At 73.4% G+C, this 87,873-nt stretch carries 69 protein-coding genes, 1 tRNA gene, 1 rRNA gene and 1 pseudogene (1 of these 72 running past the window's edge); 24 read left to right on the forward strand and 48 right to left on the reverse strand.

Annotated elements, in window-relative coordinates; all coding sequences use genetic code 11:
• Positions 1 to 1,174: the 5' portion of a glycogen debranching N-terminal domain-containing protein gene (locus tag ACIF8T_RS15590; protein WP_400035197.1), read on the reverse strand. Its footprint begins 746 nt before the window's first position; 1,174 of the gene's 1,920 nt are visible here — the first part of the coding sequence; it begins with the start codon at positions 1,172 to 1,174; the stop codon falls past the left edge of the window.
• Positions 1,175 to 2,075: 901 nt separating this feature from the next.
• Positions 2,076 to 3,605, reverse strand: a complete 1,530-nt coding sequence (locus ACIF8T_RS15595) for a DUF4192 domain-containing protein (RefSeq protein ID WP_400035199.1) — start codon at positions 3,603 to 3,605, stop codon at positions 2,076 to 2,078.
• A gap of 255 nt (positions 3,606 to 3,860) precedes the next feature.
• Between ACIF8T_RS15595 and ACIF8T_RS15600 the strand changes: the two genes are divergently transcribed.
• Both ACIF8T_RS15600 and ACIF8T_RS15605 read left to right on the forward strand, forming a co-directional pair.
• Positions 3,861 to 6,026 carry a RecQ family ATP-dependent DNA helicase gene (locus ACIF8T_RS15600; RefSeq protein WP_400035201.1) on the forward strand — a complete coding sequence of 722 codons (2,166 nt, stop codon included), beginning with the start codon at positions 3,861 to 3,863 and terminating at the stop codon, positions 6,024 to 6,026.
• A 403-nt stretch (positions 6,027 to 6,429) separates the two neighbouring features.
• Positions 6,430 to 7,044 (forward strand): hypothetical protein, encoded by a 615-nt coding sequence (locus ACIF8T_RS15605; RefSeq protein ID WP_400035203.1) that lies wholly within the window; start codon positions 6,430 to 6,432, stop codon positions 7,042 to 7,044.
• 412 nt (positions 7,045 to 7,456) lie between these two features.
• On the opposite strand, the gene ACIF8T_RS15610 is transcribed toward ACIF8T_RS15605, so the two are convergent.
• The 3 genes from ACIF8T_RS15610 to ACIF8T_RS15620 all read right to left on the reverse strand — a co-directional run bounded on the left by ACIF8T_RS15610 (position 7,457) and on the right by ACIF8T_RS15620 (position 9,565).
• Positions 7,457 to 8,089 (reverse strand): hypothetical protein, encoded by a 633-nt coding sequence (locus tag ACIF8T_RS15610; RefSeq protein ID WP_400035205.1) that lies wholly within the window; start codon positions 8,087 to 8,089, stop codon positions 7,457 to 7,459.
• 68 nt (positions 8,090 to 8,157) lie between these two features.
• A complete protein-coding gene (locus ACIF8T_RS15615; RefSeq protein ID WP_400035207.1) occupies positions 8,158 to 8,859 on the reverse strand; it encodes a ribonuclease HII in 702 nt (233 codons plus the stop codon).
• 82 nt (positions 8,860 to 8,941) lie between these two features.
• Entirely contained in the window at positions 8,942 to 9,565 is a 624-nt protein-coding gene (locus ACIF8T_RS15620) for a TetR/AcrR family transcriptional regulator (protein ID WP_400035209.1), read from the reverse strand.
• A gap of 184 nt (positions 9,566 to 9,749) precedes the next feature.
• Between ACIF8T_RS15620 and ACIF8T_RS15625 the strand changes: the two genes are divergently transcribed.
• Positions 9,750 to 11,297 (forward strand): MFS transporter, encoded by a 1,548-nt coding sequence (locus tag ACIF8T_RS15625; protein WP_400035211.1) that lies wholly within the window; start codon positions 9,750 to 9,752, stop codon positions 11,295 to 11,297.
• Positions 11,298 to 11,782: 485 nt separating this feature from the next.
• Here ACIF8T_RS15625 and ACIF8T_RS15630 read toward each other — a convergent pair whose 3' ends face one another.
• The 3 genes from ACIF8T_RS15630 to ACIF8T_RS15640 all read right to left on the reverse strand — a co-directional run bounded on the left by ACIF8T_RS15630 (position 11,783) and on the right by ACIF8T_RS15640 (position 14,089).
• Positions 11,783 to 12,691: an ADP-ribosylglycohydrolase family protein gene (locus ACIF8T_RS15630; RefSeq protein ID WP_400035213.1), complete on the reverse strand. Its 909-nt coding sequence runs from the start codon at positions 12,689 to 12,691 to the stop codon at positions 11,783 to 11,785.
• Between the two features lie 12 nt (positions 12,692 to 12,703).
• Positions 12,704 to 13,363, reverse strand: coding sequence for a histidine phosphatase family protein (locus tag ACIF8T_RS15635; protein ID WP_400035215.1), 660 nt, complete (start codon positions 13,361 to 13,363; stop codon positions 12,704 to 12,706).
• Between the two features lie 120 nt (positions 13,364 to 13,483).
• Positions 13,484 to 14,089: a YdbC family protein gene (locus ACIF8T_RS15640; protein ID WP_400035217.1), complete on the reverse strand. Its 606-nt coding sequence runs from the start codon at positions 14,087 to 14,089 to the stop codon at positions 13,484 to 13,486.
• Between the two features lie 156 nt (positions 14,090 to 14,245).
• Here ACIF8T_RS15640 and ACIF8T_RS15645 point away from each other — a divergent pair, with 156 nt between their 5' ends.
• The gene (locus ACIF8T_RS15645; protein WP_400035219.1) at positions 14,246 to 14,779 is read left to right on the forward strand and encodes a TerD family protein; all 534 of its coding nucleotides are present in this window, start codon (positions 14,246 to 14,248) and stop codon (positions 14,777 to 14,779) included.
• Positions 14,780 to 14,910: 131 nt separating this feature from the next.
• Here ACIF8T_RS15645 and ACIF8T_RS15650 read toward each other — a convergent pair whose 3' ends face one another.
• Positions 14,911 to 17,802 (reverse strand): vitamin B12-dependent ribonucleotide reductase, encoded by a 2,892-nt coding sequence (locus ACIF8T_RS15650; protein ID WP_400035221.1) that lies wholly within the window; start codon positions 17,800 to 17,802, stop codon positions 14,911 to 14,913.
• Between the two features lie 164 nt (positions 17,803 to 17,966).
• On the reverse strand, positions 17,967 to 18,527 hold the full coding sequence (gene nrdR / locus ACIF8T_RS15655) for a transcriptional regulator NrdR (protein ID WP_400035223.1): 561 nt from the start codon (positions 18,525 to 18,527) through the stop codon (positions 17,967 to 17,969).
• A 576-nt stretch (positions 18,528 to 19,103) separates the two neighbouring features.
• On the opposite strand from nrdR, the gene lexA reads away from it, so the two are divergent.
• Positions 19,104 to 19,880, forward strand: coding sequence for a transcriptional repressor LexA (lexA, locus tag ACIF8T_RS15660; protein ID WP_400035225.1), 777 nt, complete (start codon positions 19,104 to 19,106; stop codon positions 19,878 to 19,880).
• Positions 19,881 to 20,038: 158 nt separating this feature from the next.
• Here the strand turns inward: lexA and ACIF8T_RS15665 are convergent, their stop codons facing one another.
• The 3 genes from ACIF8T_RS15665 to ACIF8T_RS15675 form a co-directional block, all read right to left on the reverse strand.
• The gene (locus tag ACIF8T_RS15665; RefSeq protein WP_400035227.1) at positions 20,039 to 22,015 is read right to left on the reverse strand and encodes an ATP-dependent DNA helicase; all 1,977 of its coding nucleotides are present in this window, start codon (positions 22,013 to 22,015) and stop codon (positions 20,039 to 20,041) included.
• Positions 22,012 to 22,749 (reverse strand): GNAT family N-acetyltransferase, encoded by a 738-nt coding sequence (locus ACIF8T_RS15670; protein WP_400035229.1) that lies wholly within the window; start codon positions 22,747 to 22,749, stop codon positions 22,012 to 22,014. Before ACIF8T_RS15670 ends, ACIF8T_RS15665 begins: the two co-directional genes overlap by 4 nt.
• Before the next feature lie 523 nt (positions 22,750 to 23,272).
• The gene (locus ACIF8T_RS15675) at positions 23,273 to 24,712 is read right to left on the reverse strand and encodes a diaminobutyrate--2-oxoglutarate transaminase family protein (RefSeq protein WP_400035344.1); all 1,440 of its coding nucleotides are present in this window, start codon (positions 24,710 to 24,712) and stop codon (positions 23,273 to 23,275) included.
• 579 nt (positions 24,713 to 25,291) lie between these two features.
• Here ACIF8T_RS15675 and ACIF8T_RS15680 point away from each other — a divergent pair.
• Positions 25,292 to 26,512, forward strand: coding sequence for a trypsin-like serine peptidase (locus ACIF8T_RS15680; protein WP_400035231.1), 1,221 nt, complete (start codon positions 25,292 to 25,294; stop codon positions 26,510 to 26,512).
• 217 nt (positions 26,513 to 26,729) lie between these two features.
• Complete coding sequence (locus ACIF8T_RS15685) at positions 26,730 to 27,938, forward strand: trypsin-like serine peptidase (RefSeq protein ID WP_400035233.1); 1,209 nt, start codon at positions 26,730 to 26,732, stop codon at positions 27,936 to 27,938.
• Positions 27,939 to 28,046: 108 nt separating this feature from the next.
• Here ACIF8T_RS15685 and hflX read toward each other — a convergent pair whose 3' ends face one another.
• The 6 genes from hflX to miaA form a co-directional block, all read right to left on the reverse strand.
• Positions 28,047 to 29,540, reverse strand: a complete 1,494-nt coding sequence (hflX, locus tag ACIF8T_RS15690) for a GTPase HflX (protein ID WP_400035235.1) — start codon at positions 29,538 to 29,540, stop codon at positions 28,047 to 28,049.
• Between the two features lie 180 nt (positions 29,541 to 29,720).
• On the reverse strand, positions 29,721 to 31,193 hold the full coding sequence (locus ACIF8T_RS15695; protein WP_400035236.1) for a M1 family metallopeptidase: 1,473 nt from the start codon (positions 31,191 to 31,193) through the stop codon (positions 29,721 to 29,723).
• A 121-nt stretch (positions 31,194 to 31,314) separates the two neighbouring features.
• On the reverse strand, positions 31,315 to 33,471 hold the full coding sequence (locus ACIF8T_RS15700) for a RelA/SpoT family protein (RefSeq protein ID WP_400035237.1): 2,157 nt from the start codon (positions 33,469 to 33,471) through the stop codon (positions 31,315 to 31,317).
• Positions 33,472 to 33,723: 252 nt separating this feature from the next.
• Entirely contained in the window at positions 33,724 to 34,623 is a 900-nt protein-coding gene (dapF, locus tag ACIF8T_RS15705; RefSeq protein ID WP_400035239.1) for a diaminopimelate epimerase, read from the reverse strand.
• Positions 34,624 to 34,702: 79 nt separating this feature from the next.
• The gene (locus ACIF8T_RS15710; RefSeq protein WP_400035346.1) at positions 34,703 to 35,206 is read right to left on the reverse strand and encodes a hypothetical protein; all 504 of its coding nucleotides are present in this window, start codon (positions 35,204 to 35,206) and stop codon (positions 34,703 to 34,705) included.
• A 108-nt stretch (positions 35,207 to 35,314) separates the two neighbouring features.
• A complete protein-coding gene (gene miaA, locus ACIF8T_RS15715; protein WP_400035241.1) occupies positions 35,315 to 36,253 on the reverse strand; it encodes a tRNA (adenosine(37)-N6)-dimethylallyltransferase MiaA in 939 nt (312 codons plus the stop codon).
• 183 nt (positions 36,254 to 36,436) lie between these two features.
• Between miaA and ACIF8T_RS15720 the strand changes: the two genes are divergently transcribed.
• Positions 36,437 to 36,718 carry a hypothetical protein gene (locus ACIF8T_RS15720; protein WP_400035243.1) on the forward strand — a complete coding sequence of 94 codons (282 nt, stop codon included), beginning with the start codon at positions 36,437 to 36,439 and terminating at the stop codon, positions 36,716 to 36,718.
• A gap of 24 nt (positions 36,719 to 36,742) precedes the next feature.
• Entirely contained in the window at positions 36,743 to 37,096 is a 354-nt protein-coding gene (locus ACIF8T_RS15725; protein ID WP_400035245.1) for an antitoxin, read from the forward strand.
• A gap of 214 nt (positions 37,097 to 37,310) precedes the next feature.
• Here ACIF8T_RS15725 and ACIF8T_RS15730 read toward each other — a convergent pair whose 3' ends face one another.
• The 4 genes from ACIF8T_RS15730 to ACIF8T_RS15745 all read right to left on the reverse strand — a co-directional run bounded on the left by ACIF8T_RS15730 (position 37,311) and on the right by ACIF8T_RS15745 (position 41,592).
• Complete coding sequence (locus ACIF8T_RS15730) at positions 37,311 to 38,039, reverse strand: class III extradiol dioxygenase subunit B-like domain-containing protein (RefSeq protein WP_400035247.1); 729 nt, start codon at positions 38,037 to 38,039, stop codon at positions 37,311 to 37,313.
• 257 nt (positions 38,040 to 38,296) lie between these two features.
• Complete coding sequence (gene miaB / locus ACIF8T_RS15735; RefSeq protein ID WP_400035249.1) at positions 38,297 to 39,823, reverse strand: tRNA (N6-isopentenyl adenosine(37)-C2)-methylthiotransferase MiaB; 1,527 nt, start codon at positions 39,821 to 39,823, stop codon at positions 38,297 to 38,299.
• A 54-nt stretch (positions 39,824 to 39,877) separates the two neighbouring features.
• Positions 39,878 to 40,549, reverse strand: coding sequence for a response regulator (locus ACIF8T_RS15740; RefSeq protein WP_400035251.1), 672 nt, complete (start codon positions 40,547 to 40,549; stop codon positions 39,878 to 39,880).
• Positions 40,549 to 41,592: a sensor histidine kinase gene (locus ACIF8T_RS15745; protein ID WP_400035253.1), complete on the reverse strand. Its 1,044-nt coding sequence runs from the start codon at positions 41,590 to 41,592 to the stop codon at positions 40,549 to 40,551. Before ACIF8T_RS15745 ends, ACIF8T_RS15740 begins: the two co-directional genes overlap by 1 nt.
• Positions 41,593 to 41,792: 200 nt before the next feature.
• On the opposite strand from ACIF8T_RS15745, the gene ACIF8T_RS15750 reads away from it, so the two are divergent.
• On the forward strand, positions 41,793 to 42,278 hold the full coding sequence (locus ACIF8T_RS15750; RefSeq protein WP_400035255.1) for a cation:proton antiporter regulatory subunit: 486 nt from the start codon (positions 41,793 to 41,795) through the stop codon (positions 42,276 to 42,278).
• 4 nt (positions 42,279 to 42,282) lie between these two features.
• On the forward strand, positions 42,283 to 43,512 hold the full coding sequence (locus tag ACIF8T_RS15755; RefSeq protein WP_400035257.1) for a cation:proton antiporter: 1,230 nt from the start codon (positions 42,283 to 42,285) through the stop codon (positions 43,510 to 43,512).
• Here ACIF8T_RS15755 and ACIF8T_RS15760 read toward each other — a convergent pair.
• The gene (locus ACIF8T_RS15760) at positions 43,401 to 44,039 is read right to left on the reverse strand and encodes a hypothetical protein (protein ID WP_400035259.1); all 639 of its coding nucleotides are present in this window, start codon (positions 44,037 to 44,039) and stop codon (positions 43,401 to 43,403) included. The genes ACIF8T_RS15755 and ACIF8T_RS15760 overlap by 112 nt on opposite strands.
• 73 nt (positions 44,040 to 44,112) lie before the next feature.
• On the opposite strand from ACIF8T_RS15760, the gene ACIF8T_RS15765 reads away from it, so the two are divergent.
• Entirely contained in the window at positions 44,113 to 45,108 is a 996-nt protein-coding gene (locus ACIF8T_RS15765) for a TAXI family TRAP transporter solute-binding subunit (protein ID WP_400035261.1), read from the forward strand.
• A gap of 85 nt (positions 45,109 to 45,193) precedes the next feature.
• On the opposite strand, the gene ACIF8T_RS15770 is transcribed toward ACIF8T_RS15765, so the two are convergent.
• Entirely contained in the window at positions 45,194 to 46,609 is a 1,416-nt protein-coding gene (locus ACIF8T_RS15770) for an ATP-binding protein (protein ID WP_400035263.1), read from the reverse strand.
• Between the two features lie 9 nt (positions 46,610 to 46,618).
• On the reverse strand, positions 46,619 to 47,305 hold the full coding sequence (locus ACIF8T_RS15775) for a response regulator transcription factor (RefSeq protein WP_400035265.1): 687 nt from the start codon (positions 47,303 to 47,305) through the stop codon (positions 46,619 to 46,621).
• Between the two features lie 290 nt (positions 47,306 to 47,595).
• Between ACIF8T_RS15775 and ACIF8T_RS15780 the strand changes: the two genes are divergently transcribed.
• The 8 genes from ACIF8T_RS15780 to ACIF8T_RS15815 all read left to right on the forward strand — a co-directional run bounded on the left by ACIF8T_RS15780 (position 47,596) and on the right by ACIF8T_RS15815 (position 54,128).
• Positions 47,596 to 48,372, forward strand: a complete 777-nt coding sequence (locus ACIF8T_RS15780) for an amino acid ABC transporter ATP-binding protein (protein WP_400035267.1) — start codon at positions 47,596 to 47,598, stop codon at positions 48,370 to 48,372.
• 73 nt (positions 48,373 to 48,445) lie between these two features.
• Positions 48,446 to 49,291 carry a glutamate ABC transporter substrate-binding protein gene (locus ACIF8T_RS15785; RefSeq protein WP_400035269.1) on the forward strand — a complete coding sequence of 282 codons (846 nt, stop codon included), beginning with the start codon at positions 48,446 to 48,448 and terminating at the stop codon, positions 49,289 to 49,291.
• A gap of 125 nt (positions 49,292 to 49,416) precedes the next feature.
• Positions 49,417 to 50,094 (forward strand): amino acid ABC transporter permease, encoded by a 678-nt coding sequence (locus ACIF8T_RS15790; protein ID WP_400035271.1) that lies wholly within the window; start codon positions 49,417 to 49,419, stop codon positions 50,092 to 50,094.
• The gene (locus ACIF8T_RS15795; RefSeq protein WP_400035273.1) at positions 50,091 to 50,999 is read left to right on the forward strand and encodes an amino acid ABC transporter permease; all 909 of its coding nucleotides are present in this window, start codon (positions 50,091 to 50,093) and stop codon (positions 50,997 to 50,999) included. Before ACIF8T_RS15790 ends, ACIF8T_RS15795 begins: the two co-directional genes overlap by 4 nt.
• Positions 51,000 to 51,223: 224 nt before the next feature.
• Positions 51,224 to 52,849 (forward strand): FAD-dependent monooxygenase, encoded by a 1,626-nt coding sequence (locus ACIF8T_RS15800; RefSeq protein ID WP_400035275.1) that lies wholly within the window; start codon positions 51,224 to 51,226, stop codon positions 52,847 to 52,849.
• A 205-nt stretch (positions 52,850 to 53,054) separates the two neighbouring features.
• Complete coding sequence (locus ACIF8T_RS15805) at positions 53,055 to 53,126, forward strand: putative leader peptide (RefSeq protein ID WP_309544753.1); 72 nt, start codon at positions 53,055 to 53,057, stop codon at positions 53,124 to 53,126.
• A 76-nt stretch (positions 53,127 to 53,202) separates the two neighbouring features.
• A complete protein-coding gene (locus ACIF8T_RS15810) occupies positions 53,203 to 53,733 on the forward strand; it encodes a cysteine dioxygenase (RefSeq protein WP_400035277.1) in 531 nt (176 codons plus the stop codon).
• Positions 53,730 to 54,128, forward strand: a complete 399-nt coding sequence (locus ACIF8T_RS15815) for a rhodanese-like domain-containing protein (RefSeq protein ID WP_400035279.1) — start codon at positions 53,730 to 53,732, stop codon at positions 54,126 to 54,128. The genes ACIF8T_RS15810 and ACIF8T_RS15815 overlap by 4 nt, the downstream gene beginning before the upstream one ends.
• Positions 54,129 to 54,216: 88 nt before the next feature.
• On the opposite strand, the gene recX is transcribed toward ACIF8T_RS15815, so the two are convergent.
• The 4 genes from recX to ACIF8T_RS15835 form a co-directional block, all read right to left on the reverse strand.
• Positions 54,217 to 55,056 (reverse strand): recombination regulator RecX, encoded by an 840-nt coding sequence (gene recX / locus ACIF8T_RS15820; RefSeq protein WP_400035281.1) that lies wholly within the window; start codon positions 55,054 to 55,056, stop codon positions 54,217 to 54,219.
• A gap of 2 nt (positions 55,057 to 55,058) precedes the next feature.
• On the reverse strand, positions 55,059 to 56,186 hold the full coding sequence (gene recA / locus ACIF8T_RS15825) for a recombinase RecA (protein WP_400035283.1): 1,128 nt from the start codon (positions 56,184 to 56,186) through the stop codon (positions 55,059 to 55,061).
• 306 nt (positions 56,187 to 56,492) lie between these two features.
• Entirely contained in the window at positions 56,493 to 57,818 is a 1,326-nt protein-coding gene (locus ACIF8T_RS15830; RefSeq protein ID WP_400035285.1) for an AI-2E family transporter, read from the reverse strand.
• A gap of 59 nt (positions 57,819 to 57,877) precedes the next feature.
• Positions 57,878 to 58,072: a DUF3046 domain-containing protein gene (locus ACIF8T_RS15835; protein ID WP_400035287.1), complete on the reverse strand. Its 195-nt coding sequence runs from the start codon at positions 58,070 to 58,072 to the stop codon at positions 57,878 to 57,880.
• Positions 58,073 to 58,151: 79 nt separating this feature from the next.
• Here ACIF8T_RS15835 and ACIF8T_RS15840 point away from each other — a divergent pair, with 79 nt between their 5' ends.
• Positions 58,152 to 59,096 carry a hypothetical protein gene (locus ACIF8T_RS15840; protein ID WP_400035289.1) on the forward strand — a complete coding sequence of 315 codons (945 nt, stop codon included), beginning with the start codon at positions 58,152 to 58,154 and terminating at the stop codon, positions 59,094 to 59,096.
• Position 59,097: 1 nt separating this feature from the next.
• On the opposite strand, the gene ACIF8T_RS15845 is transcribed toward ACIF8T_RS15840, so the two are convergent.
• The 3 genes and pseudogenes from ACIF8T_RS15845 to ACIF8T_RS15855 form a co-directional block, all read right to left on the reverse strand.
• Entirely contained in the window at positions 59,098 to 59,406 is a 309-nt protein-coding gene (locus ACIF8T_RS15845) for an AzlD domain-containing protein (protein WP_400035291.1), read from the reverse strand.
• Positions 59,403 to 60,143 carry an AzlC family ABC transporter permease gene (locus ACIF8T_RS15850; protein ID WP_400035293.1) on the reverse strand — a complete coding sequence of 247 codons (741 nt, stop codon included), beginning with the start codon at positions 60,141 to 60,143 and terminating at the stop codon, positions 59,403 to 59,405. Before ACIF8T_RS15850 ends, ACIF8T_RS15845 begins: the two co-directional genes overlap by 4 nt.
• Positions 60,144 to 60,169: 26 nt before the next feature.
• A pseudogene (locus tag ACIF8T_RS15855) lies at positions 60,170 to 61,006 on the reverse strand (AraC family transcriptional regulator); the annotation flags it as partial.
• An 81-nt stretch (positions 61,007 to 61,087) separates the two neighbouring features.
• On the opposite strand from ACIF8T_RS15855, the gene ACIF8T_RS15860 reads away from it, so the two are divergent.
• A complete protein-coding gene (locus tag ACIF8T_RS15860; protein ID WP_400035295.1) occupies positions 61,088 to 66,127 on the forward strand; it encodes an ATP-dependent helicase in 5,040 nt (1,679 codons plus the stop codon).
• 172 nt (positions 66,128 to 66,299) lie between these two features.
• A complete protein-coding gene (locus ACIF8T_RS15865) occupies positions 66,300 to 67,121 on the forward strand; it encodes a DNA-formamidopyrimidine glycosylase family protein (protein WP_400035297.1) in 822 nt (273 codons plus the stop codon).
• A gap of 6 nt (positions 67,122 to 67,127) precedes the next feature.
• Here the strand turns inward: ACIF8T_RS15865 and ACIF8T_RS15870 are convergent, their stop codons facing one another.
• The 12 genes from ACIF8T_RS15870 to ACIF8T_RS15925 form a co-directional block, all read right to left on the reverse strand.
• Positions 67,128 to 67,613, reverse strand: coding sequence for an SRPBCC domain-containing protein (locus ACIF8T_RS15870; protein ID WP_400035299.1), 486 nt, complete (start codon positions 67,611 to 67,613; stop codon positions 67,128 to 67,130).
• Complete coding sequence (locus tag ACIF8T_RS15875) at positions 67,610 to 67,984, reverse strand: ArsR/SmtB family transcription factor (RefSeq protein WP_400035301.1); 375 nt, start codon at positions 67,982 to 67,984, stop codon at positions 67,610 to 67,612. Before ACIF8T_RS15875 ends, ACIF8T_RS15870 begins: the two co-directional genes overlap by 4 nt.
• A 139-nt stretch (positions 67,985 to 68,123) precedes the next feature.
• A complete protein-coding gene (locus ACIF8T_RS15880; protein WP_400035303.1) occupies positions 68,124 to 68,411 on the reverse strand; it encodes a hypothetical protein in 288 nt (95 codons plus the stop codon).
• 364 nt (positions 68,412 to 68,775) lie between these two features.
• Positions 68,776 to 69,246: a Dps family protein gene (locus ACIF8T_RS15885; RefSeq protein ID WP_400035305.1), complete on the reverse strand. Its 471-nt coding sequence runs from the start codon at positions 69,244 to 69,246 to the stop codon at positions 68,776 to 68,778.
• A 264-nt stretch (positions 69,247 to 69,510) separates the two neighbouring features.
• The gene (locus tag ACIF8T_RS15890; protein WP_167997591.1) at positions 69,511 to 69,891 is read right to left on the reverse strand and encodes a helix-turn-helix domain-containing protein; all 381 of its coding nucleotides are present in this window, start codon (positions 69,889 to 69,891) and stop codon (positions 69,511 to 69,513) included.
• Positions 69,892 to 70,000: 109 nt separating this feature from the next.
• Complete coding sequence (locus tag ACIF8T_RS15895) at positions 70,001 to 70,546, reverse strand: CinA family protein (RefSeq protein ID WP_400035307.1); 546 nt, start codon at positions 70,544 to 70,546, stop codon at positions 70,001 to 70,003.
• Positions 70,543 to 71,232 carry a CDP-diacylglycerol--glycerol-3-phosphate 3-phosphatidyltransferase gene (gene pgsA / locus ACIF8T_RS15900; RefSeq protein WP_400035349.1) on the reverse strand — a complete coding sequence of 230 codons (690 nt, stop codon included), beginning with the start codon at positions 71,230 to 71,232 and terminating at the stop codon, positions 70,543 to 70,545. Before pgsA ends, ACIF8T_RS15895 begins: the two co-directional genes overlap by 4 nt.
• Before the next feature lie 311 nt (positions 71,233 to 71,543).
• Entirely contained in the window at positions 71,544 to 73,019 is a 1,476-nt protein-coding gene (rimO, locus tag ACIF8T_RS15905; protein ID WP_400035309.1) for a 30S ribosomal protein S12 methylthiotransferase RimO, read from the reverse strand.
• A gap of 139 nt (positions 73,020 to 73,158) precedes the next feature.
• Entirely contained in the window at positions 73,159 to 74,010 is an 852-nt protein-coding gene (locus ACIF8T_RS15910) for a helix-turn-helix domain-containing protein (protein ID WP_400035311.1), read from the reverse strand.
• Between the two features lie 283 nt (positions 74,011 to 74,293).
• Entirely contained in the window at positions 74,294 to 77,020 is a 2,727-nt protein-coding gene (locus ACIF8T_RS15915; protein ID WP_400035313.1) for a DNA translocase FtsK, read from the reverse strand.
• Between the two features lie 155 nt (positions 77,021 to 77,175).
• Positions 77,176 to 77,853: a two-component system response regulator gene (locus ACIF8T_RS15920; RefSeq protein ID WP_400035315.1), complete on the reverse strand. Its 678-nt coding sequence runs from the start codon at positions 77,851 to 77,853 to the stop codon at positions 77,176 to 77,178.
• 310 nt (positions 77,854 to 78,163) lie between these two features.
• Positions 78,164 to 83,635 carry a HAMP domain-containing protein gene (locus ACIF8T_RS15925; RefSeq protein ID WP_400035317.1) on the reverse strand — a complete coding sequence of 1,824 codons (5,472 nt, stop codon included), beginning with the start codon at positions 83,633 to 83,635 and terminating at the stop codon, positions 78,164 to 78,166.
• 395 nt (positions 83,636 to 84,030) lie between these two features.
• On the opposite strand from ACIF8T_RS15925, the gene ACIF8T_RS15930 reads away from it, so the two are divergent.
• Positions 84,031 to 86,787, forward strand: a complete 2,757-nt coding sequence (locus ACIF8T_RS15930) for a SpoIIE family protein phosphatase (protein ID WP_400035319.1) — start codon at positions 84,031 to 84,033, stop codon at positions 86,785 to 86,787.
• Positions 86,788 to 86,830: 43 nt separating this feature from the next.
• On the opposite strand, the gene ACIF8T_RS15935 is transcribed toward ACIF8T_RS15930, so the two are convergent.
• From ACIF8T_RS15935 to rrf, 3 genes are all read right to left on the reverse strand, one after another.
• A tRNA-Thr gene (locus tag ACIF8T_RS15935) sits at positions 86,831 to 86,906 on the reverse strand.
• A 99-nt stretch (positions 86,907 to 87,005) separates the two neighbouring features.
• A complete protein-coding gene (locus tag ACIF8T_RS15940) occupies positions 87,006 to 87,668 on the reverse strand; it encodes a DegT/DnrJ/EryC1/StrS family aminotransferase (protein ID WP_400035351.1) in 663 nt (220 codons plus the stop codon).
• A 114-nt stretch (positions 87,669 to 87,782) separates the two neighbouring features.
• Positions 87,783 to 87,873, reverse strand: a 5S ribosomal RNA gene (gene rrf, locus ACIF8T_RS15945); the annotation flags it as partial.

The following is an 87,873-nucleotide window of genomic DNA, read 5'->3' on the forward strand; positions in this document are numbered from 1 at the left end:
CCGGTCTGCCGCAGGCGTCGAGCAGATCGGCACCGAGGAGGGCCGCCCGGTGCGCGTGGGCCTGTGTCTCGCAGCGGACGGGTCCGCCCGGGTGGGGGTCCGGGAGGTACGTCCCGTCGTCCACGGTGGCGCGCAGCCAGGTCAGGCACCGCTCGGCGGCCGGCAGCAGTGCCTCCGTGTCGTGTGCGGAGAGGCCCCAGCGGCGGGCCTCGGCGAGGAGCACGGGGAAGAGCAGCGTGGCCTCCGTGCCCGTGCAGCCCGGCGGCAGGTGCGGGCCGGCGTCCCGTCTCGGGCCGGGGATCATGCCGGAGCGGGGGCCCTGGCCGGTGACCTGGGTGCGGGCGAGGGTGCGCAGAGTGCCCGCTGCCAGGCCGGTGCCGAGAGGCAGTGCCATCCGGGCAGCGGCCAGCGCGTCGGCGGGGGCCAGTCCGCAGCGCCAGGGTGCTCCGGCTGCCAGGTGGGTGTCGGAGGGACTTTCGGGGTCGCGCAGCAGGAGGGACTGCAGGTCCTCGATGCTCGTGCGCAGGAGGGCCGGGACGCGCGGGTCGTCGCCTGCCGCCCGGGCGGGGGCCACGGGGCTGGTCGCCGCGCGTCCCGCGGCACGGAGAGGGCCGGCGCCGTCGGGCCGTACGCGCAGTTCCACGCTCGTGCTGCCGCCCGGGGGCAGGTCGACCTCCCACCGGAGCAGTCCGGCCGAGGCCAGCGCGTCGGCGGGCGGGGGTTCGGCCGTGACCGACGCGTTGCCCGCGGCGCTGGACCAGCGCAGGCCGGAGTCGTGGACGCTGGCGGGCAGTTCGGGTCCCGCGTTGCCGGACGCGATCGCGCCGAGGTCGGCCAGATCCGTGCCGAGCGCGACCTCGACGGGCAGGCGCAGCGGGCGGAGTGCCGCGCTGTGCAGGGTGATCCGTTCCGTGCCGTCCGCAGAGCGGTGCCGTTCGACGATCACGTCCGGGTCCGGGCCCGGCTGCGGGGTCACGCGGAGCGTCCCGACGAAGCGGGCTCGGTCGGCGGCGGCCATTCGGGCCTGTACGGCGAGGGGCTCCCGCCCGGCCACGCGGAGCTGGCACCGGGACAGCACCCGCCGTCCGGCACGGTAGAACCCCTCCAGTCCCCGGCCGGTCAGTTGCCCCTGCTCGGTCGAGATGGCCAGTCCCGGCAGAGCGACGCAGATCATGGCCGTGTGGACGGGCGGCAGGTCGGCGGGCCGACGGGGCGCAGGAGACGGGACGCCCCGGCCGGGAGCGGGAGGGGAGCGCCGGGGCTGGCCGGCGCTCGGGGGAAGCGGCCCGTCCTCAGTGGACGGGGAGGACGGGCGGGCCTTGCTCGTGGACGGCGAAAGAGGCCGGTCACCGCCTGTGGACGGCGAGGGGGAGGAGGTCACGTGCGCGGACGGTCGAGGAGACCGGCTCGTGTCCGCCGACGGCGAGGGAAACCCGTCGGAGACGTGCCCCGGGACGTGCCCCGGGGCGTGGCCCGGGTCGGGCGCCGCCGCACATGCGTCGCCGCCCGCCGGCCGTGAGCCGGGCCGGCTGTCGCCGGGGAGTCCGGAGCCGTGCCGAGCGGCGCGGTCCGCCGGTCCCGACGAGTCCTCCCGGTCCGCCGCCCACGGCTGTCCGAGTCCTGGTCCCGGGCGCACCGGGGAGCTGCTCCAGCCGGCTGGGCGTCCGTCCCCGGTGGAGCGGCTGTCGTCGGCGGCGGAGGGCGGAGTCGGCTTGTGCATGCGAGGGCTTCCTCTGCGCTCTGTGCGCCACGGGCGGATTCGCCGCCGGTGGCGCCGGTCTCCGGCGGGGCGGGGGCGTTGCGGCGTCACGGCCGGTACAGACGTTCCGCCACTCAGGTGAACGGTGCGGGCCTCGCCCGGGTCACGCCCGCAGCCGGGTGAGCCGCCCGCTTGTCCACGGCGGTCCGCCGGCCCGCTCCATCGCCCGGCACCAGGTTCCGCAGCCGCCCACCGCCGGCAGGACCGGTCGGAAGACGACGCGGACGTGACAGCCCCTCGTGACCGCCGCGACTGTGCCGCTGGCCTCCCACGTCCCTCGGACCCCCCGCTCCCCTCCACGCGGGGCGGCCCGCCCTCACCTCTCCCCCTCGTCGCCCCGGCGTTCCGTGTGCACGCCTCCCTCACCGGCACCCCGGTGCCGCACAGCCCTCTTCTCCGCCCCGGACGGCCGCGAGCCGTCGGCCCGGGTAGCGCCCGGACGCATGCCGTCGGGACGCGTCCCTCCCCGCGCCGCGCCGCCGGGACCTGCGCCGGCCGCCACGACCCTGCCGGAACGCAGGCGGCGGCGACGTGCGGGCCCGGCCCCGGCGGTGGGCTGGTCGGCCGCCCGGTGCTCCGCGGGCCCCTCGACGTCCGCGCGGCCGGCCGGTCCGTCGGGTTCCATGTGCGCGCGGCTCTCGCGTTCCCCCCGCAGGCAGCGGCGGATCGACTCCGGGTCGAGGCCTTCGTTGCAGGCCTGGTGCAGGAGGCGGGCGAAGAGGTAGTCGGGGTCCGCCCCCAACGCCATGGCGAGGGCTTCCCTGGCCTCCAGTTCGTCGCCCGTGGACCAGGCGACCCAGCCGGCGAGGGTGAGGGGCGCCGCGGCGTGCTCGCCGTACGGCCCGACGCAGCGGCGGGCCAGCGCCCGCCAGAGGCGCAGAGCGGGTCCGGCCTGGTCGCCCTCCATCCACTCGGCCGCACGGTCGCGGGTCGTACGGTCCTGGAGTCCGAGGATCAGCGTGGCGGCCTCGTCGTGCCGGACCAGTTCGTCGTCGCGGAGGTCCGCCATGAGACTGCCTGACGCGGGCGGGGCCTCGGCCAGGCGGGCCATGAGCCGCCCGGCCAGCCGCAGCGTCTCCCCGGCCACCTCCGATCGGCCCGTGTCGTCGAGGATCCTGGGCACCAGGGCCATGCTGGCGGTGTCGAGGGCGGCCTCCTGGTCGAGGGCGGCGGAGGTCTCCCAGGGAAGCAACCGGGCCCGCAGTTCGCGCAGCGTGCCGCGGACCTGGATGCCCGCGTAGGTGGCGGCCGCGGCCAGCACGGACGTACCGGGCAGGCCCATCGGGGTCCCCTCGGGCGGGCAGCAGACCTCGTTGACACAGCAGTACGACCGGAAGCGGCCGTCCGAGATGCACAGGGCCTCGACCACCGGCACGTCGAGGGAGCCGCACTCCAGGCGCAGCATCTGGGCCAGCGGACGCAGCCGCTCCACGACCTGCCCGCCGGACTCGCCGGCCCCCGGTTCCTGGCAGAGGAAGGCCACCATCTGCTCGGGCTTGGCCCCTCGGCGCTCGCTGCCCGTCACCAGGCCGTGGACCAGCTGCCTGGCGGCGGACGGCCAGTCGTCCTCGTTCACGGGGATGCCGAGCCGGGCCCGGCCGCCGAACCGGCTGCGGCCGTCCCGGTCGTGCAGGGCGACCAGGACGATGCTGTCCTCGGGTCGGTACCCGAGGAGGTAGGGCAGGGCGTCGGCCAGTTCGGCGGGCGTGCGGAGCGTGACCTGGTGCCCGTCCCGGAGGCCGTCGAACACGGTGCCTGCGAGGTCGTCGGCGTCCCGGCCCTGCCGGTCGTGCCGCGTGATGTCGCCGTTTTCGGAGGGTCCGGTCGTTTCGCTGTGGTTCGTCATGCGGAGACCATCTCGCGGATCTTGAAATTCCGCTTTGCCCTGTGGACAAGTCCGATCAGGGACACGTCACCGAGACCGGAATCCACCCAGCCCTCTCTCCCCGGACACCCGAGACACGCGGCACATCCGAGCTGCCCCAGCCCCGCGCCGGAGCCGCCCCAGCCCTTCCCAGCCCCCGCACCGCATCCCCGCCCCACCCCACTCCACCCCGCACCGAATCCCCCGATGTCAGTCCCGTCCTGTTGTATGGAACGCATGGAGCACACGAGCAACGCGGAACTCCGGGCGGCCGCCGACGCGGTCCTCGCCCGCCTCGTCGGGGACCCCTCGGGCACGGCACGGCTGCGCGAGGACCAGTGGCGGGCGATCGAGGCCCTGGTCGCCGACCGCCGCCGGGCCCTGGTCGTGCAGCGCACGGGCTGGGGCAAGTCCGCCGTGTACTTCGTGGCGACCTCGCTGCTGCGGGCACGGGGCAGCGGCCCCACCGTGATCGTCTCCCCGCTGCTCGCGCTCATGCGCAACCAGGTCGAGGCGGCGGCGCGGGCCGGCATCCGCGCCCGGACCATCAACTCCGCCAACACCGAGGAGTGGGACGCCGTCCAGGACGAGATCGCCGCGGGCGAGGTGGACGTCCTGCTGGTGAGTCCAGAACGGCTCAACAACCCCGACTTCCGCGACCAGGTGCTGCCCAGGCTCGCCGCCGCGACCGGGCTCCTCGTGGTGGACGAGGCGCACTGCATCTCCGACTGGGGCCACGACTTCCGCCCCGACTACCGCCGGCTGCGCACCATGCTCGCCGACCTCCCGGCCGGTGTGCCGGTGCTGGCGACCACCGCCACCGCCAACGCCCGCGTCACCGCCGACGTCGCCGAGCAGCTCGGCACCGGCGGGACCTCGGACGCCCTAGTCCTGCGCGGCCCCCTGGACCGGGAGAGCCTGAGCCTGAACGTGCTGCGGCTGCCGGACGCCGCGCACCGGATGGCCTGGCTCGCCGACCACCTCGACGACCTCCCCGGCTCGGGCATCGTCTACACGCTCACCGTGGCCGCCGCCGAGGAGGTCACGGCGTTCCTGCGGCAGCGCGGGCACCTGGTCGCCCCGTACACCGGCAAGACGGAGAACGCCGACCGGCAGCAGGCCGAGGAGGACCTGCTCGCCAACAAGGTGAAGGCCCTCGTCGCCACCTCCGCGCTCGGCATGGGCTTCGACAAGCCCGACCTGGGTTTCGTGGTGCACCTGGGCTCGCCGTCCTCCCCCATCGCCTACTACCAGCAGGTGGGCCGTGCCGGACGCGGTGTGGAGCACGCCGAGGTGCTGCTCCTGCCGGGGAAGGAGGACGAGGCGATCTGGGAGTACTTCGCGTCGCTGGCGTTCCCGTCCGAGGACCTGGTGCGCCGCACCCTCGACATCCTCGCCCGTGCCGAGCGGCCCCTTTCGCTGCCCGCCCTGGAGCCCCTGGTGGAACTGCGCCGCTCCCGCCTCGAGACCATGCTCAAGGTCCTCGACGTGGACGGAGCGGTCAAGCGCGTCAAGGGGGGCTGGGTCGCGACCGGGCAGCCGTGGACGTACGACGCGCAGCGGTACGCCTGGGTGGCGCGCCAGCGCAAGGCCGAGCAGGACGCGATGCGCGAGTACGCCGCGACGACGGGTTGCCGCATGGAGTTCCTGCAGCGCCAGTTGGACGACGAGGGGGCCAAGCCCTGTGGCCGTTGCGACAACTGCGCGGGCGCGCGTTTCACCGCCGACGCCTCCGAGGACGCTCTGCACGCCGCCCGCGTCGACCTGGGCCGGGCGGGGGTCGAGGTGGATCCCCGCCGGATGTGGCCCACGGGACTCCCGACGATCGGCGTGAACCTCAAGGGCCGGATCCCAGCCGGGGAACAGGCGGCCCCGGGACGTGCCCTGGGGCGCCTGTCGGACATCGGCTGGGGCAATCGGCTGCGGCCCCTGCTCGCGCCCCAGGCGCCGGACGGGCCGGTTCCGGACGACATCGCGAAGGCCGTGGTGGGGGTGCTCGCGGACTGGGCCAAGGGGCCCGGCGGCTGGGCGTCGGGGGCGGTGGACGCCCCGCCGCGCCCGGCGGGGGTGGTCACCGTCGCCTCACGCACCCGGCCCCTGCTGATCCGGTCGCTGGGAGCGCACATCGCGGAGGTCGGCCGGCTGCCGCTGCTGGGTTCCGTCACGTACACGGGCGATTCCGCCCCGCTTCCGCGGAGCAACAGCGCCCAGCGGCTGAAGGCGCTCGACGGGGCGCTGACCGTCCCGCCCGACCTCGCCGCCGCCCTGGCCGAGGCGTCGGGCCCCGTCCTCCTCGTGGACGACTTCACGGAGACCGGCTGGACCCTCGCGGTCGCGGCCCGCGCCCTCCGTCGTGCCGGCGCGCAGGGAGTGTTGCCGCTGGTCCTCGCCGTCCAGGGCTGAACAGCGTGGCGGTCCCGACGGCTGACCGGCCGGGGAGCGGCGTCCCGCAGACGGCGCTCGACCGGCCGACGGGACGCCCATCCCACGAGTCCGAGGAACACCCGCCGGATCCGGTCGCCTCCCACCCCCTCTGGACGGCACCCACCCCCGTGGCGTACGAACGTCTCGTGCTCGAACGCCCCATGCGCCGCTCGGCGATGCCACGGGTGGGGATATAAGCCGCGCATCATCCGATAACGGTCGGCTGCCCCAATTGCTCGTTGCCGCAATCAAGTTCGACAGGAAGAATTGAAGTCCGCTCCCGCACGGCTCGTCCGCCGATCCCGGTAGGGCTTCGCTGCGGTGCGCGCTCCCCCGAATCCGACCCCGCCCGCAGTATGGGCGCGTAGCCGAAGGGAGGACCGTGACCTTCGGATTCGCTCCGTCCTCGGCGGCATCGCTGTCGACGTCCGCCACCTCCGCCACCCGCGTGCTCGAACTGGCGGAGTGGGCCGCCGCCGGTATCCCGCTGCTGCGCAACCCGCGGGAGGTCGTCAGCGGACTGCACGCCCGGCACCAGCCCAAGCCGGCGACCGCGGTCGTGGCCGTGCTCGACCAGGACGAACGGCTGCGGGCGAGCGCCTCCTTCACCCGGCGCCCGTCACCGGCCGACGGCTGGATGTCACGCAACGTGCTGCTGGCCCAGCTGCGCCGGGTCATCCCGCACGACCTGCGGCGCCGCACCCCGGTGCGCACCGCCGTGCTGCTCTACTGCCGTGAGGGCGAAGGGCATTGGACGGAGGAGGACGGCGCGTGGATGTGGGGCCTGCGCGACGCCTGCACACTGCACGGGCTGCGCTGCGGGGCGTACATCACGCTGACCCGTGACGGCTGGCAGGTCCTGGGCGAGGGCCGCGGCGGACGCCGCCCGAGCGCGGACTCGCCGCCCGAACCGTTCGCCACGTCCGAGGCGTCCCCCCTGCTGCCCCGCACCGGCGGTGCCGCGTCGGAGATCCTGCACCGCGCGGCGGCGCGCTGAAGCAGCGGACCGACCCCTCCACTCCGGAGGCACCAGCCCCGCCGTACGGCCGAGAACGGTCCACGGTCCCGTACGACGGCCGGGTCCACTGCCGCACCGAGCACCCGCTCCACCGAGCGCCTGCCGCACCGAGCGCCCACCGTGGCGAGAACCCGGCGACCTCTCCCGGCACCAACCCGGCCGGGCACTCCAGGCGGATCAGGGCACAGCGGGGCTGTCGAGAGCCCCGGCAGGCCAACGGCACGCTCCGCGCGACGCCACGACGGCTCGTCGCTCCGCACCGACCGGGCCGAGAGACGCACCCAGCGGACCGCCCCCCGGTCCCCGGGCACGTCGAATCCCCCACCGTGCAGGCACCGCCACAGCGGCACCTTCCTCACCCCGGCGTCCCCCCGGACGCCCCGGTGTCGGCTCAGACGCCGGCACCCAGCACCGCGTTGATCCGCTGCGGGTCACCGCAGACGATCAGCAGGGCGCCGGCCCGCGCGTGGGCCAGGGACAGGGCGGTGACGGCCGCGGACTCCGGACCGCCGTTGACGGCGACCACGACGACGGGCCGCGAGGCGGCGCGCTCCGCGACGGCGGCGTCCGCGTAGAAGACGTCGTCGCCCGCGTCGTGCTGGGCCCAGTAGGAGGCTTCGCCGAAGGACAGCTCGTGAGCGGCCCACGGGTGCGGGTCGCCCGTGGTGACCACCAGCACGTCACCGGGGGCACGGCCCGAGTCCAGAAGGAGGTCCACGGCTTCCTCGGCGGCGTCCAGCGCACCCTCGGCCGAGGCCGGGATCAACTGGATCTGCGGACCGGCGGGAGCGGCGGCAGGGACAGCCGGGCTCGCCGGCCCGGGCTTGGCTACGGCCGCGTCACGCGGCGTGCGTTGCACGGGCGGCGCGGGCCGGAGAGGGCCCGGACGACCGGGACGCGACGGAGCCGCGGGGCGGGGGCCGGGTACGGGACGAGGGGTCGGCGCGGTGCGGCCGCTGGCCGGCGTGGCGCGGGGACCCTGGGCACTCTCGTGAATCTGAGGCTCCTCGGGAATGAGAGGCATGACGTGATGTTTATCAAACATGGGTGCGACTCGCGTCGGCGGGTGGCACCTGCGTGCGCGCGGAACCGTCAGAAATCGAAGCCGAGCTGGCCCTCGATCTCCGGAGCGCTTCCTTCCGCCCAGCTGCGGACCTTCTTGAGGTGCCGCCACTGGGGCAGCGCATCAAGATACGCCCACGACAGGCGGTGGTACGGGGTGGGGCCCCGAACCTCCAGTGCGGCCCTGTGCACGGGTGACGGATACCCGGCGTTGTCCGCAAAACCGAAGTCTGCATGGTCGATACCCAGTTCGGCCATCATTTTGTCGCGCTGGACCTTGGCGATCACCGAGGCCGCCGCGACCGCCACGCAGGACCGGTCGCCCTTGATCACCGTACGGACCTTCCACGGCGTACCGAGGTAGTCGTGCTTGCCGTCGAGGATCACCGCGTCGGGGCGGACCGGGAGGGCGTCCAGGGCGCGCACCGCCGCGAGGCGCAGCGCGGCCGTCATGCCCAGGTCGTCTATCTCCTCGGGGGAGGCGTGGCCCAGGGCGTAGGACGTCACCCAGGTCCGCAGTTCCTCGGCGAGCGCGGTGCGCCGCTTGACGGTGAGCAGCTTGGAGTCGGTGAGGCCCTCGGGGGGTCGACGCAGTCCGGTGATCGCCGCGCAGACGGTGACGGGACCGGCCCACGCGCCGCGCCCCACTTCGTCGACACCTGCGACGATCTTCGCTCCGGTCGTGGCGCGGAGGGAGCGCTCGACGGTGTGGGTAGGCGGTTCGTACGGCATGGCGCCCTTAGAGTACGCCGCCCCGAAGCGCCCGCGACACCCCGGTTTCCCCCAGCGGCACCGGCGTTCCCGCGCGTGCGGCTCAGGCGCCGCCCGGGCGCAGCAGCGGCAGCACCAGCAGGTCGATCATCTCCTCCACTTCCGCGTCGCTCCATTCGCTTCCGCACACCTTGGAGCGGTACATCATCATGGCCGGGATGGCGTCGAGGACATACCCGTTGTCCGCGTCCGGCCGCACCTCTCCTCGCTCGATGCCACGGGTGATGACTTCTCGCAGCAGTTTCACGACGGGTTCCACGACGCCGTCGAAGATCACGCCGTGGAAGCGGGCCGCCTGGGCCGGGTCGCATTCGTGAATCACCGCGCGAAGGGCGAGCCCCGGGCGGGAGTACATCGCGTCGCGCGCCTGCCGGCACAGCGCGAGCAGGTCCTCGCGCACGCCGCCCAGGTCGGGCGCCTCCTCGAAGCGCGGCAGTCCGGCCTGCAGCGCGCCCGCGACGAGGTCCTCCTTGGACGGCCAGCGCCGGTAGACCGCGGCCTTGCCGGTCTGGGCACCGGCCGCGACCCCCTCCATCGTGAGGGCGTTCCAGCCGACCGTGCTCAGCTGCTCCAACGCGGCGTCCAGGATGGCGCGTTCCAGTACCGCGCCGCGCCGGCGGGGGGAGGCCGCCCGAGCGGGGGCGGCCGTCCAGCGCGAGATAGCCATCGATGTCTCCAACGAGCGGGGAAAGCGGGGATTCCGGGGAGGGCAGCTTGTCACAGAACGGCAAAGGGGGACGTGCCGCGCGACAAGGCCGAGAGTGAACGCTTGCGTTCACTATTGGGGACTCACTACGGTTGGCGCGACAGTGAACGCAAGCGTTCACTAAAGCCGTTGTGGGGGACTCACAGTGACAACCTCTCAGTTGATTCCGGATCAGAAGCCGGGAGCGGCCCGCCGGGAGGGGCATCCCGGTATCGCGCTCACCGTCATCGCGGCCTGCCAGCTCATGGTGGTACTCGACGCGACGATTGTGAACATCGCCCTCCCGCACATTCAAGACGCGCTCGAGTTCAGCACGACCGACCTCACCTGGGTCGTCAGCTCGTACACGCTCACCTTCGGCGGCCTGCTGCTGCTCGGCGGCCGGGCCGGTGACATCCTCGGCCGCCGCCGCGTCTTCATGGCGGGCATCCTGCTGTTCACGGCCGCCTCCCTGCTCGGCGGTCTCGCCCAGGAGCCCTGGCAGCTGCTCGCGGCACGGGTCCTGCAAGGGGTGGGAGGCGCCATCGCGTCGCCCACCTCGCTGGCCCTGATCACCACCACGTTTCCCGAGGGCCCGGAACGCAACCGGGCCTTCGGCGTCTTCGCCGCGGTCTCGGCGGGCGGCGGCGCCATCGGCCTGCTCGCGGGCGGCATGCTCACCGAGTGGCTCGACTGGCGGTGGGTGCTCTTCGTCAACGTGCCCATCGGCGTGCTCATCGCCGTGCTCACGCCGCTGTACATCAGCGAGTCCGAACGGCACTCCGGGCGCTTCGACATCGCGGGCGCGGTGACCTCGACGGCCGGCATGGCGTCCCTCGTCTACGGCTTCATCCGCGCGGCGGACGAGGGGTGGCGGGACAGCCTGACCATCGGCTCCTTCGCCGCCGCCGTGGTCCTGCTGCTGGCCTTCGTCCTCGTCGAGTCCCGGGCCAAGGAGCCCATCACCCCGCTGAGGATGTTCGCCGACCGCAACCGCTCGGGCACGTACGTGATCATGCTGAGCCTCGCCGCGGCCATGTTCGGCATGTTCTTCTACATCGTGCTCTTCGTGCAGAACGTGCTGGGGTACAGCCCGATCGAGGCGGGGCTCGCCTTCCTCCCCGTGACGGTCGTGATCGCGCTCGGCGCGGGGCTGTCGCAGCGGTTCCTGCCGGTGCTGGGGCCCAAGCCGTTCATGCTGGTGGGCTCGGGGCTCGCGATGGCCGGGCTGGCCTGGCAGGCACTGATCAGCTCCGGCAGTTCGTACGTGGGCGGGGTCCTCGGGCCGATGCTGGTGTTCGGCTTCGGCATGGGGCTGAACTTCGTCACGCTGACGCTCACCGCCGTCTCCGGCGTCGCCCAGCACGAGGCGGGCGCCGCCTCCGGACTGCTCAACGCGATGCAGCAGGTGGGCGGCTCGCTGGGCCTGTCCATCCTGACGACGGTGTTCGGCACGGCCAGCAGGGACGAGGCCCAGGAGCAACTGCCCCGCTTCCTGGCCGACGGCTCGGCGGAGCAGAAGGCGGAGTTCGCCCGGACGCACGAGCTGCCCGCCCCCTGGGGCCACGAGGTGCTCGCGCAGGGCATCTCGACGGCCTTCGTCCCGGCGGCCGCGATGGCCGTCCTCGCCCTGGCCACGGCATGGTTCGTCATACGGGTCCGCAGGAGCGACCTGGACGCACTCGCCGGCTCGGCCGGACCGGGCCTCGGCTGACGGGCACGCCCGGCGGGCACGCGCCGGAGGCTCCCCGGCAGGCGTCACGGGAGCCTGCCGGCGCCCGCCGGGCGGGCCCGCCACCACCGCCGGCACGGACAGCGGCAGAAGCAGCGACCACGACGGCGACAGCGGCTGCGGCTGCGGCTGCGGCTGCGGGCAGGACAGCACTCCGGCCGTCCGCCCGCCCCGCACAAGCCTCGCCCTCACGGCCGGCACGGCACACGGCGCCGCACACGGCACGGCGGACAGCACGACGACCAGCACGGCGAACAGGAAACTCACCGCCACGATCCCCCCCCCCCCCCCCGGAACGACCGGACCGGCACCCCACGGACACCCCGCGCGCGAGCACACGGCTCACCCGGCGGATGTCACGACAACGCACACCCGGTCACGCAGAGTTCCCACGGCACACGGTGAGTGGCGACGGCCCGGCGGCCATCGGACCGGTACCGGCGGACCGGCACGTCAGGCCGGTACCGTCAGCCCGCCCCCGGCACCCAGCCCGGCAGCTCCTCCGTACGCCGCACCCACTCGGCGGGCGGAGCCCCCGCCTTCCCGCCGGCGATCACCCCGCCCACGATGGCGCAGGTGGTGTCCACGTCACCGCCCACCTGGGCGGTCGTCCAGAACGCCCGCTCGTAGTCGCCGAGGGCCCGAGCGGCCGACCACAGGGCGAAGGGCACCGTGTCGTGGGCGGTCGTCCGCCGTCCGGAGCCCAGGACGGCCGCGACGGTGCTCGCGTCGCCGTAGTCGAGCATGTCCCGGGCCCGGCGCAGGCCCGCGCCGACCGCGCTCCTGGCCGGCACCAGCGCGATGACCCCGTCGAGCAGCGCCTCGGGGCCGGAGGGCCCGCCGGGCGCGGCGGCGAAGGCGGCGGCCGCGGCGACGGCCATCGCGCCGACCACCGCCTCGCGGTGCTGATGGGTGGGGTACGCCGAGATCTCCGCCTGGTGGGTCGCCTGCTCCGGGTCGTCCGCGTACCAGGCGCCCAGGGGGGCGATGCGCATCGCGGCGCCGTTGCCCCAGGATCCCTGTCCGTTGAACAGGGCGGCGGCGAGCTCGCGCCAGTCCCCGCCCTCCCGGACCAGCCGCAGCAGGCGGTTGACCGCCGGTCCGTACCCGCGGTCGAAGTCGTGGTGCTCGGCGAAGGAGTGCGCCAGGGCGTCCTGGTCGATGCGGTGGTGCGCGGCCAGGACCGCGACGACGGAACAGGCCATCTCGGTGTCGTCGGTCCACTGCCAGGGGGCGGGCGGCAGCTCGCGGTGCTTGAGGAGCGGGTAGTTCACCGGCACGAAGAACTGCGAGCCCAGGGCGTCCCCGACCGAGAGCCCGCGCAGGCTCGCCAGGGCGCGCTCCAGGCGCCCGTCGGGAGAGGAGTCAGCGGTCATCGCCCTGCCACTCTATCCGGTGATCCCGTACGGCTCCGGATCCCGCCACCGCTCGAAGGGCCGGTCGAGCGCGTACTTGCCGTCCTCCCCCAGAACGAGCATCCTCATCTCCGCGTTCCCGGGGTTCGACAGCGACTCGAATTCCGCCACGGACCAGTGGAACCAGCGCATGCAGAACAGCCTCATGGCCAGGCCGTGGGTCACGAGCAGGACGTTGGGCGGGTGGTCGGGCGCCTCGAAGCTGCGGAACAGGCTCTCCAGGAACCCGCCGACCCGGTCGTAGACGTCGGCGCCGGACTCGCCCTGCGCGAAGCGGTAGAAGAAGTGGCCGTAGGCGTCCCGGTAGGCCTTCTGGAGGCGGACGTCGTCCCGGTCCTGCCAGTTCCCCCAGTCCTGCTCGCGCAGCCGGGGCTCCTCGCGCACCCGTATGAGGCCGGGGTCGAGGTGGAAGGCGCGCAGTGTCTCGTGCGTGCGGCGGTAGGGGGAGACGTACACGCTGACGCGTTCGCGGCCGAACAGGTCGCGCAGCAGCTTTCCGGTCTCCTCCGCCTGCCGCCGGCCCCGCTCGGTGAGGGCCAGCGCGTGGTCGGGTTCGCGTTCGTAGACGGAGTCATCGACATTGCCCGTCGACTCGCCGTGCCGGACGAGGACGATGCGCCGTGGTCGTGCCATGCCGAAACCCTAGATCGGGTGACGGCCCGGCGAGCACGCGCCCGGGGTGCGTACGACACAGGTCACACGGACCGGCACCCTCCGGCGACCGGGTCCGCCTACCCCGGCCGCGCCCGGACGTCACACCGTCCAGGTGGGTTCCAGCTCCACGATGTCACCGGTCAGGGCCGCTATGTCGGCCTCGGTCTGGGCGCGCAGGGCGAGCCGCTCCACGCGCTCGGTCCGGTACTTGCCGTGCTCGGCGGCCGACCGCCACATCGACAGGACCAGGTACTCGTTGCCCGGTGCCTCGCCGAACAGACCGCGGACCATGCCGGGCGAACCGGCCATCGCCGGGTTCCACACCTTCTCCTGCATGAGCACGAAGTGCTCGGCCCGCTCCTCGTGGACGCGGCACAGCGCCACCCGCAGCAGGTCGGCGTCCGTGAACCGCGGCTCGAAGCCGGTCTTCACGTCGAAGCGGTGGTCGAAGAGCCTGACCTGGAGGTCCTTGAACGTGCCCGACTGGGCCGCCGCGAGCCGGTCGTGGGAGCGCGCCATGAAGGAGTCGTAGAAGGCGCGGCTCTCCCAGAAGGCGAAGACGTGCGCCACGTCCGGCCGCCCCCGGCTCCAGCCGCCCCCCTGTCCGCGAAACCCCGGCTCCCCCAGAAGCCCCGCCCACTTTCGCTGTCCCCGCTCGAAACCCCGGCGGTCCACCACGGTGCAGCGAATCCACTTGACCAGCACCGCGCCATGGTAAGGCCACCGGACGTGGCGCCGGTCACCCCCGGCCGGACATCTCCCCCGCCACGCGCGCGCGTACGCGTGGCAGGATGGACAACCAGCCGTCGCCACCCGGCAGTTGGGCGGGACGGCCGGACGGGCACGGGGAAGGGGAAGTCTGTGAACGGCCTCAACAAGGGGATCCGCAAGGTCGAGATCGCGGTGCGGTGGGACCCGAGTCCGGCGGGCCGGCCGCCCACCGACCTGGACCTCGTCGCCGCCACCTACCTGACGGACGATCCGCACGGTGACCCGGCCTACGTGGTGCACTTCGACAGCCGCTCGCCGGACGGCACCATCACGCTGAACCGGGACAGCAAGGACGGTCAGGGCTTCGGCTACGACGAGGTCATGACGCTCGAACTCGACCGGCTCGACGGCCGCTACGGGCGCGTGGTGGTCGGTGTCGTCATCCAGCAGCAGCCCGCGGAGCGGACGTTCGTCAGCGTGGTCAACCCCGGTCTGCGCATCCGCGAGGGGTACACCGTCCTCGCGGAGGACGACTTCGGGGGTGTGCTGGGCGCGACGGCGGCGACGGTCGCGGAGTTCGTCCGGGACGGTTCCGGACCGTGGGGCTTCCGGTCCGGGGTCCACGGCTTCCAGGGCGATCCCGCGGGCTTCACGGGCGCGATGGGCGCGGCACGCCCTTCCTGAGACGCCCGCGCGCGGGGCCGCGGGAGAGACACCGGGTCGTCCCGGGGACGATCACGACGGGAGGGGCACCGGCCCGTGGCCGGTGCCCCTCCGTCATGCGGTCCGCCGCTCGGCGGACGGACCGCCCGGCCTCAGCTGCAGCCGCTCGTCGAGCCGCAGCCCTCGCAGATGTAGCAGGAACCGGCGCGCTGCATCTTCGTGCCGCAGGAGAAGCACAGCGGGGCGTCGGCCTGGATGCCCAGCTGCATCTCCACCAGCTCGGCGCTGGTGTGGGCCTGCTTCGGGGCGGGCTTGACCGCCTCGGGCTCGGCCTTCGGCGCGGCGACGGCCTTCAGCTCCTGGGCGCGCGGCGCCGACTGGGCCAGGCCCTCGACGTCGACCTCGTCCTCGGCGGGCTCGTAGGACCCCGTCTCCAGGTGGCGCTGACGCTCCTCGGCGGAGTGGATGCCGAGCGCGGAGCGCGTCTCGAAGGGCAGGAAGTCCAGCGCCAGGCGGCGGAAGATGTAGTCGACGATCGACTGCGCCATCCGCACGTCCGGGTCGTCCGTCATGCCGGCCGGCTCGAAGCGCATGTTGGTGAACTTCGAGACGTACGTCTCCAGCGGCACGCCGTACTGGAGGCCGACGGAGACCGCGATGGAGAAGGCGTCCATCATGCCCGCGAGGGTCGAGCCCTGCTTGGACATCTTCAGGAAGACCTCGCCCAGACCGTCGTCCGGGTAGGAGTTGGCGGTCATGTACCCCTCGGCGCCGCCGACGGTGAAGGACGTGGTGATGCCGGGACGTCCCTTCGGGAGGCGCTTGCGGACCGGGCGGTACTCGACGACCTTCTCGACCTTGGGCTCGGCCGCGACGGGCTGCTCCTCGGTCTTCTTCTCTTCTTCCTTCTTCTTGGCGGAGAGGGGCTGGCCGACCTTGCAGTTGTCGCGGTAGATCGCGAGCGCCTTGACGCCCAGCTTCCAGGCCTCGAAGTAGATCTCCTCGACCTCCTCGACGGTCGCCGTCTCCGGCATGTTGACCGTCTTGGAGATGGCGCCGGAGATCCACGGCTGGATCGCGGCCATCATGCGGACGTGGCCCATCGGGGAGATGGCCCGCTCGCCCATGGCGCAGTCGAACACCTCGTAGTGCTCGGGCTTGAGGCCCGGGGCGTCGATCACGTTGCCGTTCTCGGCGATGTGGGCGACGATCGCCTCGATCTGCTCCTCGAGGTAGCCGAGGCGGCGCAGGGCCTGCGGCACGGTGCCGTTGACGATCTGCATCGAGCCGCCGCCGACCAGCTTCTTGAACTTGACCAGGGCGAGGTCGGGCTCGACACCGGTGGTGTCGCAGGACATCGCCAGGCCGATGGTGCCGGTCGGGGCGAGCACGGACGCCTGCGCGTTACGGAAACCGTTCTTCTCGCCGAGGCGCAGCACGTCCTGCCAGGCCTCGGTGGCGGCGGCCCACACCGGGGTGTCCAGGTCGTCCATGCGCACGGCGGTGCCGTTGGCGTCGGCGTGCTGCTTCATGACGCGCTGGTGGGCGTCGGCGTTGCGGGCGTAGCCGTCGTACGGGCCGACGACCGCGGCCAGCTCGGCCGAGCGGCGGTAGGCCGTGCCGGTCATCAGGGAGGTGATGGAGCCGGCGAGGGCGCGGCCGCCGTCGGAGTCGTAGGCGTGGCCGGTGGCCATCAGCAGGGCGCCGAGGTTGGCGTAGCCGATGCCGAGCTGGCGGAAGGCGCGGGTGTTCTCGCCGATCTTCTCGGTCGGGAAGTCCGCGAAGCAGATCGAGATGTCCATCGCGGTGATGACCAGCTCGACGACCTTCTGGAAGCGCTCGGTCTGGAAGGACTGGTTGCCCTTGCCGTCGTCCTTCAGGAACTTCATCAGGTTGAGCGAGGCCAGGTTGCAGGACGTGTTGTCCAGGTGCATGTACTCGCTGCACGGGTTCGACGCGGTGATCCGGCCGGACTCGGGGCAGGTGTGCCAGCCGTTGATGGTGTCGTCGTACTGGATGCCGGGGTCGGCGCACGCCCAGGCGGCCTCCGCGATCTTGCGGAAGAGCTGCTTGGCGTCGACCTCCTCGATGACCTCGCCGGTCATGCGGGCACGCAGGCCGAACTTGCCGCCGGCCTCGACCGCCTTCATGAACTCGTCGTTCACGCGGACCGAGTTGTTGGCGTTCTGGTACTGGACGGACGTGATGTCGTCGCCGCCCAGGTCCATGTCGAAGCCCGCGTCGCGCAGGACGCGGATCTTCTCCTCTTCCTTGACCTTGGTCTCGATGAAGTCCTCGATGTCCGGGTGGTCCACGTCGAGGACGACCATCTTGGCCGCGCGGCGGGTGGCGCCACCGGACTTGATCGTTCCGGCGGAGGCGTCGGCGCCCCGCATGAAGGAGACCGGACCGGAGGCGTTGCCGCCGGAGGAGAGCAGCTCCTTGGAGGAGCGGATCCGGGAGAGGTTCAGGCCGGCGCCGGAGCCGCCCTTGAAGATCATGCCCTCTTCCTTGTACCAGTCGAGGATCGACTCCATGGAGTCGTCGACGGACAGGATGAAGCAGGCCGAGACCTGCTGGGGCTGGGGCGTGCCGACGTTGAACCAGACCGGGCTGTTGAAGCTGAAGATCTGGTGCAGGAGGGCGTACGCCAGCTCGTGCTCGAAGATCTCCGCGTCGGCCGGGGAGGCGAAGTACTTGTGGTCCTCGCCGGCCTTCCGGTACGTCTTCACGATGCGGTCGATCAGCTGCCTGAGGCTGGTCTCGCGCTGGGGGGTGCCCACGGCACCGCGGAAGTACTTGCTGGTGACGATGTTGACCGCGTTCACCGACCAGAAGTCGGGGAACTCCACGCCGCGCTGCTCGAAGTTGACCGAGCCGTCGCGCCAGTTGGTCATGACGACGTCTCGGCGCTCCCAGGCCACCTCGTCGTAGGGGTGCACCCCTGGGGTGGTGTGGATGCGCTCGATACGCAGTCCCTTGCCCGCCGCCTTCGGGCTCTTGGCTCGGGGACTCCGTGCCGGACCGCTCGCCGTCTCTGTCATGCCGCCTCCCTGTACGGGCGAAAACGCCCTGAAGTGCCCCGATGTTCCGGTGCACGGTGTTCTGTCTGGTGCTGCGGGCCTCCACGCGCATCGCCCGCAACAGGTCTTCTTCTCGCCGCCGACCGGCCGGGCCCGGGCTCTGCCGTCCGGGTCCGGCCCGCCTGTCAGTCGGCGGCGCCCGCGGGCTCGGGGACCTGGACGGTCCCTCCGGGCCCGCCGTCGTCTTCCCGGCTCCCCGCGCCGGCGCCCCCGCGGTCGTCGTCGTCCACGCCGGGGCCTCCCGTCTGCTCCCTGAGTTCCGCGATCGCGGCCTCGAAGTCCTCGAGCGAGTCGAAGGCCCGGTAGACCGAGGCGAACCGCAGGTAGGCGACGAGGTCGAGCTCCTGCAAGGGGCCGAGGATGGCCAGCCCCACGTCGTGGGTGGTCAGCTCGGCGCTGCCCGTGGCGCGCACCGCCTCCTCGACCCGCTGCCCCAGCTGGGCCAGCGCGTCCTCGGTGACGGGCCGCCCCTGGCACGCCTTGCGCACACCGTTGATGATCTTGGTGCGGCTGAACGGCTCGGTGACGCCCGACCGCTTGACCACCATGAGCGAGCACGTCTCCACGGTCGTGAACCGACGGGAGCAGTCAGGGCACTGACGGCGCCTGCGGATCGACGTGCCGTCGTCGGTCGTACGGCTGTCGACGACACGGCTGTCGGGGTGCCTGCAGAAGGGGCAGTGCATGAACTCCGAACCCTCCTCACAGCAGACTCAACAGCCTCGCCGGGCCTCATCGGCCCCGCGAAGCAGCCCCAAGCATAGGCGATCACCGAGGGCCCGAAGACCCGGGGCACCACAACTTCTGGGCCGCTGTGGCCATCCAACCACTAGATGTGGTGATTGGCTCACACATACACGCCCTGCACGCGTGTCGCTCCGGTCCGTGCAGGCGACGCGTGCCGACCGTGTCGCACCAGCCACACGGAGCACACGCGCGCCGTCGCGTCGCATGCGGAGAAGCGGTGATCGCCGCGCGGAGGGGAGGTGCGGTTCCCGGGCGGACTCCTGGCACACGGGGGGTCGCTCCCCTGCGGAGCCGGTGCCGGATGGCACACTGGGGCCGCGGCTCACGGGCCGGCACCCCGGCGGTGAAGAGTACAGCAATGGACTGTTTTGTCCGCCGAGGGCAGGAGCGGCCGATACACCTGGACACCTGGTCACGTCAGGCGATTCGCGTTTTTTCACTCGAACGTGTGTTTGGCGCAACCTTTCGAAAGCAACTACCGTTGTGCAGCAGGGAGACCATCGAGAGGGGCCGACGTGACCACCACCGCAGACAGTGCCACCATCACTGCCCAGGACCGCTCCCAGGGCCGACTCGAGCCGGTGCATGCGATGAACGAAGCCAGTCCCGAAGGGCACAAGCGCTCCCTGCCGGGCCGACCTCCCGGCATCCGGGCGGACAGCTCGGGGCTCACCGACCGCCAGCGCCGCGTGATCGAGGTCATCAGGGATTCGGTGCAGCGCCGCGGCTACCCGCCGTCCATGCGGGAGATCGGCCAGGCGGTCGGCCTGTCCAGCACCTCCTCCGTGGCGCACCAGCTGATGGCACTGGAGCGCAAGGGTTTCCTGCGCCGCGACCCGCACCGTCCGCGCGCCTACGAGGTGCGGGGCTCGGACCAGGCCGCGTCGGTCCAGCCCACGGACACCGCGGGCAAGCCCGCCGCGTCGTACGTCCCGCTGGTCGGCCGGATCGCCGCCGGTGGCCCGATCCTCGCGGAGGAGTCCGTCGAGGACGTCTTCCCCCTCCCCCGGCAGCTGGTCGGCGACGGTGAGCTGTTCGTGCTGAAGGTCGTCGGCGACTCCATGATCGAGGCCGCGATCTGCGACGGCGACTGGGTCACGGTCCGCCGTCAGCCCGTCGCCGAGAACGGCGACATCGTGGCCGCGATGCTCGACGGCGAGGCCACCGTCAAGCGCTTCAAGCGCGAGGACGGCCACGTCTGGCTCCTCCCGCACAACTCGGCCTACGAGCCGATCCCCGGCGACGACGCGACCATCCTCGGCAAGGTGGTGGCCGTTCTGCGTCGCGTCTGAGCGCGCCGGCCGGGCGGTCGCCGCGTCGATCCGCCCCTCCAGACCGGGCCCCGGGACCTCTGCGCCGGTTCCGGGGCCCTGCGCTGCCCCGGCCTTCGCGGCGGGTCAGTGCGGCACCGGGGGCCCGCCGCACCGCCACGGGCCCCCGGTTTCGCGCGTCAGCCCGCTTCCGACTGCTTCGCCGCCGCGTCGATCGCGGCCAGTGACCTGCGGACCTGGTTGCGGTCCGTCGTGTACCAGAAGTCGGGCAGCGACGCCTTCAGATAGCTCCCGTACCGGGCCGTGGCCAGCCGCTGGTCCAGGACCGCGACGACGCCGCGGTCTCCGGACGCCCGGACCAGGCGGCCGGCGCCCTGGGCCATGAGGAGCGCCGCGTGGGTCGCGGCGACCGCCATGAAGCCGTTGCCGCCGGCCTCCTCCACCGCCTTCTGGCGGGCGCTCATCAGCGGGTCGTCCGGGCGGGGGAACGGGATCTTGTCCATCACGACCAGCTGGCAGCTGGGGCCCGGCACGTCGACGCCCTGCCAGAGGGAGAGCGTGCCGAACAGGCAGGTCGCGGGGTCGGCCGCGAAGTTCTTGATCAGCTCGCCGAGGGTCTCCTCGCCCTGGAGCAGGATCGGGTACTCCGGGATCCGGGAGCGCAGCTCCTCGGCGGCCAGCTGGGCCGCCCGCATCGAGGAGAAGAGCCCGAGCGTGCGGCCGCCGGCCGCCTGGATCAGTTCCGTGAGCTCGTCGAGCATGTCGGCGCGGTCGCCGTCCCGCGCGGGCCGCGCCAGGTGCTTGGCGACGTAGAGGATGCCCTGCTTGCGGTAGTCGAAGGGCGATCCGACGTCGATGCCCTTCCACTGCGGGAGGTCGTCGCCCTCGGTGCCCTCGGGGGGAAGGCCCAGGGAGGCGCCGATGCCGTTGAAGTCGCCGCCCAGCTTCAGGGTCGCGGACGTCAGGACGACGGAGCGGTCCGTGAAGAGCTTCTCGCGCAGCAGGCCCGACACGGACATCGGGGCGACGCGCAGGGAGGCGCCGAAGCGGTCGTGGCGCTCGTACCAGACGACGTCCCACTCGGAGCCGTTGGTGATGCGCTCCGCCACGTCGTGGACGCTCTCCACCGAGGCCAGCGCCTGCTTGCGGACCGCGTCCTCGTCCTGGACGGACTTGTCCCGGGTGGCGCCGATCGCGGAGATCACCGTGCGGCAGGCGTCGCGCAGGGCCATGAGCGCGTAGCCGAGGTCCTCGGGGATCTCCTCCAGGCGGCCGGGCAGGGCCAGCTCCATCAGTCGTTCGAAGCCCTCGGCGGCGGTCTGGAGCTGGTCGGCGGCCTTCTCGTCGACGAGCTTGGCGGCGCGGCGCACCGCGCGGTTGACCTGGCCGGGCGTCAGCTCGCCGGTGGCGACGCCGGTGACCCGGGAGACCAGCTCGTGCGCCTCGTCGACGATCAGCACCTCGTGCTGCGGCAGGACCGGGGCGCCCTCGATGGCGTCGATCGCGAGCAGCGCGTGGTTGGTGACGACGACCTCCGCGAGCTTGGCGTGCTCGCGGGCCGTCTCGGCGAAGCACTCGGCGCCGTAGGCGCACTTCGAGGCGCCCAGGCACTCGCGTGACGACACCGACACCTGGGACCAGGCGCGGTCCGAGACGCCGGGCGTGAGGTCGTCGCGGTCCCCGCTCTCCGTCTCGTCCGCCCAGTCGCGCAGCCGCAGCAGGTCCTGGCCCAGCCTGCTGGTGGGGGCGGCCGCCTCGAACTGGTCGAAGAGGCCCTCCTCCTCGTCCTGGGGGACGCCTTCGTGGAGGCGGTGCAGGCACAGGTAGTTGGACCTGCCCTTGAGCATCGCGAACTCCGGGCGGCGGCGCAGCAGCGGGTGCAGCGCCTCGACCGTGCGCGGCAGGTCCCGCTCCACGAGCTGGCGCTGCAGGGCCAGTGTGGCCGTCGCCACGACGACCCGCTCCCCGTGCGCGAGGGCGGGCACGAGGTAGCCCATCGACTTTCCGGTGCCGGTACCGGCCTGCACCAGCAGATGGGAGCCGTCGTCGATCGCCTCCGCGACGGCTTCGGCCATGGCCACCTGACCGGGGCGCTCCGTACCGCCGACGGCGGCGACGGCGGCGTGCAGGAGTTCGTGGAGTGAGGGCTTCGTCATAGCGCGACCACCCTACGGCCCAGCACTGACAAACGGGCGATCACGGCGGGGGCGGGGGATGTGATCACGACGAAGGGCTCCTGGGGTGGAGGCGGTTCGGCCGGGCGGCGTGCCCGTCGGGAGAGCGAGGTCACACGCACCGTCACAGCGCCGCGCGGGGCGACCGGTCCCGGGCCACCGGGGCGGCCCGCTCGCCGGGCGGCCCCGGTCCCGGCGGAGAACCGGAAACCGGCGGCCGGGAAGGCGGCGACGGACGGGACGTCGCGGAGGCCGGGTTCCGCGACGACGCGGGCGCAGGCGGGCCGCCTGTCGAGCGCGGGGCCGGCGACGGCTCCGAGCAGGGCGCCGCCGAGGCCGCGGCCGCGGTGGGCGGCGGCGCCGATGAGGAGGTGGCGGCCGGTGTCGTGCGGCCGGACCGGGCAGCGACGGGCCGGCGGATCGAGGTCCGCCCGGTGGATCTCCCCGTGGCTCACGGGCGTGGCGTCCGGTACGCCGACGCAGGGCACGCCGCGTCCGTCGCCGGCGAGCCGGGCCCGTACGTGCTGTTCGGTCGTGTCCTGCGGTCCGGACGGCTGCCAGGAGGCCGCGACGGCGGGGGCGTTCATGCAGCGGGCGATGCGTGCGAGGTCGCGTACGGGACGCACCGGGACGAGGGGGAACACGCCCGCCGGTGTGCCGCCGGTCGGGCCGCGGCCGGCGACGCGGTCGAGGAGGTCGTCGCGGGCCGCGGCCACGAGGGTGCCGTCGGCCGTGCCGACGCGGGAGCCGCCGGTGCGGAGGCCGGGGCGCTCCGCGCCCGGGACGCGTCCGCGGTCCTCCGGCTCGGCGGCCGGGGCCGCCAGGCGCTCGTCCGGCAGGCGCGGATCGACGGTGTCCTCCCCGTCCCCGCTCGCCTCCTCCCGCTCGTGCGCCGGGCTCCCGTGGCGCGGTCCCCGGGTGTCCTCCCCGGTGCCCGGCCGGCGGCGGGCGCCGGACCGGCCGGGGGACGGACCGGCACCGGGACCTGGGGGCCGGCGGAGCGGCGGGGCCGGGCGGGGGTGCGGTCGTCGGATGCGGGGAGGGTGGTCACGGCGGTTCCTCAGGGGTCGATCAGGGTGGTGCCCGCGGTGGCGGGCCGGCGCGTACCGGGAGCGTTCCCGGGCGGGAACGCCCCCGCCTAACAGCCGCGCGCGCAGGAGAGGGCGGGCGCGCGGTCCGCCCGGCACGGGCGTCGCGGGGCGACCCGTACGGCTACGCGTCGCGGGGCGACCCGTACGGCTACGCATGGCCGGTCCGGCTCCGGGCCGCTGCCCGCACCGCGTCGGCCAGCCGGTCCAGCACCGCGGCCGCCTGCTCGTCGGTGATGGTCAGCGGCGGCAGGAGCCGTACGACACCGGCGTGGCGGCCGCCGAGTTCGACGATCAGCCCGCGCCGCAGGCACTCCTGCTGCACCGCCGCGGCGAGTCCGGGAGCGACGGGACGCGGTCCCCGCGCGGCGCCCGGCCCTACCGGCCCGTCTCCCACGCCCTCCGGACCGCCGGCCGGGGCAGGGCGACCGCCGTCCTCCGCCTCCCCGTCGGGGTCCACCAGCTCGACGCCGATCATCAGGCCGCGGCCCCGCACGTCGCCGATGCACGGGTACTCCCGCGCCAGCTCACGGAGTTGGGCCAGCATGCGGGAGCCCAGGGCGGCCGCGCGTTCGGCGAGGCGGTTCTCGCGTACGTGGGCGAGGGTGGCCGCACCCGCGGCCATGGCGAGCTGGTTGCCGCGGAACGTTCCGGCGTGGGCGCCGGGTCCCACGTCGAGGTCCTCGCGGTACACCACGACGGCCAGCGGCAGGCTGCCCCCGATGGCCTTGGACAGCACCATCACGTCGGGGGTGACGCCGCTGTGCTCCACCGCCCAGAACGCGCCGGTGCGCCCGACGCCGGTCTGGGACTCGTCGGCGATCAGCGGGACGGAGCGGACCGCCGTGATCTGCCGCACGCGCCGCAGCCAGCTGTCGGGGGCGGGGATCACCCCGCCCTCGCCCTGCACGGGCTCGACGATCATCCCGGCCGGCAGCGGCACGCCCGACTCGGGGTCGTCGAGGACGGACTCGGCCCAGCGGGCGGCGAGTTCGGCCCCGCGTTCGCCGCCGACCCCGAACGGGCAGCGGTAGTCCTGCGGGTAGGGCAGGCGGGCCACCCGCACGTCGCGGGCGTCGCCGGACGCGTCGAGCGCCCCGGCGGCCGTCCCGTGGCCGGCGTCGGCGAACGCGACCAGCCCGCTCCGCCCGGTCGCGGCCCGGACGAGGGCGAAGGCGGCCTCCATCGCGTCGGTGCCGGCCGGTCCGCAGAACCGCACGCGGGCCCGGTCGGCGAACCCGGCCGGCAGGGTGCGGAACAGCTCGGTGACGAAGGCGTCCTCGACGGGTGTCGCCAGGCCGAGGACGTGCAGCGGGGCGCCCGAGTCGATGACCTTCCGGATGGCCTCCAGCACGACCGGGTGGTTGTGCCCGAGGGCGAGCGTGCCGGCCCCGGAGAGGCAGTCCAGGTAACGGCGGCCGTCCGCGCCCTCGATGGTCAGCCCGCGGGCCCGCACCGGCACGATCGGCAGGGCCCGGGCGTAGGTGCGGGCCGCGGACTCCCGCGCGGACTGGCGCCGCAGGACCCCCTCGTGCGCCACGCCCGTCCCCGAACGCGTCTCACCGGCACCGCACTCCGGCACGGCCTGCACGGACGCCCGTCCCCCGTACGCGGATTCGTCCACGACTTCCGTCCTCCCACGGTCCTTCCCGCTGTGCCGGGGCGACTCGGAGCGACGTCTGGCACGACCACGGGCACGGGGGACCGCCCCTCGGCAGCAGACCCCCACCCCTACCAACCACCGACCGCTCACGGGGTTACGGGTCGCGCCGAAAACCCTGTGGCGAGGGGAGGTCGGCAGCGCGCACTCCGGCGCGTGGGCGCGCGCCCACGCGCCGGCGCTCCCCGTGTCCCGACGTCCGCCCGCTGTCCCGGCGCACTCCCCGGTCCCCAGCGACCGCCCGCGCCCCGGCACCGGCCCGCATGCGCCGCGTTCCTCACGGCTCCGCGGCCCTGCCGGCATGACCGGTCCGTGGCGGGGTAGTTGGACCGAGGGCCAGGTCAGACCGCTTGTAGCCGAACCGTTGCCGTTCCGTGGGGCGTGCCCCACAGCGAGCGCATAGTGTGTGGTGCCGTTCCCGGCGCCGTGGGCCGGCCGCCCTCGACCCGAGTCCGGCGGGCGCACCACGGCCGAGGCACCACGTTCGTCCACAGCAGGGGGAGTCAGATCATGCGATCCACACGGCCGTCGTCCACCGCTCGCCGCAGGAGGACGGCGCGCCGCACGGCCTCCCCCCTGCTGTCCGCCGTCGCCCTCGCCTCGGCGCTCGCGCTCACCGCCACCGCCTGCGGCTCGGGCGACACCACGGCGGGCGGTGAGGCCACCGCGACCGCGTCCGACGACGGCAAGCTGCGGATCCCGGACGACATCAGGGACCGGCTCAAGGAACACGGGATCGACATCGACAAGTGGCGGGACGGCGCCTGGAAGAACTGGGACCGGGACGACTGGCTGCGCGAGGCCAACGAGTTCGTCAACCCGATCATCGAAGGGCTGTGGGACCCCGACCGCATGCGGGAGGCCGAGGAGCCGGCCGACCAGGGCGTCGACGACGGCGACCTCTCCGGTGACCGGGGCGTGACCGACCCGGCCCCGCGGCCGGTCGACGCGCAGGCCGTACCGGCGTCGTACCACGCCAACGCGCCCACCGCCGGCAAGGTGTTCTTCGACTCCCCCGAGGGCACGATGGTCTGCTCGGCGACGGTCGTGGAGGATCCGGCCAACCCCGGCAAGTCCAACCTGGTGTGGACGGCGGGCCACTGCGTGCACGCCGGCCAGAAGGGCGGCTGGTACCGGAACATCGCGTTCGTGCCCTCGTACAACGACGCCGGCCGGTCCGCCCGGGAGCTGGCGGACGCCACCCGCGAGGACGTCGCTCCCTACGGCGTCTGGTGGGGCGACTGGGCGCAGACCTCCGACCAGTGGATCGAGCGGGGCGGCGCGACCGGCGGGGACGGCGCCGCGTACGACTTCGCCGTCATCCACGTGACGCCGGAGGAGGGCAGCGGCGGCAAGTCGCTGGAGGAGACGGTCGGTTCGGCGCTCCCGGTGGACTTCCGGGCCCCGGCCGTGCCGCAGGTGGAGAGCGTCACCGCGATCGGCTACCCGGCCGCGCCGCCCTACGACGGCGAGACGCTGTTCCGGTGCCAGGACCGGCCGGGACGGCTGTCGATCGACGCGGCGGACCCGACGATGTACCGCATCGGCTGCAGCATGACCGCCGGTTCGTCCGGCGGCGGCTGGGTGGCCACGGGGTCGGACGGCAGGCCCGCGCTGGTCTCCAACACCTCGATCGGCCCGGTGACGTCGGGCTGGCTGGCCGGTCCGCGGCTGGGCGCGGAGGCCAAGGGCGTGTACGACGCCGTCAGCCGCAAGTTCGCCGGGCAGTGACCGGCCGCTGAGCACGCGCGGCGGCGGGGTGGTCCACGGACCCGTGGAACCTCCATCGCCCCGCCGCCGTCCGTCCCGACTCCACGGGCACAGTGGGGTGTCGCGTTCGAAGGGCCGACCGGGCCCGCGCCGACGCGACAAGCACAGGACACCGGCAGCAAGGCCGGACCCACCACCAGGCATCACCTTCGCACGCTTCAACGGGGGTCACCGCACCATGCGTTCCACACGTACGCCCGCAGCGCCCGGGCGGGCGCCACGCACCGTCCTCGCCGCCACCGGGCTCGTCGCCGCCCTGGCGCTCACCGCCACCGCCTGCGGCGGCTCGACCGGGGACACGGCGGGCGACAAGCCGGGCGCCACCCCGTCCCGGGCCGCCGCCGACGGCGCCGGCGAGGCCGGGCTCCCGGCGGACCTCGCCGGCCGGCTCAAGGAGCACGGCATCGACGTCGACCGGTGGAAGGAGGGCGGCTGGAAGGACTGGGACCGGGACAAGTGGCTCAGCGAGGCCGAGGACTTCGTCAACCCGGTGATCGAGGGCCTGTGGAAGCCGGAGCGGATGCGGTCCGCGCAGGAGGCCGACAAGACGGTCACGACGAAGGACGCGGCGGCCGGCCGGGGCGTCAGCGACCCGGAGCCCGCGCCCGTCCGGGCCACCGCTGAGAAGACGCCCTACCACCGGAACGCCGCGCCCGTCGGCAAGGTCTTCTTCGACTCCCCCGACGGCCCGGCCGTCTGCTCCGGCACGGTCGTCAAGGACGTCAACCACCCGGGCAGGTCCAACCTGGTCTGGACGGCCGGCCACTGCGTGCACGCCGGCGGCGACGGCGGCTGGTACCGCAACATCGTCTTCGTCCCGGCCTACAACGACCTGGGCAAGTCCGACGCGGAACTGGCCCGGGCCACTCCCGCGGAGATCGCCCCGTACGGCAACTGGTGGGCGGACTGGGCCTCGACCTCCCACCAGTGGATCCGGGGCGGCTCGGAAACGGGCGGCGACGGCGCCCCGTACGACTACGCCGTGCTGCACGTGAAGCCGGAGCAGGGCACCAAGTCCCTGGAGGAGACGGTCGGCGCCGCCCTGGACATCGACTTCTCCGCCCCGTCCGCGGCCGAGGCCGGGAAGACGGGCGCCTGGGGCTACCCGGCGGCGCCGCCGTACGACGGCCTGCAGATGTTCAAGTGCCTCGACGTGCCCGGCCGCCTCTCGCTCGGCCCCGCCCTGCCGACGATGCACCGCATCGGCTGCTCCATGACCGGCGGTTCCTCCGGCGGCGGCTGGTTCCGGGTGCGGGACGGCAGGACCGTCCTGGTCTCCAACACGTCCATCGGGCCGGCCGACAACACCTGGCTGGCCGGCCCGCAGCTGGGCCCGGACGCGGAGGCGCTCTACCAGAACATGAGCAAGACCTACGGCGGCCGGTGACCGGTCCGTCCGCACACGCCGAAGGCCCGCCCCGTCGTCGGGGCGGGCCTTCGGCGTGTCACAGGCCGGTCAGCGGAGCACGGCGCGCGGCACCACTCGGCGCACGGCTCAGGCGGCCGGCGCCGGGACGTACGGCGCGAGTTCCGCCGCCAGCTCCTCGTGCACGCGCACCTTGAGCAGGGTGCCCTCCGCGGTGTGCTCCTCGGAGATCACCTCGCCCTCGTCGTGGGCACGGGCGACCAGCTTGCCGTGGGTGTACGGCACCAGCGCCTCGATCTCGACCGCCGGGCGCGGCAGCTCGTTGTCGATGAGCGCGAGCAGGTCGGCGATGCCCTGGCCGGTGCGGGCGGAGACCGCGATCGAGTGCTTCTCGTTGCGCAGCAGCCGCTGGAGCACCAGCGGGTCGGCCGCGTCCGCCTTGTTGATCACGACGATCTCGGGCACGTCGGTGGCGCCGACGTCCCTGATCACCTCGCGCACGGCGGCCAGCTGCTCCTCCGGGGTCGGGTGCGAACCGTCCACCACGTGCAGGATCAGGTCGGAGTCGCCGACCTCCTCCATCGTGGAGCGGAACGCCTCGACCAGGTGGTGGGGCAGGTGGCGGACGAACCCGACCGTGTCGGCCAGGGTGTACAGCCGCCCGCTCGGGGTCTCGGCCCGGCGCACGGTCGGGTCGAGGGTCGCGAACAGGGCGTTCTCGACCAGCACGCCCGCGCCCGTGAGGCGGTTGAGCAGCGAGGACTTGCCGGCGTTGGTGTAGCCCGCGATGGCGACGGAGGGCACCTTGTGGCGGCGCCGCTCCTGGCGCTTGATGTCGCGGCCGGTCTTCATCTCCGCGATCTCCCGGCGCATCTTCGCCATCTTCTCGCGGATCCGGCGCCGGTCCGTCTCGATCTTGGTCTCACCGGGACCACGGGTGGCGAGGCCGCCGCCCTTGCCGCCGCCCATCTGCCGGGACAGCGACTGACCCCAGCCGCGGAGCCTCGGCAGCATGTACTGCATCTGCGCGAGCGCGACCTGCGCCTTGCCCTCACGGGACTTGGCGTGCTGGGCGAAGATGTCGAGGATCAGGGCCGTACGGTCGATGACCTTGACCTTGACGACGTCCTCGAGGTGGATGAGCTGGCCCGGGCTGAGCTCACCGTCGCAGATGACGGTGTCCGCGCCCGTCTCGATGACGACGTCGCGCAGCTCCTCGGCCTTGCCGGAGCCGATGTAGGTCGCCGCGTCGGGCTTGTCGCGGCGCTGGATCACGCCGTCGAGCACGAGGGCGCCCGCCGTCTCCGCGAGCGCGGCGAGCTCCGCGAGGGAGTTCTCCGCGTCCTGCACGGTTCCCGAGGTCCACACGCCGACGAGCACGACCCGCTCCAGGCGGAGCTGGCGGTACTCGACCTCGGTGACGTCCTCGAGCTCGGTGGAGAGGCCCGCCACGCGGCGCAGGGCCGCGCGCTCGGAGCGGTCGAACTGGTCGCCGTCCCGCTCTCCGTCGATCTCGTGGCTCCAGGCGACGTCCTCTTCCATCAGGGCATCGGCCCGAAGGCCCTCGGGGTAGGTGTACGCGAGGCGCTTGCTGTCCTGGGAAGGGGATGAAGAGGAGGTCATTGGATCCTTTGCGTCGATGGGAAACCGTCCTGCGGTGACGGAGCGGGGCCCCGGGTGGTCCGGAACCGCCGGATCTGGTCCGTCACTGTCCACAACGCACGGGTACCCCGGGAGATTCCCGTGTCCCGTGCCGCGCCGACCTGACGATGGTCGCACGGCACGGGCCGTCTCGTCACCGTGTTATCGGGCGGCCGGCTTCCAGTCCGGGTGGCCCGGCATCGGCGGGGTCTTCTCGCCGTACAGCCAGCCCTGCAGGAAGGGGCCCAGGTCACGGCCGGCGGTCTGGGAGGCGAGGCGGACGAAGTCCCCGGTGCCGGCCGTGCCGTCCCGGTGCAGGCCGACCCAGGCCCGTTCCACGCGCTCGAAGGCCGGGCGGCCGATCTCCTGGCGCAGGGCGTACAGCACGAGCGCGGCGCCGTCGTACACGTTCGCCCGGAAGATGCCGGTCTTCCGCCCGGGCTCGGGCGCCTTGGGGGCCGCGGGCGGTCCGCCGGCCGCGCGCCAGCGGTCGGAGGCGCCGTAGGCGGCCTTCATCCGCTGCTCCAGCGGCTTCCCCGCCTTCTCCTCCGCGTACAGCGCCTCGTACCAGGTGGCGTGCCCCTCGTTGAGCCACAGGTCGGACCAGGTGCGGGGGCTGACGCTGTTGCCGAACCACTGGTGGGCCAGCTCGTGGACCATGACCGAGTCGACGTACCACTCGGGGTAGGCGTCGTCGGTGAACATCTCCCGCTCGAAGAGGGAGAGCGTCTGCGTCTCCAGGGCGAAGCCGGTGGAGACGTCGGCCATGAGCAGGCCGTACGTCTCGAAGGGGTAGCGCCCGACCTTCTCCTCCATCCAGGCGATCTGGTCGGGCGTCTTCGCCAGCCACGGTTCGAGCGCCGCGCGGTGCCGGGTGGGGACGACGTCCCGTACGGGCAGTCCGTCCGGGCCGGTGCGGTGCAGGACGGTGGAGCGGCCGATGGACACCTGGGCGAGTTCGGTGGCCATGGGGTGCCGGGTCCGGTACGTCCAGGTGGTCGTGCCGCCGGCCCGGTCGACCCCGGTGGGCAGGCCGCTCGCGACGGCGGTGTGGCCGTCGGGCGCGGTGACCCGGACGGTGAACAGCGCCTTGTCGGAGGGGTGGTCGTTGCACGGGAACACCAGGTGGGCCGCGTCGGCCTGGTTGGCGAGGGCCAGGCCGTCGGCGGTGCGCAGCCAGCCGCCCTCGCGGTCCTTCGCCGGGCGGGGGTCACTGGTGTGCCGCACGGTGATCCGCATCCGGTCGCCCTCGGACGGCGGGTCCTCGGGCGTGATCACCAGGTCCTCGCCGGAGCTGCCGAAGGCGGCGGGTTCGCCGTCGACCTCCACCGAGCGGACGGTGCCGTGGGCGAAGTCGAGGTTGACGCGGTCCAGGTCGGTGGTGGCCCGGGCGTCGATCGTGGTGACGGCGTCGAGGGGTCTGTCGTTGGTGCCGGAGTAGTGGAAGGCGAGGTCGTACGACGTCACGTCGTATCCGGGGTTGCCCAGGTACGGGAAGAGGCGGTCGCCGACCCCGAGCGGGACCGCGGGGGCGCTCGCGGCGACGAGGCAGACGGAGACGGCGGAGGCCAGCAGTGCCGCGGCCGACCTGCGGCGACGGGTGCGGGAGGGCCGGGTGCGAGGGGTGTGCAGCATGCCCTCACGGCTATCAGCGCGCGCGGGCGCGACGGCGGCGGCGCGCGCCCGGCCCACCCGAACCGGGGACCGGTGCCTGCGCCGGCTGCCGCGTTCCCGGCCCTCCGGTGCACTCCGGGCCTCAGGCTCCCGGCGGCTGCGGCTGGGGCTGCGCCCGGCTCACGTCGTACACGCCGGGCACGTTGCGCATGGCGCGCATGAGGACGGGCAGGTGGGCGGCGTCCGGGAGCTGGACGGTGTAGGTGTGGCGGACCTGCTGCTGGGTGGGCGGTTCGACGGTCGCGGAGACGATCTCGGCGCCCTCCTGGGCCATCGCCTCGGTGAGGTCGGCGAGCAGGTGCGGGCGGACGAACGATTCGGCGACGAGCGTGACCCGGCACTCGGCGGTGTCGCCCCAGCGCACGCCGACCTCCGCACGCCCCGCGCCCTTCATGCGCGCCACCCCCGCGCATCCCACGCGGTGCACCGTCACCACTCCCCCGCGCACGGCGAAGCCGGTGATCTCGTCGGGCGGTACGGGCGTGCAGCAGCCGGCCAGCCGTACGGTCGTGCCGGGCCGGTCGACGAGGACGTCGGCGCCGGCGGAGCGCGCGGCCGGGGTCTCCGGGGCGGGTGCCTCGACGGCCGGCCGGGGCGCGGCGGTCTCCTCGGCCTCGTCCCGCCCGCCCTGCGCCGGGTGGGTCGCCAGCCACCGCTGGATGGCGATGCGGGCGGCGGGCGTGCGGGCGTGCTCCAGCCACTCCCGGGACGGCTCGGAGGCCGGGTCCTGGCCCATGAGGAGCTGGACGGTGTCGCCGTCCTTCAGGACGGTGCTCAGCGTCGCCAGCCGCCCGTTGACGCGGGCGCCGATGCACGCGTGCGCGTCCTCTCCGTACTGCGCGTACGCGGCGTCCACGCAGGTGGCGCCCTCGGGCAGGCCCAGCGTCCCGCCGTCGGGCCGGAAGACGGTGATCTCGCGGTCCTGGGCGAGGTCCTGGCGCAGGGTGGACCAGAAGGTGTCGGGGTCGGGCGCGGCGCGCTGCCATTCGAGGAGGCGGGAGAGCCAGCCGGGGCGGGTGGGGTCGACGCGCTCGCCGTCGGCCGGGTCGTCGGGCGCGGGCGCGTACGGGTTGCCGAGGGCGACGACGCCGGCCTCGGCGACCTTGTGCATCTGGTGGGTCCGGACGAGGACCTCGACGACCTGGCCGTCCTCCCGGGCGACGGCGGTGTGCAGCGACTGGTAGAGGTTGAACTTCGGTACGGCGATGAAGTCCTTGAACTCCGAGACGACCGGCGTCAGACAGGTGTGCAGTTCGCCGAGGACGGCGTAGCAGTCGGCGTCCTCGTTCACCAGGACCAGCACGCGGCCGAAGTCGGCGCCGCGCAGCCGGCCGCGTTTGCGGGAGACCCGGTGCACGGAGACGAAGTGCCGGGGCCGGATGAGGACTTCGGCCGGGATGTCGGCCTCCCGCAGGACTCCGCGCACCTCGTCGGCGACCTCGGCGAGCGGGTCGTCCGCGCGGGAGGCGTTCTGGACGATCAGCTCCCGGGTGCGCTCGTACTCCTCGGGGTGCAGGATCGCGAAGACGAGGTCTTCCAGTTCGGTCTTGAGCGCCTGGACGCCGAGCCGTTCGGCGAGCGGGATGAGGACGTCGCGGGTCACCTTGGCGATGCGCTCCTGTTTCTCGGGGCGCATGACGCCGAGGGTGCGCATGTTGTGCAGCCGGTCGGCGAGTTTGATCGACATCACGCGGACGTCGTTGCCGGTGGCGACGAGCATCTTGCGGAAGGTCTCGGGCTCGGCGGCGGCGCCGTAGTCGACCTTCTCCAGCTTGGTGACGCCGTCGACGAGGTAGCGCACCTCCTCGCCGAACTGCTCGCCGACCTGATCGAGCGTCACCTCCGTGTCCTCGACGGTGTCGTGGAGCAGGGAGGCGGTCAACGTGGTGGTCTCGGCGCCGAGTTCGGCGAGGATCAGGGTCACGGCGAGCGGGTGCGTGATGTACGGCTCGCCGCTCTTGCGCATCTGGCCGCGGTGCGAGGACTCGGCCAGGACGTAGGCCCGGCGCAGGGGTTCGAGGTCGGCGTCGGGGTGGTGGGCGCGGTGGGCGTCCACGACGTGGCCGATGGCGTCGGGCAGCCGGCCGCGGGCGGCCGGGCCGAGCAGCGCGGCGCGGCCCAGGCGGCGCAGATCGAGCCGGGGGCGGGCCTTCCTGCGTGGCGCGGCCGGTGTGACGGGCCCTGACAGGGCGCCTGCCACCGGCACTGGGGTCGCGGGATTCGTGGCCTCCGCACTCATGGGCACCTCCGGCTGCGTGGACCGGCGGACGGGGAGCCCCAGGGCGGACACGGCTCCAGGGGCGGCGTCGGTCCCCCGTCCGGGCCGGTGCTTGATGCTACCGAGCCCATCACGTGCGGCTGACCGCCTCTCGCCGAGCGTGAAACGGATCACCCATTCGAGCGAAGGCTTGCAGGTTTACGTTTTCGTGCCACGGGCCTCGCGGCGCCGCGCGGTCCCGGCCGGGTGGCGCGCACCGCGCGGCACCCGATCTCAGGCCCTGTCGCGGACGGCGCGGTCCAGCCACGCCGCGTCGATCTCGCCCTCGGCGACGATCACCGCGGGGCCGGTCATCTCGATCGCGCCGTCGGGGTGCTCGGTGATGACCAGGGTGCCGCCGGGGAGGTCCACGGTGTAGGTGGCGGGGGCGCCGGTCACCGCCGGGTCGACGCCGTCACGGCGGGCGGCGGCCACGGCGACCGCGCACGCGCCCGTGCCGCACGAACGGGTCTCGCCGGCACCGCGCTCGTGCACGCGCAGCGCGACGTGCCGGGGGCCGCGGTCGACCACGAACTCCACGTTCACCCCGTCCGGGTAGGCGGCGGCCGGGCTGAACGGCGGCGGGGAGAGCAGGCTGCCCGCGTGCGCCAGGTCCTCCACGAAGGCCACCGCGTGCGGGTTGCCCATGTTCACGTTGCGCGCGGGCCAGCTGCGCCCGCCGACGCTGACCGTGACCTCGCCCTGCGGCAGCAGCGCCTTGCCCATGCCGACGGTGATGTCACCCGCGGCGCCGTCCCCGGACCCGCCCTTGGCGATGTGCACGGTCTTCACGCCGCCGCGCGTGGCGACCGCGAGGTCCCCCTCGGAGGCGTGTCCGGCGCGCTGGAGGTAGCGGGCGAACACCCGGACCCCGTTGCCGCACATCTCCGCGATCGAGCCGTCGCCGTTGCGGTAGTCCATGAACCACTCGGCCTCGGCCGCCATGTGCCGTGCCTCGGGGTGCGCGGCGGAGCGCACCACGTGGAGCAGTCCGTCACCGCCGATGCCCGCGCGGCGGTCGCACAGCGCGGCGACGGCGGCCGGGGACAGGTCGAGGGTGTTCTCCGGGTCGGGGACGATCACGAAGTCGTTCTCGGTGCCGTGACCCTTGAGGAAGGCGATCCGCGTGCTCATCCCTCGATCGTACGGGCTGGGCGGGACGGCGCGCCGGGGCCGGGGTGCCGGCCGGCGGTCAGCGGTCGGCGGTCGGCGGTCAGCGCAGACGTGCCACGCGCCAGACGGCGAGCACCACCACGACGATCACGACCAGGGCGTACGCGAGCACCACCCGCCAGTCGGGACGGCGGCCCGAGCCGCGCTGCGGCAGGCCCGGCCAGGTGGAACCCACCCGGCGGGCGGCCATCATGCCCCAGCCGGCCGCGCACGAGCAGATCAGCAGCCCGAGCATCGCGATCACGGCCCCGCTGTCGCCGAAGTCGAAAGCGAGCGGGAAGGCGAACATCAGCGACCCGACCGCGGCCAGGCCCACGATGGGGGCGAGCTGCCACAGGCGCAGCCGGCGCTGCGGGCGCAGCTCGACCTCGACCTCCTCGCCGCCCGCGAACATCTCCTCGGGCTCGGGGCCGTCGGCGGTCACGCCGCCCTGCGTCTCGTCGGGCCCGTCCGGGCTCAGACGGTCCGCTTCCTGTTCCCCGGCGCCCCGGTCGGGGGTGACGGGTTCGCTGCTTCGTGCGGTGTCGCGAGGGCCGGCCTCCATCGCCACGCGCCCTCCCAACTAGGACTCCACTTGGTCGATCGAAGCTCGATGATGGCACGGCACCGGGAGCCGGGATGTCGGCCAGGGCGTCCCGATGCCATGACGTGATCAGGCTGTAACCGGTCGTTCGACCAACGACAGCGCGCGCCGGGGAAGTTCCCCGAGGTCCGCCGCGGCCCCACTCAACCAGTGCACCCGCGGATCGCGCCTGAACCACGTGTCCTGGCGGCGCGCGAAGCGTTTGGTGGCACGGACGGTCTCGGCCCGGGCCTCCTCCAGGGTGCACTCCCCGGCGAGCGCCGCGAGGATCTGCTGGTAGCCGAGCGCGCGCGACGCCGTACGCCCCTCGCGCAGCCCTTGCGCCTCCAGTGCGCGCACCTCGTCGACGAGGCCCGCCTCCCACATCCGGTCGACCCGGCGCGCGATGCGCTCGTCCAGCTCGGGACGGGCGACGTCGACGCCGATCTGCACGGTGTCGTAGACGGAGTCGTGGCCGGGGAGGTTGGCGGTGAAGGGCTTGCCGGTGATCTCGATCACCTCCAGGGCCCGGACGATGCGGCGGCCGTTGCCGGGCAGGATGGCGCGCGCGGCCTCGGGGTCGGCGGCGGCCAGGCGGGCGTGCAGCGCCCCGGGGCCGCGCAGCGCGAGCTCCTCCTCCAGCCGGGCCCGGACCTCGGGGTCGGTGCCGGGGAACTCCAGGTTGTCGACGGCCCCGCGCACGTACAGGCCGGAACCGCCGACCAGGACCGGCCAGCGCCCCTCGGCGAGCAGGGCGTCGATCCGCTCGCGGGCGAGCCGCTGGTACTCGGCGACGGAGGCGGTGACGGTCACGTCCCAGACGTCCAGGAGGTGGTGCGGGACGCCGCCGCGCTCCTCGGGCGTCAGCTTGGCGGTGCCGATGTCCATCCCTCGGTAGAGCTGCATGGAGTCGGCGTTGACGACCTCGCCGCCGAGCCGCTGGGCCAGGAAGACGCCCAGATCGGACTTTCCGGCCGCGGTCGGTCCGACGACGGCGATGACGCGGGGGGCGGGGGGTGCGCTGCTCACCGGCACAGTCTCGCAAACCCCGGAGCGTGACCTCGAACGAGTTACGTGACGGCACGTGCCCGGAGTCGTTGCCCGTTGCGAGGTTCCTGCCGCCGGATCACCGAGGCGGTGGCCCGGGCCGCGCGCGAACGGACGCACCGGGCGACGCGGGATTTCGCCCGCACGAGTAACGTTGGAGTTGATATGGGCATTTTCGCACGACTTCTCCGGAGGTCGAAGGCCACGGAGGAGGCGGCGTCCGCCGAGGCGCGGGCCGACGCACCGGAGGCCGGGCCCGAGGCGGCGCGGCGGACCGGGACCGAGGACGCGAAGGGGACCGAGGACGCGAAGGGGTCGGCCGAGGAGCCGGAGTCCGCGGGGTCCTCGCCCGCCGAGGCCGGTGACGCCGCGGGCGTCGAGATCCCCAAGCAGCAGTCCACCGACAAGGCCGCCGACAACGAGGCCGGCGAGGGCGCCCGCACGTAGGACCGCCCCGCGGGAAGGTGCACCATGGGTCTCCTGGACAGCATGAAGGCCAGGCTGGGCCCGGCCAAGGGCCGGGTCTCCGGCCTCGCGCAGCGGCACGAGGACACGATCGCGCACGGCCTGGACAGGGCCGCCCGGGCCGTCGACAAGAGGACCAGGGGCAAGTACAGCGACAAGATCCAGAGGGGCACGGGCAGGGCGAAGGGGGCCCTGGACCGACTGGCGCACAAGGACGGGCCAGGGCCCGGCGGCACCGGGCCGGTCGGCACGGGACCCGGCGGCGCCGGAACGGCCGGTACGGGACCGGGCGGCGCCGGACCCGGCACCGCACCGGGCGGCGCCACGCCGCCGGCGACTCCACCACCGCCCGTCTCCTGAACGGCAGCACGGCGGACGGCCGCGGGGCACGACAGCCCGCGGCCGTCCGCCGTTCTTCTGGCGTCCGCCGTTCTTCCGCCGTCCGCCGTTCTTCTGCCGTCCGCCGTTCTTCTGCCGTCCGCCGTTCTGCGCGGGCACCCGTGCGGCGGGGAGGGGCGGCGGAGGCGGGTCCGGCGCGCGGCCGGTGTCACGAGGGCGGTGGTGCGACGACGTCCTACGACCAGGTCGCCACGATGTACCCGACGCCGTAGGGCGCGTCCTCGTACAGCAGCGTGCCGTTCAGGGACGTGCCCTCGGCGGCGCCCGCGAGGACCTGCCACGGGGCGCGGCCGGACACCTTCAGCTCGCGCGCCAGCGCGGTGTCCAGGGCCGTCAGGGCGGCCGGGTCCGCGGCCCCGAGCGCACGCGCCGCCTCGGCGTCGAAGGGCGCCGCCCGCTCGTCGAGGTATCCCGGTGCCTTGAGCGTGCGGCACGCGCTGGCGTCGCCCATCACCAGCAGGGCCACCCGCCCGGCCCGCGCACCGACTCCCCGCCCGATCCGGGCGCACTGCTCCGGCGCGAGGGACTCCCCCACGCCGAGTCCGTCGACCGGGGCGTCGGTCCACCCGGTCCGCTCCAGCAGCCACGCGGCCACGGCGAGGCCGTACGGCAGCCGCGGCCCGCCGCCCGTGTCCGCTTCCCCGGGTACGTCGTCCGCGCCCAGGCGCACGTCGAGGTCGACGCCGAAGCCGCGGAACGAGCCCGGCGTGCCCTGCGGGTACTCCTCGGGTCCGCCGCTCTCCGCGGGCCCGACGACCACCAGCCGGTCGGGCCGGGCGGCGGCGAGCAGGCCCAGCGCGTCCGTGCACGCGGCACGCGCGGCGTCCAGCTCGGGTGCGGCGCCCGCGGCGACCTCGGGCACGAGGAGGGGCGGGCAGGGGCAGACTGCGGCGGCGACAAGCATGATCGGCAGCGTAACGCGCGGCGGGGCCGCGGCCGGTGGTCAGCCCCGTCGCGGCTCGCCGCCGTCCCGCCCCCGGTCCTCGACCAGCACGTCCGTCGGGCCGGGGCGGAGCGGCGTCACCGCGGCCGGCCGGTGCCGGGGCGGGCGGTGACGCGTCACGCCGGCCGGCGGGAAGGCCGGCCCGCACGCGTGCCGCGCGTGCGGTGAGCTGCGCGGGGCGGGCCTTCCCGCCGGTGCCCGGTCTCCGGTCTCCGGTGTCAGTCGCAGCCGCAGCCGCTCGCGACGGCCGGCAGCGGCGCGGGCGCGGGCGCGCCGATCTTCGGCAGGCCCAGCATCACGCCCGCCGGCTTGGCCTGCTCGGCGGCGTTGCGCTTCTCCCAGGCGTCGCCCGCGCGCGTGCGGCGCACGGACAGCACGGGGCCCTCGGCGAGGAGGTGGTGCGGGGCGGCGTAGGTGACCTCGACCGTGACGACGTCGCCGGGGCGGACGTCCTGCTCCGGCTTGGTGAAGTGCACCAGGCGGTTGTCGGGGGCACGGCCGGAGAGGCGGTGGGTGGTGCCGTCCTTGCGGCCCTCGCCCTCGGCGACCATGAGCTCCAGGGTGCGGCCGACCTGCTTCTTGTTCTCCTCCCAGGAGATCTCCTCCTGGAGGGCGACCAGACGCTCGTACCGCTCCTGGACGACCTTCTTGGGGATCTGGTCCTCCATCTCGGCGGCCGGGGTGCCCGGGCGCTTGGAGTACTGGAAGGTGAAGGCCTGCGCGAAACGGGCCTCGCGCACCACGTGGAGCGTCTGCTCGAAGTCCTCCTCGGTCTCGCCGGGGAAGCCCACGATGATGTCGGTCGTGATCGCGGCGTGCGGGATGGCCGCCCGGACCTTCTCGATGATGCCGAGGTAGCGCTCCTGGCGGTAGGAGCGGCGCATCGCCTTCAGGACCGTGTCCGAACCGGACTGGAGCGGCATGTGCAGCTGCGGCATCACGTTCGGCGTCTCGGCCATGGCGGCGATGACGTCGTCGGTGAAGTCGCGCGGGTGCGGGGAGGTGAAGCGCACGCGCTCCAGGCCGTCGATGGTGCCGCAGGCCCGCAGCAGCTTGCTGAAGGCCTCGCGGTCGCCGATGTCGGAGCCGTACGCGTTGACGTTCTGGCCGAGCAGGGTGATCTCGGAGACGCCCTCGCCGACCAGCGCCTCGATCTCGGCGAGGATGTCGCCGGGCCGCCGGTCCTTCTCCTTGCCGCGCAGCGCGGGGACGATGCAGAAGGTGCAGGTGTTGTTGCAGCCGACGGAGATCGACACCCAGGCCGCGTACGCGCTCTCGCGCCGGGTCGGCAGCGTGGAGGGGAACGCCTCCAGCGACTCGGCGATCTCGACCTGCGCCTCCTCCTGCACGCGCGCGCGTTCCAGCAGGACCGGCAGCTTGCCGATGTTGTGCGTGCCGAAGACGACGTCCACCCAGGGCGCCCGCTTCACGATGGTGTCGCGGTCCTTCTGCGCCAGGCAGCCGCCGACCGCGATCTGCATCCCCGGCCGCCGGGCCTTCTTCGGGGCGAGGTGGCCGAGGTTGCCGTACAGCTTGTTGTCGGCGTTCTCGCGGACCGCGCAGGTGTTGAAGACGACGACGTCGGCGTCGCCGTCCGAGCCCTCGGGGGCGCGCACGTACCCGGCGTCCTCCAGCAGCCCGGCCAATCGCTCGGAGTCGTGGACGTTCATCTGGCACCCGTAGGTGCGTACCTCATACGTGCGCGTGCCGCCCACTGACTGGCTCCGGTCGATGCTGGTGGTCATGCCTCAAGGGTAGGCGGTCGCCGAAGTGCCCCGGGCCGCCTGTGGACAACCCGCTCACGGCTCGATCAGACCCGCGCGGATCGCGTACCGGGTCAGTTCGAGGCGGTCCCGGGCGCCGAGTTTCTGCAGGAGGTTGGCGCGGTGGCGTTCGACCGTCTTGGCGCTGATGAAGAGGAGTGCGCCGATCTCCCTGGAGGTGTGGCCCTCCGCCACCAGCTTGAGGATCTCCTCCTCGCGTTCGGTGATGGCCCGCCGCGGCAGGCCGTCGCCGCGGCGCAGGCGGTCGAGGTAGGAGCGGACCAGGGCCCGTTCGGCGCCCGGGTAGATGAACGGCTCGTCGCGCACGGCCGCCCGGCACGCCTCCACCAGGTCGCGGTCTGCGACCGACTTCAGGACGTAGCCGCAGGCCCCGGCCTTGAGCGCCTCGAAGAAGTACTGCTCGTTGTCGTACATGGTCAGGATCAGGATGCGCAGGTCCGGCAGGCGGCGGGAGAGTTCGCGGGCCGCCTGGAGGCCGGTCGTGCGGGGCATGGCGATGTCCAGGACGGCCAGGTCCACGGCGGTCTCCCGCGCGCGGGCCACCGCCTCCGTGCCGTCCCCGGCCTCGGCGACGACCGTCAGGTCCGGTTCGCCGTCGAGGATGAGGCGCACGCCCCGGCGCACGAGGGTGTGGTCGTCGGCGAGCAGGACGCGGATCGGGGCCGGGGCGGGATCCGGTGCGGGCATCAGCGGGTCTCCGCCGGGACGGGTATGCGCAGGCGCACGTCGGTGCCCCGGCCGGGGGCCGGGGCGAGGGTGAGGGCGGCGCCGATGAGCAGGGCGCGTTCGCGCATGCCGGTGATGCCGGCGCCCTCCGGGGCCGCGCCGAGGCCGGTGCCGTCGTCCCGGACCAGGAGCTCGACGCCGCCCGCGACCGGCCGGAGGCGCAGTTCGGCCCGGTCGGCGGCGGCGTGCCGGGCCGTGTTGGTCAGACTTTCCTGGGCCACCCGGTAGACCACGAGTTCCGACTCCGCGGACAGGGGAGGCAGCGCGCCGTGCAGCCGGTGACCGACCGTCAGCCCGTGCTCGGTGAACTCGGCCGCCAGCGAGCGCAGGGCGCTGGGCAGGCCGAGTTCCTCCAGGACGCCGGGGCGCAGGCGGCGGGCGATGCGGCGGATCTCGTCCAGGCCGGCCCGGGTGGCCTCCTGCGCCTGGTGCACCTCCGCGCGCAGGTCGGCGGGCGCCCGGTCCGCGACGCGCTTGAGCTGGAGGAGGACGGCGGTCAGGGTCTGGCCGACCTCGTCGTGGAGTTCGCGCGCGATGCGGTGGCGTTCGCGTTCCTGCGCGGACAGCGCCCGGCCCGCGCCCGCCGCGCGCTCGGCCTCCAGACGGTCGAGCATCGTGTTGTACGTCGTGATGAGCTCCGCCGCCTCCGCGGGACCGGCGACCGCCGCGCGGGCCCCGGGGCGCAGCAGGTCGGCGGTGGCCATGGCCCGGCCCAGCCGGTGCAGCGGGGCGAGTCCGTAGCGCAGCACGAGGGCGTTGCCGGCCAGCAGCGCCGTGAGGCCGGCGAGGAGGACGAGGGCCTCACCCGGCAGGACGGGGGTGGACACGGTGACCGGGCCCAGCAGCAGCGCGGTGGCGGCGACCAGGCCCGCCGCGTTGAGCGAGAAGATCCGCCAGAACAGCGACACGTGTCCCGCTCCGCTCCTTCCCCGGCTCGCGCCCGTCACCACCGTCTCCAGACCGGCCGCGCGCAGCCGGCCGCGTATATCCGTCACAACACCCATGTCGTCACCGTATGGGGGGATGGCAGCATCGGTTCCGGCCCCTCCGGCCCCTCCGGCCACCGGGCCACCGGGCCACCGCACGTCACACCGGCACCGGCGCCACCACGCCGCTGCCACCACCACCGTCAGCCACCACCGTCACTAACAGTCACCATCACCGTCACCGACAGATGTCCCGCCGAGGAACAAGGGGAAGAAACGTGTCCGCTCCACGCCTGAGGGCGACGCCGCTGCCGGGTATCGGGGTCCAGTACGACCTCGTGACCCGCGAACACCGCCACCTGTCGGTGGTGGCCCACCGCGACGGCACCCGCACGGTGAGCGTGTACCGGGCCGACGATCCCGACTCCTGCGCGCAGTCGCTGCGGCTGACCGGTGCGGAGACGGCCTCGCTGATCGACGCGCTGAAGCCGTCCCACCACAGCGCGAGCCTGCTCCACACCTCGGACCTGGGGCTGGTCGCCGAGCGGGTCGAGGTGGCCGCGACCTCGCACTGGAACGGCCGGCTGCTGGGCGACACGCGGATGCGCACCGAGACGGGCGCGTCGGTCGTGGCGGTGCTGCGGCGGGCGGCGGCGATCCCGTCGCCGGCGCCGGGCTTCCGGCTGGCGGGCGGGGACATCCTGATCGTCATCGGCACCCGCGAGGGCGTCGACGCCGCCGCGGCGATACTCGGTCGGGAGTGACGCGGTGCACTCGTCCGCCGTCCTGCTGATCGAGTTCGGTTCCATCATCCTCGGCCTCGGCCTGCTCGGCCGGGCAGCCGCCCGCTTCCGGTTCTCCCCCATCCCCCTGTACCTGCTCGCCGGTCTGGCGTTCGGCGAGGGCGGGCTGCTGCCGCTGGGCGCGAGCGAGGAGTTCATCGCCACGGGCGCCGAGATCGGCGTCATCCTGCTGCTGCTGATGCTGGGCCTGGAGTACACGGCCGGCGATCTGGTCACCAACCTCAAGGCGCACTACCCGGCGGGCCTGGTGGACTGCGCGCTCAACGCCCTGCCGGGCGCGGCGGTGGCGCTGCTGCTCGGCTGGGGTCCGGTGGCGGCCGTCGTCCTGGCCGGGGTCACCTGGATCTCGTCGTCGGGCGTCATCGCCAAGGTCCTCGGCGACCTGGGCCGGGTCGGCAACCGGGAGACGCCGGTGATCCTCAGCGTCCTGGTCCTGGAGGACCTGGCCATGGCGGTGTACCTGCCGATCGTCACGGCCCTGGTGGCGGGGGCCGGGCTGCTGGCCGGGAGCCTGACCCTGGCGATCGCGCTGGGCGCGGCCGGGCTGGTGCTCTTCCTGGCGGTGCGCTACGGCCGGGTGATCTCCCGGTTCGTCTCCAGCGACGACCCGGAGAAGCTGCTGCTGGTCGTCCTCGGCCTGACGATCTTGGTCGCGGGCGTCGCGCAGCAGCTGCAGGTGTCGGCGGCGGTCGGCGCCTTCCTGGTGGGCATCGCGCTGTCCGGTGAGGTCGCCGAGGGCGCGCACACGCTGCTGAGTCCGCTGCGCGACCTCTTCGCCGCGGTCTTCTTCGTCTTCTTCGGCCTGCACACGGACCCGTCGAGCATCCCGCCCGTGCTGCTGCCCGCCCTCGGGCTGGCCGCCGTGACGGCCGTGACGAAGATCGCCACCGGCTACTGGGCGGCCCGGCGGGCCGGGATCTCCGTCAGGGGCCGCTGGCGCGCGGGCGGTGCCCTGGTGGCGCGCGGCGAGTTCTCGATCGTCATCGCCGGACTGGCGGTCTCGGCGGGCATCGAGCCGTCCCTGGGCCCGCTGGCCACCGCCTACGTCCTCATCCTGGTGATCCTCGGGCCGCTCACCGCCCGCTACACCGAGCCGCTGGCCGGCTGGTGGATCCGCCGCCGCCCGGCCGCGCCCGGCGACGGCCCGCAGGAGGCGCGGCAGGTGACCGGGGCGGAGGCTTCGGTGGCGGACTGAGGGAACGGGGCGGGGGCGGGGGGGGGGGGCCCCCCCGGGGGGGGGGGGGGGCCCCCCCCCCCCCCCCCCGGCACCCACCCCTGCCGCCGCGGCACGGCGGCCGCGTCCGGGGCCCGGTGGTGCCCGCCCTCCATCGCCTCGCCGTCGGCGCGGCGGCCGGCCCGGCCGTCGGGGCCCGGCTCGGTCACGCCGGAGCGGTGGATCCCGGCGACCGCCTCGTCGAGGCCGCTGCCGTGTGCCGGGGCCGTGCCGTACGCGACGTGGACGACGTCGGCCGGCTCGTGCGCGGGCTTGGCCGGCGGGCCGCGCACCGGCACCGCGGTGACCTCCGCGGCCTCCTCCGCGAGGGGCTCGACGTGGTGCGCGGCCGGTTCCGGCGGGGCCCCGGCCGGTGTGCCGCGGGCGTCCGGCCCGAGGGCGCGGTGCAACGCACGGACCGGGCCGGCGGGCGGGGAGCTCGTGCGGCGACTGCAACGGCCGCCCGTGACAGCCCCCGGCCGGCCCGGACGGCAGCCGGGCAGGGGCACCGGCCGGCATCGTCCGCTCCCGGTGGGGCCCCGCCCTGGTCAGGGCCGTGCCCGGGCTGGCAGGATCGCGCGCATGTCCAAGGTGTTGTCCCGTATCGGCAGGCGCCGGGCCCTGCAGGGCGCGACCGCCGGCGTCGTGGCGCTCGGGCTGCTGCTGTGGTGGCTGCTGCCCCTGGGCGAGGAACCGCCGGGCGGATCGATCAGGTTCGTCACGGGCACGCCCTCGGGGGTCTACCAGAAGTACGGGAGCCTGCTGCGCACCGAGCTCCGCGAGGACATGCCCCGGCTGAGGGTGGACCTGCGGACCAGCGCGGGCTCGCAGGAGAACGTCGAGCGCGTGGCCACCGGGGACGCCGACTTCACGATCGCCGCGGCCGACGCGGTCGAGACGTACCGGCTGGACGGCGGCGCCGGAGCCGACCGGCTGCGCGGGGTCGCCCGCCTCTACGACGACTACGTGCAGCTGGTCGTCCCGCCGGACTCCGGCATCCGCTCCGTCGAGGACCTGAAGGGCAAGCGGGTGGCCATAGGGCCGCCCGGCTCGGGAGTGCGGCTGATCGCCAACCGGGTGCTGGAGGCCGCCGACATCGACCCGGAAAAGGACATCACGGCCTCGTCGGACGGCATCGACACCGGTCCCGGGCGGCTGGGGCACGGTCTGGACGCGTTCTTCTGGTCGGGCGGGCTGCCCACCGGCGGGCTGGAACGACTGGCCGAGAAGTCCACGTTCCGGTTCGTCCCGATCGACGCGGACCTCGTCGCCAAGCTGCACGACCAGGGCGGTGCCACGCGCTACTACCGCGCCACCAGCATGCCGGAGACGGCCTACCCCACCGTGCAGAACGGCCTCTCCGTGCCGACGCTGGCGGTGTCCAACCTGCTGGTGACGCACAAGGACACGGACCCCCGGCTCACCGAGTGGCTGACCCGCACCGTGCTCAAGCGCCGGGACAGCATCGGCGAGCGTGTCCACTCCGCCCAGCTCGTCGACGTCCGCACGGCCATCTATACCGACCCGCTCCCGCTGCACGACGGCGCGCGGCGGTACTACTACTCGGTGAAGCCGTGACGTGCCGCGGCGGCGCACCGGCCCGCTCGCGCCCGGCCCGGCACACCGGCTCCCGGTCGGTCGCGGTGCCGCCCGCGCCGGCGTCTCACACCACCGGCGCCGACCTCGGCACGGTCACCGTCACCCGCAGTCCGTGCGGCTCGTGGTGGCCGTAGGAGATCGAGCCGCCGCCCGCGGCGAGCAGCGCCCGGGAGATGGACAGGCCGAGCCCGGAGCCCTTCACGTTCTGGTGGCGGCCGCTGCGCCAGAAGCGGTCGCCGATACGGGCCAGTTCCTCGTCGGTCAGCCCCGGGCCGCCGTCGGTGACCACGACGGTGGTGGTGCCGCCGTCGGAGGCGACGGTCACCTCGACCGACTCGCCCTCGGGCGTGAACTTCACCGCGTTGTCGATGACCGCGTCCAGCGCGCTGGACAGGGCGACCGGGTCGGCCCACGCGGTGGTGGGCGGGCAGGTGCCCACCAGCCGGACGCCCTTGGCCGCGGCGGTCGGGGACCAGGCCGCGACCCGCTCGGCGGCCAGCGCCCCGATGTCCGTGATCCGCAGGTCGGCCTCGGTGTGCTCGGCCAGGGCCAGGCCGAGCAGGTCGTCCAGGACCTGCGCGAGGCGCTTGCCCTCGGCCTGCACCGAGGCGATCTCCTCGTTGCCCTCCGGGAGTTCCAGGGCGAGCAGCTCGATGCGCAGCAGCAGCGCCGAGAGCGGGTTGCGCAGCTGGTGCGAGGCGTCGGCGACGAAGGCGCGCTGCTGCTCCAGCACGGTCTCGACGTTGTCCGCCATCTCGTTGAACGACCGGGCCAGCCGCCTGAGTTCCGGCGGGCCGCCCGCCACCGCGACCCGGGACTTCAGCCGCCCGGTGGCGATGTCGTGGGTGGTGGCGTCCAGGACGCGTACGGGTCTGAGCACCCACCCGGTCAGCCGGAGCGCGGCGCCGACGGCGAGCAGCATCGCGCCGATCTCGCCCGCCCCGATGACCAGCCAGCCGTGCAGGATGCGCGAGCGCATCTGCCCCGTCGGCGAGTCGGTGACCACGACCGCGACGACGTCCCCGTCCCGGATGACCGGCGAGGCGACCACGAGGCGGCGGCGCTGCCAGGGCCACACCTGCTCGGGGTCGTGGCTGCGGCGGCTGAGCAGCGCCTCGTCGAAGGCGTCGCGCACCTCGCCCTTCTCGGGCAGGAACCAGCCCGGGGCGTGGGCCATGGGGACGTGGGTGCGGTAGAAGACGCCGGCCCGGATGCCGTAGACCTCGAAGTAGCTGTCCAGTTCGCTCTGCAGGGTGTCCAGCCGCTCCCCCGTCACCAGGTCCCCGGCCTCGGCCGGGGACGTGGCGCGCGAGTCGGTGACGAACTGGGCGAGGGCCGCGAACCGTGCCGTGTCGTCGATCCGGTCGACGACGACGCGCTGCTGCTGGGCGCCGGCCAGGCTGACGGCCAGCGGGATGCCGAGCGCGAGCAGCACGGCCGTCATCAGGACGATGAGCAGCGGGAGCAGTCGGGTGCGCACCCGGCCCCGCTATCCGGCGGGCGCGACGAGCCGGTAGCCGACCCCGCGCACGGTCTCGATGAGGGCGGGCATGCGCAGCTTGGCGCGCAGGGACGCGACGTGCACCTCCAGGGTGCGGCCGGTCCCCTCCCAACTGGTGCGCCACACCTCGCTGATGATCTGCTCCCGGCGGAAGACCACCCCCGGGCGCTGGGCGAGCAGCGCGAGGAGGTCGAACTCCTTGCGGGTGAGCTGGACGACCGTGCCGTCGACGCTGACCTGCCGCGTGGGCAGCTCGATGCGGACGGTCCCGAGGCGCAGCTCGGTCTCGCCGCCGCCCTGGGCGTCCTCGTGGACGGTCCGCCGGCTGACGGCGTGGATGCGGGCGAGCAGCTCTCCGGTGTCGTACGGCTTGACGACGTAGTCGTCCGCGCCGAGGTTGAGCCCGTGGATGCGCGAGCGCACGTCGGAGCGCGCGGTGACCATGATCACCGGGGTGCTGGTGCGCTTGCGGATCTTGCCGCAGACCTCGTACCCGTCCTGGTCCGGCAGCCCCAGGTCCAGCAGGACGACCCCGAAGCCGTCGCCTTCGGGGACGAGGGCCTGGAGGGCCTCCTCACCGCTGCGCGCGTGGGTGACCTCGAACCCGTGCCGGGCCAGGACCGCCGACAGCGCTGCCGCGACGTGGTTGTCGTCCTCGACGAGCAGCAGTCTCATCCGGGCCCCCTTCGGTTCATCGGCCGTACGATCTGGTTGTGTACAAAAAGGCGTGCACGCGCGCGCGTGCACCGTGTGCAGTCACGCTGATGGATGAGGACGGCGTCAAGAGGGTTCCGGTTGCGCGCCGCTTCCGTTATCCGGCCGATATCAGCACTGCTCACAAGTGCTACGACACGTGTCCGATTGCTATCGGATCGTGATGCTCAGATTCCCCTCAAGACTGATGACGCAGGTCGTAGAGGGTTACTACTGTCCTCCGAAACCGAGGAGGACGGAGCCTGAGAGCGATGACCGAAGTATCGGTGGCCAAGGAAGATGTGGCCGCGACCGGCGATCTGGTCGTCCTGAAGAGCGTCAACAAGCACTTCGGCGCGTTGCACGTTCTCCAGGACATCGACCTGACCATCGCCCGCGGTGAAGTCGTCGTCGTGATCGGACCCTCCGGGTCCGGCAAGTCCACCCTGTGCCGCACCATCAACCGCCTGGAGACGATCGACTCCGGCAGCATCACGATCGACGGCAAGCCGCTGCCCGCCGAGGGCAAGGCACTGGCCCGGCTGCGGGCCGACGTCGGCATGGTCTTCCAGTCCTTCAACCTCTTCGCGCACAAGACCGTGCTCGAGAACGTGACGCTGGGACAGGTCAAGGTCCGCAGGACGGACAAGAAGAAGGCCGAGGAGCGGGCCCGCGCCCTGCTCGACCGGGTGGGCGTCGCCGCGCAGGCCGACAAGTACCCGGCACAGCTCTCCGGCGGCCAGCAGCAGCGCGTCGCCATCGCGCGGGCCCTGGCCATGGAACCGAAGGTCATGCTCTTCGACGAGCCGACGTCGGCGCTCGACCCGGAGATGATCAACGAGGTCCTGGAGGTCATGCAGCAGCTGGCCCGCGACGGCATGACCATGATCGTCGTCACCCACGAGATGGGTTTCGCGCGATCGGCCGCGAACCGGGTGGTGTTCATGGCCGACGGCCGCATCGTCGAGGAGGCCGCGCCCGACCAGTTCTTCAGCAACCCGCGCAGCGACCGCGCCAAGGACTTCCTGTCCAAGATCCTGCACCACTGAGACGCCTGTCGCCTCCGCGACGGCTCGCGTCACCCGCCACACGGCTTTCTCTTCACGGCAAAGGATGTTCACCATGAAGCTCCGCAAGGTTTCCGCCGCGGCCGCCACCGCCCTCGTTCTCGCCCTCACCGCGACCGCCTGCGGCGGCGGTGACGGCGACAGCGACGGCGGCTCGGGTTCGGGCGGCGGCGACAAGATCAAGATCGGCATCAAGTACGACCAGCCGGGTCTCGGCCTGAAGGAGCCCAACGGTTCCTTCTCCGGCTTCGACGTGGACGTGGCGACGTACGTGGCCAAGGAACTGGGCTACGAGCCGAACCAGATCGAGTGGGTCGAGACCAAGAGCGCCGACCGCGAGAACGCGCTGTCCCGCGGCGACGTGAAGTTCATCGCCGCGACCTACTCCATCACCGACGAGCGCAAGCAGAAGGTGGACTTCGCCGGCCCGTACCTGCTGGCCCACCAGGACCTGCTGGTCAAGGCGGACTCCGACATCAAGGAGGGCACCGACCTCAACGGCAAGAAGCTGTGTTCGGTGACCGGGTCGACGTCGGCGCAGAACGTCAAGAACGAGATCGCGCCGAAGGCTCAGCTGCAGGAGCTCGGCGGCTACTCGGAGTGCATCGCGGGCCTGCAGAGCGGCGCCCTCGACGCCGTGACCACGGACGACGCGATCCTGGCGGGCTTCGCGGCGCAGGACCAGTACAAGGGCCAGTTCAAGCTCACCGGGCTCAAGCTGAGCAACGAGAACTACGGCATCGGCGTCAAGAAGGGCGACACCGAGACCGTGAACAAGATCAACGACGCCCTGGAGAAGATGGTCAGCGACGGCTCGTGGGAGAAGGCCGTCAAGGAGAACTTCGGACCGGCGAACTACAAGAACGAGCCCGCCCCGAAGACCGGCCAGATCGTCCAGTAACGCGGGACTCCGCCGACGAAGGGTCCCCGCGGTGACGCGGGGACCCGCCGACGCGTCGCCCTCGGCCTCTACGGCGGCGCGCCACGTCCGCCACGTATGCCACACACCCGGAAGCGCGGGAGATCGTGTTCGACTTTCTTTCTGACTATGACAACCCGACCCTGCTGGGCGCCTTCTGGGTCACGGTGCAGCTCACCGTCCTCTCGGCCATCGGCTCTCTGATCTGGGGCACCCTGCTGGCGGCCATGCGGGTCAGTCCGGTTCCGCTGATGCGTGGGTTCGGCACCGCCTACGTGAACATCGTCAGGAACATCCCCCTGACCGTCATCATCGTCTTCACCTCGCTCGGCCTGGCGAACATCTTCGGCGTGACGATGGGCGCACCCGACGACTTCAAGGCCAAGGCCTTCCGCCTCGCGGTCCTCGGCCTCGTCGCCTACACCGCGGCCTTCGTCTGCGAGGCGATCCGCTCCGGCATCAACACGGTGCCCGTCGGACAGGCCGAGGCGGCGCGCGCCCTCGGGCTGAGCTTCAGCCAGGTCCTGCGGCTCGTCGTGCTGCCGCAGGCGTTCCGCTCGGTCATCGGGCCGCTGGCCAACGTGCTGATCGCACTGACCAAGAACACGACCGTGGCGGCCACGATCGGTGTGGCGGAGGCAGCCCTCCTGATGAAGGAAATGATCGAGAACGAGGCACAGACGCTGCTCATCGGCGCGATCTTCGCCTTCGGGTTCGTGGTACTGACCCTGCCCACCGGCCTGATCCTCGGCTGGCTGAGCAAGCGACTGGCGGTGAAGCGATGACGTCCGTTCTCTACGACGCCCCCGGCCCGAAGGCCAAGCGGCGCAACGTGCTCTTCTCGGTGGTCTTCTTCGTCCTGCTCGCCCTGCTGCTGTGGTGGATCTGGCAGGTGCTGGACGACAAGGGCCAGCTGGAGTGGGCCCTGTGGAAGCCGTTCACCACGCCCGAGGCCTGGACGACGTACCTGCTGCCGGGCCTGGCGGACACCCTGAAGGCCGCCGCGCTCTCCATGGTCATCGCCCTCCCGCTGGGCGCCGTCCTGGGCATCGCGCGCCTGTCGGACCACCGTTGGGTGCGCGTCCCGGCCGGCGCGGTGGTCGAGTTCTTCCGGGCCATCCCGGTGCTGCTGCTGATGCTGTTCGCCAACGAGTTCTACGTCCGCTCCACGGGCATCCCCAGCGACGAACGGCCCCTGTACGCGGTCGTCACCGGCCTGGTGCTCTACAACGCCTCGGTCCTCGCCGAGGTCGTCCGGGCCGGCATCCTCTCCCTGCCCAAGGGGCAGTCCGAGGCCGCCATGGCGATCGGCCTGCGCAAGAGCCAGACGATGACGAGCATCCTGCTGCCGCAGGCCGTCACCGCGATGCTGCCGGCCATCGTCAGCCAGCTGGTCGTCATCGTGAAGGACACCGCGCTGGGCGGCGTGATGCTCGGGTTCACCGAGCTGCTGAACACCCGCAGCACCCTCGCGGCCAACTACGCGAACGTCATCCCCAGCTTCATCGTGGTGGCGGTCATCTTCATCGTGCTGAACTTCATCCTCACCTCCTTCGCCTCCTGGCTGGAGGCCAGGCTGCGCCGCAGCAAGCGCAGCACGGGCGCGGTCCTGGGGGCCGACGAGGTCGACGAGCTCAACGCGGGCGAAGTGGGCGGCGCGCACGGGGCCGGAGCGGGCGGCAAGGCCTGACGGACCGGGACCGGCGGTCGTCTCCGCAGCGTCGCGTCCGGCGCTGACGGCCGGTCGAGCGGCACGGGGAAGACAGGGGCCAGTGGCATGATCGCCACTGGCCCCTGTCGCTTGACGCAAGCTTCGGCAATAGGTTGCATACGTTCTGTGATCGTGCACCCTGCTCCGACGTCCTGTTCACCCACGTCCCTCACGACATCACCGCGGGCAGGGGGCGCCACGCCGTGGACCCGGTGATCATCGTCGGCGCGGGGCCCGTCGGGCTGGCGCTGGCCCTGGCCCTGGCACGGCAGGAGGTGCCGTCCGTCGTCCTCGACGAGGGACCGGGCAGGGACGAACCGCGTCCCGCGCGCACCGTCGTGCTGCGCGAGGACACCGCGGACCTCATGGAACGCCTCACCGGCGTACGGCTGGACGGGGCCGGTGTCCACTGGGCCGGATGGCGGTCGATGCGGCGCAAGCAGGTGATGCGCGAGGTCGCGTTCGCGGAGGACGAGCCCGCCCCCCTGCACATCGCCCAGCACGTCCTGACGGGGGCCCTGCGCGCCGCGCTCGCCCGCGAACCGCTGGCCGAGGTCGCCGTGGACAGCCGCCTGGACGGCATCGAGCAGGAGCCCTCGGGCGTCACGGCCCGCACCCGCGGCCGGAAGGGCACCTGGTGGCGCGGGAGTTACCTGGTCGGCTGCGACGGCCCGCGCTCGACCGTCCGCAAACTCCAGGACATCCGCTTCCCGGGCCGCACGGCGGTGGAACGTCACGCCGTGGCCGCGCTGCGCACCGACCTGCCGTGGGAGGACGAGGCGCTGCTGCACCGGACGCCGCCGTGGCGGACCTCGGGCCCCTCGGCCGGGGAGATCACCGCGCGCCCCCTCCCGGACGGCGTGTGGCGGCTGGACTGGCTGCTGCCGCCGGGCAAGGACCTGGTGACGCCCGAACTGCTGCTGGCCCGCATCCGGGAGACCCTCACCGGCTGGACCGGCGACCCCGCTCCCGCGTACGACCTGCTGGACACCGGCGTCCACACGGTCCACCACCGGCTGGCCCGGCGCTGGCGGGCGGACCGCGTGTTCCTCGCCGGCGACGCGGCGCACCTGCTCGGCGCGCTGGGCACGCACGGGCTGGAGGAAGGGCTGCGGGACGCCGACAACCTCGCCTGGAAGCTGGCCCTGGCCTGGCACCACGGACCGCACGAGGCGCTGCTCGACAGCTACCAGGAGGAGCGCCGCGCGGTCGTCGCCGCCCGGCTGCGCGCCGCCGACCAGGTGCTGCCGCTGCTGCGCGGCGGCGGCGGACTGCGCTCGTACGTACCCGGATCGGCGCGCAACCACGACGCCCTGCTCAGCGACGGCCACCTGGGGCTCGGCGCGCTGGGCGCGTCCGGGGGGTACGTCGACTCGCCGCTCGCGCCCCCGCCCCTGGAGGGCGAGGTGCCGGTCGACACCGCGCCCGGAGCGCAGGTCATCGACGTGCGGGTCACCGCGGAGGACGGCTCGTTCGTCCGGCTGCGGGACCGGCTGGGCCGCGGCGCGCTGCTCGTGGTGCTGATCGCGCCGGGCACGGGCGTGTGGGAGCGCCGGCACTGGATGACCGCCGGGATCATGCCGCGGCTCGCCGCCGCCGTGACGGCGCTGCCGCGCCCCGCCGAGCTGCTGGTCGCCGAGGAGTACCCGGGGGCGGCCGCGCACACCGTGCTCCTGGTCCGCCCGGACGGACACCTGGTCACGGCGCTGAACGGGGTGCGCCCGACGGACCTGTACACGGCGGCGGAGGCGGCACTGGGCGGCCGGGCCGAGCCGGGGACCGGGGCGGAGGCGGAGGCCGGCGCCGGGGCTCCGGCGGGCTCGCGCTGACGCGTCCGGGGCGTCCGCGTGCGCGGACGTCGACGTGCCCGCGCACGCACACGCGGGTCGCGTGCGGTGTGGGACGCCGGGGCGTCGGAGCGTCCGGAGCGTGGAGGCGCCGTCCGGGCCGCCTGCCCCTGTGTGTCCGCATTGTGACGGCGAGTTGACCCTTTCGCACCGGCGTGGTGTACTCCGGATCGTGATCGACACCTGTGTGCGCCTGTGGCGGAGGGTCCATATGGACCTCGTCCGCTATGCGGGCTGCGTGTGTCGCCCGTCCTGCTGACTTCGCCTCCCCCCTTCCGCGCGCGCCGCCGCATGCCGTCGCGCGCCCTTCGCGAACGCTCTTCAGGACGGTACCCGTGTCTGTCTCCCCTTCCGCACCGCCCGCTGTCTCCTCCCCTCCCACGCAGGCCGACCTCCTCGGCTTCGCCCGGCGCACCGCCGCCGACGCCGCGCTGATCGCCTCCCTTCCGCTCGACCCGGAGGGCCGTACCTGGGTGCGGCTGGACGGTCCCGGCGGCAGCGAGGCCTGGCTGATCGGCTGGCCGCCCGGCACCGGTACCGGCTGGCACGACCACGCCGACTCCGTCGGCGCCTTCGTGACCGCGTCGGGCGAGCTGAAGGAGAACTCGCTCGCCGCCCGGCTCCCCACCGACGGCTGGAAGACCCTCGAACTCACCGACGGCGTGGACCGGGAACGCCGGCTGCCGGCCGGGCAGGGCCGCGCCTTCGGCCGCCACCACGTCCACGAGGTGCTCAACGAGTCCGCCGACCGGCACGCGATCTCCGTGCACGCCTACTATCCGCCCCTGCCGCAGATCCGCCGCTACAGCCGCAGCGGCCAGGTCCTGCGGCTCGAGCAGGTCGAGCGCCCGGAGGACTGGCAGTGAGCACACCGCGCGTCGGCATCGACGAACTGCTGGAGCGGGTCCGGGCGGGCTACGAGCGCGTCGCACCGCGGGAGGCGTACGAGGCCGCCCGGGCCGGCGAGGCGCTGCTGGTGGACATCCGGTACGCCGCCCTGCGCGAGCGGGACGGCCTGATCCCCGGCGCCCTCGTCGTCGAGCGCAACGAACTGGAGTGGCGCCTCGACCCGCAGGGCAGCCACCGTCTGCCCGAGGCCACGGACCACGACCTGCGCGTCGTCGTCCTGTGCAACGAGGGGTACGCCTCCAGCCTCGCGACGGAGTCCCTGCACCGGCTGGGACTCCACCGGGCCACCGACCTGATCGGCGGGTTCCAGGCGTGGCGGGCGGCGGGGTTGCCGGTCACGGTCGCGGTCTAGGAGCGGTCCGGCTGTGCGGCGGGCCCGCCTGCTCCCCACGCCCCTGCCCGGTCGTGGCGTCCAGCCGGCGGCTCCGCCGTCGTCCCGCTCAGAGGTCCTCGTCGAGGAACTCCGTGTCCTCGCCCTCTTCCTCCAGCGCCTGCCGGACCACGCGCAGGGCCAGGCCCTCGGGATAGCCCTTGCGGGCGAGCATGCCCGCGAGACGGCGGATCCGCTTGTCGCGGTCGAGGCCGCGGGTGGCGCGCAGCTTGCGCGCGACGAGCTCCCGCGCGGTCTCTTCCTCCTGCTCCGAGTCGAGCCGGGCGACGGCCGCGTCGATCAGCGTGGAGTCGACGCCCTTGGTGCGCAGCTCCCGGGCGAGCGCCCGTCGGGCGAGTCCTCGTCCGTGGTGCCGGGACTCCACCCAGGCGTCGGCGAACGCGCCGTCGTCGATCAGGCCGACCTCCTCGAACCGCGACAGCACCTCCTCGGCGGCCTCGTCCGGGATCTGCCGCTTGCGCAGGGCGTCGGCGAGCTGCTTCCGCGTCCGCGGGGTCCCGGTGAGCAGGCGCAGGCAGATCGCCCGTGCCTGCTCGACCGGGTCCCCCGGAGGCTCCTCCTGCCCGGCCCTCGACGCGGAGGAGGCGCCCCCGTCCTCGGCGGTCGCCTCACCGAACCGGCGTCGGCGTCCACGCCCACCACGCGGCCCGCCGTCACGCGAGCCGCCTGCGGGTGAGCCGCCCGTGCGACGCACCCCCTCCCCACGACGCCGGTCGCCGCCCGCGCCCTCGTCGTGGCCGCCGTCCGTGCCGGAGGCGTCGTCCGGCTCTCCGTGGCCGTACACGTCGTCGCCGTGTGCGGCTGGGGCCGGGCCGGCTCCGGTGTCCCTCCCCCGGGGAGACCCGGAGCCGGCGTACTCGTACTCGGCCCAGTCGGTTCGCCGTGTCACGGTCAGCTCTTGGCCGCCGCGGCCTTGGACTTGGCGGTCTTGGCCGCTGCCGGGGCGGGCACCGCCGCCGCCGTGTCGGCCGGGGCGGCGGAGGCCGTGGCGGCCGCGCCCGGCTCGGCGGCCGGCTCCTCGGGACGCACGCCGACGCCCAGCTTCTCCTTGATCTTCCTCTCGATCTCGTTGGCCAGGTCGGGGTTGTCCTTGAGGAAGTTGCGCGCGTTCTCCTTGCCCTGGCCGAGCTGGTCGCCCTCGTACGTGTACCAGGCGCCGGCCTTGCGGACGAAGCCGTGCTCCACGCCCATGTCGATCAGGCCGCCCTCGCGGCTGATGCCCTGGCCGTAGAGGATGTCGAACTCGGCCTGCTTGAAGGGCGGCGCGACCTTGTTCTTGACGACCTTGCACCGGGTGCGGTTGCCGACCGCCTCCGTGCCGTCCTTCAGCGTCTCGATGCGGCGGATGTCGATGCGCACCGACGCGTAGAACTTCAGCGCCCGGCCACCGGTCGTGGTCTCCGGCGAGCCGAACATCACGCCGATCTTCTCGCGGAGCTGGTTGATGAAGATCGCGGTGGTCTTCGACTGGTTGAGCGCGCTGGTGATCTTCCGCAGGGCCTGGCTCATCAGACGGGCCTGCAGACCGACGTGGCTGTCGCCCATCTCGCCCTCGATCTCCGCGCGCGGGACGAGCGCCGCGACGGAGTCGATGACGATGAGGTCGAGGGCGCCGGAGCGGACCAGCATGTCCACGATCTCCAGGGCCTGCTCACCGTTGTCCGGCTGGGACAGGATCAGGTTGTCGATGTCGACGCCGAGCTTGCGCGCGTACTCGGGGTCGAGGGCGTGCTCCGCGTCCACGAAGGCGACCTGGCCGCCGGCCTTCTGCGCGTTCGCCACCGCGTGCAGGGTCAGGGTCGTCTTGCCGGAGGACTCCGGTCCGTAGATCTCCACCACACGGCCGCGCGGCAGACCGCCGACGCCGAGGGCGACGTCGAGCGCGGTCGACCCGGTCGGGATGACCTCGATGGGCTCCTTGGACCGCTCGCCCATGCGCATGACCGCGCCCTTGCCGAATTGCCGTTCAATCTGTGCGAGCGCGGCGTCCAGGGCCTTCTCGCGGTCGGTTCCTGCCATGGGTTCCACCCGATTTGCTTGAGTCGATCGCTTCACGTCAAAGACGCTAACGCCTGCCACTGACAATGCGCCTTGACGCACGTCCGGCCTGTGGACAACTCGGGGACTTCTCCACCAAAACCGTATCGAAACGCCCACCGAGGGCCCCGCCGGAGCCTCCATAAGAATAGATGTTCGATTTTGGTGTCAAGCGCGCCACGCGGCACCGCGGGGCACCGCCCGGGCCGGTCCGGCGGCTGCTCCGCCTCGCGCTCGCCGCCGCCGCGTCCGCCGGGCCCGCCGACGCGGCCGAGGAGCGCGCGGCGCTCAGGAAGGGCGCCTCGGGGACTCCCCGACTCCGGGTTCTCCCACTCCGGGTTCTCCTACCCCGGGTTCCCCGCCTTCGGGCTGCCCGCCCCCGCTCCCCGCTTCCCCGGCCCGCCGCGCCCGCAGCCGCCGCACCTGCGCGAGGAGGCCGCGCCTGTCGGCCGTTCTGCGGTGGCCGTGCACGCGCGGGTCGTCGGTGACGGCGTACCGCTTCACGTACGCGCCGAGGAACGCCTGGAGGGTGGCGATGGCGGGGATGGCGATCAGCGCGCCGACGGCGCCGAGGAGGGCGGTGCCCGCGACGACCGAGCCGAAGGCGACCGCGGGGTGGATGTCGACGGTCTTCGAGGTGAGCTTGGGCTGCAGCACGTAGTTCTCGAACTGCTGGTAGATCACGACGAAGACCAGCACCCACAGCGCGTACCAGGGATCGACCGTGAACGCGATGAGCATGGGCAGGGCGCCCGCGAGGTAGGTGCCGATGGTGGGGAGGAACTGCGACACCAGGCCCACCCACACGGCGAGCACCGGCGCGTACGGCACGTCCAGGGCCTGCAGCAGCACGTAGTGCGCCACGCCGGAGATCAGGGCCATCAGGCCGCGCGAGTACAGGTAGCCGCCGGTCTTGTCGACGGCGATCTCCCAGGCGCGCAGCACCTCGGCCTGCCGGGCGGGCGGCAGGACGGAGCAGATCGTCCGTCGCAGCCGGGGGCCGTCCGCGGCGAAGTAGAACGAGAACAGCGCGACCGTCAGCAGCTGGAAGAGGCCCCCGATGACCTGGGCGGACACGTCGAGGACGCCGGTGGCGCTGTTCTGCACGTAGCCGCGCAGCCAGTCGGAGCGCAGCAGGCCCTCCTGGATGTCCACGCGCTTGAGGTCGGTGCGGAAGTGCGCGTTGATCCAGTTGATGACGGAGTCGAGGTAGCCGGGGAAGCCCTCGACCATCTTGATGATCTGGCCCGCCAGCATGGACCCGAGCAGCGTGACGAAGCCCGCCGCCACGACGGTCACGCCGATGAAGACCAGGAAGGCGGCCAGCCCCCGGCGCATGCGGCGCGCGGCCATCCAGCTCACCGCGGGCTCGATGGCCAGGGCCAGGAAGAACGCGATCAGAATGTTGATCAGCAGTCCGGTGAGCTGGTGGAAGGCCCAACTGCCCAGCTGGAACACGGCGACGAGCGCGAGCGCGAGCACCATGGCGCGCGGCAGCCAGCGCGGCATGCGGGCGCCCGGGGCGGCGCCGGCGGCCGGGGGGCGGTCGGGCGGCGTCGTGCCGGAGAGGGGTGCGTGCGGGGCTGCCTGCCCGGTCTCGTCAGTGGGTGCCACGGGTCAAGTCTGGCCCACGCCACGGACAGTGGAGCGCCGCCCTGCGATCTTGGGCCCGATCAGCGCTTCTCCGAGGGCACGTTCATCACCGAGCACACCACGCGCCACACGTCCTTGGCCTCCCAGCCGGCGTCCAGCGCCTGGTCCACCGTGCGTCCGCCGAGTTCCGACATCACGTGATCACGCGCGAACATTTCGGCGTAGCCGGGACCGAAGTGGTCCGCCATTCGTTCCCAGAAGACCGTCAACCGCATGAGTCCAGTATCCCGCTCCCGGGGTGGGCCTGAGCCGGGAGGGCCTGCCGAGACCGCTTTCCGCCCTACGGTCTGTCGCATGGCCGAAACAGGAGCTCCCCCACTCCCCCCGACGCCCCCGGCGCACACCCCGCTCGCGCGCGCCGAACGCTTCGTGTGGCTCTCCGCGCGCGTGCTGGAGCGGCACCTCTTCGCGCACCACTTCCGGGGCGGCGGCGCCGACCCCGTGGAGCGGGCGCTGGACGCCTACCGCAACGACGACGGCGGATACGGCCACGCGCTGGAGCCCGACCTGCGCGGCCCGGTCAGCCAGCCCCTGCACGCCGCGCACGCCCTGCGCGTCCTGGACGCCGTCGGGCGCTGCGGCGGCCAGCGCGTGGAGCGCCTGTGCCGCTACCTGACCTCGGTGTCCACCCCGGACGGCGCCCTTCCGGCGATCCATCCCAGCCAGTGCGGCTATCCGGCCGCCCCCTTCGTCCCGATCCCGGACGACCCGCCCAGCGCGCTGCTCGCCACCGGCCCGGTGGTGGGGCTGCTGCACCGCAACGACGTGTGGCACGCCTGGCTGTTCCGGGCCACGGACTTCTGCTGGCAGGCCGTCGAGTCCCTGGAGAAGTCCCACCCCCACGAGGTCCGGGCCGCCGTCGCCTTCCTGGACTCGGCACCCGACCGGCCGCGCGCCGAGGCGGCCGCCGACCGGCTGGGCCGGCTGGTGCGCCGGCACCGCCTCGCGGCCCTGGACCCCGGCGACCTCGCCGCGTACCCGCCGGCACCGGGGTACGCGCCGGACGAGCGGTACTTCCCGCACGACTTCGCCAGGACGCCGCGCTCCCTGGCACGCGCGTGGTTCTCGGACGACGAGATGGCGCGTTCCCTGGACCTCCTCGCGGCCGGGCAGCAGCAGGACGGCGGCTGGCCGGTCCGCCGGCGCCCCTGGGCCCCTGCCCCGGCCCTGGAGGCGCGTTCCCTGGTGACGATCGAGGCCCTGCGCACCCTCGGGGCGTACGGCCGCCCCCTCGCCTGACTCAGCCGCCCAGGGCCCGTACCCCGGCGGTCACCACCACGGCCGCCGCGACGACGAGCAGGAACGGCGCGCGCAGCACCAGCGCCACCGCGGCGGCACCGACGCCCGCGGCCCGCGCGTCCAGCACCAGCGCCTGCCCGTCGGCGAAGGTCTGCTGGGCCGTGAGGGCGGCGAGCAGGGCGACGGGCAGCAGGGCGGCGAGCCGCCGGACCAGAGGGCGTTCCAGGGCCTGTGCGGGGACCAGCAGGCCCGCCAGCTTGACGGCGTAGCACCCGAGGGCGGTCACGCCGACGGCGATCCAGACGTTCACCGGTCGCCTCCCGGCGTCGCGTCGCGGCCGCCGCGGCGGCCCCGCGCCCAGAGCACCGCCGGCGCCGCGAGCGCGGCCACCAGGACCGGCACCCCGGCGGGCAGGACGGGCAGCAGACCGAGTCCCAGCAGGACGGCGAGCCCGGCGACGGCCCGCTCGACCCCGCTCTTCAGCATGGGCGCGAGCAGCGCCAGGAAGACGGCGGGCCCGGCGGCGTCCAGGCCCCAGGCGCCGGTGTCCCCGATGGCCTCGGCGCCCAGCGCGCCGAGCAGGGTGGTGAGGTTCCACAGCAGGTACAGGCTGAGCCCCGTCACGACGAACCCGATGCGCGCGCCGCGCCGCGTGGGCTGTGCCAGCGCGACGGCGGTCGTCTCGTCGATGACCCACTGCGCCGCGAAGGGCCGCACCCCGCGCGGGAGGGCCAGCACCTGCGACAGGCGCAGCCCGTAGAAGGCGTTGCGCACCCCCAGGAAGAGGGCCCCCGCGGCCGCCGTGACCGCACCGCCGCCGGCCGCGAGCGCCCCCACCAGTGCGAACTGGGACGCCCCGGTGAACACCAGGAGGCTGAGCGCACACGTCTGCCACACCGTGAGCCCGCTGCCGGCCGAGGTCACCCCGAAGGCGAACCCGGACAGTCCGACGGCGACTCCGACACCGAGGGCGTCCCGGACGACGGCACCGTCCGGCTTACCGCCGCCGTCGTCGCGTATCTCTGCGAGAGCTGTCTGTTCTGCCACGCTCCCGGACGCTACGGGAGCCGCCCCGGCACGTCTTGTACGTTCTTGCGCTCGCGCTGGTAGGCGCCCGGAGGCACCCCCACGATCCGCGCGAAGTGCCGGTTGAGGTGCGGCTGGTCGGTGAAGCCCACGGCCACGGCGGCCTCGGAGGGCGTCACCCCGGCGTCCAGCAGCCGCCGGGCCGCCCGGACCCGCGCGTCCGTGAGCCAGGTGTGGGGCGGCATCCCGTAGGCGTCCCGGAACGCGCGCAGCAGGGCGAACGGACCGGTCCCCAGCTCCGCCGCCAGCTTCTCCAGCGTCGGGGGCCCGGCCATCCGCTCCTCCAGCACCGCACGCGCGCGTGCCGCGGTCCGGGCCCCGGCCGTGCGCACCTCCCGCCGCGGCAGCGTCCCGCCGTTCAGCCGCAGCAGCCGGGTCACGGCGACCCGCAGCAGGGTGTCGGCGGCCAGCGCGTCGCCCTCGTCGGCGGCCCGCAGCACCCGGTGCACCAGGGCCACGGTGTACGGGTCGTCCAGCACGGGGGTGACGAACCCGGGCGTCCCGCGCAGCGTGGTCGTCTCGGCCGCGATGTCGGCCACGACCTCGGGAGACGGGTAGACGGCCCCGTACCGCCATCCCTCGGGCACGCCCGCCCGGCCGGTGTGCGGGGTGTCGGGGTTGACCAGCGCGAGCGCCCCGGCACCGGCGTACTGGTCCCCGCCGCCGTGGTGGAACACCTCCACCCCGTCCGCGATGGCGGCGATCACGAAGTGCTCGTGCGTGTGCCGGACGAACGTCTTGCGGACGTACCGGGCGCGCAGCAGGTCGACCCCGGGCAGCTCGTCGTACTGCCAGTGCCGTGCCTGCTCGCGTGAACCCGCCATGTGCTCATTGTCCGCCACCGGGCCGGACGCCTCGCGGCGGCGCGGACCCCCGTTGTCAGTGCCCGGGTGCACGATGGACGCATGGTCAGCGACGCGCACCGAGCCCTGGACGGCTTCTCCCCCGCGACCCGCGGCTGGTTCGCGGGGGCGTTCTCCGCGCCCACCGCCGCCCAGGCCGGCGCGTGGCGGGCGATCCGCGAGGGCTCGGGCGTGCTCGTCGTCGCCCCCACCGGCTCCGGGAAGACCCTGGCCGCCTTCCTCGCCGCCCTCGACCGGCTCACCTCGGCCCCGCCCCCGGCCGACCCGAAGAAGCGCTGCCGGGTCCTGTACGTCTCTCCGCTGAAGGCCCTGGCCGTCGACGTGGAGCGCAACCTGCGCAGCCCGCTGACCGGCATCCGCCAGGAGTCGGTGCGGCTGGGCCTGCCCGAGCCGGAGGTGAAGGTCGGCATCCGCTCGGGCGACACCCCCGCCGCCGAGCGCCGCGCCCTGGCCACCCGGCCCCCGGACATCCTGATCACCACCCCGGAGTCGCTGTTCCTGATGCTGACGTCGGCCACGCGCGAGGCGCTGACCGGCGTCGACACGGTGATCCTGGACGAGGTGCACGCGGTCGCCGGCACCAAGCGCGGCGCCCACCTCGCCCTCACCCTGGAGCGGCTCGACGAGCTCCTGCCCCGGCCCGCCCGCCGCATCGGCCTGTCGGCGACGGTCCGCCCCGTCGACGAGGTCGCCCGCTTCCTGTCGCCCCGCCGCAAGGTGGAGGTCGTCCAGCCGGAGTCGGGCAAGGAGTTCGACCTCTCCGTCGTCGTGCCCGTCGAGGACATGGGCGAGCTGGGCGGCTCCCCGGCGAGCGACGGCGACGAGGGCGCGGAGCGGCCGTCGATCTGGCCGCACGTCGAGGAGCGGATCGCCGACCTGGTCCAGTCCCACCGCTCGACGATCGTCTTCGCGAACTCGCGCCGCCTCGCGGAGCGCCTGTGCAACCGGCTCAACGAGATCGCGTACGAGCGGGCCACCGGCGAGCCGCTGGACGAGCACCACTCCCCCGCCGAGCTGATGGGCGGCTCGGGCGCCGCCCAGGGCGCGCCCGCGGTGATCGCCCGCGCCCACCACGGCTCGGTCTCCAAGGAGCAGCGCGCCCTCGTCGAGGAGGACCTCAAGGCGGGCCGCCTCCCGGCGGTGGTCGCCACCTCCAGCCTCGAACTCGGCATCGACATGGGCGCGGTCGACCTGGTCGTCCAGGTGGAGTCGCCGCCCTCCGTCGCCTCCGGCCTGCAGCGCGTCGGCCGCGCCGGACACCAGGTCGGCGCGGTCTCCACCGGCGTGGTCTTCCCCAAGTACCGCGGCGACCTCGTCCAGGCCGCCGTCGTCACCGAGCGGATGCGCGCCGGCGCCATCGAGGCCCTGCGGATCCCGGCCAACCCGCTGGACGTGCTGGCGCAGCAGATCGTCGCGATGACGGCCATGGACACCTGGCAGTTCGACGACCTGCTCGCCGCGGTGCGCCGCGCCGCGCCCTTCTCGTCGCTCCCCGAGTCCGCGTTCACGGCGGTGCTGGACATGCTCGCCGGCCGCTACCCCTCCGACGCGTTCGCCGAGCTGCGCCCGCGCGTGGTGTGGGACCGGGTCACCGGCACGGTCACCGGCCGCCCGGGCGCGCAGCGCCTGGCCGTCACCTCCGGCGGCACGATCCCCGACCGCGGGCTCTTCGGGGTGTTCCTCGCGGGCTCCGACCCGAAGAAGGGCGGCGGCCGGGTCGGCGAGCTCGACGAGGAGATGGTCTACGAGTCCCGCGTCGGCGACGTCTTCACGCTCGGCACCAGCTCCTGGCGCATCGAGGACATCACCCGCGACCGCGTCCTGGTCTCCCCGGCACCGGGCGTGCCCGGCCGCCTGCCCTTCTGGAAGGGCGACCAGCTGGGCCGCCCGCTGGAACTGGGCCGCGCGCTGGGCGCGTTCCTGCGCGAGCTCGGCTCGCTGCCCGAGGACGACGCCCGGCTGCGCCTCCTCGCGGCGGGCCTGGACGCCTGGGCGGCGGACAACGTGCTGGCGTACCTGACCGAGCAGCGCGAGGCCTGCGGTCACGTCCCCGACGACCGCACCATCGTCGTGGAGCGCTTCCGCGACGAGCTCGGCGACTGGCGGGTCGTCGTGCACTCCCCGTTCGGCGCGCAGGTGCACGCCCCGTGGGCGCTCGCCCTGGGCGCCCGCCTGTCCGAGCGGTACGGCATGGACGCGCAGGTCATGCACGCCGACGACGGCATCGTGCTGCGCCTGCCGGACGCGGACCTCATGGGCCTGGACCTCCTCGACCAGGAACCCGCGAAGCCGGGCACGGAGTACGACGCCGAGCAGGCGCCCGTCGGCGCGGCGGACGTCGTCTTCGACAAGGGCGAGGTCGACCAGATCGTCACCGGCCAGGTGGGCAACTCGGCGCTGTTCGCGTCCCGGTTCCGCGAGTGCGCCGCCCGCGCGCTGCTGCTGCCGCGCCGCAACCCGGGCCGGCGCACCCCCCTGTGGCAGCAGCGCCAGCGCGCCTCGCAACTGCTCCAGGTGGCCAGCGAGTTCGGCTCCTTCCCGATCGTCCTGGAGGCGGTCCGCGAGTGCCTCCAGGACGTCTTCGACGTCCCCGGCCTCACCGAGCTGATGGGCGACCTGGAGTCCCGCAAGGTGCGCCTGGTCGAGGTCACCACCCCGGAGCCCTCGCCCTTCGCGCGCTCCCTCCTGTTCGGCTACGTCGCCCAGTTCCTGTACGAGGGGGACTCGCCCCTCGCCGAGCGCCGCGCCGCCGCCCTCTCCCTCGACTCACGGCTGCTGGCCGAGCTGCTGGGTCAGGCGGAGCTGCGCGAGCTGCTCGACGCGGAGGTGCTGACCGAGCTGGAGCGGGAGTTGCAGTGGCGCACGGAGGACCGGCGCGTCAAGGACGTCGAGGGCGTCGCCGATCTGCTGCGCGTCCTGGGCCCGCTCACGGACGCCGAGCTGGCCGAGCGGGGCGCCGAGCCGCAGTGGGCGCAGGAGCTGTCCGGCGCCCGGCGCGCCATCAGGGTGCGCATCGCGGGCACCGACCACTGGGCGGCGATCGAGGACGCGGGCCGCCTGCGCGACGCGCTCGGCACGGCCCTGCCGGTCGGCGTCCCCGAGGCGTTCACCGAGCCGGTGAAGGACCCGCTCGGTGACCTCCTCGCGCGCTACGCCCGCACCCACGGCCCGTTCACCTCGGCCACGGCGGCGGCCCGCTTCGGCCTGGGCACGGCGGTCACCGACGGCGCCCTCCAGCGGCTCGCGGCGGCCGGCAGGATCGTCCAGGGCGAGTTCCACCCGGCCGGGATCGGCCAGGAGTGGTGCGACGCGGCCGTGCTGCGCCGGCTGCGCCGCCGCTCCCTGGCGGCCCTGCGGCACGAACTGGAGCCGGTGCCGCCGCCCGCGCTCGCCCAGTTCCTGCCCCAGTGGCAGCACATCGGCAGGGGGCACTCCCTGCGCGGCGTCGACGGGCTGCTGCGCGCCGTCGAGCAGATGCAGGGCGCCTCCGTCCCCGCCTCCGCCCTGGAGAAGCTGGTCCTGCCGTCCCGCGTGGCGGGCTACGCCCCCGGGATGCTGGACGAACTCACCGCCACCGGGGAGGTGGTGTGGGCCGGAGCGGGGTCCCTCCCCGGCAAGGACGGCTGGATCAGCCTGTACCTGGCGGACGCGGCCCCCCTGCTCCTGCCCCCGCCGCACCCCCTGGAGCTCACCGCGCTGCACCGGTCCGTCCTGGACGCCCTCTCCGGCGGCTACGGCCTGTTCTTCCGCCAGATCGCCGACCAGGTCCGCGCCACCACCCACCCCGACGCCACCGACCCCCAACTCGCCGACGCCCTGTGGGAGCTGGCCTGGACCGGCCGCCTGACGAACGACACGCTCACCCCGCTGCGCTCCCTGCTGGGCTCCGGCCGCACCGCCGGCTCCACGGCCCACCGGGCCAGGCGCACCGTCCCGCGCGGGCGGTACGGCTCGCCGGCGGCCGCCGCCCGGACCGCGTCCCGCAGCGGCCCGCCGACCGTGGCCGGCCGCTGGTCGCTCCTGCCGGACCGGGAGGCCGACCCGACGGTCCGCGCCCACGCCCTGGCCCGCACCCTGCTCGACCGGCACGGTGTGGTGACCCGGGGCGCCGTCGCCGCGGAGGGCGTCGAGGGCGGTTTCTCGGCGACGTACCGCGTCCTGTCCGCCTTCGAGGACAGCGGTCAGGCCCGCCGCGGCTACGTGGTGGAGGGGCTGGGCGCCGCCCAGTTCGCGATGGACGGCGCCGTGGACCGGCTGCGCGCGGTGGCCAACGCCCGCGACCGGGGTGAGGGCCTGCCCGGCCCCGGCTACGACGGCGGCGCGCCGGCCTTCGCGCCCGGCTCCCCGGCGGGCTCCGGCGCGGCCGGCCCGTTCTCCCCCGGCACGGACGCGTCCTTCGCCGACGGCGACCCCTTCGCCGCCCACGCCTACGGCCGGCCGGACGGCTCGGGCCCGCCCGCCGACCGCGACCACCCGGCCGACCCCGCGTACGACGGCTTCGGCAGCGACTTCGACGCCCCCGCACCCCACGGTTCACCGGCGCCGTACCGGCCGCGGCAGGCCCGGTCGTCCCCCGGCGGCCCCACCTCGCCCCACGACCTCGCCCCCCAGGCCCCCGCGCCCCGGCAGAACGGCGGGCGCACCCCGTACGACCAGGGCTTCCCCGGCCGTCGTGACCGCCCCGACCCCGCGGCCCGGGCCGTCGTCCTCGCCGCGGCCGACCCGGCCAACGCGTACGGCGCGGCCCTGCCCTGGCCGGAGCCCCCGACGGGCGCCGGGCACAAGCCGGGCCGCAAGGCGGGCTCCCTGGTGGTGCTGGTCGACGGCGAGCTGACGCTGTACATGGAGCGCGGCGGCAAGACCCTGCTGGCCTGGCCCGCCGCCCCGGACCGCGAGCCCGCCGACGACCCGCGTCTGCGGGCCGCCGCGGAGGCCCTCGCGGCGGCCGCCCGCGCCGGCTCCCTCGGCACGGTCACGGTGGAACGCGTCAACGGCGCCCAGGCCCTGACGTCCCCCGTCGGCACCCTGCTGGAAGGAGCGGGCTTCGTCGCGACCCCGCGGGGACTCCGTCTGCGGGCGTGAGCGGGCTCGCCCGGGCTCGGGTCGCGGGCCCGAGCCCGGGCTCCGCGCGCACCCCGGCGACGCGTGCGATCCCGCCCCCGCCCCGCCCCGCCCCGCCCGGCCTCCGCCCCCGGTCCCAGGCCCCGCGAACACTGCGAGGCATACCCGCCCGCCCCCGTGCAACCCTTGACCCATGCCCGAAGGAGACACGGTCAGGCAAGCCGCGAAACGCCTGCACGACGCCCTCGCGGGCCACGTGCTGACCCGCAGCGACCTGCGGGTCCCCCGGTTCGCCACCGCCGACCTCACCGGCCGTGCCGTCCTGGACGTCACCGCGCGCGGCAAGCACCTCCTCACCCGGATCGAGGGCGGCCTGACGCTCCACTCGCACCTGAGGATGGACGGCTCCTGGAAGGTGTTCGCGGCCGGGCAGCGCTGGAGCGGCGGCGCCGGCCACCAGATCCGCGCGATCCTCGGCACGTCCGACAAGACCGCCGTCGGCTACCGCCTGCCCGTCCTGGAGCTCCTGCGCACCACCGACGAGGAACGCGTCGTCGGCCACCTCGGGCCCGACCTCCTGGGCCCGGACTGGGACCCCGGCCGCGCCCTGGCCAACCTCCTGCGGGACCCCGCCCGCCAGCTCGGCGAGGCCCTGCTCGACCAGCGCAATCTCGCCGGCATCGGCAACGTCTACAAGTGCGAGCTGTGCTTCCTGCTCGGCGTGACCCCCTGGCTCCCCGTCGGCGAGCTGCCCCCCGAGCGCGCCGAGGTGCTGCCCGCGCTCGCCAAGAAGCTGCTGGAGGCCAACCGCGACCGGCCCGTCCGCAGGACGACGGGCCGACCCGGCCATGACCTGTACGTGTACAGCCGCGCACAGCGGCCCTGTCTGCGCTGCGGCACCTCCGTCCGCCTCGCCGACCAGGGCGACGGCTCCCGCGAGCGCCCCACGTACTGGTGCCCCGTCTGCCAGCGGGGCCCCGCCCCCGCGCCGCGCGGACGGGCCGGGGCGAGGTGACGGCGCTCAGACGGTGAGCAGGGCGTCCATCTGACCGACGGCCTCCCGCAGGCCCTCGGCCATGCCCATGTCCGCCAGCTGTTCCATCTGCTCCCGGGAGTCGAAGACCGAGCGCAGCTCCATCCGGGTGCCCCCCTCGTGCTCGGTGAGCCGCACCCGCGCCGTGGTGGTCGGCATCGCGGGGTTCGGCTTGCCCTCCTGGTCGGCGAACCCGTCGACGAACTCCAGCGAGGTCGGCGGGTCGACGGACGTGATCCGCCACCAGCCGCGGTACTTCTCGCCCTCGGGGCTGGTCATGAAGTAGGCGACCTCCCCGCCCGGGGTCAGGTCGTGCTCCTCCACGGTCGCCGGGTAGGTCGGCGGCCCCCACCAGCGCTCCAGCTTCCGCGGGTCGGCCCACAGCTGCCACACCCGCTCCACCGGTGCGGAGAACTCGGCGATCAGCGTCAGGGTCAGGTTGTCGACGTCCTTGTCCAGACTGGTGACAGTCATCTGTCCGGTCCTTCCGTCGTGTCGTCCGCTTCGGGTTCGGTGTCCTCTTCGAGGAGGCGGGACATGCGGTCCACCCGCCCGCGCCAGGCCGTCTCGAGCTCGTCGAGGGCCTTGCGTGCCCGGTCCACGGCCTCGGGGTCGGTGCGCACGAGCTGCTCCCGTCCGCGGCGCTGCTTGGTGACCAGACCGGCCCGCTCCAGCACCGTGACGTGCTTCTGCACCGCGGCGAAGCTCATCGGGTAGTCGTCGGCCAGCCGCGACACGGACAGCTCACCCCGTACGCAGCGGCGCAGTATGTCCCGGCGAGTGGCATCGGCCAGCGCGTGGAACAGCCGGTCCACGGCCTCGTCATCCACTCCATCTACAACCATTTGGTTGTACGTTAGTCCCGCGCACGTCCCGCTGTAAAGAGCTCGGGACCACTCCCGCACCGCCGCACGCGCCGCACACCCCGGCCACCGAGGGCGGACCTCGGCCGGTGCGCCCGCACGGGGCACACCGCCCCCCGCGTCAACGCGGCCGCAGCGGCCCGTCGACCGGGCCGGCCGCCGACGCCACGGACCCCGTGGGGGCCGAGCCCGTCCGCCAGGCCCGCCGCCACCGCCCCGTGGCCACGGCCCCCTCCGCGCGCCCCTTGGGCATGCAGTGCACCGGCAGCAGGCTCAGCCCCCACCCCCCGGCGGCGACCACCCCCTCCAGGGCTCCGGCGTCGGGTGCCAGCGCGAGCCGCAGTACGGCCCACCACCACAGCACCGCGACCCCGAGCACGGCCCCCCGCCGTGCCGTCCGCCCCCTCATGGCCGCCCACCTCCAGCCGGACGCTATGGGGGGTCCGGTGCCCCGGGAAAGGGCGCACCGACGGCACACGGGCGCACCGCACGCGACCCCGCGGCACGGCACGCCCGGACCGTGCCCCACCTCACCGCACGGCCCCGCGGCACCGCGCCCCGCCACCCGACGCGGACCGCCCCGCCCGCGCCGCACGACTCCCGCCGGACGGTCCCGCCCGCCCCGCACCACCCCCAGCACGCCGTCGCACTCCGCGCGGCCGGCGCGCCCCCACCCCACCACCCCTCCCGCCCCGCTCCCGCCGCCCCGCCGGCGCCGCACCCCGCGCAGCCCGGCGGCGCCCCCCGGAAGCCCCCGTATCCCGGCCGGCACGTCACCCGTTCTCGGCCTGGAACATCCAGTGGTGCTTCTCCAGATCACCGGTGATGCCGATGAAGATGTCCTGGGTCACCGGATCCGGCTCCGCGGTCGCGCCGATCCGCTCCCGCATGCGCACCACCACCGCGCCCAGCGCCTCCACGAGCACGGAGACCGCGGCCGCGTCGTCGACCCACCCCTCGGGGGTCACGCCGATGCCGCTGCCGACGGCGACCGTCGCGGCACGGCCGTCGGGCGGTACCCCGAGTGCCGCAGCGCGCTCCGCCACCGTGTCGGAGTGCGCCCGCGCGGTCGTCACGACCTCGTCGAGCTGGAGGTGCACGGAACGGAAGCGCGGTCCGACCACGTTCCAGTGGATCTGCTTCGCCACCAGGGCGAGGTCCACCAGGTCGACGAGGGCACCCTGCAGGGCCTCGGACACCGTCTTCAGGTTCTCGTCGGACAAAGGGCTCTTCACGACGTACATCCGCGCCTCCGTCGGCTCACCCCCGCCATGTCCCTCCACCATGACCGCCGCGCGCGGCACCGGCAAACGCACACGGAAGAGTGAGCACGAAGGCGCGTGTGTCACGGCGGGCGAGCCCGGCGCCCCCGTGCCCCGCACACGCGAAAACCCCGGCGGCACCCCTCCGGATCCACCGGAGAGGCCCCGACCGGGGCGTCCCACACACTGCTGGTACGTCTCTTGCGCGCCTACGTCCGTCCGCGCACCGCGTACGCGGTCACACGCTCACGCGGCGACGACGTCCACCGCCTCGGCGGGCGCCTTGATGGTCACGCGTTCCGGTGGCACACCGGTCACCGAAACGGAACCCAGCATCGGGCGAACCGGCGTGGGCACGGGCTCGCTGGGGGTGGCCGCAGCGGACTGGGCCAGCTCCGCGAGGGCGAGTTCGTCGCTCACTTCCCGCATGAGCTCGGACATCCGTACGTCCAGCGCGTCGCAGATGGCGGCGAGCAGTTCGGAGGAAGCCTCCTTCTGCCCCCGCTCCACCTCGGAGAGATAGCCGAGTGAGACTCGGGCGGACGAGGAGACTTCGCGCAGAGTACGGCCCTGGCGCTGGCGCTGCCGACGCAGCACGTCACCCAGCAGGCGACGGAGCAGAATCATCGGTGGCTCCCTCCTCGGACCGCGTAGCCGCATCCTTCTCGCCCCACCGTACCGCCTCGCGCCGCGGCCGTGCGGGGAGCGATGTCGTGTTCACTCAGGGCTGCAAACATCAAAACCCCCCGTTCCGTTCCGTATCCTGTGCCCGCTCATTCCCGATCTGTTCGTCCGCAAGCTCCCTCAAGAGGAGTGCGAGTACGCTCCGTACACTCTCCATACGAATTTCCGCGCGGTCGCCGTTCAACCGCAGGGGCTCCACTTTTCCGCCAGAGGCGGAACGCGAACCGGCACCGCCGGGCCCGTCCACGGCCACGAAGACCGTCCCGACGGGTTGCCCGTCCTGGGGGTCCGGACCCGCCACACCGGTGGTCGCGATGCCCCAGTCGGCACCGAGCGCCTTCCGCACCCCGGCCGCCATCTGGGCCGCCACCTGCGCGTCCACCGCCCCGCGCGCGGCCAGCAGGCCGGCGTCGACACCGAGCAGTTCGGCTTTCAGTTCGGTGGCGTAGGCGGTCACCGAGCCCCGGAAGACCTTTGACGCCCCGGCGACCGAGGTGATCTCGGCCGCGACGAGGCCACCGGTCAGCGACTCGGCGACGGCGAGCGTCTCGCCCTTCACCGTGAGTAGTCGCACCACGTCGGTGGCCGTGGAACTCAACCTTCCGTCTCCCTCAACGCCGCTTTCCGCTCGGCGATTCCCTGCCTGCGCAGCACGATGGCCTGTCTCACGTAGTCGAGTCCGGTCACCACGGTCAGAACGACCGCCACCGCCATCACCCAGAACCTCGCGGTGGCCAGCCACCCCGTCAGCGCCAGCACGTACATGCCGACGGCGATGCCCTGGGTGAGGGTCTTGAGCTTGCCTCCGCGGCTGGCGGGGATGACGCCGTAGCGAATGACCAGAAAACGCAGCAGAGTGATGCCGAGTTCCCGTCCGAGGATGATCCCGGTGACCCACCACGGCAGATCGCCCAGCGCCGAGAGACAGATCAGCGCCGCCCCCATGATCGCCTTGTCGGCGATGGGGTCGGCGATCTTGCCGAAGTCGGTGACGAGGTTGTAGGTCCGGGCCAGGTGACCGTCGAACAGGTCGGTGATCATGGCGACGGCGAAGGCGGCCCAGGCGAGCGACCGCCACGCCGGGTCGTACCCGCCGTCGGCGAGCATCAGTGCGACGAAGGCCGGGACGAGGAGCAGCCGGAGCATGGTCAGGAGGTTGGCGACGTTCCAGACGCTGGCCTGGTTGACGGCCGCGGCCGCCAGCTTCCCGCCGCGCGCGGGCCGGGCGTCCCCGTGCGTCCCGGGCGCCCCCTCGGACACCGCCTGGGCCCCGACGGCCTCCAGCGGCGCCACACCGGCCTGCGCACCCGCGGCCCCGCCGGCACCGCGCACCGCCCCGCCAGCCGCCGCGGCCGCACCGTCCGCCGCGGACGGCGTACCGCCACCCGCCGCCGGGGACCCGTCACCCGCCGCGGAAGCCGCCGGGGAACCGCCACCGGTGGCCGGGGCCCCGGCACGGGACGCGCCGGCCGCGTCCTCACCGGCCGCCCGCGCCACCGCACGGCCGACGGTCACCCCCGGAGCCGTGGCCGCCGCGGCCGCCGCGGCCCGCCTCGCGCCGGAGGAGCCTCCCGCCGCGGATGCCGGTGCACCGGTCATCTGCCTGCCTCCTCACCACACGCGAGTGAGCCGTCGAGCGGCTCCGCCACCAGGTCGACACCTTCCGTACCGACCACCTTCGCCTCGACCATACGGCCGACGCTCAGGCCCTCGCCGCTCGTGAGCAGCACCTGGCCGTCCGTCTCGGGCGCCTGGTGCGCCGCCCGGCCGTACACGCCGTCCTCGTCGTCGACGGACTCCACCAGCACGTGCACGGTCTCCCCCACGCGCTCCTCGGCGCGCTGCGAGACCAGTTCCTCGGCCAGCCGGGAGACGCGGGCCAGCCGCTCGGCGACGACGTCCTCGTCGAGCTTGCCGTCGTAGCCGGCGGCCTCCGTGCCCTCCTCGTCGGAGTAGCCGAAGACGCCGATGGCGTCCAGCCGCGCGTGGTTCAGGAACCGCTCCAGCTCGGCGAGGTCGGCCTCGGACTCGCCGGGGAAGCCGACGATGAAGTTGGACCGGACGCCGGCCTGGGGCGCCTTGCCGCGGATGGTGTCGAGCAGTTCCAGGAAGCGGTCGGTGTCCCCGAAGCGGCGCATGGCGCGCAGCACGTCCGGCGCGGAGTGCTGGAAGGACAGGTCGAAGTACGGGACGACCTTCGGGGTCGAGGTCAGCACGTCGATGAGGCCGGGCCGCATCTCGGCCGGCTGGAGGTAGCTGACCCGCACCCGCTCGATGCCGTCGACCTCGGCGAGCTCGGGCAGCAGGGACTCCAGCAGGCGGATGTCGCCGAGGTCCTTGCCGTAGGAGGTGTTGTTCTCGGAGACCAGCATGACCTCCTTGACGCCCTGCTCGGCCAGCCACCGCGTCTCGTTCAGCACGTCGCTCGGGCGGCGCGAGATGAAGGAGCCGCGGAAGGACGGGATGGCGCAGAACGAGCAGCGCCGGTCGCAGCCGGAGGCGAGCTTCACGGACGCGACCGGGGAGCCGTCCAGCCGGCGGCGCAGCGGTGCGCGGGGACCCGAGGCCGGGGCGAGGCCCTGCGGCAGGTCGGCGGGCGCGCCGTGGCCGGGAAGCGCCACCTCCTCGGAGACCGACTGGCGCTCGGCCGGGCTGATCGGCAGCAGCTTGCGGCGGTCGCGCGGGGTGTGCGCGGCGTGGATGCCGCCGTTCAGGATGGTCTGGAGGCGGTCGGAGATGTTCGTGTAGTCGTCGAAGCCGAGCACGCCGTCGGCCTCGGGCAGGGCCTCGGCGAGTTCCTTGCCGTACCGCTCGGCCATGCAGCCCACCGCCACGACGGCCTGGGTCCTGCCGTGCCCCTTGAGGTCGTTGGCCTCCAGCAGGGCGTCGACGGAGTCCTTCTTGGCGGCCTCGACGAAGCCGCAGGTGTTGACGACGGCGACGTCCGCTTCCGCGGCGTCCTCCACGAGCTGCCAGCCGTCCGCCTCCAAACGGCCTGCGAGCTCCTCCGAGTCCACCTCGTTACGGGCGCAGCCAAGGGTGACGAGTGCGACGGTACGGCGTTCAGGCATGGGCTCAAGACTACTTCGTCCCGCCGGCACCCCACGTCGACGGGGTTGGCCGGTCCCGGCCGACCCCGTGCGGGCACACCCCTTCGGAACCTCGTGCCGGACCTCGGGCGAGCCGCTCACCGGCCCTCCGCGCGGCCGGTCACCCGGCCTCGGGGTCGCCCTTCGTGTAGGTCAGCCGCTCCACGGAGCCCGGCTGGAAGTCGTCCTCGATCTTCTTCCCGTTGACGTGGAGGTCGATCGCCCCGGCGTCGCCGAGGACCAGGTTGATCTTCGAGCTGTCCTGGAAGGTCTTGGACTCGCCCTGCTTGAGCAGGCCGTCGAAGAGCAGCCGGCCGTTGTGGTCCTTGGCGGAGATCCAGCTGCGGCCGTCGGGGGCGCTCACCCGGACCGTGACCTTGTCCAGGGGCGCGGCCGCGATGGCGCTGTCGGACGGCTCCGGCTTGGGGTCGGCGGGCTTCTTGGACTTGGGGGTCGGCGTGGCGGAGTCGCCGTTCGCGGGCGTGGCGCCGTCGGCGACGTTCGCCGCGTCGCTGTCGTCGCCACCGCCCAGCAGCGTGAACCCGACGAAGCCGATGACGGCGACGATCGCGGCGACCATCGCCGCGGTCCAGTTCGGCCCGCGCCGTTCGGGCCGGATGCGCTCCGCCTCGAACAGGGGCGCGGCGGGGGTCGGGGCCGGGCGGGCGCCGTGCTCGGCTTCGTACTGGGCCAGCAGCGGGGCCGGATCGAGGTGCACGGCCTTGGCCAGGGTCCGCAGGTGGCCGCGCGCGTAGACGTCACCGCCGCAGGGCGCGAAGTCGTCCGCCTCGATGGCGTGCACGATGGCGATGCGGACCCGGGTGGCGGTACTGATGTCGTCGACGGTGAGCCCCGCGGCGATCCGGGCCTGTCGCAGGGCACGGCCGATGGAGGGGCGGGCTTCCTCGCGGTCGTCTTCGACGCGGTCGTCTTCGAACGGACGCTCGTCTTCAGGGGAGTTGCCGATGGACACGGGGGCGCCTTTCGAGCGTGTAGCCGCCTGTGCTGGACGTTCAGTCTAGGGGGGGTGCGAAAGGGTGGGGCAACCGGGCGGTAGGACTTTGTACGCCATCGGAATGGCCCGGCATCCCGATGGTGGAGCACCTGTTCGTCGCTTCCCTCAACTTGACGTACGACCCGGGGAAACGGTTGCTCAATAATCCCTCACGGGAGAGTCACGATCCGGACACCGGAGCGCCGGAACCGCCGTGAGGCGACCCGGGTGTCCCGGTCCCCTGCCCTTGTGCCCCGTTTCCCTACCCTTCGGACTGCCCCCGGATCACCGCGAGTACGCCATCCAGCTCGTCGGGTTTCACAAGAACGTCACGAGCCTTCGAACCCTCGCTCGGTCCGACGATGTTCCGCGACTCCATCAGGTCCATCAGCCGGCCCGCCTTGGCGAAGCCGACGCGCAGCTTGCGCTGGAGCATGGACGTCGAGCCGAACTGCGTGGAGACGACCAGCTCGGCCGCCTGGCACAGCAGGTCGAGGTCGTCGCCGATGTCCTCGTCGATCTCCTTCTTCTGCTTGCCGCCGACCACCACGTCGTCCCGGAAGACGGGCGCCATCTGGTCCTTGCAGTGCCGGACGACGGCCGCGACCTCCTCCTCGGTCACGAACGCGCCCTGCATGCGCACCGGCTTGCTCGCGCCCATCGGCAGGAACAGCCCGTCACCCTTGCCGATCAGCTTCTCCGCGCCCGGCTGGTCGAGGATGACGCGCGAGTCGGCGAGCGAGGAGGTGGCGAAGGCGAGCCGGGAGGGCACGTTCGCCTTGATGAGGCCGGTGACGACGTCGACGGAGGGCCGCTGCGTGGCCAGCACCAGGTGGATGCCGGCCGCGCGCGCGAGCTGCGTGATCCGCACGATCGCGTCCTCGACGTCCCGCGGCGCCACCATCATCAGGTCGGCGAGCTCGTCGACGATGACCAGCAGGTACGGGTACGGCTGGAGCTCGCGCTCGCTGCCCTCCTGCGCCTTCACCTTCCCGGCCCGCACGGCCGCGTTGAAGTCGTCGATGTGCCGGAACCCGTACGCCGCCAGGTCGTCGTAGCGCAGGTCCATCTCGCGCACGACCCACTGGAGCGCCTCGGCGGCCCGCTTCGGGTTGGTGATGATCGGCGTGATCAGGTGCGGGATGCCCTCGTAGGCGGTGAGCTCGACCCGCTTGGGGTCGACGAGCACCATGCGCACGTCCTCCGGGGTCGCCCGCATCATGATCGAGGTGATCAGGCAGTTGATGCAGGACGACTTGCCGGAGCCGGTCGCGCCCGCCACCAGGATGTGCGGCATCTTCGCGATGTTCGCCATCACGTAGCCGCCCTCGACGTCCTTGCCGAGCGCGACCAGCATCGGATGGTCGTCCTCGGCGGCCGCGGCCAGCCGCAGCACGTCGCCGAGGTTGACCATCTCCCGGTCGGTGTTCGGGATCTCGATGCCGACCGCCGACTTGCCGGGGATCGGGCTGATGATCCGCACGTCCGGGCTGGCGACGGCGTACGCGATGTTCTTGGTCAGCGCGGTGATCCGCTCGACCTTCACGGCGGGGCCGAGTTCGATCTCGTAACGCGTGACCGTCGGCCCGCGCGTGAAGCCGGTGACGCGGGCGTCGACCTTGAACTCGGTGAAGACGTTGGTGAGCGCGTCGACTATGGCGTCGTTGGCGGCGCTGCGCGCCTTGCCCGGTCCGCCGCGCTCCAGCAGGTCGAGCGCGGGCAGCGCGTAGGTGATGTCGCCGGAGAGCTGGAGCTGCTCCGCGCGCGCGGGCAGGTCACGGGTCTCGGCGGGCGGGGCCTTGGTGAGGTCCGGGACGTCCGCCTTCGGCCTGTCCTGCCGGGGACGGGCGGCCGGTACGGGCGCCGGGGCGGGGGTCGGGGCGGGGGTCGTCGGCTCGCGGTCGCCGGCGCGCACGCCCTGGGTGAGGTCGGCGACGACCGGCGACGGCGGCATCCCGTGCAGGACGGCACCGTCGAGCGCCGCCGCGGCGGCCGCCGCCACGTCCACGGCGTCCTTGGGCCGGTCCGTGCCGGGCTGCGGCTCCGCGGTCCGCCGGGACCGCCCGCGCCGCCGCGTCAGGGCGTCCTGCTCCGCGCCGTCGGGGTCGTACGCCTCGGGGGCGCCGCGGCGCCGGCGGGGGCGCGCGGGCAGCGCCTCGCGCCACTGCTCGTCGTAGCGCGCGTCGTCCTCGCCGTACTCGGCGTACTCCGCCACCGCGTCCTGCACGATGCCGAGCTTCACCCCGAGCAGCCGCAGCCGCTGCGGGATGGCGTTGACCGGAGTGGCCGTCACGACCAGCAGTCCGAAGACCGTCAGCAGCACGAGCAGCGGCACGGCCAGCACGTCGGTCATGGTGTGCGACAGCGGGGTCGCCGCCGCCCAGCCGATCAGGCCGCCGGCGTCCCGTACGGCGTGCATCCCCGCGCTGCGCGCGGGCGACCCGCAGGCGATGTGCACCTGCCCGAGCACGCCGATGACCAGTGCGGACAGGCCGATGACGATGCGTCCGTTGGCCTCGGGCTGCTCCGGGTGCCGGATGAACCGCACGGCGACGACGAAGAGCAGGATCGGCACGAGCAGGTCGAGCCGGCCGAAGGCACCGGTCACCAGGATCTCGACGAGGTCCCCGACCGGGCCCTCCAGGTCGGCCCAGGTGCCCGCGGCGACGATCAGCGCGATGCCGAGCAGCAGCAGCGCTATGCCGTCCTTGCGGTGCGCCGGGTCCAGGTTCCTGGCGCCCTGCCCTATGCCCCGGAACAGGGCGCCCACGGCGTGGGCGATGCCCAGCCACAGGGCGCGCACCAGCCGGTAGACGCCACCGGTCGGACTCGGCGCCGGCCTGGGCGCGGGCTTCTTCGCCGCGGCCTTCCTGGCGGGCGCCCTCTTCGCGGGAGCCTTCTTGGCAACGGCCTTCTTCGCCGGAGCCTTCGCCGGAGCGGCCGCCTTCTTCGCGGGCGGCTTCCTGGCTGCGGAGGGACGTGAGGCCATGGGTGTGAGATTACCGGGGGAGACGGCGGTGGACACGTGTGCGTGAGGCTTCACCCGTTCGTGTCGCTCTTGCCTGCGCACCGCATTGACGCCGGGTCATCCCGCGCGTGCCCGGCGGACCCGCGGACCGCCCGCCAACCCCCTTGAGGGGGCCGTCAGTTCTGCGAGGACACCGACGACTCGCTGCCGGTGCCCGGCTCCAGGGCGTCCAGCGCCCGCCGCAGTCCCGTCAGCTTCCGCTCCAGGTGCGCCGCCGTGGCCACCGCCGCCGCGTCCGTCGACTCGTCGTTCAGCTGCTTGGTCAGCGCCTCGGCCTGCTCCTCGACCGCGGCCAGCCGCGCCGACAGCTCGGCGAGCAGTCCCGCCGGCTCCTTGGCCTCGCCGCCCGCGGCCCTGCCGCCCTCCAACTGGAGCCGCAGCAGCGCCGCCTGCTCCCTGAGCTGGCAGTTCTTCATGTACAGCTCGACGAAGACGGAGACCTTCGCGCGCAGCACCCACGGATCGAACGGCTTGGAGATGTAGTCGACCGCGCCCGCCGCGTACCCGCGGAAGGTGTGGTGCGGGCCGTGGTTGATCGCGGTGAGGAAGATGATCGGGATGTCCCGGGTCCGCTCCCGCCGCTTGATGTGCGCGGCCGTCTCGAAGCCGTCCATGCCCGGCATCTGGACGTCCAGCAGAATGACCGCGAAGTCGTCCGTGAGCAGTGCTTTGAGCGCCTCTTCCCCGGACGATGCCCGCACCAGCGTCTGATCGAGCGCCGAGAGGATCGCCTCCAGCGCCAGCAGATTCTCCGGCCGGTCATCGACCAGGAGGATCTTGGCCTTCTGCACCATGGCCCGCCCTCCTCGCCCCGGCTTGGGGCCTCCCCTGTCCGCAGGACCTGGGGAAGCACCGGCGGGTGCCGCCCCAGAGGACGACTCCCTTGCGCCGCCCGTCCTTGTGCCGGTCATCGTAGCCGCACCCCGCCCGTCACCACACCCTGTCACCGTGATGTCACTGTGCACGTAGCAGAAACGCAGCGGGAGACCAGAAGGTTCCCCGAATCCCCCACTTCTACACGGGTTCGCGCACACCGCATCAGCGGCGCGGCACCCCCGCCGAAGCTCCCCGCGGCCTTCGCCCGGCCCCCGGGATTCCTCCGCACTACCCCCGCATCCACTGCTCCATGACCGCCAGCAGGTGATCGGGGTCGACCGGCTTGGTCACGTAGTCGGAGGCGCCCGACTCGATCGCCTTCTCCCGGTCGCCCTTCATCGCCTTCGCGGTGAGCGCGATGATCGGCAGCCCCGCGAACTGCGGCATCCGGCGGATGGCCGTCGTGGTCGCGTAACCGTCCATCTCGGGCATCATGATGTCCATCAGGACCACCGCCACGTCGTCGTGCTGCTCCAGCACCTCGATGCCCTCGCGGCCGTTCTCCGCGTACAGCACCGACAGGCCGTGCTGCTCCAGCACGCTGGTCAGCGCGAAGACGTTGCGGATGTCGTCGTCCACGATCAGCACCTTCTGCCCGCCGAAGCGGATCCCCCGGTGCGACCTGGCCACCGGCGCCGGCTCCTGCTCCCGGGCCGGCCACTGCTCCGGCTGCGCCGGGCGCTGTTCCAGGGCGGGCGGCGCGGTCCGGCGGCGGCGCCGGAACAGCGCGGCGGGCCCGTTCTGCGTCTCGCGGTACGACTTCACCTCGGCCGGCGTCTCGATCTCCACGTCGGACAGCTCCGACGAGGACGCCACGAGCTCGCCGGCCTCCAGCGCGGGCATGGCCTGCTGGTAGCCCTGCGGCGGCAGCTCGCTGGGGTGCAGCGGCAGGTACAGCGTGAACGTCGAGCCCCGGCCCGGCTCGCTCTGCGCGTGGATCTCGCCGCCGAGCAGCTGGGCGATCTCCCGCGAGATCGACAGCCCGAGGCCGGTGCCGCCGTACTTGCGGCTGGTGGTGCCGTCGGCCTGCTTGAACGCCTCGAAGATCACCCGCATCTTGCTGGCCGCGATGCCGATGCCCGTGTCGGTCACCGAGAACGCGATCAGCCCGGCGTCCGGGTCGGTCAGCGACCCGGCCTCCAGCAGCTGCTCCCGGATCTGCTGCGGCACGTCGTCCCGCGCGGGCCGGATCACCAGCTCCACCGAGCCGGAGTCGGTGAACTTCACCGCGTTGGACAGCAGGTTGCGCAGCACCTGCAGCAGCCGCTGCTCGTCGGTGTGCAGCGTGGCGGGCAGCTCCGGGGAGACCCGCACCGACAGGTCCAGGCCCTTCTCCGCGGTCAGCGGCCGGAAGGTGGCCTCCACGTAGTCGACGAGCTGGACGAGCGCGATGCGCGTCGGGGAGACGTCCATCTTGCCCGCCTCGACCTTCGACAGGTCCAGGATGTCGTTGATGAGCTGGAGCAGGTCGGACCCGGCGCCGTGGATGGTCTCGGCGAACTCGACCTGCTTCGGGGACAGGTTCCCCTCGGCGTTGTCGGCGAGCAGCTTGGCGAGGATCAGCAGCGAGTTCAGCGGCGTGCGCAGCTCGTGCGACATGTTCGCCAGGAACTCGCTCTTGTAGCGCATGGAGACCGCGAGCTGCTCGGCGCGCTCCTCCAGGACCTGCCGCGCCTCCTCGATCTCGGTGTTCTTCACCTCGATGTCGCGGTTCTGCCGGGCCAGCAGCTCGGCCTTCTCCTCCAGTTCGGCGTTGGACGCCTGCAGGGCCTTCTGCCGCTGCTCCAACTCGGCGGACCGCTCGCGCAGTTGCTCGGTCAGCTCCTGCGACTGCGCCAGCAGCCGCTCGGTCTTGGTGTTGACCGAGATGGTGTTGACGCTGGTGGCGATCATCTCGGCGATCTGGTTCAGGAAGTCCTTCTGGATCTGCGTGAACGGCGTGAACGAGGCCAGTTCGATGACACCGAGCACCTTCCCCTCGAACAGCACCGGCAGCACGATCACCTGCGCGGGCGGCGCCTCCCCGAGCCCCGAGGAGATCTTCAGGTAGCCGCTGGGCGCGTTCTCCACGAGGATCGTGCGCTTCTCCGTGGCGGCCGTCCCGATCAGCCCCTCACCGGGCCGGAACGACGTCGGCATCGAGCCCATGGAATAGCCGTACGAGCCGAGCATGCGCAGCTCGTACTGGTCGCCGCCGGCGGCGTTCATGTCCTCGCCGTCGACGAGCGGCAGCGCCAGGAAGAACGCGCCGTGCTGCGCGGAGACCACCGGCGTCAGCTCGCTCATGATGAGCGAGGCCACGTCCTCCAGGTCGCGCCGGCCCTGCATCAGCGCGGAGATGCGGGCCAGGTTGCCCTTGAGCCAGTCCTGCTCCTTGTTGGCGATCGTGGTGTCGCGCAGGTTGGCGATCATCTTGTTGATGTAGTCCTGCAGCTCCTGGATCTCGCCGGACGCGTCGACGTCGATCTTCAGGTTCAGGTCGCCCCGGGTCACCGCGGTCGCCACCCGCGCGATGGCCCGCACCTGCCGGGTCAGGTTCCCGGCCATCTCGTTCACGGACTCGGTCAGGTCCCGCCAGGTGCCGTCCACGTCCCGCACCCGGGCCTGGCCGCCGAGCTGGCCCTCCGTACCCACCTCGCGGGCGACGCGGGTGACCTCCTCGGCGAAGGAGGACAGCTGGTCGACCATCGTGTTGATGGTCGTCTTCAGCTCCAGGATCTCGCCGCGGGCGTCGATGTCGATCTTCTTCGTCAGGTCGCCCTTGGCGATCGCCGTGGTCACCATGGCGATGTTGCGGACCTGGCCGGTCAGGTTGGACGCCATCTGGTTCACCGACTCGGTGAGGTCCTTCCACGTGCCGGCCACACCGGGCACGTGCGCCTGGCCGCCCAGGATGCCGTCCGTGCCCACCTCGCGGGCCACCTTGGTGACCTGCTCGGCGAACGAACTCAGCGTCTTCACCATCGTGTTGATGGTGTCGGCGAGCTGCGCGACCTCGCCGCGCGCCTCGATGGTGACCTGCCGCGTCAGGTCGCCGTTGGCGACGGCCGCCGAGACCTGCGAGATGTTGCGCACCTGCATGGTCAGGTTCTTGGCCATCAGGTTGACGTTGTCGCTCAGGTCCTTCCAGATGCCCGTGACGCCGGGCACGTGCGCCTGGCCGCCGAGGATGCCCTCGGTGCCCACCTCGCGCGCCACCCGGGTCACCTGCTCGGCGAAGCTCGACAGCTGGTCGACCATGGTGTTGACGGTGGTGACGAGCTCCAGGATCTCGCCCTTGGCGTCGACGGTGATCTTCTTCGACAGGTCGCCCTTGGCGACCGCGGTGGTGACCTCGGCGATGTTGCGGACCTGCAGGGTGAGGTTGTTGGCCATGCCGTTCACGGACTGCGTGAGGTCCTTCCAGGTGCCGGAGACGCCCTGCACCTCGGCCTGGCCGCCCAGGATGCCCTCCGTGCCCACCTCGCGGGCCACCCGCGTGACCTCCTGGGCGAACGACGACAGCTGGTCGACCATCGTGTTCAGGGTGTTCTTCAGCTCCAGGATCTCCCCGCGCGCGTCCACGGTGATCTTCTGGGACAGGTCGCCCCGGGCCACCGCGGTCGCCACCTGCGCGATGTTGCGGACCTGCGCGGTGAGGTTGCCGGCCATGCCGTTCACGGAGTCGGTCAGGTCGCGCCACACGCCCGCGACCCCGGGCACCTGCGCCTGGCCGCCCAGACGGCCCTCGGTGCCCACCTCGCGGGCCACCCGCGTCACCTGCTCGGCGAAGCTCGACAGCTGGTCCACCATCGTGTTGATGGTGTTCTTCAGCTCCAGGATCTCCCCGCGCGCGTCGACGTCGATCTTCTGCGACAGGTCGCCCCGGGCCACCGCCGTGGTCACCTGGGCGATCTGCCGCACCTGCGAGGTCAGGTTGCCCGCCATGAAGTTGACGGAGTCGGTGAGTTCCTTCCACGTGCCCGACACGCCGTCCACGCGGGCCTGACCGCCCAGGCGGCCCTCCGTGCCCACGTCCCGCGCCATCCGCGTCACCTGGTCGGCGAACGACGACAGCTGGTCCACCATCGTGTTCACGGTGTTCTTCAGCTGGAGCATCTCGCCGGAGACGTCCACGGTGACCTTCTGCGACAGGTCGCCGTTGGCGACCGCCGTCGTCACCTGCGCGATGTTGCGCACCTGCCCGGTGAGGTTCCGGAACGCCGTGTTGACCGAGTCGGTGAGGTCCTTCCAGGTGCCGGCAGCCCCCGGCACCTGCGCCTGACCGCCCAGCTCGCCCTCGACACCGACCTCCCGCGCCACCCGCGTGACCTCGGCGCCGAACGCGGACAGCTGGTCGACCATCGTGTTGACGGTGTTCTTCAGCTCCAGCATCTCCCCGGCCACGTCGACGGTGACCTTCTGCGACAGGTCGCCGTTGGCCACGGCCGTCGTCACGGCGGCGATGTCCCGCACCTGCGTGGTCAGGTTCCGGAACACGGTGTTGACGGAGTCCGTCAGGTCCTTCCAGGTGCCCGCCGCACCCGGCACGTTCGCCTGGCCGCCGAGCCGTCCCTCGGCCCCGACCTCGTTGGCGACGCGCGTGACCTCGTCCGCGAAGATCCGCAGCGTCTCGGTCATCTGGTTGATCGTGTCGGCGAGCTGCGCGACCTCGCCCCGCGCCGGCACCGTCACCTTCCGCGACAGGTCGCCGTTGGCGACCGCCGTCGTCACCTCGGAGATGCCGCGCACCTGCGCGGTGAGGTTGCCCGCCATGGTGTTGACGGAGTCGGTGAGCTCCTTCCACACGCCGTCGACCCCGGGCACCCGCGCCTGGCCGCCGAGGATGCCCTCGGTGCCCACCTCGCGCGCCACCCGCGTCACCTCGGAGGAGAACGCCGACAGCTGGTCCACCATCGTGTTGACGGTGTTCTTCAGCTCCAGCATCTCCCCGGCCACGTGGACCGTGACCTTCCGCGACAGATCGCCCTTGGCGACCGCCGTCGTCACCAGCGCGATGTCCCGCACCTGGGCCGTCAGCCGGTACGCCATCGTGTTGACGGACTCGGTGAGGTCCTTCCAGGAGCCGGACATGCCCCGCACCCGCGCCTGCCCGCCCAGCTTGCCCTCGGTGCCCACCTCGCTGGCCACCCGCGTGACCTCGTCGGTGAACGTCGACAGCTGGTCGACCAGGTTGTTCACGGTCCGCGCGACCTTCAGGAACTCGCCGCGCAGCTGGTGCCCGGTCCCGTCCGGCGCCTGCGTCCGCAGCTCCATGCGCGGCGACAGATCACCCTCCGCCACCGCCGACAGCACCCGGCTGACCTCGGCGACCGGCCGTACGAGGTCGTCGACCAGGGCGTTGGAATGGTCGACGGCGGCCGCCCAGGAGCCCTCGCAGGCCCCCGTCTCCAGCCGCTCGGTGAGCTTGCCCTCCCGGCCCACCATGCGCCGCACCCGCGCCAGCTCGCCCGTCAGGTGCAGATTGCGGTCGGCCACCTCGTTGAACACCGCCGCGATCTCGGACATCACGCCGTCGCCGGACACCGTGAGCCGCTTGCGGAAGTTCCCGTCCCGCATGGACAGGAGCGCCGACAGCAGCCGGTTCAGCGCCGCCGTGTCCACCTCGGTGGTACCGCCGCGCGCCTTGACCTGGGTGCTCGGGGACTGTCCGCCCTTCGCGCGCGTCCTCGTGCCACGCGTCGCTGCGCCAGACTCCACTGTGTCCCTCCCGCAGGGGTCGACCATCACTGCTGTGCTCGGGATGCCACCGCTCGGGGCACCGGTTGCTTCCGCGTACTCCTGCTTACCGCGCAGGCCCGCCCGGCGCACCGGGCCGCCTCCAGGGGCTGCTGCCCGCCGTACGCGGAGGGCACTCAGCCTGTCCTGACCTTCACAGGAAGCCTGCCCAGTGTTTCACCCCGGCCCAACCAGGCCATAACAGTTCGGCAGCTTCGCACATCGTCCGCACACCCTCCGGGCGGAAACACTGCAGACCGGCATCCGCACGGACCGCGAAGGTAAGTAACCTTGCATCCGGCTGTCCAGCCACGCCGGTCCGTCCGGCCTGGGCGGTGGCAGGAGCACGAGCGGGCATCGGAGGGGCGGCCGCACACATGACCACCACCGGAGTGATCCCGGGGGGACAGCCCTCGGACCCAGGGCCGACGGGCGGCATGCCCCAGCAGCGGCACGAGCCGGTCGGCCACGGAGCCCAGCACGTCGAGAACCGGTCGAGGAGTTCTGTGATCACCGCGCGCGCGGCCGCCAGCTTCGAGCCCGTCGGGCGATCGGTCGCGAGCGCCCGCTCCTTCGTCCGCGACACCCTGCAGGGCTGGGGCTTCGCCGACATCGTCGACGACGCAGTGGTCCTGACCAGCGAACTCGTGACCAACGCCGTGGTCCACGCCGGCACCTCCGCCGACGTGCTGTGCCTGCGCAGCGACGACGGCGTCCGCGTCGAGGTCGCCGACCGGTATCCGGAGCGCGAAGTCCCCCTCCAGAGCTCCGCCGTCCTCATGAGCAGCCCCGACCGCGAGGGCGGCCGCGGCCTGCAGCTGTGCGCGGCCCTGGCCGGCCGCTGGGGCGTCGACTACACGCCCACGCACAAGACCGTCTGGTTCCGGCTCGACCTCCCCGAACGCCCGGTGGGCACCCGCGCCGCGGGCCCCTCCCTGCCCGCCGACCTCCTCCCGCTCGCCGACGGCCGGGTCCGCGTCGCCGTCGTCCAGATCGACCGCTCCGGCCACATCAGCGCCTGGAACGAGGACGCCGAGGAGCTCTTCGGCTACCCGGCCGACCAGGTCACCGGCAAGCCGCTCACCGACCTCGCGGCCTGGCCGCACACCCCGGGCACCAGCACGGGCATCGCGGAGGCCCTCCGGCTCTCCCGCTGGGAGGGCAGCTACGGCATCCGCGGCGCCAACGGCCGCGTCACCCCCGTGTACGCCTCCCACCTGCGCGTCCGCGACACGGGCGGCGAGCCGTCAACCGTGTGCCTCCTGGTACGCGACCACGAACGGGCCGTTCTGCAGACGCCGCTGCGCGTCCCCGCCTCCGACTCCTCCGCCTCCTCCGACGGCCAGAGCACCGACCCGTTCGAGGTGTTCATCGGCTCCCCCGCCCCGGACGACCTCGACGGCCTCCTGCAGCGCACGGTGGAGCGCGCCCGCGACATGCTCGACGGCGACTCCGCGTTCCTGCTGCTCGCCACCGACGACGAGACCGAGCTGGAGGTGCGCGCCTCCACCGGCCTGCCCTCCGCCCGCCAGCGCTTCGCCCGCGTCCCCGTCGAGGCGGGCCCCGGCCGCTACGGCTCGGCCCGCATGCCCGCCGTCCACGACGACCTCGCCGCCGTCCCGGGCGCGGTGCCGCTGCTGAACGGCACGGGCATGCGCTCGGTCGTCACCGTCCCCCTCAAGGTCGAGGGCCGTCTCACCGGCTCCCTCGGCGTCGCCGCCGAGTCCCCGGGCCGCTACTCCAACGAGGAGGCGCTGCGCCTGCAGTTCGCCGCCGACCGCATCGCCCTGGCCGTCGAATCCGCCCGCCTCGGCGAACTGGAACGCCTGCGCCGCGGCTCCCTCAGCTTCCTCGTCGAGGCCTCCGACCTGCTGGCCGGCACCCTGGACCGCGACCAGACCCTGGCCCTGATGGCCCAGATGACGGTCCCGACCCTGGCCACCTGGTGCGCGGTCTACACGATCGCCGACCAGGCCTCGGAACCGTACCTGTCGTACGTCCTGCACGAGGACGAGGAGCTCATCGACGGCATCAAGTCCCTGCTGTCGAAGATCCCGCCGCCCGACCCGGTGCCCACCCCCGGCGCCCGCGTCTGGACGGCCCCCGGCGAGGTCGCCCACCAGGCGGCCCTGCGCAGTTCCATGCGCAGCCTCGGCCTGAGCGGCGGCCCCCTCCAGCAGGCCTCCTCGGGCATCGGCCCGACCCTGGCCACCGCCTCCGCGGTCGGCGGCGAGACGGTCGTCCTGCCCCTGGTCGCCCGCAACCGCGTCATCGGCATGCTCACGCTCGGCAAGCCGACCGACGAGCACTTCCGCCAGGAGATCCTGGAACTCGCCGAGGACCTGTCCCGCCGCGCCGCCCTGGCCCTGGACAACGCCCGCCTCTACTCGGAGCGCACGGCGATCAGCCAGTCCCTCCAGCGCAGCCTCCTGCCGCCCGAGCTCCCCAGCATCGAGGGCGTCGAGGTCGAGGTCATCTACCGCGCCGCCGGCGAGGGCAACGAGGTCGGCGGCGACTTCTACGACCTCTTCCCCATCCGGGACAACGCGTACGGCTTCGCCATCGGCGACGTCTGCGGCACGGGCCCGAACGCCGCCGCGGTCACGGGCCTGGCCCGCCACGCCCTGCGCCTCCTGGCCCGGGAGGGCCTGAGCGGCCCGGCGGTCCTGGAGCGCCTGAACTCCGCGATCCTCGACGAGGGCGCCCGCAGCCGCTTCCTCACGCTCCTCTACGGCGAGATGCGCCCGCAGGAGGACGGCAGCGCGGAACTGAAGGTCGTCTGCGCCGGCCATCCCCTCCCCCTGCGCCTGCGCCAGGACGGCACCGTCGAACCGGCCGCGGAGCCCCAGCCGCTCCTCGGCGTCATCGAGGACCTGGAGCTCTACGAGCAGACGGTCACCCTCGACCCGGGCGACGTCCTGCTGTGCGTCACGGACGGCGTCACCGAGCGCCGGGAAGGCACCCGCATGCTGGGCGACGACGGCCTCGCCGACGTCCTGACGACCTGCACGGGCCTCACGGCCGGCGCGGTCGCGGCCCGCATCATGCGCGCCGTGGAACGCTTCGCCTCCGACGCGCCGTCCGACGACATGGCCATCCTGGCGATGCGCGTCCCGGAGCCCCACAAGGACTGAGGACATGGGAAAGGCCCCGCCCAATGGGCGGGGCCTTTTCTGCTGGAGCCCCCAAACGGAATCGAACCGTTGACCTTCTCCTTACCATGGAGACGCTCTGCCGACTGAGCTATAGGGGCCGGTCGCCTTCTGCGAGGTTTCCCCCGCGGCAACGGAATAGATCATACCCCGAAGGAACCGGTGTTCCCAACCACCGCCCCCGGTTCCGGCCGGACCGCTCAGAAGGCCGGCTGGAGCAGCCCGCCGAGCGCGTTGCAGGCGGACACGATCCGCTGCATGTCCCGCTTCGTCAGCGACGCGTCGACGGGCAGGGCGAGCGTCTCGTCGGCGGCCCGCTCGGTCTCGGGCAGCGACACGCAGTGCCGGAACTCCGGCAGCCGGTGCACCGGCGTCTTCACCGGCACGCGGCACTCGACTCCCTTGCCGCGCACGGCCCGTGCGAAGGCGTCCCGGTCCGGCCGCCCGTTCCCCGGCACCCGCACGACGTACTGCTGGTAGGTGTGCCCGTCGCCCCCGTCGGGCGTCCGCACGCCGCGCAGCTTCGCGTCGAGGTAGGCGGCCCGCTCCCGCCGCTGAGCGATCTCGTCGTACGGCGCCTCGGACTCCCCCTGCTGCACCACGAGCACCCCGTGCCGCTGCCCGACCGCGAGCAGCCGCGCCATGTCAGCGGGCCGGCCGAAGCGGTGCACCACAACGAGGGCCGCGGTCCGCGGAGTTACCGCCGCCTCCACAGCTCCCGCGTCCAGGCAGTACGTCACGGGATCTATGTCGGCGAACACCGGCAGCGCGCCCAACAGGGTCACGGCCGAGGCGACTTCGACGTTCCCGAAGGCCGGCACGATGACCTCGTCACCGACTCCGATCCCGGCGGCCCTGAGCATTGCAGCAGTACCCATGCCAGGGATGCTGGTTGCGCAACGTGAACGTCAAGTGACGCGCAACAAAAAAGGGTTGGGCCCCGAACCGAAGTTCGGGACCCAACCCTTTCAATGATTGTTCGGCGGTGTCCTACTCTCCCACAGGGTCCCCCCTGCAGTACCATCGGCGCTGTAAGGCTTAGCTTCCGGGTTCGGAATGTAACCGGGC

Origin of the sequence: Streptomyces sp. NPDC085946, assembly GCF_044540485.1 — a bacterium.
Lineage (GTDB): Bacteria > Actinomycetota > Actinomycetes > Streptomycetales > Streptomycetaceae > Streptomyces.

Bases quoted from the DNA above. Each gene is read 5' to 3' on its own strand.
- ACIF8T_RS15595 (WP_400035199.1), bottom strand. From the start codon at position 3,605: ATGACGAACCACAGCGAAACGACCGGACCCTCCGAAAACGGCGACATC.
- ACIF8T_RS15600 (WP_400035201.1), top strand. From the start codon at position 3,861: ATGGAGCACACGAGCAACGCGGAACTCCGGGCGGCCGCCGACGCGGTC.
- ACIF8T_RS15610 (WP_400035205.1), bottom strand. From the start codon at position 8,089: ATGCCTCTCATTCCCGAGGAGCCTCAGATTCACGAGAGTGCCCAGGGT.
- ACIF8T_RS15615 (WP_400035207.1), bottom strand. From the start codon at position 8,859: ATGCCGTACGAACCGCCTACCCACACCGTCGAGCGCTCCCTCCGCGCC.
- ACIF8T_RS15620 (WP_400035209.1), bottom strand. From the start codon at position 9,565: ATGGCTATCTCGCGCTGGACGGCCGCCCCCGCTCGGGCGGCCTCCCCC.
- ACIF8T_RS15630 (WP_400035213.1), bottom strand. From the start codon at position 12,691: ATGACCGCTGACTCCTCTCCCGACGGGCGCCTGGAGCGCGCCCTGGCG.
- ACIF8T_RS15635 (WP_400035215.1), bottom strand. From the start codon at position 13,363: ATGGCACGACCACGGCGCATCGTCCTCGTCCGGCACGGCGAGTCGACG.
- ACIF8T_RS15650 (WP_400035221.1), bottom strand. From the start codon at position 17,802: ATGACAGAGACGGCGAGCGGTCCGGCACGGAGTCCCCGAGCCAAGAGC.
- nrdR (WP_400035223.1), bottom strand. From the start codon at position 18,527: ATGCACTGCCCCTTCTGCAGGCACCCCGACAGCCGTGTCGTCGACAGC.
- ACIF8T_RS15665 (WP_400035227.1), bottom strand. From the start codon at position 22,015: ATGACGAAGCCCTCACTCCACGAACTCCTGCACGCCGCCGTCGCCGCC.
- ACIF8T_RS15680 (WP_400035231.1), top strand. From the start codon at position 25,292: ATGCGATCCACACGGCCGTCGTCCACCGCTCGCCGCAGGAGGACGGCG.
- ACIF8T_RS15685 (WP_400035233.1), top strand. From the start codon at position 26,730: ATGCGTTCCACACGTACGCCCGCAGCGCCCGGGCGGGCGCCACGCACC.
- hflX (WP_400035235.1), bottom strand. From the start codon at position 29,540: ATGACCTCCTCTTCATCCCCTTCCCAGGACAGCAAGCGCCTCGCGTAC.
- ACIF8T_RS15695 (WP_400035236.1), bottom strand. From the start codon at position 31,193: ATGCTGCACACCCCTCGCACCCGGCCCTCCCGCACCCGTCGCCGCAGG.
- ACIF8T_RS15700 (WP_400035237.1), bottom strand. From the start codon at position 33,471: ATGAGTGCGGAGGCCACGAATCCCGCGACCCCAGTGCCGGTGGCAGGC.
- dapF (WP_400035239.1), bottom strand. From the start codon at position 34,623: ATGAGCACGCGGATCGCCTTCCTCAAGGGTCACGGCACCGAGAACGAC.
- ACIF8T_RS15710 (WP_400035346.1), bottom strand. From the start codon at position 35,206: ATGGAGGCCGGCCCTCGCGACACCGCACGAAGCAGCGAACCCGTCACC.
- ACIF8T_RS15720 (WP_400035243.1), top strand. From the start codon at position 36,437: ATGGGCATTTTCGCACGACTTCTCCGGAGGTCGAAGGCCACGGAGGAG.
- ACIF8T_RS15725 (WP_400035245.1), top strand. From the start codon at position 36,743: ATGGGTCTCCTGGACAGCATGAAGGCCAGGCTGGGCCCGGCCAAGGGC.
- ACIF8T_RS15730 (WP_400035247.1), bottom strand. From the start codon at position 38,039: ATGCTTGTCGCCGCCGCAGTCTGCCCCTGCCCGCCCCTCCTCGTGCCC.
- miaB (WP_400035249.1), bottom strand. From the start codon at position 39,823: ATGACCACCAGCATCGACCGGAGCCAGTCAGTGGGCGGCACGCGCACG.
- ACIF8T_RS15740 (WP_400035251.1), bottom strand. From the start codon at position 40,549: ATGCCCGCACCGGATCCCGCCCCGGCCCCGATCCGCGTCCTGCTCGCC.
- ACIF8T_RS15745 (WP_400035253.1), bottom strand. From the start codon at position 41,592: ATGGGTGTTGTGACGGATATACGCGGCCGGCTGCGCGCGGCCGGTCTG.
- ACIF8T_RS15765 (WP_400035261.1), top strand. From the start codon at position 44,113: ATGTCCAAGGTGTTGTCCCGTATCGGCAGGCGCCGGGCCCTGCAGGGC.
- ACIF8T_RS15775 (WP_400035265.1), bottom strand. From the start codon at position 47,305: ATGAGACTGCTGCTCGTCGAGGACGACAACCACGTCGCGGCAGCGCTG.
- ACIF8T_RS15780 (WP_400035267.1), top strand. From the start codon at position 47,596: ATGACCGAAGTATCGGTGGCCAAGGAAGATGTGGCCGCGACCGGCGAT.
- ACIF8T_RS15785 (WP_400035269.1), top strand. From the start codon at position 48,446: ATGAAGCTCCGCAAGGTTTCCGCCGCGGCCGCCACCGCCCTCGTTCTC.
- ACIF8T_RS15795 (WP_400035273.1), top strand. From the start codon at position 50,091: ATGACGTCCGTTCTCTACGACGCCCCCGGCCCGAAGGCCAAGCGGCGC.
- recA (WP_400035283.1), bottom strand. From the start codon at position 56,186: ATGGCAGGAACCGACCGCGAGAAGGCCCTGGACGCCGCGCTCGCACAG.
- ACIF8T_RS15835 (WP_400035287.1), bottom strand. From the start codon at position 58,072: ATGCGGTTGACGGTCTTCTGGGAACGAATGGCGGACCACTTCGGTCCC.
- ACIF8T_RS15840 (WP_400035289.1), top strand. From the start codon at position 58,152: ATGGCCGAAACAGGAGCTCCCCCACTCCCCCCGACGCCCCCGGCGCAC.
- ACIF8T_RS15860 (WP_400035295.1), top strand. From the start codon at position 61,088: ATGGTCAGCGACGCGCACCGAGCCCTGGACGGCTTCTCCCCCGCGACC.
- ACIF8T_RS15865 (WP_400035297.1), top strand. From the start codon at position 66,300: ATGCCCGAAGGAGACACGGTCAGGCAAGCCGCGAAACGCCTGCACGAC.
- ACIF8T_RS15870 (WP_400035299.1), bottom strand. From the start codon at position 67,613: ATGACTGTCACCAGTCTGGACAAGGACGTCGACAACCTGACCCTGACG.
- ACIF8T_RS15875 (WP_400035301.1), bottom strand. From the start codon at position 67,984: ATGGTTGTAGATGGAGTGGATGACGAGGCCGTGGACCGGCTGTTCCAC.
- ACIF8T_RS15880 (WP_400035303.1), bottom strand. From the start codon at position 68,411: ATGAGGGGGCGGACGGCACGGCGGGGGGCCGTGCTCGGGGTCGCGGTG.
- ACIF8T_RS15885 (WP_400035305.1), bottom strand. From the start codon at position 69,246: ATGTACGTCGTGAAGAGCCCTTTGTCCGACGAGAACCTGAAGACGGTG.
- ACIF8T_RS15890 (WP_167997591.1), bottom strand. From the start codon at position 69,891: ATGATTCTGCTCCGTCGCCTGCTGGGTGACGTGCTGCGTCGGCAGCGC.
- rimO (WP_400035309.1), bottom strand. From the start codon at position 73,019: ATGCCTGAACGCCGTACCGTCGCACTCGTCACCCTTGGCTGCGCCCGT.
- ACIF8T_RS15915 (WP_400035313.1), bottom strand. From the start codon at position 77,020: ATGGCCTCACGTCCCTCCGCAGCCAGGAAGCCGCCCGCGAAGAAGGCG.
- ACIF8T_RS15920 (WP_400035315.1), bottom strand. From the start codon at position 77,853: ATGGTGCAGAAGGCCAAGATCCTCCTGGTCGATGACCGGCCGGAGAAT.
- ACIF8T_RS15930 (WP_400035319.1), top strand. From the start codon at position 84,031: ATGACCACCACCGGAGTGATCCCGGGGGGACAGCCCTCGGACCCAGGG.
- ACIF8T_RS15940 (WP_400035351.1), bottom strand. From the start codon at position 87,668: ATGCTCAGGGCCGCCGGGATCGGAGTCGGTGACGAGGTCATCGTGCCG.